Below are 115343 nucleotides of genomic sequence, written 5' to 3' on the forward strand. Positions count from 1 at the left end.
CGTTATGCGCCTGTGCAAGATTCTTCACCGTCTGTGATGGCTGCGTACTACCGGTTGTGTGCTCGCTTTCGATATAGACGTCTTTCGTCCCCGCAAGCCGATTCAAGAGCGGGTGGTCCTCCCGGTAGCTGTTGACTGTGTCTGCCACCGTCTCCGGGTCCTCGTCCAACCCGATCACTAGTACGTCATCCAGCCGGGCAAGACCGTCGGGCATGGCTTCTCCAGTCTGCTCAGGAATTTCAAAGATAAACCCGAGTTGAGTCATTGGGATGTAGGCATCGGCCATCGGTGCCCAATGCTCGGCCTTGCCGTCGTTCTCCGAGTCACCGAGATTCAGGAACCCGGTATCAAGCGGCTTCACTTCCATCTCGTCCTCAACTTCACGGTGATCGAGATGCGTATCCGGCACTCGCTGCAAGACTTTTCGCCATGCTTTCCCAGCATCGGTCACATCGTCGCCAGGCAAATACCGGTTTAGCCGTTCAACACACGCCGCTATTTGCACCCAACCGCCCGGTTCACCCTGTCGAATGCTCTCATCGTAGACTGCTTTGAGCGTCTGATTGCGCAAGTGTTCATCTGTTCCGACCGGGAGGTCTGCTGGATCGTCGGCAGTCGTTCCTTCGTTCAATTCTCCATACGGCAGTTCGCGCTGAATTTCGGCGTCGGTAATCGGCGGACTTCCATACTGCTCCAGACTCCGGTGAATCACGTCCTCAGCGTCCTCTTCCGATCGAAGCGGTGGATACGGGGCAAAGGTATGGATTTTGAGCGGGTCAGAGTACTGCATCCCGCCTTTGATGGGAATTCGCGTCCACACCTGGAAGTTCTCGGTCTCCATCAAATCCTCTTCAGTATATCCCTTGAACAACTTCGCAACGGGTCGTGCGTCTTCGTCGTTCGGGAGTCGGAAAATCACTGGGTTGTTGCAGTTCGCTTTGACGGCACTCAACACGCCTGCTTCTTTGAGTTGCTCGGGATACTGGCAGGCAATCGTCACTGACAGGCGCATCGAGCGGGCTCGAGCGAGCATATTTTTGACATCGAGATTCTGACTCGCGATGGCATCGAACTCGTCGAAAATGGCAAAGAACGGCTCGTTCTCTCCGTCCTCGAACGACCGGTTTTGCACAGCACTCCAGATCGGACGCATCACGCCAAGCGTGATCATCTGCTTCACGTCCTGGTTCGACACAGGCGTACGAACGATTACGATTTTGTTCTCGTCGATGATCTTCTGGAAGTCAATCGAACTCTCACGCTGGGCAATAATCCGGCGAATCACTCCGTTCTCAACCCAATTTTTCACTCGCGAGAGGAGAGGACGAACGGCGTCGTCGTCCATCTCGGCGATTTCATTGACGAACTCCTTGATGTACGGATCTTCAACCTCCTCGGCAAACTGTTCGCGACGTTCTTGATTCAGGAGGACGAAGTAGAAATCGATCACCGAGTAGTCTTTGTCCGATTTCATCATCGCTCGACCCATACTCTCGGTAATCGCCCGCATGCGCGGCCCCCAATAATCGTCATTGTCAAGAATCGCTTTCAGGTTCTCGAGGCGATCCTCGATTTCGCGCTCTTGTTCGACCTGGCGATCTGTCTCGGGGATTTCAAGGAAGTTGATTCCAACATCCCGATCAAAGTCTTCGTCGCCCGGTTCGATCCAAATCACATCGTCAAGGCGATCCTCTGGCAGCAGTTGGAGGAGTTCTTTCGAGTCGCGTGCCTTGGGGTCGAAGTAGACGAAACCGTGGCCAGCGTACGCTAACTGTACCATCCAGTTCAGCAGCTCTGTCGTCTTCCCCGCACCCGTCGTTCCACATACCCAATTGTGCTGGAAGAGTGAGCCGAACTCAATCGGTACTTCGCGGAAGCCTTCCTGGGCGCTGTCGTTGTACCCCGTCCACAGCGGACCCTCTGGACGGTCACGCGAACCTTCGAGCAGTCGGCGAACCTTCGGCCCGGCGACGACGCCATGCTCTTCAGTGTGAGTGAGCACTTCTGCACCGCCAATGCGGTCGTTTCCAGTCGGCGTTATCTGATACGGTTCGCCGGTCGGTGCTCGAAGCTCATTCGGTATCTCGTCGATTTGCTCGTCGCGATCGGCGTCTACTGACTTGGTATCGGGGGTGTCGTCACCGCCGAATAGGTTGTCGAACATCGTGTGTCACCAAAGTCCCGGCGTCGGACTTGCACCGACGTGGCGGCGTGGACCATCCGGGGAACAGGGGAGTGCCGTCGTTGTTACTCACTGCGCTGACTGTCAGCCGGAACTTCGCCGCCGCGTTGGGAGTAACGCCAGTCGATTTTCGGCGTTTCAATCTCCTTGTTTGGGATGTGTGCGGCACCAGCGAGTTCGCTTACCGAGAGGATCATCTCGCGGTCTTCCCACTCCCGAGCATGCAGTTTCTCGATGAACGCGCCACGCTCACTGGCAGGAACAGGGTCGTCGGTAAACCCCTGCTCGGTCATTGTGTTGTAGTAGCGAGTGAACATCCCCGCGACACCCCGTGCTCGTGATTCAGCTTCGTACTTGTCCGGTGAAACGGCAAGAATCCGCATGTTAGTGTGAAAGCCGTACTGTCCCCGTTGCATCTCGACGACGTCCGCCGCTTCGCGGTCCTTCTTACTCGCATCACGAGTACGGGGATTTAGCCAGCCGACAACCTGGTCCGACCGAAGCCCTTCGGCGACGTCGTCCACACTTTCACCCCGAGAGAAGAGTCCAGCATCCCCTTCCGTCCAGTCGTTTTTCGCGGGCCGGAAAACGACCTGCACCACAACCCGTGTTTCCGGCGTCGAGAGCATTTCACTCGTCACTTCGCCGTACGGGTCCCGCTCAAAGCCGTCGCCCTGGTGGTTCCGAATCGGGTAGTAGTAGTGACGGTTCAAGTCGAGTTCCGCACCCGCAATATAGTCGTCAGCATGGATTTGCGGAAATGCATCGCCGCCCTCCACTCGAAACACCTGCGTGTTCGAGTAGCTGTTCGCGACGCGTCGCCGGAACTTGTTTGCGGCACTCTCGTCGGCAGCGTGCATGTAGAACTTCAGCTTCTCCTCATCGAACCACAACTCGAAGGAGTGGTGCTGACTAATGTTCTTGTCGCGGAGTCCCTTCGTTCGAACGTCGTGAAGTGACTGGAGCATTGCGGCACCATCGACGATGCCCTGGTTGTCTTTGTAAGGACGAATCCCGAGCAACACACCCGGCGTCTCGTCCACGGTTTGAGTGTACGACTCGTCAAGTTGCGTTGCCGTGTAGCTCCCCTGCGCCTCGTCACTGCCGAACAGGCCCATTAGAGCTCACCCCATTTGTCGGCGATGTACTCCTGGAAGGGACCATGCTCGCTGGCTTTGTAGCTATAGACAGTATCCTCAAATGGCGACGCCCGAACTTGGGCGTGCATCCATCCTTGGACGTCCGCATAATCGACGAGATAGTCGGTATACCCGAGTCCCTGTTCACCGCGTTTGGCATGCTGAGTGATGAACTGAAGTTGTTCGTCGTTCATCCCGAACCGCTCCTTTGCGTCTTGCTCTTCCAGTTTGTCCGTGTAGAAGAACTCTGTCGTCGGAATCTGCCCCAAGATCGCGCGTTTGTATTCCTGCATATCCGTGTCGTCAGCACTCGCGAAGTCACCCGGTCGGTGTGAGAGGAACCACAGTCCGGCGTTAAAGTGCCGCCAGTGGCGGGCCGACTGTTGAAGCCACGCCAGAATCTCCCTCGATTGGAAGAGATAGTGTGCTTCGTCGACGACAAAGAGTGTCTCGCCGGGCGCTCGTTTGACTGCCTGATAGACTTGGCCGAGCATCAACTGGAGCATCGTCGCTTTGTCTGCCGCTGCCCCGAGTCCCTGAATCTGCTGAAGGTCGAGATACGACACCTGGCCCGGGCGAATATGGGCTTCTGACTTCCCGACGAGGGCATCGTGTTCACCGCCGTCTTTGAACCCACTGAGCCGCCGGAGTAGTGGTCCGGCGTTCTCTTTGATCTGAGCCTTCTCGAGTTCTGAATCGACGTAGTCACCCGGATTCCCACCCATATCATTGACGATTTTACGGAAGTTGGCCATCGTCGGGCTGTTCTCCGGTTTGTGCGTACTGACGTCGTTTTTCAGAATTCCTGCCCGTTCGTACGTGGCATTCAGCGCATCGGAAACGAGCGGAGTAAAGTCGCCGTTGGCGTCGCCGATCATATCGAGAATGAAGTTGCGGGCTTCGGTGAACTTCATGTCGTACGGATCCAGATTCCCCGACACTCGAAGCACATCCTCTGGCGTTTCCTCGATATGGAGCGGGTTGATTGTCTGTGACCCGTCCACCGTGATATGCTGACCGTTCATGAGTTCGACGAGACCACCGAACTCGCCCATCGTATCGCAGAGAATCAGTGTGCGATCCTCACCAGCCAGATACCACTGAGTCGCTTGCTTACCGACGTGGTACGATTTTCCCGAGCCGGAACTCCCGATGGTAAGCCGATGACCGGGTGCGACAGAGAACTGATTCTTGATGATCTCGCTGCCGTTCTGCACGTTTCGGCCCTGCTCGACACCGTTCTCCTGGTCGATGTACGCGGACACCGGCGGGAACGCTGCGGCGATTGTTCCCGACAACGTGAGTGAGTAGCGCTCGCGTGTAGAGACATCGGCGAACGCGTCTCGGCCGTTTGGTGAGCAGGATTCGAACAGCTCGGCCTGGCGCTGTTCCGGTGAAAGAACCGTTAGGTGAGCTGGCGCGCTTTCGAGCGTTCCTCTTACTTTCTCGCAAGCGCTTTCGAGTGCTCGGTGCTTCGCGATATCCAGCGTGAGTTCGTCTTCGTTCGCCAGCCCTTCCTCGATTCGCTCTTCGGCTTCATCCAGCGCCTGCCGGGTACCAGCTCGAACTGTAACGTAGCCGCTCAAATCCCACGGTTGAGCCTGAGTGTGGTGGAGAAGCTTGTACATCTTCACGTACGGGTCGAGGTCGTCCTCGACGAGAATCGCGGAAACGTCGCTTACGTCTTTGCGCTCGTCGATGTTCGCGTCAATCTCCCCGATTGTGTCTTTCAATTCGAGTTCCGTTGCTCGCTTGTCCCGTGCCCGGACGTCTAAGCACACATCGACGTCGACCCCTCGCATGGTGTAGATCTCCTCAAGAAATTTCTCACGGGGTTCGACCGGCCAATCGGCGATCCAGTAGGTCCGACAGTACTGCTGGCCAGTGCGAACGTAGCCATCGCGAGCGTCGAACGTTTGCGGGGCCAGGAGTTCCTGTACCCGATCGTGGGCTAGGCCATCACTGTCGTTTTCGTCATCAGCGAGCGGGGCGAGCAAGCCTTCGCGGACCTGTGCAAGGAAGGACACCTCTTTGTCGACGGCGTCGTCAGCACGGGTACTCGTTGCGACCGGTTGCGAGACAGTGCCGCCGTCGGTCGTCGCTCGACCGTCGCAACGTCAGCAACTCCCGTCGATGGCGAGTCAGTCGCATCCACCGCTTCGGGGCGTGGGCTGTCACCGTCCTCGGCGCTATGCGGCCACACCGCGGCATCAACGTCCTTCGTCACACTGTCGGCATTGAAGGAGTGCTCGGTGCCACTCCAATACCGGCCCAGAAGGAGTGCGTGCTCGGCTGGACCGACTTGCGTGGTCTCACAGCCATCGGTACTTCCGAACGCCCTGGAGAGCCGGGAGAGCCGACTTTTCACTTCCCGTTGCATCCGGCGGCGTTTGGCGTCCCACTGCTCATTATCGCTACCGAACAGCAGCGAGCGAATTTCGCCGTCGTCGGTCATGTCCGATACCGTCACTTCATCCGGACGAACCTCGACGACGAGATAGTGCTGCCACTCGCGGGCGTTGAACCGGGGGAAGTCAGTGTTCTTGGTCCACGTGATGACGCTCCGAAGGAGCTTTCGCGCTAGCTTCCACTCCTCACCGGCGTACTTCGACGAGTAGAGTTTCGCCCGATACTTCGCGGTGACATCGCGGGGGTCAATCTCCAGGGCCGTGCTGAACAGGCGGAAATTGAAATCGCTCACGAGTTGGTCAAGTTCACCACGGATCCGACCGATCATCTCGCGGGCGTCACTCGTCTCCTGCATCGTCGTATTTCGGCCAGAGATCCGCGCCATCGCGACGAGTCGCCCGTCTTTCATCTCGGCAGAGCCATCGGCGTGGATCCGTTTCACGTCGTGTACAGTCGCCGCTTCATCGCCTGACTGTGGGAACCCGCGTTTGGCCTTCGCGTAGGCGAGCGGGGTTTTGATACGGTCCAGTCCCGTCGAGTACTCACCCGATGAGACGGCCAAACCAACAGCACCCAAGCCGCCGAATACACCGACACCGGCACCGATTAACGAAGGGCCGAGTGGAGCACCGAACAGGGCTGCAAGACCGCTGGCACCGACGATACCGGCACCAGGCGTACCGTAGAGCAGGTCGTTCACTTTGAACCCGTGATAGTCGAGCCCGGAATCGACGTGTGGCGGGACGAGTTGGCTCGGATCTTTCGGCGCGTCTGCGTTGTCTGTCATAGATAAGCCCCGTTTCCCAGCCTTGCACCGGAATGTCGGCGTGAACCGAAACGGGGGTCAGTCGTATCGCTGGAGTATCTCACGACCTTGATTCAGCTCGTAGTCAGCACACTCCTGCTCTTCTCGTGCTTCTTGGGCGTCGATACCGCCGTCTGCGTTCAGCGCGTTGTTCACCGACCCGTAGTTCACGGTGTCCTCCCTTGCCGACGTGCCGGTGCTAAACGTTGAATTGTCCGACTGGTCCCAGCTCGAATCGTCGCTGCGATATTCCTGAACTTTCTCGTGAACTTCGTGGCCGACGCGCTCGCCGGCTTCGTCGACGTACTTGCCCGCTTTCCGCTGATTCGATGCAGACGTCCCGAGGGTGATCGAGGCGGCGTCATTGGCGTGGGCCAGCATCTCTTTCGGGAGAATGAGCAACGCGAAGACGAGCCCGCCAACGACAAGAGTGAACGTTTCCAGCACTCCAAGTGCGCCAGATGTCCATGGCAAATCGGCGAGTAACCGAAGGACGAGCGCCTGAAAGAGTTTCGTGACGATCACGACCCCAAAGAGATAGACGAAGGTGTCACCGATGCTCTTTAGAAAGCCCGAATACGCACGACAGGCCCAGGAAAGCGGCCACAAAAACACGCATACGTAGATAAGGGCCCGCTCGAGGCCGAGAACGAGAATCCCGACCGCAATTGTACCTGACTCGATAAACCCGAGGAGGACACCAAGACCGATCCCAACACCGAGTTTCGCGAGCTTCGAGTTCGTTTGGATGAACTCAGCGCCGTTAGGAGCAACTGACATCGCGGTCTCGTTCGCCAGGTGGAGCAAAAGCGGCGGGATGATCCAGGTCGTTGCGACCATAACGAAAGCGACCCCAATGCGTTTCCATGCTTGGCGCTTCTCGTAGGGATCCGACCGATAGAACGACATCCCGAAGGCCGCCATCAACGCAACGCTCGCGAGACCGGCCGTCCACGCCGAGGCTTTGTACACGCCTGGCCACAGGCCGTTGTGAGGATTGGCCCACGTACTCGGCTTGTCTGGTTGCCCGGGAGCGGGCACAGCAGCGACGCTATCACGAACCATATTCGCGATGCCCTTCCCCACACCGAGGAAAATTCCGGCAATCGCTTTGAGTTGCCCCTTTGCCATATCGATCGGGTTGATCGACGGGACGAGTCCACCACCAAGCCCGCCAAGAACACCGTTATCGTTGCCACCGTTTGCGCCGCTCGTCGAATTATTCGATGGTGCCGTCGTCTGCCGGTCATCAGGATTACCGATCCAGTGATTCTGGGATGTCGTGGTGTTGTTTGCACTGGCTGACTGTGCCGCGACTGGAGCGGCGAGCGACGCGACTAGCACGACAAGAAAGAGCGCCAGCAGCCAGCTACTGTGTCTGTTCTGTATCATAGTCGGAAGAGAAGTACCTGAAAGCACTCACATTATATTCGCGAAATTCACGCACGAGAGCGTGCTCACACCGGCCTTGTCGAGGACGACGGCGAACAGTGGGAAGAACCACGCACCACAAAACGTGATTACCGCTCCACGGGCTGCATCGCGACCCTCTTTCTTCTTATCAGAGCGAGCGCTTCCCATCTTCAACCAGGCCATTGCCCCACGAAAGGCGGCGAGCAGAAACATCCCGATCGTGATCATCCCAAAGGCGAGCGTAACGACGGGACCAAGTCCAGACGAACACATCACGTCGCTCGCCTCCTGGGTGGCTTGTGCCGCCACTGGCACTGAGAACGCCGCGGTTGTAGCGACGATACCGACAGTGCCACGAATGAATCGAGTGGAGACTACTCCACATGTCTCGACCATCAAGCGCTTCAGTGCGTGATATTTCTCGGTCGAATCGTCCGTCAATTGGTGAAATCGGTCAGAGATGGGTCTCTGGGCCGATTTCGGCGTTTGTTCATCCATTGTACTCACTTTCACATCTAGAGGGCTAGATAAATACCTTACGCACACACTGAGATGCCGTCTACCACCGGACACAGTCGGTGTGTCCGTAATCTATTTATGTCATACCCTAGGGCTGTACTACATGCTCCCACGCAATTCCAATCGAACGGTCTCTCTCACTGATGTCGACAAAGAGATTCTCGAAATACTCCGAAGTGGGCGGGCAACCCAATCGTACATCGTCGACGAAACCGGTCGCTCGCGTCAATACGTCCACAATCGGCTCGGAATCCTCACAGCTGCCGGATATCTCGAGAACATTCATACAAAAACAGCATTGTACGAGCTAGTCGGCGATCCGCTCGCTAACGAGGAAAATGGAGGATGAAGCTATGCGAATCCCACCCTTGTCAATCGAAGCACCGAATGAAACAGCACGAGATACACTTCGCCGACATGTCGCAGTACTCGTTGGGATTGGCAAGCTAATTCTCGTCGGGAGTCTCATCCAAATCATCGTCCTCGGGACGACTGGCGCTATTGCCCTATATATCCTCGACGTCTCGAATTACGCTGGTGGTTGGATGGTGATATTCTCGTGGTTCATCGCCGCGTACTTCATCAAACTCTACGGACGGAGTATTTTCCCAGTGAATGCCGACCAATTTATCCAGACCTAAAAACCAGCTCTCACGCTCCTTGCTCGCCATCGAGAAAGACGTTCTTGAGTGTCGCTCCACCATACCGGATGACTTGTGCTTTCGACGCATTCCACCCGGTGTACCGAGCAGGATCACGCTCGTATGCGATTCCAATTCGTACCGCCACTTTGATTTGGATTTGGCTATGCTTCCTTGACGGCTTTTAATTGCTCTTGATACCGATTTCGAATGGTGACTTCAGTCACCTGAGCGGCTTCTGCCACTTCTGATTGTGTGTGTTTCTCATCACACAATAACGACGCAACATAGATCGCTGCAGCAGCGAACCCAACGGGAGATTTTCCAGAATGAAGACCATGACCTAATGTCAGATTGAGAATTTCGAACGCCTTGTTTTCAACGGCGGAGGTGGTTCCTAACTTGGAGCAAAACCGTGGGACGAACTCTTTTGGATTCGATGGCTTGATTTCCAACGCCAGTTCTTGTGCGATATATCGATACGTACGACCCAATTCTTTCTCTCCGATTCGTGCAACAGCGACCATTTCGTCAAGACTCCGTGGAATTCCTGCTTGGCGACAAGCAGCATACAAACAACTCGTTGCAACACCTTCGATCGACCGGCCACGAAGCAAATCTTCTGAGAGTGCACGTCGATAAATCACGCATGCAACCTCTCGATTAGTATCTGGAATCGCAAGTGCACTCGCCATGCGATCGATTTCACTAAACGCGAATTGTAAATTGCGCTCACCGGAATCGTTCGTGCGAATTCGTTGCTGCCAGGTTCGTAACCGATTTATCTGTTTTTGCTTTCGATTGGAGATTGTTCGTCCATAGGCATCTTTGTCTTTCCAATCGATCGTTGTTGTCAACCCCTTATCGTGCATTCGCTGGGTGATTGGTGCTCCTACACGAGATTTGGAAGCTTTTTCAGTTTGATTAAAAGCCCGCCATTCGGGACCATGATCGAGATTGGATTCCTCAAGAATTAAGCCGCAATTCTGACAAATTAGTTCGTTTTGATCTGCACTATGTGCTAACTCTTCGGAGTTACATTCCGGGCACTGATCCAGTCGAGCCTGGCTTGATGTCTCTTCGGTTGATCGTTCTCGGTCGCGTTGATGAGTAGTAAGTGTCATACTTGGATCTATCAAATATTCAACAATTATTGATGTATATAACTGATATTTTCTGGTTATCTACGATCCAGCCCTCCTTATTATTCTCTCGATTCAATCATTTGAATACAGCATATGCTTTGATAAATATTTTTCTGATGTAGTTATTCCGCTGAGTTATTCCGTGATTCGTAGCTCGTTGGATAAGGAACGTCACCGCAGTATTCAGAGAAGTAAGGAGGATCAGATATATACTTTGTATGAATCGTTGGACACCGGGCGATGGAGTGACTGCGTATTGTGGACTGTAACAAAGAGGACTGATAGCAGTGATTACTCACCACGAAGCGGGTTCAGCGTCACATCCTAGTGAGGGCGTGTCAAATGATCAATGTTGATTTCCTACGACAATAAGTGAGAGCGAGTTTGCGGCCGTGATCGCTTGACAAATGGCAGATACGCTTGAGATCGTGCGACCATCCGTGTATTGTTGGCTTAATGTGAATGTGCCAGAGTCCAGTAATTCGGTCGCATCAGCGTCAATAGTCTAACTCTTAGGCAGAATACGCATTTTGCACCAATACATACTTTTTTGTTTTTATATAACAATTTTTTCCCGGGGAGTAGACGGTGATACTGCTGCTTCCCCATCCGTCGTAGCGGATAGCATCATCCACGCTACCCGCTTTTGACAGGATACGCGTTCTATGCTCGTGTTGACTGAAATATTTCCCGAATCGGAGAACTCACAGCTAAATTACTCGGCAGTTCCGTCATCTGCCCCAGTCGCTAGAGGAAGTTGGCAAACGCTTGGTAGCCTCGAGGCGTTAGAGCGAATAGAGTGAGAATTAGAAACCAAATTCGGGAACAGATTTGCACGTCTTCCGAATAGTATAGTTGCATAACGAGCACGGAAAGCCACTGACTTTTTGAAAAACTGCGATTATATCACTGGTTCATGTGAGTGAGTAACGACGTTTTCGTGCATCGCAAAATGAGATGCGTGAGTCAACGAGATCGTGGTCCCTAAGACGACTGAGCGCACAGCGAATTGTGCGTTCAGGGAGCCGGGTTTTATCAGCGAGTTCAGATTGTGTGAGTGAATCGTCGTTGTATTCGAGCGTTTTTACAACCAATTTTGCACTTGGAGGGAGCTCGGACAGTACGTCAGTCGGTGGTTTTGTTTGTGAATCGGTAGTGTTGTCCGATGTAGGGGATTGTTGCATTGCTCATCAAATGTGACCAACAGGTGAAGACACCATTGATATGGCAGGGACGTCTGTCAGGTTGCAGCTGAATACCTACGAATATTGTTCGGAGTGAGACAAAAAAGTTTGATAGACCGTATTCGACCATCGAATTTGGCAGATATACAGTGGCGACTGAGTATACAATTCTATACAAACAAACTACTTCCAGAACAGAAGATATGAAACTGCTCTATAGTTTCCCCCAATTAATAGTTAACTGTCAAAAAGAATAGTCTATTCGCAGTCACAGCCTCCACGTTCGATAAGTTCACTCACAGGATATTGCGAGCCACATTTTTCACAGAAGACATTTGCTTCAACCAAGAGGTAGGTATCACCAAGGGAAATCTGATTCTGTGATTGCAACTGTTCGAGGTTATTTTCACAGACTGATGTAAATCGGGAGCGCAGTTTATTAATGCTGTCGACAGTTCTTTTGATTCGTTCCTCGTCAGTCACCGCTTCGTACTCAACTTCTCGCTCATTGTGAAGATAAGATCTAACCGCTTGATATGTAACAAAGTCGCGTTCGAGTTGATCGACGTCAACCCCTTTCTGTTGGAGCTTTCTGCGGGCGTCCGTCCGTACACCGGATGTCACATCATCATCTGTCAGCAACTCATACATGTTATCGATTTCACCAGCCAATGTTCCAATTTTTGCATCATTTACTGCTGTAGTTAGAAGTTGGCGGTTAATCTCGTCAGCTAACTCACGGAGACTCTTCCGCTCAGATTGCTCAGCAGTCCATGCCGATTCGAGTTCCGCACCGTATTCTTCTCCAAGTTGGTACTTTTCGATAAGGCGGCCAACTTTCGTGTTTGGTCCATTATCTAGGTCGGATCCACCAGAGTTCATCTATGTGGAGGAAACAAGGGTACAGCTGATATTAAACATATGATGTCTGATTAAGCAATCTCCTTCGCAATCAGCATGGACGATACATAGGGACCACAATATGTCCGCTATTAATGTTCTAAAATCTAAATAATATATTTAAAAATATCAAGCTGTGGGGGTATCATAGATATATTTTCATTTTCGTGGATCACAAAGAGGACATCTCCGAAAAATGAATAATGTATTTATCATCTCTGTCAAATCCCGTCGATTAAACGGTTACAGAGTAGCGTTGCAAGTGGATGTTCTCCATATGAATCTTGGACCTGGAATGTAAAGGCCACGAATGATCCCTCATCATTTTCTCTCCGTTCAACGAATGGACTACCCCAGTTTGCAAGCCATCCTTCAACGTATCCTACATGGAGTCGGTCTGTTGAAAGATCTAGGTTTGTTGCTACAGCACAGGGATAAATTCCTTCAAATTCCCAGCCAAGTCGTTTATTGTCACAGATGTCTGTCAATATTGGTGAATCTTGATAGAAGATTGAAGCTGCTCCGCGCCAGCTCTCTTCTTCGGGAACCAAAGAGTAGGTAAATGGGCCACCTTTTGTCATCTCACCATTTATTGTGGGGATATGTATAGCGATACCCCCATTAGCAACATAACTATTGATAGACGAATCTATTTGATCAACAAATGCGATATCAACATTCGAATCCAACTGATGTGTTACTGTGATGCCCTCAGTTGCAAACCGAGATGCGAGCGACCCTTCGGCGTAAACGATTTCGGACGGTGTTTCTCGATGATCTGAACTGAGTACTGTTATTTGTTCCTCAGTGCAAATACTCTCTCCATTACAGTCAAAGGTTACTTCTAACATGTCAGTTTCAACTGGCCCTTTAATATCTGGAATATCACATTTGATATTCTCAATCCTGCTAATCGAACAGGGCTTCACATTCTGATATGCCTGATTGGATTCACCGAACAAAGACCAATTTATTTGTCCGGATAGTGTCTTATGAGAATCGTTGACTATATGCATATTGAAGTTAAGCGTGTCTTTTTCGGACACAATATGGGACATTGGTTCAGCAACGACTGCAATTGGTGCATTCACTGCTGAATACTCTTCGTGAAATTCCTTCTCTTCACGAAGATAGTTAAGGATGCCATTGAACTCCCATTCAATATCTGAGAGTTGAGTTAAGACATATCCAGCTGTCTTTTCTCGAATCCGGACCTGCTCTAGAATAGATTTAATCGAAATATACTCTCGCTGCTGCCAAGCGAATTCAAGCGCGTCGAAGTCGCCAAAAACACTTTCTAAATTAGTAGCGCTGAATCGCTCTTCAACACCTTCTGGACGCTTAAGAGGGTCAGTTAAGAAGTTATGAGAAAACCACGGGGGTTCGCCATTGTATCTATCCATGAGTGCAGAGAGATCCCCAAGACCCCAAGTTCCGAGTTCCGAGAGAATTACCGGAGCATTGGTATCGCCGGGTTCCGTAGTAGCATAGTTGTCGGCACTATAATGACAAAGATGGTCTAAATCAGCCTCCCAGTTCGCTGCTCGATCAGGGCTCACAAAATACCGATGGAAATCGTTGATATCGGTCTCGACATGGGCCCACCCAGAGTTGTCACAAATAACTCGTGTTGTATCTCGATCTCGTAGCAGCTTGTAAGCATCAGAGAGAAATTGCTGTTTTTCCTCGTCGGTCCAAAGAGTCTCATCACCATCATAATGTCCAATTCCCCATTCTTCATTATACAGTGACCAAATGACAACACTTGGCCGGTTGTAATCTCGACAAATGAGTCCGTTAAGTTGATTAAATACCTCAGAACGGGAGCGCTTTGTGTACTTAGACGGATTTGCTGGCTCCTCCCAGACAAGAATTCCTTGATGATCAGCTTCCTTAAGAAATGCTGGGTGTGCGGGTTTGAGGTGCTTTCTGATTAGGTTGAACCCAAGTTCTTTTGCGACCGCCACTTCCTCCGTAAACATATTTTCATCTGGTGGTCGATAGAGCGTCTTTGGGTAGAATCCCTGCTCGAGCACCCCACGTATATTTACAGGTTTTCCGTTGAGCAGGAGTTGTCTCCCGTCGCGCTCGAAACTACGCATTCCAAAATAGTCTGTGTACCTGTCTACAGTCTCATCATCGTCTGAGAGTGTCACCTCAGCATCGTACAGAACTGGAGAGGATGGAGACCAGTACGCAGGGTTGTCAAACGTGAGGTGTGTTTCATATCCATCTTCGGTTTCGTAGGCTGTAGACTGTGCAACAAGTTTACCATCCTGAAAGGCACAGACTTCGCAGGTCATGTCAGTCGCCATGTGAGGGCTAATATTAGCCCCAACAGAGACATGTGCAGTGTCAGTTTCTAGATCAGGCGTGATTTCTATTGATGTAACATGAATCTTAGGACGGAATTTTAACTCTACTGACTGCCAAATACCACTTACGCGGGTATACCAGGGATCTCCTTGCTTCCCATGCGGGATCTCAGCTACATTTTCCGGATCAGTCACGCTAACTGCAATAACATTTTTGCCTGGAGATATAGCGTCAGATACGTTGAACTCAAAAGGAAGATATCCACCTTGATTATGACCAACTTGAGTCCCATTAATCCAGACAGTAGCCTCGTAGTCTACCGCACCGAACCTTAAAAATACATCTAACCCCTGAATATTATCAGAGTTCACATCTACGGTACGTCGGTACCAGCCAGTCCCCGTGTAGTCTCGGTAGATGTCTATCTCCTGCCAAGCGTGGGGGATACTCACCGACTGCGCTCGGTCTGGCCATTCTGCTTCAGGGTCGTACCACTCAGCGTCATAGCCTGTTTCATTTGGGTCTGTGATGAAAGTCCATTGATCATCTAAACTAATCGAATGACGATACGTATCGTCAGAATGCCCTCGTTCAGTTGTCAAAGTCACCACCTCCCCTTAGTAGGATCAGCCCGCTATCTCTCCAGGAATTGGTATCCATGAAGCTAATCTGTGAAAATCTCATCTTCCTTTTCAATCACTTCAAAGTCGGGATTGAAGATAATTGTTGGGTATTTAGTCCACTATTTGATAATAATAAACTAGAGCGTATCCTGTAAGTATGGTCATGTATTACTAAGACTTCTGTAAGCAATGGGATATCGTTGCAAGGACATGCAGATATTATCTAACTCTTGCTCTGTAGGATTCTGTGTCATAATGGGAAACAACTTAGTCAAGCGAGGATATACTATCTCTAATTGATGTCCTCCCCTCCTCACCAAGTGAAGTCAGACATTACCGCATTCAGAATTGTCGAAGCTCTCAACCAGTGGGAAGAGATGGGTGTCACTGAAATCTCTCATGAAACCGGAATCTCAAAGAGTTCGGTATTCAAGCACTTGGACACACTTCGTCACCTTGGCTATGTCACTAAATCTGGATCATCATATATGCTTTCACTGCGCTGGTTCCAGGCCGGACAACGAATTCGTGACAGACAAGATGTCTTTGAGATCGGTAAGTCGGAAGTAGATCACCTGGCCCGTCGTGTTGGTGAAACAGTTTCGCTGGTCGTCGAAGAAGGTGGTGATGCCGTGTATCTCTATCAAGTACGTGAAAGTCAACAACTACTCAGTCCCGTTGAAGAGGGGGGTCGAATTCCTGCTCCCATCTCCATAGGTGGGAAGGCCATTCTTTCGTACCGACCCCCTGAAGAAATCCGAGCTCTATTTAAACGAACTAATCCTGATAAGGATGTTGATCAATTTCTATCTGAACTACGCACACTCAGGGACCAGCGTATGGTCATTGGGCAGGGAAACCCTCAACAAGGTGCATTGAGTGCTGGAGCATTCGAAGGTCATCGCCATGTGGTGGCTCATAACGAACCATACAGAGATCTTAAAAGCGTGGCAGTTCCCATCCGCAACACTGAGGACTATGCTATCGCAGCAATCGAAGTGAGCGGTTCCGAGTCGAGCCTTGACAGCCGACGGCTTGAAGAGGAGATCGCCAGTGTTCTAGTAAATGCTGGAAAAACTATCGAAACGAACCATCTTCACGCATCTAACTGAGAAATTACTTGTGGTTCTTACTCGGAATCAGAGGACAACAGGAGAAGCATATAGATATCAACGACAAGTGCGATCAACGTGGATGATGTCCACTACCGATCACATCACAAATTCTTAACAGGGGATCGATAATCAAGGCATGGGCTGCACTTAGTGATTGATCTGATTCCATATTATGATCTAATGAATATAAATAGATCGTAATGATTTAGTATTGCCATTTGAAGATTGAGATATTAACTCGTAATCGCCGTGGTCAAAAAGAAGGAATTAAACGACACTTGTAATTTTAATTTAATTCATGGAGTAAAGTAATTAAGTATCCTTGCAGAGATTAGACATGGTCGCATGAACTTCCGTCTGTAAATGTGCTGATGTGGTAGGATCAAACGAGGGTTTCCCCATGAGAAACAGTTCCACTTTTGAATGATATTTGAGACTACCTTCCTTTCCAGCTCCTAGAAAAATAACAATACTAATCTTGTTATTCGAATCTTCTACTCAAGATATATATTGTTCACAATCCTTGAGAAGGAGGGTGAAACGCTGATAGCGCAGTCTCATATTGTATTCACTGAGCACCTTACAAGTACCTCTGTTTCTTCTTGGGAAACGAATTGGCTGGCAAGCAGATACCATACTGAAATCTACCGGTCGCATTGGTCACTATGTCTGAATACTGCGGATTCGAAATCACTGCTACGGTACCCATTCTATTTCTGAATAATATCGTATTGAAACTGTTATTGTTACACTTGGATCCGATGGAGCTCTGGCAGTTAATCAAGGAGATACTTATAGAAAAGAGGTATACAAAACTAAAACGATTGATGCTATCGGTACTGGAGATTCCTTCATTGGTGGCTTTATTTATAGAATAGCGACAGACGCCCTGCCACCTGAAACGTACAGTAGTAGAGTGATCTCGCAATAGTGATCCAAGATGTGGTAAAAGTCCAATTTGAGAGAGAAACCAATACAATTCTAGGATAGTGACAATGACAACCTGTTTCCGTGGCTGGTGGGTTTTGGTAGACTTGGAGCAAAAGACCACAGTGCAACTGTGGCTCTCTAAAGATAGAACAACGGTATCAACGGTTGATTTGAATTTGTTGCTCCGTCTCAGCAGCGCGATGGATGGCTTCGATCGCTTGCAAATCCTCGAGACCTTGCCTCCCATCGGGAGCATCATCAATCCCTTGGACGATGTTGACGGCAAAAAAGTCGAAAAGCTCGGTCATCTGGTTTATCTCAGGGGTATCGAAATCGACAGTCTGTTCTCCAATTGATAGCGACATATCTGTCTCTAAGTGATAGGCTGGTTCGATTCTGAGACGGCCGTCAGTTCCAATCACCTCTATATATGATTGAGCGTGCGCATTCTGACTGACAGAGCAGGTGGAATACAAACCTCCCTCAAACTCCAGAACGAATGATGCTAACTCATCTGGAACATCATCAAATGGCTCTTTGTCTGACCGCATCGACGCATGAACGGCGATTGGATCCTTATTAAGCAAGAATCGAGACGTGTTGATGTGGTAAATTCCGAGGTCCATTACAGAAGTTCCATATCCGGTCAGGTCAGAATTAAGTCGCCACTGATCTGGGTTTGGAAAAATGTCAAAAATAGATTGGCAGTTGACACCGTTGACGAACCGTGGCTTACCGATTGTCCCACGTTGTATCAGTTCCCGGGCACGACGTACTGTTGGCGTGGTCTGCATACGATAAGCAACAAGTAGGTTAATACCTGCAGATTCACATCGTTCAACCATTCTCTGAGCGCGGTCCACATTAGCTTCTATTGGCTTCTCACAGAGAACTGCTTTTCCGAGTTCTGCCGCGGTTTCTGCATAGTCAAGATGATACGCGTTTGGAGTACATACATACACGGCATCGTACGCATCTTGTGCATCTCCTTCATGGAATTGTTTGTAGGAAAGGGTTTCAGCCATAGTGGCGATGTCTGTAGCCACACGTTCGCCCTTCTCTCGAGATCCGGTAACAAGTACAGATACTTCACAATAATCAGATGCTTCAATGGCTGGAATTACTTCCTCTATAGTCCACCATCCAAGTCCAATAAGTGCTATCCGAATTGTCTCATCAGGAGATGTATCCCAATCACGATGCTCAAAAGTATCCAAATATTTGGTTATCGACATCTAATGAAAGTTAAGCAGGCAACTATAAAAAAATGAGTGGCTATTTGTGATGAGGAGTTAATTGGAAATACCTATGAACGCCGAATTGGGAATCCCTTACCACTCGGCCACACTCCCATCTTTGTGCCGCCATACTGGATTATGCCAATTAACCGATTGCTTGGACTGTTCACGTACATATTCCTCGTCGATATCGATTCCGAGTCCAGGTCCGTCCGGAATCGAGACGAACCCGTCCTCATAATCGAATACGCTCGGCTCAGCGAGGTAGTCAAGAACGTCGCTTGTCTCGTTATAGTGGATGTCAAGACTTTGCTCCTGAATGAGTGCGTTTGGTGAGCACGCATCAACCTGAATACAAGACGCCAGCGCTATCGGCCCCAATGGACAATGAGGTGCGAGTGCGACATCGTAGGCCTCGGCCATCGAAGCTATTTTCTTAGTTTCAGTGATCCCCCCTGCGTGAGAGAGATCTGGTTGTATTATATCGACTGTTCCACTCTCAAACACTTCTTTGAAATCCCACCGAGAATACATTCGTTCCCCCGTTGCAATCGGAATCGACGTTTGTGTCGCGATAGACGGAAGTGCATCGTTGTGATCCGGAAGCACTGGTTCCTCGATGAACATCGGCTCGTAAGGCTCGAGTGCCTTCGCAAGCCGTTTCGCCATCGGCTTGGCTACTCGTCCATGGAAGTCGACCCCGATATCAACGTTGTCACCAACCGTCTCTCGTACATTCCGAAGTCGTTCAACAGCTTCGTTAATAGTGCTAGGATCGTCAACTCGCTCCATTTCTTCAGTTGCGTTCATCTTCAGTGCAGTGAATCCCGCATCAATTTGCTTCTTGGCTTCATTCGCGACTGCTGAAGGACGATCGCCACCAATCCATTGATAGACGCGGATCTGCTCGCGTGCGGCACCACCCAACAGTTCGTATACAGGAGCATCGAAGTGTTTCCCCTTGATGTCCCAAAGCGCTTGGTCAATTCCAGCGATAGCAGACATAAGGACAGGCCCTCCTCGATAGAAACCCCCACTGTACATCGTGCTCCAGTGATCTTCAATAGGAGCGGCTGGTTTACCGACAAGGTAGTTATCCATTAGTTCCTCAACTGCAGCCCTCACGGTGTGTGAGCGACCCTCAACGACGGGTTCTCCCCATCCAACAATGCCGTCAGTAGTTTCGACACGCAGGAATAACCATCGAGGCGGCACCTCAAACAACTCGTAATCGGTAATTTGGGTCATTGTGAGCAAGACCGTAGAGTAAATCGGATACCTTAGTTAAAGATGTATCGTTACAAATCTTTGAGCTGGTTGACATAGAAACTCTCCTGGTTGATTTGAGTTGACAGGCATATATGAACTGCTCATAGGATCGACTAGCGACCGTTGTGAGTCTGAGCAAGAAGGTGAATATTGAACTAACCAAATGGCACAACATACATTCATAGTGGCTCTAATATCATAACAATGCCCGACAAACCAAATATCGTCGTTATTATGACCGATCAGCAACGAGCAGATGCTTGCTCTCGTGAAGGATTTGAGCTTGATACAACGCCATTTCTCGATGAGTTTGCACAGAATGGAACATGGTTTGATCGTGCCTATACTTCGACTCCAGTGTGTTCTCCGGCACGGACAAGCTTTCTAACCGGTCGTTTCCCAACCGCAACAAATGTATGGACAAATAAACAATCGGACGCTGTTGTAAATGAACAGGATTTGTTCGACTTACTAAACGATGCCGGCTATGAGACGGCCCTAATTGGGAAGAACCATAGCTACCTCACACCTGAAAAAACTGACTTTTGGGCGGAGTTTGGTCACTGGGGAGCGATAGACGAGCAAACAAAGTCTGCTCGGACTGAAGAAGATGAAAAATTGGAAGCATACTTAGATAACTTGTCACTCTTCAACGGTGGTGGGGGATGGGATTCCAAGCCAGTTCCAACTTCAGTTGAGAGTCAATGTGCTTACCGGTGTGTTTCACAAGCACAAGAGTGGATCAAATCACGTAATAATGGAGACCCATTTTTTACTTGGCTTTCTCTCCCAGAACCACATAATCCCTATCAAGTGCCAGAACCGTATTTCTCGATGTTCCCATCGGAAGAATTGCCCCCTATCTCCGCTGGAACCGAAGTTCTCGAGGATAAGCGGTTCAAATGGAAGTGGCTCCGGAAGATTGGTGTCAAGAGAGCAAAGCGGGAGGCACCCAACGCCAAATATGACACAGAAATCTTGCCGCGATTACGTTCGTCATATTACGGGATGCTGAGAATGATTGATGACCAGGTACGCCGCTTCGTCGAGTTTCTCGAAACGGAGAATCTCCGTGAAGATACACTCATTGTGTTCCTATCAGACCATGGGGACTTTGCCGGCGATTATGGACTCATGCGCAAAGGCGTTGATCTCCCAGAAGCGACAGTTCGCATCCCGCTCATATTCAATGGACCCGGTGTAGAAGCGGATCGATCACCAAGTACCGCTCACGTCTCGATTGTCGATATCATGCCGACGCTCTGTGATGTTGCAGGTGGTGACCATCCTCCGGGAACTCAAGGTCGATCATTGTGGACATTACTTTCAGGGACTGATGTTGAATGTTCCAGATTCAACAGCGTCTATGTAGAAAGCGGGTGGGGAGGACGACACTCTAGTGCTGACGATGTTCCGAGTCTCGATGAGGCTAGGAAAAATGAACTCAATCCACACACACAGTCAGGTCGGATAGGAATGATCCGTCGAGACAAGTGGAAGTTTGTCTTTGATATGGAAGATGGCCCCGAATTGTACAACCTCGTGGAGGATCCCGCTGAGAAAAAGGATTTGAGTGCTGATCCTGCTCACGATACGTTGCTTCAAGAACTGTATGCAGATTTCTCAACATGGTCACTATACGCACGCGATACGCTACCCGAAAAACGCTCAATTCAAAAGGTCGATCCCTCTGCCAAACGACACTGACAGCACAGTCTACAGCTCGATGAGATCATGCAGAAGCCATCATCGGTATTATTTCTGGAAATATCTCTCGTTTGAGTGCCTTCCAGAGCGGCTCAATTGCATTCAATGTCTGCCTTCCACCGGAATGGGTAACCTCGACTGTAAAGCTGTCGTAGCCACTGATGTGGCTCTCGATATTTCTCAGACATCCCTCGACGTCGGATGACACAAGGAAACATATTTCACAGCCGGAGCTGAGTTATTTGTATGATCGATAGCGATCTGTTAGTTCACACTGAAATTGACGACCCATCAATAGCACACATCAACGTTGACGTGAATCAACGCGCCGAGTTTGATGTTGAGCCAAAACTTTTTGCGAAATTCTGTGAACATTTAGGGAACAACATCTACCAAGGAAAAGAGGCACAAATTCTGTTTAATCCGACCTTCGGTGAGTGGCATTTCCGTGGTGTTACACGCCGACCAAGCGGCGGTTTCGTTAGTGAGAGTGATCGTGATCGTATTAAGGAGCGGATTCAAAATCACGGTCATCCTCTAGCGTATCCTCCAGAGACAGACCCAGACGCACTTTTCAAGGCTTACGAAAGCGCTCTCGCCTTTGGTTGGCAACCATCGGGTGACGTATTGACGAGTCCTGACACTGGTCCGGACGGGACGCGTGCCCAGCGAATCCAAGTTAATGAGGCAGGTGGTGGAGTATTCCAGGAAACACATCTCCCCTTGCATCGAGTTACAGATTACGAGTTTAGAACGCAGCTTAGAGCCACCCAACCGACAACAGTGAGAGTTAACGTTGGGACCAACGGTGCTGTCTATGATGAGACAGCCCTCACTGTCGGAAAAGAGTGGAAGACGCTGGAGGGATCGCTTAGTTTACCAGCTGATGTCGAATCCGAGGATGTCTTTGAAGTGACAATAACTGCCGATGAGGAAACCGATATTGTCATCGAACGGCTGTTACTGTATCCTAATGACCATGTTGACCACGCTGACCCAGAAGTTGTTGAGTATCTACGTGAATCCGATCTTCCTCTGCTTCGTTGGCCAGGTGGTAACTTCGTTTCGGGCTATGATTGGCACGATGGGGTTGGCCCTGTTGATAGTCGACCTGAGCGAATCAATCCAGCATGGGACGGGTTGGAACCAAACCTGTTTGGGACTGCCGAATTCGTTACATTCTGTAAAAATGTCGGCTGTGAACCGTCGATTTGTGTTAATGCAGGAGATGGTACCCCTGCTGAAGCAGCAGCCTGGGTCGAATACTGTAATGGCGACTCTGAGGAAACGGAGATGGGCGCGCTCCGGGCCAAGCATGGTCATCCTGAACCATTTGATATCAAGTATTGGGAGATCGGAAACGAGCTCTGGGGCGAGTGGCAAGTTCACTGGACGACACCAAAGGGAAACTCCGACCGCTACCAACAGTTCCGTGAAGCAATGCATGAAGTCGATCCCGAAATCCGCCTCACCGCTTGTGGCGTCGTTGCAAACGAGGATCGTCCGTGGAATCAGGTACTCTTGGACGAGTGTGGAGAGGATGTCTGTGGCATCTCCTCGCACCCACTTGCAGGAGGGCAAGTCAATGAAAGGACTGACCCAGACGAGCTTTACCATGCATTCATGGGCTACGCTAACCAGCTCAGTGAACAGTACGCTGACTTAGAGAATCGAATGCACAAGGCAGGCGTGGAAAAGCCAAAGCTGCACGTAACGGAGCTCCAGTTATTCGCTACTTTTAATGCCGGGGCAGAAGGCGCTGGCCGAGAAATCGAAGGTGCAGCCGACACCAATGAAAACAAGTTGCTTACCCCCCAAACGATGCCAACACCGAAGACCATCAGTGAGGCAATCTACGACGCCTGTATTCGCCACAGCCTGATTCGACTTGGGGGTTTTGCTGAAATCCTCACTCACTCAGCCACAGTAAATCACGGGGGAGGTCTTCAGAAGAAAGACGAGCGTGTCTGGGCAGATCCTTGCTACTACGGGCGAACAATCGGGGGAGTGCAAGCTGATACGAGACCGGTCACCATTGAGCTCGAATGTGACTCAATTACTACTGAAACCACCTTCCGCGAGATTGACCCCATAGATGTACCGTCGATTGACGCGATGGCGACCATTGACGATGATAAACTCTACATCATCGTCGTCAACAGAGCCAGTCGAGATGAGCCAATATCTATCGATTTCGAACTTGATGGGTTTGAACCAAGAGAAAAATCAACGCTCACAATGCTTGTGGGCGAAACGATGTACGATGAGAATACTCTCAATGAACCGGAGCAAGTAACACCGGATGTCAAGACTATTACCACCGAAGACGGTGTAACACTCGAGCTACCCTCGTATTCAATGGTGCGCATCGACTTCGATCGAACGTAGTATCGATCTATTTTGCTGGTTTACCGATAATTTTAGCCTTCATTACTCAACGATGCATGGATGGAAATGATTGACATTATAGTAGAGTCAATCGTCTACGACGGTTCAACGTTTGACCACGTAGACGATCTATCCCTTTACACCCGGCGACCTCAGACAACGTGACATTTCCTCCGATGGTGAATAGACTCGTCTCTCCAGTGCCTCTAACCAGGTTATCGTGAGATGATATTAGTCAACAAGACTTACGCTGCTGTATCAATTGAAACTGATAGCAAAATTGTTTTCTGGACATGTGCGTATCGTAAGATCGATCTCTTAGGGGTACCAGACCATCCACATAATTGGCAAAGCGTGACTCTTGGAAAACCATCCGCGATAATCAGATTGTTTCCTCAAGAGAAATAGAGCTCTAAGAATGTGAATAAATTTTATGCACTAAACGGGCTTTAGAGGCATTTTTGAAAGCGATACCGGATGGCAAATAGAGGACAATACTAGCATCGTTAGCAGCGCAATCTAGAATAACAAGATTAGTATTGTTATAGTGGTTTATAATTGTGAAGTATTTGGGTTGAATTTTACTCTGGAATATACATTCTGCTTGAACTTGTTTCTTCAAGAGAAACAAATGAAAGCTTTGTTCATAACCGAGAAATGGAAGGGGGATCGACCTACCCCACAATCCGACAACTGTCTTCTCAATTGCCGTAAGGTCTCTTCAGCGAGTTGGACTAACCGAACTCAACATGATGGGTATTGCTAGGAACGTTACAACGAATACCGCGCAAAACGGATTTTCACAGATGATGTATCAGATAAGTGAACACCGATACAGTTTTGTATAAGTACGGGAATCATCTTTATAGATGAGTTTGCTCAATACGCAGACGCGAGAGAGGACCCTACTTGACGGCGAGTGGGTTTTCCTCATCGATAGAGAAGATAATGGTACACAACAAGGTTATCAAGAGATAGATAACAATTGGCCGAACGAAGAAACCCAAAAAGTTACCGTCCCTCATTCTTGGCAGGGTTCTGATGCCTATCAAGACTATACGGGGACTGCTTGGTACCGAACTACAGTAGACTATCCCAATAATGACGGGCGGATATTCCTCCAATTTAATGCTGTCGACTACGAGGCAACGATTTATGTCAATGGAATTGATGTTGGTTCACACCGCGGTGGCTATCTACCGTTCGAGTTGGAAGTGACTGACGCTATCAGTTCTGGAGAGAACACAATCGTTGTAAAAGTAAACGACCAAGAGGATATTACCGAGATACCACATGGAAAACAGGGTACGCCCTGGTATACCCGCGTAAGCGGTATTTGGCAGTCTGTTGCACTCGAGAGGCGTCCTGAGACATTCATTTCGGACATGAAGATAACGCCGAATTTGGAAAACGACTCGGCTACGTTCGATATTGAAATTAATGAGAATTCTAACGCAGAGGTAAAGATTCAGGTAACACAGGGAAATGAAGCCGTCGCAGAGAGTACTTGTGATCTTTCCAGCGGGAGCGGATCCTATACAGTCAACCTTCCCGACCCAGAGTATTGGACACCCGAAAATCCAGTAATCTATGACGTGAGTGTCTCACTTTATATTGCTGGATTATCGGTCGACGAATACTGTGACTACTTTGGAATGCGTAGTATCAGCCATGATGGTGACCAACTATATTTAAACGAAGAACCCCTGTACATCCGTGGCGCACTCGACCAAGCCTATTATCCAGATACTCACTATCGACCTCTCGAGGAGGATATATTCGAATCCGAAATTCGGATGGCAAAAGAGATGGGGTTTAACCTGCTTCGCAAGCATATCAAACCAGCTCACCCCGACTTTATCGAGGCTGCTGATCGCCAGGGTATTCTTGTTTGGGAAGAGCCAGCAAACCCTACTGTCTACACTGAGCGTTCTAAGCGTGAAGTGAGAGAACAACTTGAGGAGTTAGTCGACCGGGACTACAACAGCCCTAGCGTTATCATCTGGAGTATCTACAATGAGGAATGGGGGATCGGTCTCGATCAAATAGATCATTCCGATCATTCTAGCAGGTTATGGAATAGCGAGGAGAAACAGACCTATCTTACCGATCTCTTTTATGATATCAAAGATCTGGACCCAACACGATTGGTCTGCGATAATAGTGGTTGGGCGCATGTCGCAACAGATCTAAATGACTACCACGAATACTATGTGAGCCCTGATAGGGCAGTGGAATGGGGTGAAAGTCTTGATGAAATTGCGCAAAATCCAGGCGACAACTTCGCAACCGAGAATATCTCGGCCGACGAGGCACCGATGCTCATCTCGGAGTTCGGTACGTGGGGGCTTTGTGATATCGAGAGATTGCGAGATCACTATGAAGGGGACCCACCTTGGTTTTCTCATGAGTTTCTTGATGACCCACTCAAACGAGGTGAAGGGCTCGACAAACGTTACGAGAGTACCTTACTTCCCGATGTATTCAACGGGTACGATGAGCTAGCGTCGGTCTGGCAACAGCGTCAGTGGGACTCAATCAAAGATGTAATCGAGCAGATGCGGACACATGATCGGATTGTAGGATACTGCATCACGGAATTCAGTGATATTGAATGGGAATTCAACGGAATGCTCGACTACTTCCGTGAGCCGAAATCCTTCGTGGACGAACTCCCGAAGGTAAACGGTGAAGTGATTACATCCATCGATCCTGATTCACACGTTGTTGAGCCAGGGGAGACGATAACTGTTGATATCGACATTGTTAATGACTCAAACGAGCATCTTTCGGGGACGCTTAGATGGAATGCAGTTGGGGACAATGGAAGTCAATCAGTTGATATTGATTCCTTTGGTACGACCAAGGTCGCTGAGGAACTACAGATCGAGGTACCAGAGGATGTCTCGCCTAACCGACAAAAAATCTCGGTAACTGTTGAATTGGAAGATAAGATAGCGACCAATGAAGAACCACTCATCATTATCCCGCATGAAGAACCCGGAGACAGTATAGTTTACGCAGAGGGGGACTTAGCGAATCGACTAGTTGCAGGTGGTATTACAGTCGTTGAGAACGTCGTGGACGCCGACTTGGCTCTCATTCAATCACTGAATTCAGAAGTTGAGAGCTTCGTTAAAGAGGGTGGCACTGCAGTTGTACTCCCCAAAGAGGATGGTAGGATGGTCGACAATTCTATCTTTAAGTACCGGAGTCTTCCTGAGGGTGAAAGTTGGAATCTCGTTGCGGCACTTCCTTATCAAGACAGCGAGTTACTTGCAGACATTTCTCCGGACCACCGAATTGGATGGGAGTTTGAAGGCCTATTTCCGCATGATCTAGTGGAGGATATAAATCCCGAGACAGACACGATACAAGTCGGTCATATAGAAGGGTGGTTAGCTAACTGGGGTAGCCCACTCCTAGTCCGTGAGTTTGGTGATGGACGTATCTGTAGCTGCACGTTCCGTATTGCAAGTAACTACGGAGATCACCCCACAGCAACGTTACTGACAAACCGACTCCTTGATTCACTCTAAGACAGGTCAACCCGATTTTTGCAGTTTGATTTGCTAATTTTTTATTTAGGGCAGATGAGAGAGACTTGCTATTCTAGATCATCAACCGTATCGCTGAATATGCCTCAGATATGTATAACCACACCAGAGCAGCTCCACGATATATTATTGATTAGATGGGAGGGAGGGGGGCACGTCCAGTGTAACCATAAAACGGAATTGCGGATCAAGAGCTTGGCCCTGAAAAGACGGGGGGAGGAAAACATTTATATTATTGTGAAACAAACTACACCGTATTACAGTGAAGTAATAAGTTAGGTTGTAGAAATCATGAGTATAATAGACATCTCCCAGGATACCTCAGTCGTTACACTAGACACACCCCCCTCCCCCCGGGTGCCAAATTTAAATGGGACCCGTGATAAATATTTTACCCACTGCAGACAGAGGGGTCTTCACTAGACAGGAGGGTTTATCATGGTGGATTCTAACAGATTAATGATGAAGAGATTCGGGGAGACAGAAACAATTTTCCAGGATATGGATCGACTGAACCCGAATACACAGACATACAAACCCGAAAGTCTACCGGAGAGAGAATCTGAACTCAATCAGCTTCATTCAGCACTTCGACCAGCGACAATGGGCTCCACCCCACTCAATGTGTTTGTTTACGGTCCCACTGGCCAGGGAAAGACTGTGGGAATCTCGCTCAAAACTAATCAGCTTCAACAGTACGCCAATGGAAAAGACATGGATTTGACAGTTGTCACAGTCCGTTGTAAAGGGATGGACAAATCATATCATGTGATGACACATTTAGTAAAAAACATTCGTGAGAAGCGATTGGGGCCAGGTGAGGAGCTACCATCAGGATATCAACAGAAAACGTTGTTGTCGATGATTATCAGTGAATTGGAAGCAATTAGCGGAACTGTGATTGTTGTTCTTGACGAGATTGATGCAATTGGCCAAGATGACTATATCCTATATGAACTGCCACGTGCTGAACCAAAAGGTGTACGTCTATCAATCATTGGCATTACAAACGATCTTCAGTTCCGAGACAATCTTGATGCAGACGTTCGCTCGTCACTAGGAGAAGATGAAATCGAATTCGCTCCGTATAATGCTGATCAACTCAACAACATTCTCTCTCGGAGAGCTGCAGGAGCACTACGCAAGACTGAAGTCCAAGACATTAAGAATCCATTTGAGAGTCTTGATAGCCAAATTCTGGACTCTGACGTTGTTCCACTTGCATCAGCGTATGCCGCACAAGAGTCAGGAGATGCACGCGAAGCAATTAAACTAATGTTCCGTGCATGTCGCTTTGCGGACGATAACGGAGAGCCAGTTGTTCGTGAGGAACACGTTCGACAAGCACATGAATATCTCGAGCGGGCTGCTGTCGAGCGGGGGATTAAGTCACTTCCTACGCAGCGTGCTACGGCGCTTCTCACAGTCGTTCAGGCAGAGATTTCCGGAAACACCCCAGCGGAGACAAATTACTTATATTCAGTATACAATAAATTTTGTATAAAATCTGATATAAATAATCTTTCGGAGCGGCGGTTCAGAGATAAGTTAAATGATCTCGTAGATGCTAGTATACTTGCCCGAAAGAGGAAAGGAAGAGGAAGGGGACTTGGGATGACAAATCTCTATACGCTTGAAGTACAAGTTGAAACGGTACTAGAGAACCTCGAGGGTGACTCTCGACTTTCGGATCTAATTCCTAATATTATTCACCATAGACACAGGCAATGAGCGGACAAGCAACGGATATTTCTTGAACTCTTTGAAAACAACACGCAAGCGCTGCTGTCTCTACCCTAAGGTTTTCTTCAACTCGAACTCGCAGTTTCCACTCAATATATTTTCCAGAAATCAAGACTAGAATGTAGCACAAAATAAACTATTAAATAGAAGTTCAGATACAATATCTTCTCTATTAAAGAGATTTTGCACAGAATATCTTTGAATTATATTGATAGGGAAAAGATATACTTCGTGTGCTATTGGAATAGAAGGTGTGTGTTCTTATTCATGCAACGATGTTTTTTGGTTGAGGTGGTTCCGAGTAACTGTTGAGCCATTTTAATAGTCGAGGTCAGATGAGATCATTGAACGTTCCCCATTGACGAACAGGTTCATTACATCAATAGAATTGTAAAGCCATTTGTGTTAGTAAATCCGTGTTTTACTGTGAATATACTCGAGATAGCCGATCACATCCTCAGAAAAAGGTTCAAAGCGGAGATAGCCGGAGTAGAAATTGTGAGAGACATCATCAATATCAACCATACTAGCGGAGCATTGGAGAAATTCAAGAAAAATAATTGTTCCCAAGAGAGGAACAGATGATCGGCTAACTAGCCCTTGTTACATGCAATTCGAAATCCAACAACGAGCAGAGATGCGTTACCTCCTGCCTTTTTGCTCCTTGATACTTACGGAGACACCGTAGTATCTTCCAGTGTCAGCTGTAGAATGCATCCTATGTTCCCTATAGGGGAACAGTTTGTAACAGGAGAGTACGGGTTGATCGGGATGATAAACTAGGAGAAAGAAGATCATGAAGTTGGAAATGTATAGGAACAAAATCAAGCAAATTTTATCTGAGAAATACAGTCGAGTATCCTATCTTGGGAAAGCTAGAGTGGAAGTGGTTGAAACAGCCTTTAGAGGGCCCCCAACATCCACTTTACACGTTATTAATATGGTGGTCGGTTCTTGCTCATCAGATAATCACGGACTACAGTTTCAAGCAATAAGGTGAGGACAATTACGAATATCAAGAGCGATACGATGAACTGGAGACAATCTTGGAACGAAGATACAAACCGCGAACAAAGAGAACATTAGCGGACGTCGTTGTGTTTCGGTGACTATACAAATTGGAGAATCGATACTCGATGCAGTCAGCATCTCTGGTCATCGGGTCGATTTAATGACGACCGATTCCACAAAAAATTCATGAACCACGTCCTCCACGCAGCAAACGTCATTGAGATGGATACGAGAGATTCGTACTCACTTCGTTATTATTCCTGTATGGGAAGAAACATCAAATGGGAACCAGTGCATTCGCTATCGAGATTGTTCAGGGATACTGCCAGCAGAATGAAAATGTGAGAAATTGTCTATAGATGTTTCTCATCGACGCGGGTAGACTGTCATTCGACGATGAGGCGTTCGATGTCGTCCTCGAGTTGCCCGTACAACTCCTCAGCCTTCTGCTCGTCTGCAGGTGACAGCGGTTCGATCGGCTCACGGACATTCCCACCGTGTAATCCGGCGAGATCGAGTCCCTTTTTCACCGCTGAAACGCTGATCGCTCCGGCGATCATGTTGTTCTCTCCAGTCTCTTCGCGGAAGTTCTGGTAGGGCACACAGATGTTGCGGATGCGTCTTGCGCGCTCCCAGTCGCCCGCGGTAAGCGCCTCAAACAATTCGAGGCCAATCTCCGGGCGGAAGTTGCTGACGCCCGCCGAGAACCCTTCGATGCCTTCGTTCCAGAACGGCAGGGCAAACGGTTCGGCGAGACCGTTCACCCAAACGACATCGTCGGCACCCGCTTCGACACCCATGCCGAGTTTGACTGCGTCCTCGAGGGCGTACTTGATGCCGACCACACCATCGACGTTCGTTAGATCACGCAGGTATTCGACCGACGGTTCAAACCCTTTCACGTACGGAACCAAGGGAGCATCGGCGACGGCATCGAGTTTCTCATAATATCGGATGAGACCTCGTTCGTGAATGTACGAGTGGTCCGGAGGCATTATCATCATTGCGTCGACGCCGACACGATCGTAACTACGAATGGTGTCCTTTGCTTCCTCCGTACTCCCACCCACTCCGGCAAGAATACAGGCGTCCGATGGAAGAACATCAACACTTGACTGTGTCACTTTGATCTGTTCATCTTGGGAGAGAGAATGATATTCACTAATATTGGCGGACGCCAGAAACGTTCGAATACCGTTATCGTACAGACAACATGCATTTTCCTTGACTTTTTCGTAATCGACCTCGAGGTTATCGTCGAACGGTGTAAGGATTCCAGCGGCGACACCACGCAGGTGCTGGCGCACCTCATCGTTTGAAAGTGGCATACTCAAGAATCTAAGTGCGTCAGCATAAAATCTTCGCTTATAATAGTCAAATATCATATATGGGTGCATAGATCATCTGCTTGGGGAACAGAAGTCCATCTATTGACTCCTTCTACAATCAAGATTAGAAAAATTACAGATATTGTGCATACAACGATTGTGAATTGTGCACATCCATCTTATGAATATTAGCGGCCATGCATTCTCATTCTCCATTGTTCCGACCAGGATCGATACTCCTCAGGAAAACCAGATGGCTGCTCAAACGCGACGTCCTTTCATCATCGAAATCAAGAATGGGGAATCAGACATCGAAATCGTAGGCGTAAGTGCAGAGAGTACTAAATAGAAGACCTGAGTCGAACCGAACGACAAAGCGGAAAGCATTGCGTACTTCTGGTTACAAGGCACTGCTTGCCACTGGAACACCACTAATCGCGGTCCTCAGCGCGGACCTGCGGGCCCCCAACTAGGCCTTCACGGATGTCCACAGGGCTAACTGGTTCACCCCGCTCGGCCGCTGCATACGCGGCGAGAATGATATCAACCGGTTTACGGGCCTCGTGACCAGTGACTGCTGGGTCATGTCCTTCGTGTAGAGCGTTAACGAAATCTTGCACTACGGCCTCGTGACCCGTACCGAGTGGGGAAATATCACCGTTGGCGTCGTGATGTTCAGTCTCTGAATGGTAGAAGCTTTCCTCACCAGTGCCAACCTCAAAGTGTGATATCTCATCCTCTTTTATCGTGATCGAACCTTCAGTGCCGTTGACTTCTGTCCGAGTCAGACCGCCCTTGACAGCCGTTGTTCCCTCGATGGTTCCGAGTGTGCCGTTCACAAATCTAACTGCCATCGTGGCAGTGTCCTCGCAATCAAGTATCCGATCAACATTATCGACAGCCGCCCAGATCTCCTCAACGTCACCAACCAGCCAACAGAGACGGTCAATCATATGAATAGCCTGATTCATCAGCACCCCACCATCCATTTCGCGGGTGCCACGCCAGTCGCCAGAGTCGTAATATTCCTGTGAACGGAACCATTTGACGGCTGTATCACCAAGTACAAGATCACCAAAATCACCGTCATCAATCGCTTGCTTAGCTCGCCGAGCTGGAGGGTCGTAGCGTCGCTGGAACACACCCGCGAGCGTCACACCGGCATCGTCACAGGCCGTAATCATCTTATCCATTCGATCGGCAAATATATCGAGTGGTTTCTCGCAAAGAATATGCGCACCAGCCTCGGCAGCTTCGATGACAACCTGTGAATGCGTTCCGCTAGGTGTGCAAACGCTGATCGCGTCAATGTTTGCGTCTTTTATCATCTCTGTTGTATCTGTGTAGGCGACACAGTCGAATTCCTCAGCAAACGACTGAGCATTTTCAGGGACAACATCCGAGCATGCAACGAGTTCAACACCGTCAACATTCTGTACAGCCTGCCCATGTGTCTGCCCAATCCCGATACACCCGACAATCCCGTACCTGAGTAACTCGTCCATCAACTTAATCAACCTCCAGCCATCTACTTAACTTTGCGGTTGTCGGAATAATCAACGACGGACGGTATTACAACGCGTCACATTGCTGTATTGAATTCCTGCTCGATATCGAAGAATGTACTCTCGGATTAATTGCGAACATGGACAGTATAACATCTAAATAACTGAATTTTAGGCATCTAGAGATAGTGAATTATACCATTAACCCGAAGAATGAAATATCTGCTCACAGTATTGGATCCATGGTTCGAACAGCAATCAATGTCTATAGTGTCCGTGATCTCGACGAGTCGGTTCCGGAGGTACTCGAACGGGTCGCGAACGCGGGCTACGACGGTGTTCAGTTCTCGGGGCGACATACTCCATTCGAGGGAGATCTAGAGGAAATACAAGAGACACTCGCAGAAACAGGTCTCGACGTGACTGCAGCGCATATTGGTGCCGACCTGCTTGAACAAGATCTTGATAACGTCGTCGATACCTACGAAACCGTCGGCGTCTCTGAAGCCGTCGTTCCGTACCTCCCACCGAAGGAGTTTAGCTCGGTCGAGAGAACCAAAGCGACTGCGGAGAGACTCGAAGCTCTTGCCACTGAACTCGACGTGTATGGTTGGGAACTCCACTACCACAATCACGAACACGAGTTTGTCGACTTAGATGGGAGGAAGTCGTTCGAGATTTTCCTCGGAGCGACGGACATCGGTATCGAACCAGATGTGGGGTGGGTCCTCGCCAGTGGCCACGATCCTGTAAAATTGCTCAAGCGCCTCGACAATCGAGCCCCTTTCGTTCATTTCAAGGATGTTAGGCTCGATCCAGAAGCGAATCGCGGTGGTCACCCGGTCGAAATAGGTGCCGGGGATGTAGATATGGCAGCATGCGCGGAAGCTGCCCGCAACGCAGGAGCCGATTGGTTTATCTATGAACATGATAACCCAGACGACCCAAAAGCATCGATCGAACATGGTGCGGAATTTCTTTCCACATTATAACGGGAACAATTGCGGCCAAACGGCCAAAACTACATTATCCACATTGTGGATGTTATAGATTGTCACGAGACCGAACCGAGTAAACTCGAATGTGGAAACAGTATTGTTACGCTTCAAACAACAGCTATGACGGATTACGTCGGCTGCGAGTTCTCTACAATCTGAATCCGAGTCCCGGACACGTTCGGTCACTTCTCTCAGACGATTCTACTCGTAGTTCACACTCGCGTTGTCGAGGACACCGCGGAATGCATCCACCGCCGTTTCGAAGCCTTCAGGACCGCTCAATCCTGTGCTTCGTCCAGCAAAGGATAGGTGTGGTTCGAGCGACGCAAAGCCGCTATAGCCGCGTTGTTCAAGTACGCGCACGAGTTGATCGAACCCACCATCACCGAGGCCAGCTGGTCGGATCTCTCCCCGTTCACCCATCTCAGCATCTTTTACGTGAAGATACTCGACGTACTCGGCCAGCAGTGCGAACGCATACGGGTACGCCTCAACACCGATTTCGACAAAGTTCGCTGGATCGAATGCAGCGCGGAGGTTCGGAGAGTCAATTGTCGTGAGAACGTCTCGACACCGTTCGGCAGTATCACCGTAGATATCCTTCTCATTTTCGTGAATGAGAACCACATCTTCTTCCTCTGCGCGCTCTGCTTTCCAACGCATTCGATTCAGAACGGTCGTTCTGTACTCGGTAGGGTCTCCTTCTTCAGGGATGTAGTATGAGAAGATACGGATGTATTCAGTGTCGAAAAAGTTCGCGACCTCGATAGCTCGTTCGAAGCGTTCCTTGTGGGGTTCGAAATCATCGGTCACATCTATTTTTCCTATCGGCGATCCGATCGACGAGACACTGATACCGCGTTCGTTGATGGCATTTCGGATACGTTCGAGGTCGTCATCACTGAGGTCCAGAACGTTTGTTTTATCGACACCTCTGAGATCGAAGTAGTTAATGTCGAGTTCCTCGAGTAAATCGAGCTGGACCTCTAAATCCGGATGGATTTCGTCGGCGAAGCCGGAGAGTGTGAAAGTCTTCGTGAGACTCGAAGGTTTGTCCTGTGTGTGGTCTTCTGACATAGTCGTCCTTCGTAAGGATGTTCCTGAGCATGTTAACAGTTTCGACGATGAGTGGACAACCGGTATTTTTTTGCGGTGACCGGCTAATATAGTTTCGTCAATGACGGAAAGCTACAGTATCGCTATCGCCGGCATCGGAGCGGTAGCGGAGATGCACGCAGAGTCAATCACCGACCTACCTAACGCCACACTTGTCGCCGGCTCGTGTCGGACCGACGACAAAGGAAAGGCGTTCGCGGACGAATACAAATGTACACATTTTACGAACACGGAGACGATGTTGGACGAAATAGACCTCGATGTGCTCATCGTCTGTACGCCAAGCGGTGCGCATCGGGAACCAACGCTCGCCGCCGCTGAGCGAGGTATTCACGTGTTGTGTGAGAAACCACTTGAGATTACGAGCAATCGCATTGACGAGATGATCTCGGCCTGCGAGGCTGCGGGCGTTCGACTTGGGGGCGTCTTCCCGCAACGATACAATCCTGTAATCGAAACAGTACAGACTGCGGCTGCCGAGGAACGATTTGGCAGACTCGCCGTTGCGAACGCGTACGTACCATGGTGGCGCGACGACGCCTACTACGAAGGATCGTGGCAGGGGACCGAAGCACTAGACGGAGGCGGTGCCGTAATGAACCAATCCATTCATACCGTTGACGCCATGCAGTGGTTAGCTGGTTCAGGAATGGACATCGCAGCATCCGAGAATCCGGTCGTAGAAGTGACAGCGTACGTGGACACTCTTGCACATGAAAACGACCTCATTGAGGTAGAGGATACCGCAGTCGCCATCCTTCGGTTCCGAAACGGAGCAATCGGTCAGTTGCTTGGTGCGACGTCTATGTATCCGGGGTCGCTCAAGCGAATCCAACTCGGAGGGCGTAACGGGACCGCGGAAGTTCTCGAAGACGAACTCGTGACGTGGCAGTTCCGTGAAGAGCATCAACGGGACGCTGAGATTCGAGAGACCTTCACTGAAACAACGAGCGGAGGCGGAGCTGCTGACCCTATGTCCATCAACTACGAGTATCACCGCCGAAATATCGAAGCATTCCTCGACTCCGTAGAATCCGACGAACCGTTCATGCTCGATGGGGTAGAAGCGCGCAAAGCCGTCGAGATTATCGAGGCGATTTACGAATCTGCCGACCGTGGTGAACCAGTCAGACTGGAGTGATTGCAGCTATTTTGTGGGAATCCCTGCGAATGGAATTACGTCAGTCGTCAGCTTCTACTGGTTCCGAATCAGACACACTGTCGGTAATTTCGGGGCTTTCCCAGTAGTCGTGGTCTTCGATGGCACGGAAACAAGCCACCGTATGTCCATCATTCTCTGGAGAAGCGTGTTCCGGTGACTGATGTTTGCAAGCCTCACGTGCGACTGGACATCGTGTGTGGAATCGACAACCGGATGGAGGATTGACCGGGTCTGGAATATCGATGTTACGGATCGGCGATGCGTCGTCCTCCGCCACATCTGGGTCGATATCGGGAGTTGCCCACATCAGCGCTTTCGTGTATGGATGCATCGGATTTCGTAGCACCTTGTCGGCAGGACCGATTTCAACGATTTGACCCAGGTACATGATGCCGATACGTCCGTCGGAGTGTTCGGCGAGATACCGTGCGTTGGAGAGATTGTGGCTGATAAACACGAACGATGTGCTGAAGATATCCTGTAACTCGATCATGAGATCCATCATATCTACTCGCAGTGAGACGTCAAGAGCCGATACTGCTTCGTCGGCGAGGATAAGGTCGGGATTCATCAGTAGTGCTCGAACGAGTGCCACACGTTGTTTCTCACCACCGGACAGTTGATGCGGATAACGCATCGCGTAGTCGTCTGCTGGTTGGAGGCCAACACGTTCGAGCATCCCATAGATGTGTGAACGACGGTCTGCGACGTTGATTTCGGGATGACAAATTTTGATGGGGTTCAATAGAGACGACATCACGGTCTTGTTCGGGTTGAGCGAGCTTCCAGGGTCCTGATGGATGATCTGGAGAGACCGGCGAATCTCATCGAATGGAATGTCCACATCTCCCCGTCCATCACGTGCCGCCCAAACGTCCTGGCCGTGAAACGAAAGAGTGCCAGCTGTGGGGCGCTGCAGACCGATAGTTGTCTTACCCAGAGTTGTCTTTCCACACCCAGACTCACCCACGAGCGCGACGACATCGTTTTCGTACACGTCAAGAGCGACGCCATCAACTGCACGAACAGTGTCTGGTTCCTGGAAAAAGTTCCCGAAGAAACTATTCTCCTTCTCGAAATGGACCTCTACATCATCAAGGGAAACGAGCGGATCGTCAGTATCACGGCTGTGTATCCTTCCCGCTGATTGTTCGAGATCTCCTTTCGATTCGAGACTGAGGGGAATGTAGTCGTCCACTCTGTCGGCATAGAAGCATGCCGAGAAATGCTCTTCACCGTCAGTTTCGAAGAAATCTGGATCACTCGTTTCGCATTGATGGTCTGCCATGGGACAGCGTGGATGGTAGGAACATCCCGAGGGAATGTTTACCGGATCTGGACTCGACCCTTCTATCGGTTTCATCTCATCCAATGGAGCGTCGAGATTCGGTGTCGAATTGATCAGCGCTCGTGTATACGGATGCGAGGCGTTACGAACGATGTCGGAGGCAGTCCCTACTTCGACGAACTCAAAGCCGTATAGCACTGCAATTCTGTCTGCGATGTTCGCCACTAGTTCTAAATCGTGCGTGATGAACACGAGCGTTAGGTCGTACTTCTCTTTAAGTTCTTCGAGGAGGTTGATAATGGAGCGTTGCATCAAGAGATCCAGCGCTGCCGTCGGCTCATCCATTACAAGTACTTCGGGTTCAAGCACGAGCGAGAGCGCAATAAGTGCGCGTTGGCTCATCCCACCCGATAACTCATGGGGATATGAAGATAATACGCGGTCCGGGTCGAGGTGGAGGTCACTGAGGAGCTCCCGAGCTCGATCCATTCCAGCTTCGACATCGTAATTGTGGGCCTTCAAGGTCTCTTCGAAGTGTCCGCGAATACGTTTCGTCGGATTAAACGCACTCATTGCCCCTTGGAATACCATTGAGATATCCTCCCAACGTAGTTTCTTTGTCTCTCCCTTGGAAAGGGAAAGAATATCAATAGGATTGCGACCATCACCTGGAGTGTAGGTGATCTCTCCCGAAAGCTTACCTGGGTCGACGACCGCATCGAGAAGTGCAGATGCGAACATCGATTTTCCCGAACCACTTTCTCCAACTATTCCTAGAATCTCCTGGCGGCCGATATCAATGTCGACTGAATTGAGTACTCGTGACTGCCCTCGTTCCATATCGAACCGTACTGAGACGTCCCGAGCGCTGAGTATCGGATCAGATTGTTCTAAGGTCCCGACTGAATGCGAATCATCGTTGGACCGCGTATTAACACTCTCACTCATAGTTGATTCTCCGTGTGAAACTCCTCGCCATCGGTATTTTCTCGTGTTGCGGTACGGTCTAAGTGCATGTCATTACAGGTCATAGTGGTACTTTGAGCCATATTTTTCTTATTGATTTTTTGTGTTTAGTTCGTTCGTTTACGGTACAGATAGTTGGATTCATGCTAGGGTGGCGGTCTCAATGTATCTCCTCCGATTCCTCGTCCCCGCCAACAGTTTGAGAGTGACGAGCACGAATCCGCGGGTTAAAGACACGGTCCAATCCCTGCGAGAACAATACCAAACCGAATGTCAGTAAAATAATTGCAAGCATGGGTTCGATCAACCAATAAGCAGTATCGAGCGAGGAGAGTGCACCACCAGATGTGTATGCTAGATTCATCATTACCCCCCAGTTCAGATTCGAGAATGGTAGAACACCAAGGAAGTAAAGTCCGACAGAGCCGAAGATGACGTTCCGTGCGGATCGAACGAAATTGATACTGATGTAAGACATCAAATTCGGGAGGACGTCCTCCCGAATGATACGCGGCGACGACATTCCAATTACGCGGGATGCTTCAATGTACGACTCTTCACGAAGTGTGAGTACCTGTGAACGAATGTTCCGAGCGAGGCCTGCCCACGCATTGATAGTAAGAACTAGACCGACGACCCACGGATCCTTTGGTTGTAGAATGACCCCGATGACAATCACTAAGGGGAGACCAGGAATGGTCATCATGATGTCGGTAATGAGCATCAGGATACGATCTGTCCGGCCACCTTTGTATCCCGAAATCGTCCCAACAAGAACTGCGACTGCAGTTGCGAAGATAGCACCAGAGATGATCATTTCTATCATCGGAGGTGTCGCATGTATGATTTGCGCAAGGATTCCCTGCCCCGAATTATCTGTTCCGAGGGGGTAGGCAATGTTCTGAAACGGCTTGATGAGGGACGGGTGGGCATAGGTCTTCGGAGCCGGAATAAGGACAACTCCGACTGTCCCCATCAACACATAGAGCGAGATGATTATCAGCCCGAGACGTGTCCGAAAGTCACCGTACGCGATGCGGAGAGGTGCAATAACATGAGTATCGAAGAACTCGGAGTATCGTTCGGACCGAGTGACTGTCGTCTCTGAAGAGATCTCAAGTGGTGACTGAATGCTCTTACTACCGCCATCTGGAACAAGCTCACTTAGATCGTGAGTTGTCATATCGTTAGTGTGGTCGTGGTCGTCTGGGTTAGTAGGTTTCACTGTCACCACCTCCGACCCGTGGATCAATAAGACCATACGTTAGATCAGCGATATAAACCCCGATGACAACCGCGATTGTAATCACGAGAAATGCACCCATCATTAACGGATAATCCCGTGAGCTAATAGACTTAAATAGATAGTAACCAACACCGGGGTATTTGAAAATCTGCTCTAGGATGACTGAACCTCCAAAGAGGAACCCGATATTGATCAACAAGCCAGTATACATTGGCAGGATGGCGTTCCGACCAACATATTCGAGCGCTATAGACCGAGATGACAGTCCACGGAGCCGGGCGACGCGGAGATAGTCCGCGCCTAGTTCCTGGATACTGTTTCCGCGCATGTTGAGTGCCCACCCACCAAAACCAGTAATGACGAGTGACATAATTGGAAGTGTTGCATGCGAGAAGACACCGGCGATGAACGGCCAGTTCAGACCTGCATTAGTACCGTTCGCCATTCGACCACCTGTTGGGAGCCAGTGGAACTGATATCCCAAGAAATAGACGAGGACAAGAGCAAGGACGTAGTATGGTACTGAATTTAAGAATATTGAGATCACAGATCCCACGTAATCCAGTCTTGAGCCTTCGCCGTATGCCATTAATGCCCCGAGTGTAATTCCGATGGCGAACGAGAGAATGATAGAGACACTCATGATGAAGAGGGTCCAGGGGAGTGCATGAATGAGTATTTCGGAAACTGGTTTGTTGAACCAAATCGATTGACCCAGGTCTCCTTGGGCAAGAGACGTCATGTAACTAATGTACTGATCGAGAACTGGTTCTTTAGGGTTGACGTTTGTATACGTCGAAACCATCCGGTTTATGCGCACCATGTCGACGTTACTTCCCTGTTGTTGAATCAACTGAGCTTTGAGATAATCCATTGGCCCTCCTGGGAGCAATCGGATCATTCCAAAGGCGAGCGATGCTACAAGAAATATAGTCAGGATTGCTTGCGCAAACCGTTCTATATAACGAGATTGCATAATAACAAGGTGAATATCGACCCTATTGAAGCTTTCGCTGGATCTGGATTAAAAATAGCGGTATATAGATCGATCTAACGAGACCGTAAACTGGACTCCCTATCGTGCCTGCAACAGCACTGGGAGAACCATCAACTATTGAGGGACTATTGGTTACTTTTTTGCCTGAATGTCACCACTTCGCAACAGCATCGGGATTAAGTTATAGGACCCTTGATGCATCGCCGCGGAGTTCTTTGCTGGATACTTCCAGTCGTCAGTGGTGTAGAAGATCTGCCTCTTCTTCTCGACGATTGTGAGCTGCGGTAGTGTCTGATTGAATACCCACGCAATTTTCTTCGTTCTCGACTTGATCTCAGAGTCGTTCTGGGCTGTCTTGAGTGAGGAAAGTAGTTTTGCAGGCGTAACTGATTCCTTTTTGCTGTCGGGATCACCAAACTTGCTGGGAACCTTAAACTCGTCCGGAATGTTAATCGCCTCTGCAGTTGATCCCTCCCCGCCGACAAACTCTGGTCGCTCGGAATTGTAAGGGACCCGTGCACCCCAGTAGTTTTGCGCGGCGTCGAACTTCGAGTTTGGATAAATATCTCCCCAATACGCCGAGTCGCTCACGGTTTCAACCTTGGCGTTCATCCCGAAATCACTCAGAATACTTGCCGCAGCCTTATAGCCCGAGACGTGATTTGAGGTAGCACTACTAACGGATATCGTAAAACCAAGCGGGCTACCATCTTTCTTCCATGTACCACTATTTTTTGTGTAGCCAGCATTCTGCAGAACCTTCGCAGCTTTGTCTGTACTTTGTTCGTACCGCTCAAACTGATCAATCGAATCTCCGAGCACACTTTGGTTTGTTTTGGCGGTCACCCCAGTGATGTACTTTACTGGAGTACCGACCGGGCCATAGATAGTCTTGGAAACTTGTGGTCGCGGGAGCACGTAAGCAATTGCCTTACGAACGGCTGTTCTCCCGAGATGTTTGTGATCATGGTTGAGTGCGAGACAGGCGCCCCCGTAATCCGGGATCGTCTGCATTTTGACAGCCTTTGGGAGCGTCTTAAGGACAGATTCAGGCATGTATGTTTCGAGTGCGTCACATTCACCTCCCTTGATTGCTGCCCACTTCGCTTGGTTGCTCTGCTCGACGTTGACCTGCCAGTTCGAAAAGTTCGGCTTGTCTGCGAGTGGATAATCGTCGTGCCACTCAAGAAGGTAGCGCTGCTGGTTCTTATCTGAGATCTTCATTGGACCATTTCCAAGCGGGTCATTCGGTGTGTATTTGAGGAAGTTCTGAAGAGCGCTATCACCTCCGTTTTGGAGCTTTTTGAGCCATTTACCAAACCGACTTTTTGGTGCTTGAACGTATCGGGACTGGTTGAACAATTCAGCGTAAATGATTTTCGGACTGACTTTTTTGACTTTTGCTTTTACCGTGTGATCGTCGGTTGCTTCGACGCTGTTGAAGTAATCCCAGATCGGGTTCTCGAAGAACTTCTCAATCTGGAATTGCGTTATGAGGTCGTCGGCCGTTACTGGGTCGCCATTATGCCAAGTGTATCCGTCTCGAATCTTCAGCGTCAGCGTACTTCCATCAATTGACCAGTCAGAGACTATGTATCCCTTATATTTTCCCGTTTTGTGGTTATACTGGGCGAGTGGGTCGAAGATAAGATTTCGGATCTTATCATCCCAGTTCTTCGAGGCGTAAGGGTTGAACTGTGCGTTCGTCGGAATTGTCCACGTGAACGTATCGAACGTATCATCGTTCGACCCACCACCACTACTGTTACCCTTCGTATTATTCCCATCTCCCCCGGAACACCCAGCTAATGCAGCCATTCCTACACCAGCACAGCCTTGTAGAACTCTACGACGGGGAATGTTGTCAGATCTGTCTCTGCTATTGCCTTTGCTTAATGGCATGTAGTAACATTACTCACCCCCACCTACTTATCATTTCTGGATAATCGTGAAAATCAGAAAATTGAAAATTAGAGAAATAATAGAAGATATTTGTCGTTAGAATAGAGATCATAGATCAAATTAATAGACGTACACAGAGAAACGTGACTTTTCGCGAAAAGTATCCAGGTATACTCCAATGGAAATTTGGTCTCCTTGAGTTGTCTCACGGGTTGTAGCTAAGTCCTGCATGGATAGATAGAACTCTTAATGAGGGGCAGTCGCCGTCGCTGACGCAATAGAAAGCATCACCATGATGGTCCCATCATGGAGATACTACTCAACCAGATAGGTGAAGTCACGGCAGACTCCCACACATCTTGCAATCGCTTCACTTTCCACGCGTACCTGAGGTAGCAATGATCTTCCTCCCCATCCTAGATGGTGTGCTCTTCTTCTCCGAAGGGGATCGAATCCTGCCATATCTTGCTCTCACAGTTGATCGAGAAAAGTATTTGAACAGACCAGATAGGATATTAAACTGTCAAATCAAACATATGAGCGATCGTTTATCGTCTACATCACCCCCTCAGGTTACGTTTTTTGTGGCGTCGGCAGACGTAGATGAGGGGAGCCAAGAAGAGGATACCAAGGAAGTCGGCCACGATGGAAAGAAGTGCAACTACCCCACTCGGGTTAGTCAATGGAAGTATGAAAATAATAAATAGATTAAACAGTGCGAAGACGATCAGGATTGACAATCCAATCATCATAACCGGGAGATACGGAGAGACGAGATTCAGAAACCGTTCTTGCCACGAGATATTTCCCTTCGCTGTAGCTCTAGAGGAGTCATCAACGGTAACCATGTCGAACCTCCAGAGGGTAAATGGATTCGGCGTCTGTTCCGACGTGAACCCTAAATTTATCCGATTTCATCCTTGTCTTGTGATATTCATCTACATACAAGAAGATTGTGTTCGTCTCACACTCATTGTCTGGGCGACAAGTGATAATCGTATGTGATGGAGGAAATCACATCGATTTTCCTGGTTAACTGGATTACTTCTACACTCCCCTAATCGTGAATAGCAGTTATAACAGGTCATTCATAACCACTCATAAGATATTATAATTATTTTTAGTTTGGATTGATGGGGTTTTAATCGACCAGCACAAAACCAATTTGTTTCTCCACAAGAAACGAGTGCCTGGTCATATCCTCCGTTTGCTAGCGATTCCACCAGTAATCAACCGATATATTCGTGGCATTACATAGATAGGTTTGTAATAGCAAAAGATAATATTCGATCGGCATATACAGCAGTTTACATCGATATGATTGTAACGGTATAAGCTACACTGCATTACTAATTAGGTATCAGAAATCCACTGTGCTGGTTCCATCATTTAGTTGGTGACGGTTCTGCCGACAAACTATCGAGAGATCTGAGGAAAAGATCTGGTGAGAAAAGGTGAGATTTTTCCCAGCAAGAAACGAGTTTAGCAATAGATGCATTTTGAACCAATTTACAAAGGAGTAGATGGAGATATTCAAGTTCTAAGCGTAACCGCACGAAATCAATTTCAAGATCATTCGAAGCAGATTTCTTTGACCATTTCATTAGGCCATTATGACAGTAACACTTTTCTACTGACCGACATTCGGCTTGTGATTCGGCTTCCTCAACAGGGTTGGTCTATCCTGCTCGGCCAGTTGATACAGATAGACCGCAATATCAAGCTCTTCAGCAAGCAATGGAACGATCGCGCATGCCCGATGGGACCAGTCAATCGAGGAAGTTCCACAAGATGAAAAACAGTTCGTCATCTCTCAATACATCATAAAATATATTAGATGGCATATAAGTAATGGGAAGATAGCATTCATGTCTTATGCTTACAACGCTGTTAACGGATCAAATCCGACATTGATGCGCCAGATCCTACTACTTAGGATGCCGAAACTCCCCGAAGAATTATCAATCTGATTGTGGATTCTGAGAATTTATGAATCCATTTTATACAGCACACAACTATGAAATTAGCTGAGAAACGATTCAGTCAATCCGGTATTGGGCAAGAGCTTGCTCGTCGATTTCGATTCCAAGTCCAGGTCCATTAGGAACAGCGATTGTCCCACCGGTTGGGTCTATCGGATTAACGAGGAGATCGTCACGTAGCGGATTCTCACTACGATCAAACTCGAACAGGCGCACCTCTGGTGAGATGGTACTGGTGTGAGGATATGATGGGACCGTCGCGAGGAACTGTAACGCCGCAGCAGTTCCAACAGCACTGTTCCAAACGTGTGGCCGGACGGCGACATTTTCGGTTGTAGCTACGCGAGCAATGTAACGTGCCTCCGAGAATCCACCACAGCGCCCAAGATTTGGCTGGACAATATCAATTACATTTTCTCGGATTAAATTAGTAAACTCGAAGCGGCCAAAATGAGCCTCTCCAGCAGCTAACGGAATAGAAGTATTTTGATTAATTTCATGGTAGCCAGCTGTATTTTCCGGAGGGACTGGTTCTTCAACCCAGGTAATCCCATATTTTTCTATAGCATTGATCGACTTAATCGCTTGTTTCGGGGTATAGTTCCCATTGTAGTCAACCATAATGTGCGCCTCTTCACCGAAAGTCTCACGTGCAGTCTGCACACGATGCACATCGGCACTGATGCCACTCCCAAGCTTAATTTTGGCCGCTGTAAATCCCTCTTCATATGCACGATCAACAGATATTGCTGGATCTTGATCCCACTCTGTGAAGTACATCGTGGATGCATATGGTGTCACAATATTTTTTGATTCACCACCTAAGATGTCACACACTGGTTTTCTTAGCTCTTTCCCGAGCAAGTCCCACATTGCTACTTCAACGCCTGTCAGTGCTGCTTGAAAAATTCCTCCGCGCGCAAAGTGATAACCACCGAGATCACCAGAGTATGCTTCGTCAGCTAGACCGTCGGCATCCCACGGAGATCGCCCGACAAGCGTTTTAGCAAACAGTTCTTCAATGAGCGTTGCAACAGTTTGTGGCGGGGCGAAGGCTTCACCCCAACCGACTGTACCATCGTCTCCAGTCAGTTTTACCAGGGTAGCCGTTCTCTTGTTCGTGATTCCACGACTTCCTCCAAAGCCATTCCCAGTCCCCAAGTTATATTCAAGTGGTATCGCCTCGACTGACTGGATTTCCATATCTCATGAGCACTTGGTAAGATAATTAATCTTTTGGGATATCATAATCTGCAACAATTATTGTCGTCTTTTTGAATGGACTGATCTTTAATGGAATTATTGTGATAGGAATGGATCACTAATTATTGATGAGGTATGGATGACATGATTGCCGCAGAAAGCTAAGCATTCGTCGTTGTTATTTCATAGATTATATTCGATTTTATGGCGTGCATACTCAAGATCTTGAATTATTATTTAAATATTGGTCATTTGGGGAGTTTTAAGCAGCGACAGTTGAGCGAACAAACAATATTGACGATTTTATTCATGTGGATAAGATTTGGGAGATCGACTGAGTGTAATTAACGAGGGAACAACCAATAACGAGAGGTCAATCTTCGTGCCAAACGCGCATAAAAATGGGATGGCCAACGCAACGTCAAATTGCGATAAGTTCAAGAGTTGATCCGGTACGGGTCTCGTCAAAAGGACGTTCGGGAAGTAATCTTCTCGGTCACCTAGCGACTATTTCTGAGGATCAAGACCGCACCGAGTTTCGCAGGCTTCGATGGTAGTAGCACAGGCAATGACTCTCTTGTGATTGTAGTCGCACCGACACCAGACACACCGTTAGTCGAACCTATGCTCCGTTTTCTTCACTCCGAAACTCTCTCTCTCTCTATCTGATGTCATCGGCTTTCACATCGTAACATTTAGGCTGGGAATGAAGAGATTAGTGGTATGACTGATGACGATCCGGCGTGCTGTGCTGCCTCTCGGGGCGAGAACGCTCCACCGCCTGTGGAGGAGTGTATAGACTCCGCCACCATTCATCGTTCAACGACAAATCCAGCGACAACGAAGGACAATCGTACGGCGAGGATGACCAGATTAAACGGTGGAACATTTACCATGGGGACGGATTCAGACATTGGATTCTCAGCCGACGGGGAAGGACCTGCTCGCGATGTGATCGTGGATCCGTTCTACATCGACAAGTATGCCGTGACAAACGTGCAGTTCCTGAAGTTCGTCCGGGAAACAGGATACACAACGGACGCAGAGAGATATGGTTGGTCGTTCGTTTTCCAGGACTTCCTCACGGACAAGGCGCACGCTTACGTACTTCAGAACGTCAACGATACTCCATGGTGGGTCGCCGTTGAGGGGGCACTCTGGTTTCGACCGTACGGCCCTGGGTCCAACGTGATAGAGGATGATTTGCTGAAACACCCAGTGACGCATGTTTCTTGGCAGGACGCCGCGGCCTACGCCGACTGGGCTGGCAAGCGTCTCCCCACGGAGGCCGAATGGGAGTATGCCGCTCGTGGCGGTCTCAAGGATAAGTGCTACCCATGGGGTGACGAACTGAAGCCAGACGGTAAACACCGGTGTAACATCTGGCAGGGAGAGTTTCCCGAACGTAATCTCGCCGAGGACGGGTACCACAAGACCGCACCTGTGAACGAGTTTGAACCCAACGGACATGGTCTTTACAATGTTTCCGGCAACGTATGGGAGTGGTGCGCCGACTGGTTCAGCGCTAAATACCATACAATAGATGCATACGATCATGACAACCCAACTGGTCCCGATAAGGGCGACGAGCGCGTGATGCGTGGCGGATCGTATCTCTGTCATCGGTCTTGGTGTAACCGTTATCGAGTTGCCGCTAGATCGAAAAACACGCCCGACAGCTCAACCGGAAACATCGGCTTCCGATGTGTTGTCGACGCAGCCACTGAATGAGACACCCCCATTTTCCAGCGTGTTCATGATGCGAGGGGCACGAGATCAGGCGTTTTACCCGGAGACCTACTTCCTCCTGCATGACGTAGTGACGTTCGAACGGGAGATGAGAACTTCGAAAGATCTCGATTTTAACCACCTCCGGAAACACATTAGGCCGGCTCATCCCACATTTCTCGAACTCGCTGATCGCCTTGGCATCTTCATCTGGGAGGAGAAAGCCAATTCATCTATCTACAGCGTCCGATCAAAAACCGAAATCCGCGAGTTGGTGTCGTCGTAACACCACCGAGTCAGGAGTATACCCCGGTGCTGCAGACCCCAGTCGGCAATCATCCTCACCAGGGTGCTTTCCTCTGGGGCAACGGATCGACCGCGCCGGAGAGTCGGTTAACTAGCCGATTGAGCAGCTCCCGTTTGACGTCGGCGTAAGCCGGGTCGTTCCATCGGTTGTTCCGTTCGACGGGGTCCTCAGTGAGATCATAGAGTTCGCCGACGCCGTCTCCCCGAACATGGACGAGTTTGTACCGGTCGGTCCTCAGCATCGTCGCTTGCGCGATAGCTTCGTTCTCGAGTTCGTCGTCAGCGTCGAGGGACAGCGAAGCTCTCCGTTCGTCGATATGCAGCTCACTGAGAACCGACTCACGGTGCCGTTCAAGTGGTTCGTCGCCGTAGAGTCGTGGCCAGAGTGATTCTGCTTGCATGCCCGGATGCGGCTCCTCGCCAGCGGCTTCAAGCAGCGTGGGCGCGAGGTCGGACAGTTCGACCAACGCGTTGGTCTCGATGCCAGTTGGAAGCTCCGTCGGCCAGGAGATGATCAGCGGAACCCGGACGGACGGCTCGTAAAAGTAAGGTCCCTTGAGGTAGATACCGTGGTCGCCGAGTAGTTCCCCGTGATCGGAGGTGAAGATCACGATAGTGTCCTCGCGCTGGTCCGTTCGTTCCAGTGCGTCGAGTAGTTGGCCAACTTGGTCGTCAATCAGGTCGCACATTGCCCAGTACGCCGCCCGGAGCAGACGATGGTCATTGTCGTCCATCTCCGGAAATGGGAATAGACCGGGCGTATTGTATGCATGGCGGTGGTCTTGGCGCTGGAAGACCGGTTTGTCGTCCAGTTCGCCCGATTCGTAATTTGGTAGCGGTATCTCGTCGAGCCGATCGAGGTAACGTTCGAGGTATTCCTGTGGCGGATCGAACGGATGGTGGGGATCGAACATGTTGACCGAGAACAGCCAGGGCTCGTCAAAGTCCTCGTTCGCCTCGACGAACTCGACGCCTTTCTCGGTGCACCACGTCGTCTGGTGATGTTGTGCCGGGACTGACGTGGTCACATACTCAGAGTCCCGAACAGGCGTCCGCTCGAACTCGACGTTTCGGCTGGCAAGCCACTGGTAGTACTCGTTGGTCGGCCAGTGTCGTTGAGTGTCGTGCGACCAGTGGAACTGGGCGTAACCGTCGTCGATTCGCCGTTCCATCATTGGTCGTTCTTCCTCTTTTTCCGGGTTGCAGTTCGAGATATGGAGCTTGCCGGACAACCCGCACGTGTATCCGTTGTCTGCCAACTGCGCAGTGACCAGCGTCTCCTCAGTAGGGATTGATTGGCCATTCTGTCGGACCCCGTTCGTACGAGGATATCTTCCAGTCAAGAAACTTGCACGGCTCGGTGTACAAACAGGGCTCTGACAGTAACAGCGGTCGAACCGGACGCCATCATTTGACAACTGGTCGATGTTTGGCGTGTCAACAAATTCGTTACCGTAGCAGCCGAGCGTGTCGAAGCGTTGTTGATCAGTACATATCCAGAGGATGTTTGGATGTGTCATCTATCGAAGAACCAGTTACGAGATTACACCTTAATGGTTTCGGAGAGTGAGATTGGTGGATACCAACCTTCATGAAAAGAGGTGGTGGAGCTTTACCGAGTAATGGTTCTGAGACGACAGTGAACGCATAAATCGCGACCACTCGGTGCTCTGTCGCCGTCGTGGCGTCAGACAGGATTGTGACACAAGCGTTTTTCGTCTTGTTTAGAGACAAGATATCAAAGTCATGAGTGGTTGACGCTGGTTTCAAAGCTTCTAACGACGTATTTCAGAACCAGTTCTCGGAGCTGACCAAACCAGGTTCACAAGAAAGATCGTCGCCATATTTGTGTCGGAGCGCGAAAAACGTGGTTCAAACGTTGTTAGCAAACACATCATTATACGTTGTTTACGACGCCATACCTACCGAATTCGCGGTACTTAATTACGAATATGATATTTCTGCAAGCAATTTTTGACGAAAGAGGCACCAGATTCTCATATAGAGGTTCCGCTTGCGCGTAATCAAAGTGGTAAAATTGGGCAGTTCAACCAGTTCTACGGGTTTGGCGACAATGCCGTGCATCTCGTGGAACACGTCCAGTAACCGTTCGATACATCTGCTCCAGATACTCGTGGGGCTGTGAATCGCCACGATTATCCAGTCTGCGGTGCCTCCGGCACCGTCTTCTAACTGTGGACCTGGCTCGACGACGACAGCTCTTTGAGCAAGCGAGATTAGCTTAGATATTTTCCGCTCTTACTAACGTCTTTACACGACCCTACAAAGTGGTCTTCGATCTCGTTCGGTGGTACAAATGAGCAATACGGGATGGAGGTACACTGTCCACCACGAATATGACAGCGAGAGAGAACCGACCTACTCGGACACTGCCGGAATTTCGATTTCGTCGGAGACCGGCACGTCGTTGCGTTCGGCCCAATCCAGCCACCGCTCGGCGAGGTCACGTACTCGCTCCAGACAGTCGCCAGCGAGATCGGTCGTCTCGGTGGGGTCGGTTGAGAGGTCGTACAGTTCCCACTGATGGGCGGGAACGCCGTCGGTGCCCCCGAAGTTCTTCCCAACGAGCTTCCACGGCCCGTTTCGATAGGCGGCGTTGCCCTCGTGTTCCCAGGCGATGTCACGGTCACCGGATGGCTCGCCCTCGGTCAACAGATCTGCCAGACTTTCGCTAGTCTCGTCAAGGTCCGCCACTTGGTAGGAATTCCCATTGGCTGCCGTCCACGAGTCTGGGAGGTCGATGTCAAGCAGATCCAAGAACGTCGGCACGAAGTCTCTGGAACTGCCGACGCTCTTGACGATCCCGTCCCGTAGATCGTCGGCGAGACCTGACCAGTCGACGACAAGCGGCGACCTGACTCCGCCCTCGTGGCCGAAGTGCTTGTAGAGTCGATACGGCGTGCTTCCAGCGGTGGACCAGCCAGCGCCGTACTTGAGGCCCTGGTCGGCAGCGGCCGTTCCCATGTCCGCGAGCGACTCGTCCGAACGCGGCCCGTCATCGGCTCCGTGACCGAACTCGTGCCACTCGTAGCACGCCCCGTTGTCGGACATGAAGAGTACAATTGTGTTCTCCCGCTGACCGTGCTCAACCAGGTCGTCGAGTATGCGACCGACGTTCCGATCGATCATCTCGACCATTGCTGCGAACACAGCCATGCGCCGTGCCAGATCAGTCTGACGCTCTGCCGAGAGAGAGTCCCACGCTCTCACCTGATGAGTATCCCAGTCCTCGCGAGCGGGTACGTCACTTCGCGGGGGTAAAACGATGTCGTCGGGAACAACGCCACGCTCGATCATCCGCTGAAGACGGTCCTCTCGAATCACGTCCCACCCCGCCTCGTAGGTCTCGACATACTCTTCGATCAGCGACTGCGGGGCTGCCAATGGGAAGTGTGGTGCGCCGTAGGCGAGGTACAGGAAGAACGGCTGTCGCCCCTCGCTTTCGTCCTGAGAGCGGTCGTATTCGAGGAAGTCGATTGCATAGTCCGTGATGGCGTCAGTCTGATAGAACGTTTCTCCCTGTTCGTACTCGGTCGATTTCGGGTCGTGCTGGTAGGAGCGTTCTTCGACGGCGTCCGATAGGAGTCGGTAGGTGTCTGAGGAGTGGGAGAGCAAGCAGGTATCGGGGTCCCACGGCGACTCGGCATACCCAGTAAATCGGAACGAGTGATCGAAGCCGCGGACCCGCGGTCCCGGGGGGCGTCCGATTCGCCGAAGTTTGCCGTCGAACCCAGGTGCCACTTTCCCGAGTGGTACGTTCGGTACCCCTCCTTGCCGAGTAGTTCCGGTAGGAAAACGTGATTCTGCCGCAGTTCGCCGTCCCCAGTCAGTACGTCGAAACCCAGACGATGGTTCGTGTGACCGGTCATGATCGATGCTCGCGTCGGCGAACAGCGTGGCTGGACGTAGAAGTCGCGAAACTGTACACCACTCTCGGCAATGTCGTCGACGTTAGGTGTCGATATCTCGCCCCCGTAACAGCCGAGGTCGCTGTATCCCAGGTCGTCGACAAGGGCGAGGACGACATTCGGCCGGTTATCCTCGCTCGTTGATGGTGCTGCCGTCGTTTCTGACCGATCAGCGGTGTCCGAGGAGTTGTCAGTCATCGGTAGACACCGCTCTTGTTTGCCAAATCAGCTGTCGGTACGCCTTGCTTCAGAGCCTCACGAAACATGAGTTAACATTTCACAGACAGACCATAAATATGTACCGTTCCTCTCAGTATCGACGGTAAGAACGTCTCACCAGCCAGATCTGATACAGTCAATCACGAATATGGTGCGACGTCGCATCAGAAAATGCCTAACTATCAGAAATGAACAATTCCGAGACACAGCAGAAGTCGATGCTGCCCGTAGTGCTAACTGGAGAATTCTTCGAACGGGCTGTGGCCCAGTAGCGGTTGCACACGATCGGTAACAGAGGAACCATCCGCCTCATGTGACGCACTTCTCCCTCTCCGTCGGATTCTCCGAATCGGTGGGCATATTTGTTGTGTGATAGTCTACGCTAAATCAATCATGGCACCATTCCCATACGTTCCCCAAAACGTTGTATAGACCGGCACGGCACTGTCTAGTCAACGATTCTGCACCTCCTCGACAGGCGTGCGGTTGTCAAGCGCTTGATTCGGTCGCTGGAAATTATAGTAGTAGACGAAGGCGGCGAGCCAGCGCACAGCGCTGCTCGGGCGCCCATCTACGTCTGATGAAATCGGTCGATTCGAATGGTGAGCGTCTGGAACCACTTTTCGATCAGATTCCGATCGACGTAGTCGAGGTGACCACGCAGATCGCACCGCGCTCGCGCGGTCAAATGTCCCATCCCGTCGACGAGAAACGTCGTCTCAGAGAAGTCGTGTTTCTTGGCCAGCTGGCCGAGAAACGCGGCGGCTGGGTTCCGTTCCCTGCAGCTCTGAAACGACCGCACCGAGCAGCAGTTTCGTCTCAATATCGATCGCGGCGTACAGCCAGTGCTGCTTGGTACCTATTTTCACCGCTGTTTCGTCGACCGCGACCCGCGACGGCGAAGCCGTCAGAGGGTCTGGGGTGGCCTCCACAGTGCAGTGAACCCACTGCCACACCGCTTGATGTGACCGGACCACACCGAACTGCTCGAGCGCGGCGGCCGTCTCACGAAGCGAGATTCCTGTCGAGTGAAGTCGCACCGCGAGCGCTCTCAGGGCACTCGCGGTGCTCTCGTCGTCCCAGCATTCAAGCGGATTCGAATCCAGAGAGACAGTGAACGGTTCTTGGGCAGCCCTAACATCTGTCTCCAAGAACTGTTCGTTCTTTGCCTAGACAGTGCCACGGCAACGAATATCTCATCCTCTCTAATGAAACGGACGGGGGAGAGAGGGAATCGTGGCTTACACGGCCGGTAGCCATCGCAGAGATTGCCGCAGGAGAGCTGCTCGAAAGTACGTCCATACCAAATCACGAGCGAGCCCCGTCCGCCTATATTTTTGGAATGTTTTTACGATCGTGCCCTTCATGTGGAGCAGACGTAATCCAAGAAAACGCGGGAAGTTGCTGTGGTCCTTCACAACGAGGTCCTGATGGTGAACCGTTGAAAGCGTTCGTCTGTAAGAATTGCTCTGTTCAGCTCTTTGTTTTTGAAAGATAGGGCCTCGTTTAGCGCACGTTGGGGGCTTCAAACGGCTCTGTATATGGGTGGAGAACATCTTGCTTGTCGACGACAGCACCGTCAGGCTTAGAAACGGCTCCTTCAAGAAGTGGGTCGTTGGTCCGCTCCATCCAGTTTCTCAAGCGATTTCGAAGATCTTCGTAGACGTCCTCGTATCTGGAATCGTCTACAAGGTTATTTCGCTCGGTTGGGTCGTGAAACAGGTCATAGAGTGCCTCGGTAGGGGGCTGTTGCTCGAAGAATCCAAGATCGAGGAAGAATTGTTTCGTTGGCCCGTTGTCCGTGTTTGGGGCGACGTGCTGATCGTAGTTTTCGTCGAATCGCCGAACATACCGGTACCGTTCTGTTCGGATAGATCGCTTTGGCTCGTATGCAGCATGATACGTAACCTCGCTGAAGACCTCGTTCCGAATCGAGTCAACGGTGCCGTGGAGTAACGGAAGTATCGATTCGCCTTCTACCCAATCTGGAACCGGTAATCCAAGAAAGTCACAGAAGGTGGGGAATAGGTCGATTTGAGAGACGAGTTCGTCCACGATGGTTCCTCGTTGCAAATCCGCTTCATCGGGGAACCGGGCAATCAACGAAATCCCGGTGCCCCCTTCCGAGAGATTGCACTTCATCGTTGGAAATGGGATTCCGTGATCGGTCGTGAATAAAAATAGTGTCTCTTCGAGTTGGTTCGTCGCAGTAAGCGTATCGATTATCCGACCGACGCATGTATCGACGTACTGAGCTAGAACGTGGTACGCAGCCATCTCCTCCCGTACTGGTGGAACATCGGGTAATGGTTTCGGTGGCCCCACGTAGTTCGAATCCATTACGTCTTGGTCAAGTGGCAACGGCTGGTGGGTATTGTCGAGCCCAACCGAAAGGAAAAACGGGCGATCGGCGTTCTTAGTGCTGGATTCTTGAAGATAGTTAACTGCAGCCTCGGTGATTGCGAGATCGTGTCGAGTATGGTCGTGATCGATCGGTAGTTCGCCAATTGCTGACTCGTCACCCTCAAGAACACGGTCGTAGCCTAATACTCCTCCAACGTTGACTCCCTCCTGGGCTGATGTTGCGATTTCGTGTTGCTGGCCGGCGAGTACCGTTTCGAATCCCTGGTGCGAGAGATAGTTCGCAAGGTGATGATCGTAGTTATCTATTTCAAACCCACGGTGGGCTAATCCGATTAGTCCATTTGAGTGTGGACTGGAGCCAGTGAGAAGTGCCCCTCGACTTGGTGAACAGGTTGGTGCAGCGCAGTATGCATTCCTGAAAAGGGTCCCTTCATTGGCGAGTCGCTGTAGGTTTGGTGTATCTATATCATGGCCATAGGGGCCTATGTATCGACCAGTATCGTCTGTGTGAACGATTACGATATTTGGATCCGTGCTCATCCGTGCCTAGTTTCGTTTTGTTATTCCAGTATATTCTTTCCGCTCTTAGGTAGAGGATTGTTGGTCTGTTCTCAGCAGTAGCTGGAAGTCACAGCGGACAAGGGTGACGCGTTAGGGTCTAGCGCAAGTTCTTGACCTTTGGGCGCGTATTTCTCTGAATAGGAGCGCGACGAGCTGTCGTTGAACGACACCTATCAGACGAAGAGCTACGAATAGAAATCAAGAAGGCGGACGACCCGAAAGTCGTCCGCTGGCTCTGTTTCGTTAATAATCTCGATGCTGAAGATACGATCAAAGAAGCCACTACACGATTCGGCGCGAGTCGCAGCATCTGAAGTCAGTGGCTCGAACGCTGGGATGAAATCGGACTGAATGGCTTGATTCCACGCTTCGGGGGGCGGTAGGCTTCCGAAGCCCTCACACCAACAATCACGCGACCTCCAGCGACTCCTTGAAGAAGGTCAACCGTGGACGACCCGCGAAATCACACGCCTGATTGAGGACGAGTTCGGTGTCAGCTACCATCCTGGCCACGTTCAGCGAATTTACCGAACTGTGTATAGTATGTCGTATGCAATTCCACGGCCAGAGACACCGTCTCAACCGGCGAACGCTGACGAGATTCTCGGCGAGGAGAACGATAAGGAGGCCGCTGATCCCGGAGAGACAGTTCTCGGCTTCTTTCGATGAATCATGGCCGATGTCGACAGAAAATCGGCATCGGCTCTGGGGCTTTGGCACGCCACGCATCGTGAAGCACATGCCGCGTGTGAAAACGACAACTGTCAGTTTCTACGCGATCAACGGTGTAAGCGTTCTCAGATCACTCGAAAGTCTCCACAAGGAACGAATCGTGGAGATGTTCGAAGCAATCCGCGAACAGAATCCGGCCGGTCAGATTCTGCTCGTCTTGGATAACTTCTCCTCACACGTCTCTCAGCACACACGCACGCGAGCCAAAGAACTCGGCATCACGTTGGTCTTTCTGCCCATCGCCTCGCCGCATCTCCAACCAATCGAACCCGTCTGGAACAATCTCAAATGAATTAAGGAGACGTGATGTTATTCGAACCCAATTCGAAGATTTCTGAGTGTGATGTTCGTCGCGAGTCCCTGACATTCGAACGGGTGACAAAGATTACTCAGTTCAGTCCCAATGGCAGTGAATCGCTGAACGCATCAACTCTCGATAGCTAAACAATTGTAGTTGATTCGAAGCACACTCACTACGCACAGATCGATGTGGGGGTCCCGGGGGTTGGTTACTTCCGCTTAGAGACCAAAGCGGCAGTAACTCGGACACCATTACTTCCAGTGTAATTCACCAATAGAACAGCTCTATCTGCCAGAATCAGCCACATAACTGTTGGTAAAGTGTATACCGCGATATCAAAATCCATCCTACGGAGTGGTACCAGAGTTTATCACATCATAGAGTCGAGGACGAACTATGACGTCGCTTCGTGATCTCGGACTCTCAAGCTATGAAGAAAAAGCATATCGTGGGCTTTTGACGCTCAGGTCCGGTACCGCAGAAGAAATCTCAGAGGCAAGTGATGTCCCAATGGGCCGTATCTACGATGTCCTTTCCAGTCTTGAGTCACAGAACGTTATCCGTCGGCAACCAGACCGCCACCCACGAACATACATTGCTGTCGAACCTGAGCGCACTGTTGACCGCTTGCTCACGGCTCGTCGCCGTGATCTTCACCAACAACAAACGCAGTATGAAACGGTCGCAGCGGAAGTTCTCACCGAGTTAGAAACTATTGCTCCGGTGGAAGGCCATTTCTGGCCTGCGACTGTCGGTCAGGGTGAAATTGCAGAGCTATTGGCTGATCGATTGGATGCCGCTACTAACAACCTCGTAATTACCGCAACCACGACCGCTGGCGGACTCTTCGGCTTTGAAGAAGTATATACACAGACGATTGACCGTCTTACCGATACGCTCAATCGAGGTGTGAGCGTTCGATTCCTATTCACAGACCAGCTTGTTATGGAAATGCCTGACCCACTCGTGACAGAACTCGACCACCTTCTAGATGTCCACGAGAACTTTGAACTTCGAACGACAGCTACGCTCTACAACACCTACGATGTTGTTGATGAGGAAAATATCTGTGTATACGTCGCGAATCCATTTGATCAAAATTCGATCCTTGGGACGGTCCAAGTGACCAATGAGAACATCGTTCAGTTCGTCCAGAAGCAATGGCAGCCCCGATGGGAAGTTGCCTCCAATAATGAGAGTAGCTGAACCGGTCAGTGACCGCCAGTGAGTTTTAACCCGGCAACACCAGCGATGATGAACCCAATGAAGAGAAACCGGGGGACATTTCGTGGTTCTCCAAAAAGGAGAATTCCAGCGATAGCAGTCCCAACTGCTCCGATGCCGGTCCAGACAGCATAGGCTGTTCCGATTGGGAGCGTTTTGACCGCTTGTGCGAGTAGTCCCATACTGAGAACCATCGCAAGAATAGTCAATACGCTGGGAACGGGGCGAGTAAACCCTCCTGTGTATTCAAGACCGACCGCCCAGCCAACCTCAAAGACGGCAGCGATGAGGAGATACGTCCATGACATGGCTAAAAATCAGGGAGAAGAAAGAATAACGATTGTCAATTTTATCGCATCTTGTTGTTTGTTTATTGAGAAATATAGAAAACGTCCACCAACACCAGCAAATGGACATGTTGCCATGTACCTGTCCAACAATACTTCTACCCGTACGCTTATACTCCTGTCAAACAGCATAGCACACATGACCGGAAGTGGCACCGTCGAACGGATTTTTACTGCACCAGAGGCCGAAGTTGAGATGGAAGAGCGGACTGATGTTGAAGCAATTGCCAAGAAGGGGCTCCGAGGAGATCGCTATTTTAGCGAGATTGAGACGGGAACCTTCGTCGACTGGGAGCCAGATGAGGAACGCCACGATGGATACGACCTTACGTTAATCGAGCAAGAAGCTGTTACAGCAATCGAACGTGAAGCGGGAATCGAACTCGCACCGGGAGAGCACCGACGGAACATCGAGACTCGTGATGTCGCACTCAATCATCTCGTTAGACAACGATTCCGTATCGGTGAGGCCATCTGTCGAGGGGATCGGCTGTGTGAACCATGTAATCATCTTCAGCGTATCACTCACGATGGCGTATTGCAGGCACTCACTCATCGCGGAGGACTCCGAGTGGATATTCTTGAGGATGGAATAATTCGTCCCGGAGACGTCATCAAACCGCTTGAGTAATCCGTACTTTTTCGGTTAGAAATGATTCGTATTCCCGCTTCACGGCTGTCACGACCAGTAGACAACCGACTCGCTTGCGGATCGGGATAGTTGAGTGGAAAGAGAATACGCGCCTACGGCAGCGCTGTCCGGAGGTCCTCACACAGGTTATCGGCGTCTTCGAGGACAACTGACACCCGAACCAACGTCTCCGGGGTCTCTGCCGTTGTCTCTCCGTAGCCAATTTTGCGGAAATCATCAAGGATGGTACCTCAATCAAACTCTCCGTTCCACCAAGACTCCCCCAGCGTAAACACCTCAAGTCCTTCAATGAATGCTTCAAGCTCGACGATCGTCCCATCAAACTCGAACGAAAATATCCCACAGTACCCCGACATATTATTACTCACAAGCTCGTGTTGCAGGTGATTCTCCAGTCCCGAATAATAGACACGACTTGGAAGACGAGAAATCAGAAGCTAAACACACTGTTGTTTTTATCCACGAATCCAGAGTGTATTTCCGTGAGAGCCGTTCTTCCCCATTCTTCCGACGTGAATATGAGTCGAAGAATGGGGAAGAAAACACACTCTGCAGTAGTCAACCAATGATTCCACATCGGATGGGGTCGCAATTTGCGACCCCCTCGTCATCTGTGTATTCTGGGTTCAGCCCAAGAACACACGTCCATCATCCGGGAGAAAAACAACAGTGTGTTTAGCTCCCCTCCGTCGTTGCGTTCAATAATGTATCCATCTGTTCGTCCGCCTCGGCTCCTACTATATCGTCAGAGTCGTCTTGTGTGTCAGTCTCGTCGTTTTCACTGTCTGTGACGTCCATTCCGGACGCTTCCCGAGCAAACTGCTCAAACTCTCCTGCATCCGCAACAAGCCGTGCTGGCGACTTTCCCCGTTCGCCCGGTTCGAACCGGATTAAGTGCTCTTCGTGATTTGGATCGTCGCGGTTGCCAGAGAGCCGAGCAACGAACCGCATTGCCCGCTTCGTCGTCTCATTATCGTGTTTGACGCCAGCTTCTGCGAGGATATTTGCTGCATCGGGCGTCGTCACGATGAGATTCCCGCCAGAGGTTTTCCGTGATCGCGCATAGAATTCAGGCCAGATAAACGTAGAACGCTTCTTGTTTCCTCTCAGCGCGTCCGGATTCGTTTTGCGCTCTTTGGTACGCGTCTGAATGGGCAGATCATTCGTCCCAGCGTCGATCACGTCTTGGACGTCGATCTCTCCCGTTTCGAGATCCCAGAGCCGCTCATCGAATCGTTCGCGGCGAGATTTGAGAGCGTCGTGAAGCCGATCGTGTTTTCGCATCCATTGTGCATGTTCTCGTGCATGGCCGACAGCGGTATACCCAACACGTTCAATGCGGTCGGTACGCTCGCGAATGGTAGCGAATTCTTGTGTGACGTGCGTTTCAAGTGTCTCAATGCGCTCTGCTTTGCGCTCATTCGCGTCACGGAGAGCAGCGTTTTCTCGTTGAAGGCCGGCCACTTCGTCTCGGAGGGTGGCTAGTTCTTCACGGAGTTCGGCGACTGCGCGTGCGCACTCGCATGTTGCTGTGCTATCCGTTGTGCTCATCGACGCTCACCCAGTGGAGAGAGTCCGAGATCCTCGGGTGACAGCTCTTCCAGCTGGTTTGCAACTTGAGAAAGTCCCTGTCTCTCAGGATCGTACATCTCGTAGCAAATCAACCAGAGACGGATTGTCGTCGGTGACACATTGAAATGGGTGGCGGTGCCAGCGATTGTTCCAGCTTGCTTGTAGGCTGTCTGCAATCGATCTGGGTCCCGGTACGGATGTTGCTCGAGTTTGTCGACTGTCGTCAGCGACGATAGTGCCGTTGAAAAGCCAACATTCGAGGCGGATTGGTTAGATGAACGTGATCTACTCTTGTCGGTCGTGTCTGTCCACCGATCTAGTCGGCACTGCGTGTCCGGTAGCGGGGAACCTTTACAAGAATGGGTTTCGAAGCTTTGGGTACTCTGGGACATAATCTAAGTGTGATGCTTGGGTGTGTTCTGTACCAGAGATGGCCGGTGCGCCGGCGAACGAGTGATTAGAGCCCACGTACGTTCGCTGCTTTGCGCACCGGTGATACCGACCCGAGAGCCATACGTATCCAGGAACAATTCAAGTCCCGTAGAGTGACAATTGTCGCTTAACGACAGTCATCGGGCGGTGATCTCTGGTGTGATTTGCGCTTCTCACTGGGGTGTATTATTTGCACCGCCGTTTACGATGTAAAAGCATATGAAATGTTTTAGAAACACAGCAGTATTTCCCACCGATTTATTAAAACAGGAATGAACGACAGAAGGGCTTCTGAACTACCTAGCACCCCTATTCGAGCAATATCTCGGAAGCAGGCCGTGCCTTCACTCGATAGGATTCATACAGCTCTGACCCCCAGTCAACGAGCTGATCGTTCGAACTGATGATCATCGCAATATGCCGCCCGCTTCCTGCCTCATTGTACGCTGCAACAGCGACCTTGCGGTCGTCGTAGAGTCCAATTCCGAGCGTCTGGGGCTCTTCTATCACGAGCGGCCGATAGTTATCGTACTTACCGCTCTTGACTGCATACCGTGTCCCTCTAGTGGCGGCGGCTTCTTTGGCCGTTGGCCAGTCTAGAATGGCCTCTGCTTCGATACCGAGTTCCAGCAGCCCACGATATGCTTGAAAGAGAACGGGATTATAAACCGAACAGAGGCATCGGAACTGGCTGATGTTTCGGTCATCCAGTTTGAGACACGTTTCGAGAACCGACGCTGGATTACGTGGATTGGAAACGACAAGGTCAGCATCGACGAGTGCTGCGACTGGGAACGTTGCAGCATCCAGCGGAAGTCGCTGCAGCCACGGTGCTTTTTCGATGAGTTGCTCAACGGCCGTGCACAGTTCACCGTATGCACAACAGACGTCCTTTCCAGTGGCTGTGATTCGTTGGAGGCCTCCCTCCTCAGAGATCCATTCGTACTCCGCAAAGGTCGCAAGAATACGCCGAATCGTCGATTGAGACGGCAAATCGCTCGAAATAGACTGTAGCTCGCTCAGTTGATACGGATGCTTCGTAAGCTCCTGTAACCACACTCTCGGTTTCGCTCGCGACCCATTCGAGTTCACGTACAATGCAATCGAAGAGTGTGGCGATATCTACCGGTTGGTTCTTCCAACCGAAGAAATCTATGTGTTAGCCCACCCCGAATTTTTTAGACAAGTCTTGATCGACGACGTTGAGGCATTCGGTAAGACAGAGGATTTCCAGATGGCATTCGGTCAAGGAGTGCTCGCTACCGAGGGCGACCAATGGCGCCGACAGCGGAACATTCTCCAGCCATTGTTTCACCGCAAGCAAGTCGCTGGCTACGGAGACTACATGGTTGAGGCAACACAGCGGCGTCTCGAGACGTGGTCAGCGGGGAAGATTCGGGATATCGAATCAGAGATGCAAATCTCACCCTCGAAATTCTCTTTGCGACACTCTTCGGCCGTGAGCTAACACCAGGAGACGGAAACGAACTTCGAGCCGCATCGGATGGTCTCAATAGTTGGGTTGCACCAACGTCCTGGTTGCTACCGAATTGGGTCCCGACACCGTCACGTCGCCACTTTTCCGAATCAAAGGAACAGCTTCGATCGGAAATTCGCAGACTGCTTTCTGAACACGGTGAGAAGTCGAAGCCTGACAGCCTCGACCAAGAAACACTCTTGTCAAAACTTGCAGAGGCTCGTGAAGCGAGCGGTCAAGATCACCTGAGTACCGAGGAAGTCGAAGGACAGCTGCTCACAATGCTCTTTGCAGGCTATGAGACGACTGCGGCCGCTCTTGGGTTCACCTGGTACGCCTTATCCCAAAATCCCGAGAGTCAACAGGCGTTTCACGAGGAAGTCGATGCGGTACTAGGCGGTGAGCCACCAACACATGCCGACATCACTGACTTAGAACTCACACAGCGGATTGTGACCGAGACACTTCGCATGTACCCGCCGGTGCACACAATCCCTCGCCAAACTACACAGGATATGAACGTCGATGGATATCGAATTCCAGCGGATACACAAGTTCATCTCCCACTGTTAGCGATACACCGTGATGAGCGATTCTACGACGATCCATCGTCATTCCGTCCAGATCGGTGGACAGGTGAGTTTGAGGACTCGCTGCCTGACTACGCATTTATTCCATTCGGTGGAGGACGTCGGACGTGTATCGGGCGAGAATTTGCGACATTGGAAGCAACGCTTGTGTTAGCGACGATCGGTCAACACTGGACGCTTGAATGGATGGGTGAGGAAGCGGTTTCAATCGAACCAGAAATGACGATGAAGACACAAAATGGACTCTCCATGCAACTTCGGCCACGGTAAGTAGACTCGTCGGCTCTTTTGTCGGTAGATTCGGTCGGTGTGTGAGAAAGAACTATTAATAATCACTAGTCCACTCACGTATGAAGACAGAAGATGATGAGTTGGCAGAGGGGACAGTACTCCCAGATGAACGTGTAGCGAGATTCGAACAGCTACTGGATGAAAAATCCGAGTTAGAGCTCACGGAGACGATGGCCACGGTATGTGGAGTGCATATAGCAGCATTCCGTGTATATCTTACTGTCCTCGATCATCCACACAGCACGATCGCTGAAATCGCTGAAATTCTCGACCGTGATCAGAGTACGATTGGGAAGCAATTGCAACCGCTATACGAACAAGAATTGATCACTCGGTATCCACGCACTGTCAGTAGTGGTGGTGTCAAGTATTTGCATGTCGCCCAACCACTTGCAGAAACCGCGGAGTGGCTACAGCAGGAGCTGGACAGATGGACAGATGCAGTCATGGCACAACTATCACGACTTGGCGCAAACTAGCATATGGGATGAGTTTGGGTATATCGCTAATTGCGATGTGAGAAGTTCGTTCGATGTTCACGATTCGTACGAATTGTAGAATTCGTTGGAACGGCTTTGTTTCCCACCATATAGATCGACGACAGAAGGCCTTGCACTGTGTGTTTCGTACGAATCGTACAGTTCGCTAGAATAGCTTTGTTTCTTAGCCCCTGAACCGACGACGGCAAGTCTCGTAGCTTAAGATTCATGCGGGGTTTACGATTCGCGAGATTCGTACGATTCGCACATAACGGTTATACAATCCTGATGTGATGGTTGGAACAGAGGCACTCGCGAAGTTTACGAACTTCGCGATTCGTACGACTCGCAGAGTTCGTTAGGGGCAGCCCGTCTCTCAGCTTGTGAACTGGTGAAGGAGAGTTCGTACAATGAACCGTCTCGGGGTCAAGTCCCGAGGGTGAAGCCCGTACGCTCCACCTGTAGACATCATACGATGTTTACGATTCGCAAGATTCGTAAAGTTCGCACATAACGTTTATACAATTCTGATGAGATGGTTGGAACAGAGGCACTCGCGAAGTTTACGAACTTCGAAATTCGAACGATGTTTGCGAATCGTACGAATCGAACGATTCGTAAAGTTCGTTGAGTGCAGGAGAATCAATCATGGCAGAGGAACACAACAGCGGAGAACCGCGCGCCGTTTCTGTCGGCGTACTCAAAGGCGGGTTCGGAAAGACAACGACGGCGATTAACCTCGCTCGTGAATTAGCTCATCGAAACGGCTCAGCTCTCGTTGTCGATCTCGACGACAACGGCCACATGAGCCAGAACCTCGGATTCACAGAGCAATATAGTGCCGAAGAGAATCACGCCGAAGCCGTTCTCATCAACGGTGAGGATCCAACGCAATACATTCAAACAGTAAGCCACGGGCTCGATATTTTCCCTGCCCACGTGCAACTCGAAGACGTCCAGAGTGGGCTAAAGGAAGCGACAATGGGAACGACACGACTCAAGGAAAATCTCATCAATCCGCTACTCGGTGATGAGTACGAGTACATTGTGGTCGACTGTCCAGCAAATCGAGGGAAGCTGAACGACAACGCAATGTACGCGACAGGGAATATCATCATCCCTCTTCGTGCAGAGAGTGGATACGAAAGCGGCCTCTCCAGTACCGTTCAACGGCTCGTTCAAGAAGCACGGCAGTACTTTGAGTTGAACATCCTCGCGATCACCCCCACAGACTTACAAGATCGCATCGACCAGGACACGCGCGACCGTTCACTCCTCCAGGAGATCAATAATCGAGATGGTGTCTCGAAACTCGTGCCAAACTATGCGCGAATAACCAATGATGATTGGGAAGCGATTGATCAAGGGAAACAAAACGGTAATCTGCCGGGGATTCGACACCGAGCGGCGATCGATCGTGCGCACGATGAAGGCGTTCCACTTCGAGACTACGATGAGACGTGCGATCAGCTCGAAGCCTACGACGAACTCGCTCAAATCGTCGAGCAGGGGGAGGTGGTGCACAAATGACGGCGTTTGACGATCTCGAAAATGCAATCAACGAGGGAACAGAGAAGACATCAACTTCGAGCAGTTCGTCCGAGTCTGGCGCTTCGGAAGAATCGCAAACATCGAACGAATCTCACGACTCGCGCGAATCGAAAACATCTGAAGAACCAAAAGATCCACGAAAAACACCTGCATTCGAGTTTTCTTCAAATCTACGACGGAGTATCTACACACGCGAAGAATCGTGGCAGGAGTTTGAGGATGCACGAGATCTAGAGATGACGCGAGAGTTGCGGGATGCTGGTGTCCGGAATCACGAGAGTCGTGAAGTTCACGATGCGATGGTTCGGTTAGCGGCGGAAAATCCCGAAAAGATGGCACAGTTAATCCTTGACGCACGCGGTGTCGACGAAGAACAGTAGCTAAGGGAGTGCTTCAGCACATTCCAAAAGATCGTCCTCAGTCTGACAGATACACAGACTATCTGCTTCATCTAGCATATCAAAGATTGCAGTCTGCATTCCATGATACGGCTTCTCGAGATTGACATTCGTATCAACTTCATCAGGATCGATGTCGGAAAAGTCACGCTGGAAAACAGCGTCTTTGTGAAATACCCTACCCTACACGCTCGCTGACGCTCCCCTCTTAAGGCGGACGAGAATGTCACAGTCGTTTAACCGTTTGGATGTTTAAACATCGTACGATTCTACCGACTCGTACGATTCGTGCGAATCTCAAACATCGCAGCAGTCAGGAAATTTGCGAAATACGCTTACTACCAGTTCTCGCCCGATCTGACGGAGAGCAAATTCGGGAACAAAACTATTCGAAGTTAGTATTGGATACTAACTTCGGATGGTATAGATTATTTGAACCATCAACAGCTTTCTTGAATGTTCAACGTAGGATCAGCTGCTTTGAAGATCAGACACGATACTCTGCTTCGTTTTTGGCTGTTCAAATACAGTATCGAGAACCATATCCGAGTCGCGCAAGAGGGAGTGTTCCCGATAGCTCCCTTCACTCTTGCCACCACCGGTATGCCGATTTTCAGTGACGTCACTAAAGGCCCATTCTTTCAACAGTTCCAGCACTCGCTGGTGACTGAGGGGATTAGTTCCCTCACTCTTACAGACGTCTTCATACACACGGTAGATCTCGCCTGTGCTGAATGCTTGTTTCAGGGAAGATTTCTGTAGATAGGCGAGCGCGAATAGGACATATTTCGAATGGGGAGTCGATCCCCGAATTAGCTCTTGGAACCGCGACATTTCCGCATAATCCTGTGCTGCATCAACATGCTCCTCTGTGACACTAGAATCGCCATTCCGAGCAGCCAGCTTTCCAGCGCTCGAAAGAATTTCAATTGCTTTCCGTGCGTCACCATGCTCACGCGCGGCAAGCGCTGCTACGCGTGGGATAACACCATCTTCGAGAACATCGGGTTGGAATGCATCTCGCCGTTTACTCAGAATTTCACGGATTTGCCCGGCATCATACGGATGGAAGACGAGTTCATCGTCTTGGAAGCTGGATTTCACCCGCTCGTCAAGATTCTCGTAATACTCGATTTTGTTGCTGATTGCAACGACACCGATATAACAATCCGTTTTACCACTCTCTTCGGCTCTCGAGAGTTTAAATAATATCTCATCGTCACCCAGTTTGTCAATCTCGTCGATAATAGCAATGAGAACATCAGCATCGTCAAGGAGCGTATAGAGATAATCCATATACTCACTAGATCCGATCCCCTTATCTGGAATATTGAGTGAGCGGGTAGACTGGAATTCAGCTTGTTGGGAGAGAGACCGAGCGACGCGAGTAATAGTGTTTGCTTGATCGCAATCAATATAGGCAGAAATGAGAGAGACGTCGTTAGTTTGGGCGATTGCTCGAACACGTCCAGTGACGTGTCGGGAGACTAGCGATTTTCCTGATCCTGTTTTCCCGTATACAATCGCATTTCCGGGTGGATCGCCGAAAACACCTGGTTGGAGCAACTCTTCTATATCTTTGATTTCCGCGTCGCGACCGACGATGCGGTCGCTGTCAGGAACATGACCGATTCGAAGTAGCTCACGACGCGCGAAAATAGAGTCATTACGCTTGGTAAGTGGATCGTCAGCGAGGTCTTCTGGATCCGGCGTGGGGATAGGATCGTTTGGCACGTTATTACAACCCTTCAAGAAGGAGCATCTTAGTTCTACCGCACCCCCGGTTTTCAGTGAAAAGCGTAGAACGAGTATCGAGAGCGTGTAAATATGGGCGGTTGGTAGTCAAAAAGCGACGAGAGACACCCCTCATTTTCAGTGAAACCAGTCGAGTGAGTAGCTACTTGATTCGACCTGAACACGAGAACTTAAAAGCGGAGAAGTGACTTCATTGTCAGACACCACGTTTTCAGTGTAAAACACGACGACTACAACCGATTTTCACCCGCATAACCACGTCACCAATATTGCTTCTACCCATAATTACTTATTATACTTTCTAGTTAAACTAGTAGAGTAGTTGAGAATCAGCTAGCGGTTCTGTTTTCACTGAAAACGAGGGGTCTCTCTAGTGGAATGCGTTCGATTTTCACGAGAGTAGAAACCGACTCCTGTTTTCACTGAAAACGAGGGGTGTACGCATTCGTCGGAAGTGTTTCTAAAGAAAATATGGCGAGAGCTCTACGGGTGTCCCAGCTCGTAGTACTTCACATCAATAGCTGTGTAAAAATCGTAGGTAATCAAATCGGTATTACTTACCACCCCTCGTCAGACACCACTGTACAAGTGAAGCTAGGAAGAGAGAGCCTAGTAAGAGATCATGGACCGACGCAACCTTGTTCTCAGCGAGATCTGTTCTGAGATTGCGGATTCCTTCCATTCTACCGCGAGCAAGCCCTCGTGCCATCTGTTTCCGGCGGTCACTGAGAATCATTTGTTGTGGGATTGATCGCTGGAAGCTTCATTGATTGTGCAACGTCAGCAAGATTCTTGTCCGCACAAACGAACATGAGATCTTCTACAGGCAGGTAGGCCGAGTGCTTCGGGGCTTGACCTCGAGGCGGTAATGAGAGAACCACCTAAGTCATTATCACGATAATCATTATCGTAAGAATGTTCTATGACCGCGCCGACGAACTCGAGGGCACTCCAGACGGAACACGAACGGAATGACTTCAGTCTCGTCATCATCTATGGCCGTCGTCGAGTCGGAAAACAGAGCTGATCAAGGCGTTCTGTGAGAACCGCACCCATCTCTATCACCTCGCATCGCAAGACTCGGCGAAAGTCCAACAAGAAAAATTGGTCGAGGAGTTAGCAGCCTACCAAGACGAACGAGTTCCACGTATCGAGGACTGGCACGATGCAGTCGATTACCTGGGAGAGACTCTCACAGGAGGCAAGCAAATCGTGGCTATCGACGAGTTTCCGTATCTCGTCGAATCGAGCGATACAGTGCTCTCTGCGTTCCAGAATCTCGTAGATACAGTGAAAGCGACATCGACCTCAACGCTCATTCTGTATGGATCGAGTATTAGCGTGATGGAATCGGAGATAATGGGACACGAGAGTCCACTGTACGGGCGGCGAACGGCACAAATCGACCTTCAGCCATTCACGTTTGCCGAGGCGAATGAGATTATCGACTATCCGTTTGAAGAACGCATCCGCTCGTTCGCAGTGACTGGCGGCATGCCGATGTACCTCACGCTCTTTGACTACGACGAGTCACTCGAAGCGAATCTCCTCCAGAATCACCTCTCGAAAACGTCGATCCTCTACGATGAACCTGAATTCTTACTTCGGACGGAACTACGCAACGCCCCCGTCGGCATATCTCTGGTAGAGGATTTGCGCGAGAAAGCGCATGAAGTCCGGTGGAAGACGAGTGAACGTGAGGAAGAATACGTACTTTTCTCGAAGTCTTGCTTCGAAAACGGGCTGCGAGATAATCTTGATGATCGCTGGCAGTTGGTAGACCTCCAACAGCTTGCAGATATATTTGATTGATCAGTAGTTTGATTTCCACCACTATTTCAAGTCGAGTGGAGGTCTCACAAAGAGGAAAGCACCAACCCGGACCAGTGCTTCCAACCACGTGTTTCTTTATAACCCCCTCCCACCCCACTGTTTCCAACTTCAGCGATCGACGAAACGCAATGCTCGAAGAAACAATGGAAGAAATACGTACTAACCACTTCTGAGGTTCACTAGCTACTCTTTTGTCGCTAGTACGGATATGGTTCTACTCTCTAATAAATAAATCTTTCCTATTATAATACTCGATGTATAGCTGCTCCACTTGTTCTGGTGGTGAAGTTGGAAATGGTGGGGGGAGTGTGTTTTATAAGTAAACGGCTAGTTGGAAGCGGTGGTATGGGGTGGAAACGTTGGAAGCGGTGGCTTTATTATGACATCCCGTGAGTAAAACTCACATGGGCTACTTTGACGATGATGGGTTTCTCGATGAATACATCATCAAGGATCGGAGCGTCCTGAAACCGGAATACAAACCCAAGAAACTGGAAGAACGAGACGAGGAACTCGAAGAATACGTGAAGCTCCTTCGACCACTGTTGAAGGGTTGGGATCTCGACAATATCTTTCTCTATGGACACTCGGGTGTTGGCAAGACCGTTGCAACCCGGACCCTGCTCCCCGACCTTCGAGGGACTGCTGAGGAGCAGGATATCGATGTCGATCTGCTTGAGATCAATTGTTCGTCAGCAAATACCTCGTATCAGTCGACAATCGAACTCATCAATGAGGCACGGAGTCCCGAGTACCCACTGACGACACTCGACCTCGATAAACCTGAATTAAGTAAGACCGGCTACCCTGCTGAACAGGTCTACGATGAGCTTTTCGATGACCTCAACGAGGCTGCGGACAACATCATCCTCGTCCTTGACGAAGTGAATACGCTCGGCAGTGATAGTGAACTCCTCTATCAGCTCACGCGGGCTCAAACGATGCACAAACTCGAGGCTGAACTCTGTATTATCGGCATCAGCAACGACTTCAATTTCAGAGATGACCTTCCTGCTCGGGTGAAAGACACGCTCTGTGAAACCGAGCTTCACTTTCCCGCGTACGAACAGAGCGATCTCATTTCAATTCTGTCCCGCCGAGCCGAACAAGCGTTCTATGAGGACACGACTGAGACAGGGGTTATCGAACTGTGTGCAGCACTGGCATCTCGCGATCGTGGTTCTGCCCGTCAAGCAATTCGGCTGCTGCGTAAAGCGGCCGAACTTGCGGAGAACGAAGCCGTAGAATCGGATGATCTCGATTGCATCGAAGAGCAGCATGTCCGTGACGCTGAGGAGATCATCGAGCGAAAACTGGTGACTACTGGGATTCGAAAGCTCACCACCCACCGAAAGTACGTCTTGCTCGCTGTAACGAATCTCGCTGCCCAGGGAAAGACGCCTGCACAGACGAGGGACATCTACGAGTACTACAAAACCGTAGCTCGGGAATTCGGTCGTGACCCCCTTACTCGACGTGGAGCGCACGAACACTTACTCGAGATGTGTGATAACGGGATACTGAAAAACGTGAACCGAGATCAGCGCGGCCGAGGCCGACCAAATAAATACAAGCTCGACACACCACTCGAAACCGTGATCGATGCACTCGAACAAGAAGAGGACGGTGAAATTGACGACTTAGATAATCTCCGTGAACAGGCGAATCGGCAAATGACGCTCGGCGAGTGAATTGGAAACGGTGGGGTGTCTTCTTTATATACCTCGAAGCCTTGGAAAGGTTCGAAATGGTGGAATGGCTGGATATTTAGGCGGAAGTTGGAAACGATGGGGGGTGCCTGACTTAAAGCCTGGAAAAGATGGGTGGGGTTGGAAACGAAGGTCTGACGTGCGTCAGACAAATGATGGAAGTAGTGGGGGGTGTGCCTTTATATAGTTGGAAGAGGCGGTGTAGGTGGTGTAACTACTACGAGCTTCGGTATTTTCTTTGAGTATTTACACTATCCCCTCTATTCTTCGGACCCGTCCCTCCCAATTAGTATATAATACTAACCAAGAGCGGACGATTTCACACTTGTTCTTTCCGAATCGTCACGATATCTGCTGCCACTCGTCCCGATTCTTCTGCTGCAATCACGAGTAGATTCGGCGCTGGTGTGCAGGGCGCTTGATCACCGACGTGAAATCCTGCATCTTCAGCACCTGGCAGTTGGACTTGATAGCCGTTCCCTGCAATCTGAAGTGAAGCGTTTGCAACTCGGTGGATCGAGACGGTGTCGAGCGCGGCTGATGTCGCGAGTTCGACGATATTCTCGTCGGTGATTCGGTCGAGGTCGACGACAAGAAGAAGGCCGTCAAATGCGAATACGCGGATGTCTACGAGACGGGTCGGCTCGTCGTCGGTCTCTTCGACGAGTCCAGCGGCTCGGGCAGGCTTTGTGACTTGGAGAGCAAAGCCATCGCCGGACCGTTTGATTGTGTTGGGCATTATCGGTTAGTATGGTATACTAACCCAAGAAGATTCGCCTTGGAAGATGCGCTCTCGGCTCGGCGTTGTTTGTGAGAAGCGTCGAGGTCGCGAATCCTCCCGTGTCTTCAGTTTCACTTTCGCTCTGGTTGGCTGAAGTCTTTATCCGTCGGGTACTAAGCGTCAAGTGCAGTCAGCGTAACCCAGCAGGCGATGTGGGTTCTCGTACTCATCCCAACCCATGCTCCCATGTTGTCTGCTTTTCCCCTTGTTACAATGAGCTAGGTAGTATCACGAGTGGACTCTGTCCGAGGGTTTACCTGTCGTGTCCTCGAATTTGGTAGTACAAATGGGTCCAAACGAGACGTCGCCACTCACACCACTTGCGCAAGAAGCGCTTGATGCGCTCGCGAGCGCAATTCCACCTGGTGGTGAACTCACCTACGAGCAAGCCTATGCCGTTCTGGCTGAGAAAGAAGATCTTGAGCGGCCTGCTGCCGAAGATATCATCGAACGGTTGTACAATAAGGGCCATGTCTACGAAGTCGAGGGAAACCTCCGACTCACTGATTACGGCTCTGAATAGCAAGGTTAGTCCGCGATTTCGAATGTGTCTCCCCACCGTGCCTGAATATCTGCGATGACCTCTCCAAGTACATCGAAGAAGTCACCGGGATAGCGTCGATCTTCTGCATCATCGGTGGTTGCTGCTGGAAACGGATGGTAGTGATCGCGAGCGTTATGGGGGTTTTCGTGCCGGTCCCATCGACACTCTTTCCGTTCACTCCCCCACTCTTCCACATAGTGAATGTAAAAATTGCCATTGAGCTGTAGTTCAATATCGACATACACACGTGAGATCTGCTCGGGATAGGCGGTCTCGTCAAAGACGACCTCGACAGTCGCAGGTTTGTTCGATGGAAACGAGTTGGCTAGCGAAACGAGACTGATCTCTCCGAGCTTTCGCGCAACTCTCCGCAGAACCTCCTTGTTCGGCAACGTCCCATCCATCTAATCACGAGTGGTTTTTTGAGAATGCGTCTGTGCCAGAATTTGGTTGGCTGGACTGCAGTCGTTGGAAGAACCGAACCATGTCCGCCACTTTTACCGTCCCTGTCTGTGCGCCTGACGTACCGTGTCCGAGTGCCTCGACAAGCGCATCAACTTCGTCACACGCTGCGTTCCACTGTCGAAGATCGTCCATTGTCTCATCTAGCTTCTCGTAGCCGTGTTCCTGCGGGACAACATCTCCAGGGGTTTCGGCCTCATACGTCTCCTGGAAGGACGAAATGGTGTCACTGAGTTCCGATAGTCGATTGTTGAGTTCTTCGATGGTGTACTCTCGCTGCAGGCGATCGATATTCCGCCATTCGAGGTATGAGTCGTTCCGATCATACGTCACCGGATCGTCGCCGATCTTCTTCGCAACGCCCATCTCTCCAAGGAATTCCAGATATTTCCGTGCGGTATCTGGTGCAACTCCTGCTCGGTCTGCGATCTCGGAGACCCGAAGTGGATCGTTCAACTGGAGGAGCACATCGTAGACCTTCTCGACTGTCGTCCGACTCTCGAGTTCGGTTTCCCACTCCGATGCTAAGTCTCGTGGAGAGTCACTCATGATGCTCACTACTCTGTTAGTCTGCTAGAGTAAAAAGATTTGCTAGTTCACTACTATAATTGGAAGCTACAAATTATACTTGTCTTCCCTTGCGAGAATCAGGCAGTATCGCTGTGGTTAGTATAATATACTAACCCAGTCCTGTTCGATGTCCTGTCTGTTGAGAGCCAGTGTTTCGGAAATCCGAATCGGAAACCGATCGAATCTGCTGGTGCTGCAATCATTGTTGGCGACGATCGACTGTCATTGGTTCGTCGGTAAACAGCGTCAGCTGAGGTGTGTTTTGAACCATCTCCACCCCTTTCGAACTGTCCGGAAAAGCAGTACATAATTCACTACGAACTCATCGACTAATTCATTCGACATCATGTTCCCCTCACCGAGATTTTATAGATGAATTGTGGAACTCGGACTAGCCACTGAGTTCGAAATATCTCGAGTTTTTAGGGGGGTTCTACTAGTGAAGTGAATCCATCTCTACTACCAATTGCAGAGGGTGTGTTCTCGTGTTGCTGTGGCGTCCATCAGAGAGGTCACTCGCACTGGTGGACATCAGTCACTCCTGTATTGGAATATTCGGAATCAACCCTGGCTTGCCTATCTGATACCCTGGTGAAATACGATCTGTGATGATGCACCAGACATCGCCAGAACTCCCGTCACTTGACCCCGGCATTACACTGCTCGAAACCGACGAGCGCATGACTGGCTCGCTCCAGTCGCTGGTCCTCGACCAGTTGCTCCTCGAGCAGGGCTCAGCCGTCTGGATCGACGCCCATGGACACGGAACGACACACCCGCTGACACAGATTACTCCGTCGATGCGTATCCTCGACCGAATTCATATTGCACGGGCGTTCACTCCGTGGCAACACCAGAGTCTCGTGGAGGATCTTGCTCGAGAGCTTACGGACGAAACGACGATTGCCGTTCTTCCGGCTCTTGACTGCTTCTACCGGTCGGAAGACCTTCCACGCGGTGACGATGAACGCATGCTCGCGACTGTGGCCGAGCGGATCGACGCGGTTGCTGAGCGGTTTGAGATTCCAGTGCTACTGACGTTGCAGACGGACGATACCCTGACAGCACCGATTCACGAAATCGCCGATCGGACGATTCAGTGTGAACGGACCAAGTTTGGACTACGGTTCGCAGGTGAAGAGTACGAAACGTTGGTCTATCCGCTGGAAAATGGGCTAGTGCAAACGACACTCGCGTATTGGAAGCGTATTCTAGCGAATCGGCATCCGGCGATGGTTGATGCCGGCGTTTCACCGGAGATGAGTGCGAATGGGGCGTACTAACACACCTACCGTGATTTGCTCCGAGCGATGGAGTCGCGGTGGCAGGAGTATCGACGGGCACTCCGGCATACTGACCAGGCTGTGTTCGATCGGCTCTTCGAGTATGCTCGCGTCCATGCTAACGCGAGTGGGGTTCAGAACCACCAGTTCGTCGAGATTCCAGCACTGATTTCGATCGTGATCGAGCAACAAAAGCAGATCGAGGATTTGGAAGCTCGGCTCGATCACGTCGAGGACGATTTAAACGACTAGGGATGAGACGATGGTGTACAAAATCGACTACCTCGACGGCGACGTGCTCAGATGGTCAGTAACTGAGACGGGGGTGGAGTGTGAAGTCGATGAGTCGTATACACCGACAATCTACGTGTCGGTGCACGGTGACGGTGATTTTTCCACGGCCCGTGCTGCACTCCGTGACCATCCCGCTGTTGTTCGGGTTGCCGTGGTTGATGAACGCGTGAGTTTTCGCCACGACTCGGAGCAAGTACTCCGAGTGGATGTGACCGACCTCAAGGCAGTGAATTCAGTGGCAGGAATGGTGAGCAAGTGGGGCTCGTCGGGGGAGTATCGCTGCTACAACGTCGACTTCTCGCGAGAGTTTCGGTACTGCCTCGAAGAAGGGATTGATCCACTGCCGACCCATGAACTCTCGGAGGTGCAGATTTTCGTCTCGGAGACGGAACTCGCGAGTGAGAGAGTTACTGAACTCACGATCGACGATAAAGTGGTGACTGGGAGTGGCGAGGACGTGTTAACAACACTGTCGGATCGAGTTGAGTCGGTTGACCCGGATGTGCTCTTCCTGAACACGAGTGACCTCATTCCTGTTCTCTTCCAGCAGGCCGACCGCCTTGATGTAGAGTTCCAGCTTGGGTGACGGTCGGGGTGGCAGCAGTTAGCGGGTGAATCAACCTACGAAAGCTACGGCCAAGTCGGGCACTCACCGGCACGGTACAATCTCCCTGGTCGGGTGATCATCGACGGCTCGAACACGTTCATGTGGAACCAGACGAATCTCGATGGCTGTCTGTATCTCGTTGAACAGTCGGGCAAACCACTACAGGAGTTGGCGTGGTCGTCGATTGGGACCATTCTAACCGGGATTCAGATCCAGGAAGCACGGGAGCGAGATGTGCTTGTCCCGTGGCGTTCGTGGCGTCACGAGAAATTCAAGACGATGCGCCAAGTGCACGACGCCGACCGGGGTGGGTTCACCTTTACGCCGGACATCGGCTTGCACGAGGACGTTCACGAACTCGATTTCTCTGTTATCCTTCTACTTAGTGGGTATCCCCCATATTGACAAATTGTTTGACAATCCGACTCTCGGCACGATGGTGTAACTTGCTTGCTGCAGACCTATTTATCCCGAGATGATTCGCTAATTCTGTGAGCGTGCATTCTCTTGGTATCTCGTAATATCCTTGATCAACTGCTTCTGTGACAAATTCCCATTGACGGTTTGTGAGCTGTTGTCTGGAGTTATATGACTGAGACAGTGAGCGGATCTCATAAGGGATACCGAGCGTTGTTAACTCTGTAGTGTATGCTGACAATCGATTTTGTGAAGCTAGTATCTCGGCATGAAACCATCCATCCTGGAGTTCTAGAGGGTACCGTGGCAGATTCCCGGATCTCAGTAGTGCCTCGTACAAATCAGATACCGGGACGATGAATTGTATCAGCACACTCTGAGTATCTGTGGTGATCACATCGAATGAACGAACGTCAGGAGCATTTTCGAAATGTGCAACGAGTTCTTTTCTCTGTGTAGTATTCACTTCTGCAATCTCGAATAAGCTGTCTCCTCGGGGTTGAACTGCTAACAACCTGAATTCAGATTCCGGAAATTCGACTGAGATATCTGCTAAACGATCATAGACCGGCGCTCCGTTCACCTTGAGTTGTAGACGAGCCATACCAGAGCGTGATAACTGACTGTACTTAAAAGAGTACACATGATTACGATCCAATCCATACCGTTATGGCGGCTATAATATCTCGTGTATAATGAGCACAAAATTGGGATGCAAGCTGAGATTTACAAAGCGGGGTTCGAAGAATGAGTGAAGGCGTTAATCCATCTGCAAGCGAGTTGGCTACCTGTATCAGGAGAGGTTCCTTATCCATCCCTGATGTTACAGAGAAATATCTCACACGACTCGAAAAACGTGATGGAGATCTCAACGCATTCGTAACTGTACTTGAAGAAGAAGCCCGTGAGCGGGCACAAACAGCTGAAGCGGAACTCACAAACGGTGCGAAACTTGGCCCGCTTCATGGTGTTCCAATCGCAATCAAGGATTTGTTTGACTTCAAAACCGGCGCCCCAAACACATTCGGCTCGAAACCCTTCGAAGATTTCGTCCCTGAGCAGAACGCTACATACGTCGATCGGCTTCTAGAAGCTGGAGCGATCATCGTTGGGAAGACAAACACACCAGAGTTCGGTCACAAAGGTGTGACTGATAATCTGGTCATTGGTCCGACCAGCACTCCTTTCGACCTTAATCATAATGCAGGTGGCTCATCGGGCGGTAGTGCAGCAGCTGTTGCCGCTGGGATTGTCCCACTTGCTCAAGGCGGTGATAGTGGGGGATCAATTCGAATTCCTGCCTCCTGTTGTGGGGTGTATGGGTTCAATCCGACATATAGACGGGTCGCACAAGAAATCCGACCAGATGCGTTTCTCTCTCACACGCCATTTCTGCAGATCGGACCGATCTCACGAACAGTTGAAGATGCTGCACTCATGCTTGACGTGATGACTGGCCCCCACCCTCGTGATCCGTTGAGTATGCCGGATGATGGAGCGGATTTCGTTACTGCGACTCGTCAGAGTATTAGTGGACTCAAGATCGCCTACAGCCCGGATCTCGATGTATTTCCAATCGATACGCGAGTTCAGTCAGTCGTTGACGAAGCCGTTCGAGCCTTCGAAACTGCAGGCGCGACTGTAGAAGAAGTGAAAATAGGCATCGAGCAATCCCATCGAGAGCTCGCTGACCTGTGGATTCGCCAGAACTGGATGACGTATCACTCCACGCTCGAGGGATTCAAGAGCGACGGTATCGATTTACTGGGTGATTACCGCGAAGATCTCACACCTGCACTCGTCGACCATCTTGAGGATACGGCAGATCTCTCCATTCGTGAATACAAGCGAGATGAACACGCTCGAACGCAGGTATATGATGCCATTCAAGATGTCTTTGAGGAATACGACCTCATTGTAACACCAACGATCGCTGTTCCACCTGTGAAGAATCACACTGGGAGTGATGAGCAAACGGTTGGCCCGACTGAAATCAATGGTGAGTCCGTTGATCCACTTATTGGTTGGTGTCTCACGTTCCCGTTCAATTTTACTGGGCATCCAGCTGCTTCGATACCAGCGGGACTATCCGATGGATTGCCGATCGGGATGCAAATTGTTGGCGACCGCTTTGCTGATGAGACTGTTTTCGCTGCCAGTGGTGCCTTCGAACGCATCAAACCATGGGCGGACACATATTCAATGATCGATTGTTGAGGAAACTTCCATTATGAACTCTCAGACTGATGACTCCGATAGTGCTTGGGTGTTTAGTAGTATCTCTCTCGATCAGGTAAATACGAAACGTCATATTTTCGTTCTTTTGGGCTTGTTAGTCGTTGCTCTTAACCTTCGGCCAGCTATTGCCTCGGTTTCACCGGTACTGGAGCAGATACGAATTGACTTAGGACTCAGTTATGGGACAGTCAGCTTGCTCACGACCCTTCCAACCATCTGTATGGGGGTTTTTGCACTCACTGCTGCTCCTATCGCTCAACGGCTCGGCCAAGAACAGACTGTTCTCTATGCAGTCATTCTAATTGGGTTCGCTACTGCCGTACGCTTCGCTGGTACCCATGTTAGTGTCTTGTTCGCTACTGCAATTGTCGTCGGCATCGGAATTGCCCTTATTCAAGCACTCCTCCCAGCGCTTGTTGATAGATACTTCACCGATCGTGCTGATCTCGTAACTAGCCTCTACACTGCAAGCTTGATTGGTGGTGCAGCCATTGCTGCTGCCGCTACTGTTCCGATCGAGCGGATGCTTGGCTCATGGTCTGCAGCACTCGGCTCTTGGAGTGTACTGGCCGTATTTGGAGCGATTTTTTGGGGAATAGTTATTCGTGGACAATCTACGACTGCTAACCGATCAGGTGCTGACGGGACGGTTGAAGGTGAAGCTGCTGCAACACAGTTACCATGGCGCAGTCGATGGGCATGGATATTATCGGTGTTTTATGGAGGTTCTGCATTTTTGTATTTTGCAACCTTGACATGGCTTGCCCCATTCTACCAGTCACTTGGTTGGAGCGAGGAACTTTCTGGATTTCTACTAACTGTGTTCACAGTCGCTGAAATTGCAGGAACGCTCGGTGTCGCACTTCTCACTAGTCTTAGTTCGGACCGACGGCCAGCACTTGTGCTGACGCTCGTAGCATGTATCATCGGATTCGGTGCAATGGCGTGGATACCCCTTGCAAGTCCGTGGATTTGGGCAACTATCGCAGGAGCCGGAATCGGTGGATTATTTGATCTCACGTTACTTTTGCCGATAGATTACGCTCCAACTCCAGAGACAACAGGCAAACTAAGCTCGATGGTAGTCGGTATTGGCTATCTGCTTTCTGCGCTTGGTCCGGTCGTAATTGGACGATTACGTAGTGCTTCTGATGGATATGTCGTTCCGTTTCTCCTTCTCGTCGGAATCTGCGTTATAATGTTGATCGTGTCGCTATGGTTTCAGCCAGAAAACACCATCAAGGTTAGGTGATAGCAATAGCTCCGCTCGATTTTTGTTGGAAAAATTCGTTAGAAGAGATTAGCTTCGATATTGGTCTGTGTGTACGTAATTACAGTTGAGATCGAATGAGAAAACTCACTTGTGGGCTGGCCATGGTCTGATTCCTATCAGAACTAATACGATATTTCGAGGGTTGATTATTACTATTTAAATACAGACTCATGTTCACCCAAGAATCCAGCAATGGCTCTCATCTATTCATTGTATGGTGAATTGGGATCTACAACAGAAAACTCGCACCGAGAAAGGTGAGCAACCGATACCAGACTGTGATATCGCATCGGTGTTTACGAACAGAGAGTCATCGCGGTCACTGATTAGTGATCTGCTGGACGCTCATGACTTTCTGCCATTGTTTGAGGTGGGAAATTGGATGCGATCGTCGTTTAACACCCAACTGTGGTGTTTCTCCCATGTGATCGGATCGATAATCGAGTTCCGAAAATTGGTGATATTCACCCTTGAACTGCAAGGGTGCAAAGCACTAAACGAGCAAAAGATCTTACCTGTGATTGGTACCAAAGGAGCCTTCGATCGTATTGTATGGGGAGATACGTAGCGATGACCCGCCCTGACGCATTATCCCACTATCCATGGATGGTTCCGCTCATATCTCTCCTCGGTGCAGGCACTGTTCTTGGGGTCTCGACTAACCTTGCTAAACTCGCCGCTGGTGTCGGCCTTGATCCGTTGGCCTTCCTTGCGTGGTCAGTCACTGGGTCGGCAGTCGTTCTCGGAAGTGTCGGCGCCGCCCGGCACCGACTCCCCTCGGTTAATATTCGTACCACTGAGTATTTCGTGATATCTGGCTTGGTCGGCCTGGCCGTTCCCAATCTCCTCTCTTTCGCTGCCGTCACCCATGTTGGGGCTGGTTTTGTCGCACTCACAATCGCCTTCCCGCCCCTCTTCACCTACCTTGGTGCGCTCTTTCTTGGCATGGAATCGTTCCGATTTCGCCGTGCGGCTGGCGTCGTACTCGCACTTGGGGGAGCAACTCTTCTCGGCATCCTCAAACTTTCTGAACCGGACGTTGATCCATTCTGGGTTGCTGCGACGCTCTGTTCTCCGATTCTTCTGGCCGGCGGTAACATTTACCGTACGGCCCGCTGGCCGGAGGGGGCTGCTCCCGACGAACTCGCTCCTGGCATGCTTGCTGCGGCCGGTACCATACTCCTTGCTGTCGGTCTAATTGCGAACACCTTCTGGGAGGGGAATGGTGGGTCTAGTTTTTCTCTTGCCGTGCCCACGAGTCACGCCGCGCCCATTCTTCTCATTCTTGCCCAGACTGCAACGTTTTCGGTGATGTACTTCCTATACTTCATCCTCCAGAAGCGTGGAGGACCTGTCTACCTCAGCCTCCTTGGTTCAGTCGCTGCTATCGTTGGTGTCCCCATTGCTGTCCTCTTTTTAGGAGAAGCTCCGCCAAAGGGGCTTGCCCTCGGTTGCATCCTTATTGGGTTCGGTGTTGGTCTTGTCACACTCGGTGACCCGAAGACGACATAGCGCAGTGCATTCTCATGGTGCTTTGAGGCACTATTAGTCCGTAGACTTTCTGTTCACATTGTCCCTGTTTTGGAAAATTAGACTAAGCGAGCCGACTGGGATGTTACTATTCCATACTAACCACTTCTGAATAGCATGGGTGGCGCATTGTGCATGGCATCGTCGATAGCGTGTGGGTGAGGCCGATTGAAGGCGAGGAACAGACGTCGCTTTCGGAGCTTGTCTCGGAGATTTCCGAGGAGGTAGAGATTCGGCTCGAACACGAAGCCCACTACGACTGGATTTCCTTTGTGCCGTTGCGCGATTCGGATGCTGGTGCATTGACGAAGTACTTCGGGAAGGTAGCTGGAGAGGATGAGTACAAGTATCGGGGCATCGAGTGTCGGCAGCGAAGTACGCCGTCATATATCGGCGATGCGCAGAAAGCGTTGATTCGAGCGGTGGATGCGTATCGTGATCCAGAGGCGGTGTGTGAGGAATTGCGCTCGTGGGTTGATCGGCTTGAGCGTGGGGCGGTTGATCCGGATGAGTTGGTGATTACGAATCGTGTCTCGAAGAAGCGGGAGGACTACACGCAGTTAACGCGGAGTGTGGCGGCATTAGAGCGAGCGGCTGAGTTGGGGTTGACGCGTGCGCCTGGTCAGAGTGTGTCGTATGTGGTGGTTGACGATGCAAAGCAGTCGCGGGAGCGGGTGAAGTTAGCGAGTGAGGAGTTAGACGAGTATGATGTCGGGTTCTATCGGGAGTTGTTGGTTCGTGCAGCAGCGAGTGTACTGTCGCCGCTGGGGTGGCGAGAATCAGATATTGAGGAGGAGTTAGGGAAATATATCGAGTCGAGTTTGGCGTCGTTCGGTTCAATCTGATGTAACGAATAAATCCAAACATACCTACCGCTTAACCGTCCCGTGATGGATTGTTTGTACAGACAGAAATCACCCTATGTCTGCATCAGTTGTCCCTGTTAACGGATCAACACGAAACACATAGTCTGCATAGACGCCATCAAGATTCGTGGGACTTTCCTCAGCAGTATGCCTTTGACAAAGACGAGCCTCTGCCTCAACACTCCCGTGACCCGTTTCTTCTTGGTAGCGTTCTAGAACGACAAATTTCGCTGGCTCGTCGCACCCACGACGGTGACACGTCGGGGGTGAGTCCGAATTTTCTTCTCTCGCGTATCGAAATTCATCTGCTTCGTTCTGTTCGCCACGTGGTTCAGTTTCGTCCATACGTTCACGCGCTTGTTCAACTTCCCACGTTCGCTGGCGGTTTTCTTCATCACGGGCTTGCTTATCTCGGCTCTTTTTGTTGTCCGCCATATCATATCTAGGTGAACGAAAGGGGTAACGCTGTGGCCGGCACTTGAAACTCTTTTCGCTAGCAACTATCGTGTTCTAATACGGAAATCGTGAGAAGGAAATTCGCCTACCGAGAGTAGACCAGCGGACGTTTTGTTACACTCCTCTGTCGTCTCTGTTTCTCCGCGTAGTATTTCCAGAGTCGGAGATACGTAACAGACTCTCGGAGTTCCACATTGGTTGGACCCGGCATTTCGTGCTGAGGGTCACCATAGAACTGTAGTTCGTTTAGTGGAGTCGATTGAACCTCGTGTCGTGGTTTCCCATACCGCCAGGAATCGATTGTATCGGTCATTTGTCTTCCTCTCTGTTGGGACAACCACTGTTGGTTCCAGTGTTACACAGCAGTACTCATCCTTGTAGTTCACTACGTGTTCCAGCCCAATGAATTATGTTACCTCCCTCTCAGCAGGATTCACCAAAACCACAAGTTCACGATTCACCCACTGACTGGGAAGTTTAGCTCACTTTGGCATCCTGCACAGTCGATTTCGAATGGAAGGACAATGAGCAACTCCATTCCGGTAGTCTAGGTATCACCGACTCCGCTTGTCGGAAGATTCTGGTGAGCAGCTTTTGGTCATTACTTGGCATTTCAACGAAGACGCGATACTCTCGTTTCCATGTGAGATATTCCACCACCGTGAAAAGAAGCAAACTCTTATCCCCGCAGGAATACTGTTTACTTGAATGGATGATGTCTTTATCGGGAGTCTCATGTCTTCTCCGGTGTACACTGTAAGTAACGACACCTCACTCCAGAACGCTGGCGAGACAATGCGCGAACACGAGATTGGATCGATAATCGTCGTTGGTGATGACGACCAACTCGAAGGGATCATCACTGCAACTGACTTCATTCATGTTGTCGCAGAAGGCGATCCTGATCCGAATGAATCTGTTGCCTCTGTCATGAGTACAGAGGTCATTACAACGACCGCAAGTGAATCGGTTCAAACTGCGGCGGACATAATGATAAAACACGGCTTTGATCATCTCCCGGTTGTCGACGGAGAAGCGGTCATCGGTGTTATCACGACGACTGACCTCACGGCATATCTTTCGACCACAGAGGAACCGAGCCCATCATAGGGGCATTTAGTCCTCGAACGCTTCGTCGTGTTGATCATAGCGGATAGTCAGCGTACCTGGGGTGGGATGTCTGGTCGCGTTGCGGATGGCCTCGAACGTTTCGAGCATCTCGGTCGAACTGTCTTCGTCCCCATATATCTCTCGTGTTTCTTCCCGTAAGGCGTCATAAACCCGTTCCGCAAGGAGTCTGATAGCTTCTGCGTCGGATTTTGATTCGATTTCGAAGATGGCCTCGTAATGGGACATGTAACTAGTTGGTGCTCCAATGGGAAAACCCAGACCCTACAATCGTTGACAAGGACTGCTCTCCCTGAGTACCGCCTTCTCGTAGGATCGAGACATCTGCAATGCTGTACAAACGTTGATTGGTGTCCCACTCCTCTAGATTGCATGGCCGAATTCCCTGACGAGAGAGAACTCGTACTGAGAGTGCGTTCCCAGTTGGAACAATGGACGAACAATGCCCGGATACGAGCATACAGTGAATTGTTCGAAGGCGATGATCCACTCCTTACTCCCGAAGAAATACAACGGCTTGATGCGCTCGATTCTGTAATGGAACGGAACGGTGGCGATGGCGTGTGGGGCACCGACCAGTACGGAATCCACACAGCGGGAACCACGAGTTCGGACAGTTCGATCGGAATCGTCTGTGTGTATCACCCGCAAATCACCAAAGATTCCGTCCTTCAGGGAGACGACGGTATCGATGACGAGACCGAGGAGAAATTCAACGCAGCACTCTGGCAGTACAGCGAACGCGTTGTGACACTCATCGAAGAACGGCTTGACGAGTTCATCCGCCAAACACAGAGGTAGCTCTGTGTTCGATTCCGCTTCCTGAAATTGGTCGACTCATCGACAGCTAAAATGGCCTTCCCAGTCAACGTCGCCACAATCGAGACGAGAAACGACGACAATCAGTACGACACCGCCTGTCCTTTAGAGGAACAGTTTACCAGGTTCAGCCCCGCTTGCTAGCAAGTGAATCGTATCACTTGGAACGGCTAGCCTCGTGTACTGAAAGTTAAGAACGTTATGCCCCGAGCCACCAGCCGTACAGTTGTTGTTGCTCCTCGGTGTCCGGATGCTTCTTCGATTGGCCATAGGTTTTGCCCTTGAGAAGTTGGCGTTCGACCGCGTTCGCGGCGAGACGAAGTGCATGCGTAGCGCCGTAGCCCTCCCCTTTAGCGGTGAAGTAACCACGGTCGGTGACGAGCCGAATCCGTGCCAGTACCAGTGGTACTCCTCGACTCTTTTCTTTGTGCTCATGCAGTTCGATACTGGCCTTGATTACGCTCACCTCACCATACTTCGAGGTCACGCTGTCGATTAACGCGGAAACGTCGTCATAGTCCATCTCATCGAGCAAATCGAGACCGAACACCTGCACGGGGCGCCGTTCTTCCTGTTCCCAGGTGAGTGCTTCAATGACGTCCGTCTTTGTGATGATTCCGACCGGTTCGTCTGTCTTGTTCGCTGTGACGACAAGTGAGGAAATCTCCTGATCGAACATCGTTTCGACTACCACATCGAGCGGTGTGTCTCGCTGAACCGTCGCAGCTGCATCGGACATCAGGTTTCGCACCGGCAGATCGAGCATCCGATCAGAAGTACCGTCACGTTCACCGAAGCCGCCGCGGCCACTAAACTCGTCTGACGAACCACCCTGGCTCTTGTTCCCCCCGCGTGTCGTGAATTCGATGACATCGTATAAACTCAATATGCCGACGAGCTCGTCATCGTCAATGACTGGAAGGTGTGCGATACGTGCTTCCCGAAGCGTGTTGAGGGCTTTGCCCATCGTGGTCGTCGGAGTCACACTGATCAGGGTTGTCGTGTATGCATCGTCGACGCTGACCGCGTCAAGAAACGGGCTCACGGCCTCCAGGACGGCATCTGCGGTCACCACACCAAAGACGCGGTCTTTGTCCAGCACTGGGAGCGTCTTAGCGTTACTCCCGATCATGAGTCGTGCGACCTCACGGACATCCTCGGTTCGATCGACGGTCGGGACATGTTGCACCCGTGAGCCAACCTTCGCCGAGGGTTGATTGGACGACGAGGCCAGTTGTCGGCGGCTGACGACGCCACGATACTCGTCACCGTCTGTAACGACGACGGCGTCGAGTTCTTGATTCTCGAACGCACCGGCGACCTTCGAAAGGGGTGCCCCGATGTCGAACTCGGTGAACTGTGTTGAAACTATCTCAGAGATATCCATTGTGTACTCATTACTAAAGGGAACGTGGACGGTTATGCTTGCCTCACCTTTTGATGACACGAGAGAATTGATTTTGAGAGGCGGTTTAGGGTCACAGACTGTGCCCTCGATATTACTTTGACGCACCGTCCGTGCTTGTCGCCACTATCGGTGGTCGATTACAACGTTGTAATAGAGGGGGATCGCGAGAGCGACCCCCTCCATTTCGCAGAAATAGACGCAGAAATAGACGCAGAAACAGACGCACTCCACCGTAACCAACCGATTACTACCACCATGTGTCACCGGCAATGCGGTGTGAATCTCGTGTGGTGGCGTGGTTCGAGCGGGGGTTCTTCGAACCCCCGTGATTACAACGCTATAATCAGCGCCCTCCATTTTGTTCCGCGTTCGCTTCGTGTGCTCGCATTCATCCGGCGAGGTCGGGGTGGGCGAACGTGATTTCGATGTGGTGACCACCGACACCCATTGCATCGTCCACACACAGCGTTCGAGATTCCTTGTAGGTTACACCAGGAACGCGCTCGGCCATCTCTTCCATCACCCGATAGCCGTCGTTTTTGTACGCACAGCCGTAGTGGGTCGCCACCTCTCGATGGGCTTGTGCTGTGGCCACAGACATTTCTAGTTCTTCGATGCGTTGTGCAAGCTCCTCGATTATGTGATTTCTTCGATCAAATCGAATCCGTTTTTGAATTCAATCTGTCCTTCAAATCCTCGAGCTTCGATTGCCCGCACAACACCTTTGCCCGCATCAGTGTCTCTCGTGACAACGGTGACAGACGCCGCGTTACCGCTATTGAGGAGCTGCATTGCAACGCCAGCAAGTGCTGTATCCGCTTTCTCGATCTGATCCTCGCTTCGATGTGACGCCTTTGCAATGAACCGCCGGACGGTATCCATCACGGCTGCAACTCCGCCATTTGTATAATCGAGTTCGTCAGCGGTCGTCACCCACCCGGCGTCGATCGCACTGTTGATCGGCGTTTGGCTTGGTGTACTTCGATTAGGTGCTCCACCAAGTTCTGAATACACTCGTTGGGGGATCATAAACGAAATTCCGTTGCGTTGTGCAAACCGTCTGAGTGCTGTGTACTTGTTGTTTTGTTGCCGTCCACAGGCGATGAACAATCCTGAATCTGCAACCCACGCATATCTCTCGGCATCCGAACCAACGTCACTCATTCTTTCTTCTCTTATGTCTCTGTGTTCGGTGGGTGGTCGCGTGCGTTCTGAATCCTATCAAAGTAGGGGTCGTGTGGTTGCATCTCGAGAATGACTTCCCTGAGTGCATGCAGCACAGCGATCGCGAACGCAACCTGCAGATCAAGTTCCCGAGCAGCAATTCGCTCGGTCATTTCTCCATCAACGTACGGGACAGCGTACGTGAGTGCAGCAGCAAGTTTGCCGAGCCCATATCGGTCGAGGAGGAGGTCAAGGTCCTGATCCTGCGGCGTCCGGCCGACTGCTTCGATGAGGGTGGGTGTAATCGTATATTCAGCCCCATCAAGCTCTGCGGTCAGCGTAATCGGCGTCGCCGTGTAGGTGTGTGTCTTCTGTGCTTCGTCACGGGATAGGACACCCATCTCTACGAGTGTCGCTGTATCCGAATAGGCGGTCGTTCGGGGTGTCTCTAATCCGTCGACGATATCGTTGATCGTCACCGCTTCATTTCGCAGAATGAAGGTATAGAGACGGGCCAGCCGTGGTTCGGATAGCAGCTGGGCAACCGAGAGGAAACCATCAATGACGTGTTCGGGATTGCCTTCGGCTTTTGCCATACAATACATGATTCATGTGTTGTGTAATAAGAGTTGCGTCGGCAACTGACCTACTCTCGTCCATCCTCTGGATGGCTAGATTACAACGTTGTAATAGAAGGAGATCGCGAACGGGACCCCCTCTGTTTCGTAGAAAATGACGCACTCCACCGTAACCAACCGATTACTACCACCATGTGTCACCGGCAATGCGGTGTGAATCTCGTGTGGTGGTGTGGTTCGAGAGGGGGGTTCTTCGAACCCCCGTGATTACAACGCTATAATTAGCGCCCTCCATTTTGTTCCACGTTTGCTTCGTGTGCTCGCATCCACCCAGCTAAGTCGGGATGTGCGAACCTGATCTCGATGTGATGGCCACCGACACCCATGGTATCGTCGATCGACAAAGTTCGAGATTCCTTGTAGATCACACCAGGAACACGCTCGGCCATCTCCTCCATCACCCGGTAGCCGTCGTTTGTGTACGCACAGCCGTAATGCGTTGCAACCTCCCGATATCCGAGTCGTGCAACCATCACGTCGTTCGTTTTGGCGACGTTCTTCGCGTGCTCGAAGATAGTGGAGGTACTTGATGACTCACCGTATTGGTTCCATTTTTGACTGTAAATACCATATTGTTTTATCCAGCAAATATTTTTTATTGGGAGTTGGTGGTAAGAGACAATGCCGTACATTACAGGATCTGATGAGACAGAGCTCTTTGTTACCGATACGGGATCCGGACAACCTCTTATTCTTATCCATGGTGGTTTTATGAGCCACCGTGTTTGGGATTATCAAATTGAGAGGCTTAGTGACGAGTATCGGGTCATCGCACTGGATCTTTGTGGTCATGGTGCTTCTGCGAAGCCGTATCTCGACTACACACCGAAACGATTCGCGCAGGATATTGCAGATTTACTAGAAACACTTGAACTTGATCAGGGAATACTCGTAGGATGGTCCCTTGGTGCAACTGTAGCGGCTACTTATCTGACAGAGTATAAAAATCCAATCGAAGGGACTGTATTTCTCTCATCGGGGATTTTTGAAGGCATTGCTCATAGCGGGAGTCAATCTACTGAAGGACTTGATTTTGACAGTCTAATCCAAGCACATCGATCTAATCGACCAGACGCTATGATGGCATTTGTATCTGGATTTTTCGCAGAAGCACCTTCTCAAACCATGCAGCACTGGCTATGGAGTATCGGGATGGAATGTCCCATGTACGTCGGTATTGATGTGCTAGAACTATATCGAGATATGGATCATTCCAGACTTGAAAAACGCCTCTCTAACATCGATATCCCAACAGCAGTGTTTCACGGTGCTCACGATACTGCTGCCTCCCTCACTGATGCAGAATTTGTTGCGGCTGAAGTGTTGCCAAACGCTACGTTTGTCCCCTTTCCAGAGAGTGGCCATGTACCCTTTTTAGAGCAGCGTGAACTATTTAATGAGGAATTGGTTAGTTATATAAAATCTGTGTACTCATCTCCGCTTTAGAAGGAAATATTCGCATCAACAAAATACCTCATCTACGTTCCCGAAGCGCTCGAACTGCAGCAACAGAACCCACGTCTAGCTCGCGTGTCTTGCTAACAAGCGCGTCACCTAACCGCTCTTTTTCATCGGTGGTTTTCGTTAGATCGGTGAAATCGCTCGCTAAGATACTTATCACATCGCCATTCGTCTGCCTGTCTACGAAATCTTCCCCTTTTTGTGAACTCGATGTGATACTCGAGCAGGTAAGGGATCACGTTGCCCCCGCTCCGACCACAGATGCGGTGGCCGGTAGGACCTCTCCTCTTCTCGCTGGTTTGTAGCCGATAGATACCGATACAACTGCCGTACTTACGAGTAGCCGTACGGCATCAGTCCTGAACTGTGTCAATTCGAGGCGTTCACGACCACGTTCGTGTTGGATTCGTGTCCCTCTCGGTTGTGAGTTCGTCCCAGCCACGCTACTCTCCGGCAACCCCGTCTGTAGCCGGAGCAGGGTCCGAGTCGTTATTTTTGAGTTCACCGGGAAGCTCGACGTCTGATTTAAGTACGACCCAAGCCGTCTATTTTAAGTCCATAGTGAAAGAACATCTTCCGAGCGATACGCTGCTGTTGTAGAATTCCTCCGTTAGAGTCGTCAAAAGTAGTGTTCTGGATTGGCTTATCCTCCTGTATGTCCTACCATATCATAGTGATCGAACATGGAGGTCGTTTTCATCACATTCGAATCGGAACTGAGTTCCGAGGAGTTAGACGAGACGCTACGCGACCGCGCGAAGAAGTTCCGACAGATGGACGGACTCGTCCAGAAATACTATCTGCAAGACGAAGAGAGCGGGCAGGTTGGCGGACTCTACATGTTCAACTCCGAAATATCACGTGACGCATTTCTCGCGTCCGACCTCCGCACCGCGATACGGGAAGTATGCCGTGACTGGCGAGCTGGAAGTGGAAACGTTCCACCTGCTATTCCCGCTGCATGAGGCGGAGGGATTCCCAACCCCAGCCTGAGATCGTCAGTGAAGAGATTTGTCCGCACTAACGGTGTTCGGCATGAACGACTCGCTACTGAACGTCAATCACCGTTACCTGCTACAAGGTGATCACGCGCATCTTGGAAGTGCTCACTTTGTGTTTGTACACGGGGGTGGTGAACTGGTTCATCACCCCCTACCGGGTGTAACCCGGTTTGCCAGCACACGGTGAAGAGCAGCCTTCTACCGCAAAAACTCCGCAATAACAAGTTTACTCCCAAGTAGTCGACCGTTCTTTTCTCACCTCCGTCCAGCGGAGGTTTCGAACCGCCCATCGTAGTGTGGTTTCTTCGGCTGTGTTCGTGGCGGTTGAGACCCGATCGGGGTGATGAATCAATTCACCCACCTGCCGTGTGAAGCTTAGCAGGTGAACGAGTTCACCCCCCTTCCCGGTTTCCCGGAAAGGTTGCTCGTCGCACCAAATCGGGCACAGACCCGCTGAGGGAATCGAACCCTTGTGCTGACCGTCACGGGTTAGATCAGATTGTTAGTCGTCGTCCTACACGTCGAGATCGATGTACAGTCGCTTGCGTCGAGCGTTTCCGTTATTCTGCTCCGAGGGTGGTTCGTAGGCTTTCCACATCACACCGTGTTTTTCACCGAACTCTTCGAGCAACGAAAGACAGTAGCGCTCGCCGAATTACTTACCAGGCCACTCGGGCTCACGCTTATTGAGGAACGCATCAATGCCCTCGTTCGCGTCGCCTGTGGTACACAGCGAGGCGAACAGCTCGTTCGAGTACTCGAGGGCGGTGTCGTAGTCGAGATCGTTCATCACGTAATATGCCTGCTTGCCCATTTGAACGGCGACCGGACTCTTCTCTGCGATTGACTCCGCGAGTGCAATTGTCTCCTCTCGGAGGTCGTCCTTGGGGACGACGCGATTAACAAGTCCCCAGTCGAATGCGGTCTTGGCATCAATGAGCTCGCCCGTCAGCAGGAGTTCGAGACACTGTTTCTGTGTGAGCGACCGCATCAACGGTACGGCAGGCCCCATACAGAATAATCCCACGTTGGGGGCGGTAGCGCCGAGTTTGGTTCCTTCCGCGAGCACTGCGAGATCGCACGCAGCAACCAGTCCAATTCCGTTCGCGGCGGCGTGACCATGAGCTGCCGCGATGACAGGTGTCCTCATGTCCACGAGCGTCTGAAATGGTTTTTCCATCTGTCGGACCCATCTTTTAAACTCCCGTTGGGTGTCAAAGTCTCCGTGTTCAGTTAGGTCAATCCCCGCTGAAAACGCCTTCCCAGCACCCTCAATGATTACGACCCGAACGTCATCATTTTCGTCGAGTTCTCGAAGAGCGTCATCGAGATCGTGGGCTAATCCCGTGCTGAACGTGTTCATCGCCTCCGGGCGGTTAAGCGTGATCGTCGAAATATGCCCGTCGATGTCTACCGTGACGGCCTCATAAGCCATAGGAAGAACCACACGTCGGAAGAAAATAGTTGTTCAGGGCTCTGAGGGCCGTGTCGAGATGAGATACGATCGGAGCGCACAAGCGATTCAATTTCTCTCAAAAACAAGTCACGTAGCAGCTAGCTGGTGTTCACGACTGAGATTCGAGAGACCGAGGACGATGATCATCGCGACGAATTGGAAGACCAATCGAGTGCGATCAAGTGGATTCTGGTGTCCTGTTTCGGCTATCAGGGCTTCTCGAACGCGAAGTTCGGCCGGATCGAGTGCCACGAGGCGATCAACGCGTTTGCGCGGGAGATTCTGTTAGAGACGAAGGCAGTGCTCGAGGAGAACGGGTGGCGGATTGTGCATGGCATCGTCGGTAGCGTGTGGGTGACACCGATAGAGGGGGAGGAACAGATGTCGTTGTCTGCGCTTGCATCGGAGATTTCTGATGCGGTGGAGATTCGGCTTGAGCATGAAGCCCACTACGACTGGATATCGTTCGTTCCGTTGAGTGATTCGGATGCGGGTGCATTGACGAAGTACTTCGGAAAGGTGGCTGGGGAGGATGAGTACAAGTATCGGGGCCTCGAGTGTCGCCAGCGGAGTACGCCGTCGTATATCGATGAGGCACAGAAAGCGTTGATTCGAGCGGTGGATGCGTATCGTGATCCAGAGGCGGTTTGTGAGGAGCTGCGGTCGTGGGTCGATCGACTCGAGCGTGGGGCGGTCGATCCGAGTGATTTGGTCATCACGAATCGGGTTTCGAAGGAGAAGGAGGACTACACCCAATCGACGCGGAGTGTGGCGGCGCTAGAGCGAGCGGCTGATCTGGGGTTGGCTCGCGCGCCTGGACAGAGTGTGTCGTACGTGGTGGTGGATGATGCGAAGGACTCGCGAGAGCGGGTGCTGTTGGCGGGTGAGGAGTTAGACGAGTATGATGTTGAGTTTTATCGGGAGTTGCTGGTTCGTGCAGCAGCGAGTGTGTTGTCACCGCTTGGATGGCGCGAATCGGATATTGAGGAGGAGCTAAGGCAGTATACCGAGTCAAGTTTGGTGTCATTCGGTTGAATATTTCTTCATTGGGTGATGGGATACCATTCGATTTCTAGAGGACGTCTTTGAGCGTAGAAATCGACCCCAATTGATGCGTTATACTTTACGAGAGTTGAACTTAGTCTGCTTGGAGGAAGACGACGTTTGCCCGTCCGACAGCATCGAAATCCCGAAGACGATACGTAAGTTCACGGATACGAGCCGCATCTCCCCGACAGAAAATACTCTCTAAACACCACTCCCCTTGATGAGTATGAGACATAGTGTCGATGATATCTTGGAATTCGTGTTGAATGCTGTGGAGGTCGCCGATGACAAGTGTGTGTTCGTAATCGAACGCAATCATCGCCACGACCTCTCCCTCAATATCCGCCAACGTCGTATGTCGTTCGACGTATTCTTGTATTGCTTCTCGAACGGCTCGCGAGCGCGATTCCATTCCTTGCTCTTCCCAGGTCTCGTCGAACTCGTCCAGCACCTCCTGTGGAATATTGATACTCGTTCGCATACACCCACTTGGTTCGGAGGACATTTATTCGAAGTTATTATGACTTTTCCAATTCGGTCGTACCAATCAACCGTTGAAACCCCTTTCATCGATCCGAATTTTGGGAGTTACTGGTTCGTCAGATGGATACAGGACAGTACTATCGCCGTATTACGGAACACCCGATTCGGTCATAACAACCCTCATGACCTGTCTCTCGTTACGTTTCGACAATGGCAATTCAAATCGGCGTGCTGCTCGCGGTGGCTGGCCTTGCTGTGTTCCATAGTCTCGAACCGGGACACGCCTGGCCGGTCGCTGGCATCTGGGCGTTGAATCAGGACAATCGCTGGCGAAGCAGTATCGGGAGCGGGCTAATGCTCTCGCTCGGCCATATTCTCGCTGCAAGCCTTTTTCTTGGCGCGTTCTCCCTCCTGACGACTATATTCCCCCTCCACCAGTACACTTCCTACATCCGGATTCTCGCCGGGCTCGCGCTCTTCTACCTCGCTTACCGTCTCTACACTCACTCGCACGATCATGACCACGAGCACGCCCATGGTGACGACCCCGACCACAGTCATGACCACTCACATGGGACAGACCATACTCACTCACACGAGGGCGACTACGATCGCGGATACAACCACGACCATAGTCACGGCGACGCGGGTCACAGTCACGGGATGTTCAGCGGTGCACTCTCGGAGTTTCAGATTGGGGACGGAACGGGTCTGGTAGGTGTTGCTGCGTTTGCGTTCTTGCTCGGACTTGTCCACGAAGAAGGGTACGCACTCGTCGGCTTCTGTGCGGGAACGTTCGACTGTATTCCGATCGCACTCACCTACGCTGTTTGTATCGTCATCACCATTACCTCACTCGTCGTCCTCACCACAGCTACCGCCGCTCGGTTCGCCGAACGCCTCGAAGGTGGTCTCGCGGACTATCTTCCCGCTCTCAGTGCATTCGTTCTCGGATTCACGGGAGTCGTCTTCGTTCTCGAGGGTCTCGGCATCCTCCACATTCTCCCCTAATCGCAAAAGGGTACAGTGCTAGAAGTGCCAGTGCGTTCAGAGTCATCGTCCTTGACTTTGGGTGTTTACCCGCTAGGCGCTCGGTCCACCAGCATTCTTGTCCTGTGCATTCTCTGAATTAGATTGAATCAAAAAATCGATTATATGCGCCTAATGAGGGCTTTTATTAGTGAGTAGCGATGAACCAAGATGATGGATGAGCACCTAGACAGGTTTCGACGAGCAACATGGGCAAACCTTCTAGGGAATACCCTCAAAATGTCATCGAAGGGGCGGTGGGGGTAGCTTTCGGGAGTACTGCATTGATCGCGAACGCCGGTCATTCAGTCGCCGACCTCGCTGCAAGTGGCGTTGTCCATATTTGGGGTCCGACCGCGTTTGAGCCACTTGACACCACCCATCAGCATGGTCACGACCGATTTGAGCCACTCACTGCGCTCATCGCTGGTGGTGCACTTGTTCCACTCGGCGGGATTCTTCTCTACGAAAGTGTCGAAAAATACCTTCGTGGGAACGAAGCAACGTTCAGTATCTTCCTCGTTGGTGCGCTTCTCTTCTCGATGGTCGATATGTATGGGACCTACCGATATACCGAGCGTCTCAATCAGATCGTGAACTCATCGAGTCTCCATTCGCTTGCTAGAGATTGTCTCAACTATTTTTATACGATTATCGCTGCACTCGTCGGAGTGCTCGGAGTGTGGGCGGGATACCCGGTTCTCGATCCAGTTGCCGGTGCGCTCATTAGCTTAGTTGTTATGAAAGAGGGCGTTGAGTTGGCACGCGAAAATGTTTCATACCTATTGGATCGTGCGCCGCCGAAAGAGACCCAGGAACAGATTCTCGCGACAATTGAGGACCACCCGGATGTTCATGGTGTGCATGACGTCGCGATGTATTATTCAGGAACTGACATCGAAGTCGAATTTCATGCTGAGATCGATGCGGATCGACCCTTCGAGGATGCCCATGCTCTTGAAACAGATCTCATCCAAACCTTCAGCGAGAGAATGGTGTCAGCGATGTCCATGTTCATCTCGACCCATCCTCGTGAATCGACTCGGGCTCAAGTCCGGGGCCATTCTCATACACTGACTGTAAATAGGAATTCGTTCGTACCGCTGTTTCGAGAATTACACCACAACACATTTTCACTGCTATTCCAAACAGCACTCCAATAGTGATTCGTCAGGAACGACTAGATCCGATATCACACGCACGTCATAGATAAGAGACATGAATCATGAGATTTCGACACGCCATCAGTAGTTCACTAGTCGTTGTTGGGCTTACAGCTGCGATTACCCCGGTTGCTGCCCATTCGGGAACGACGCACGCAGAAACGCCACATGAGATACTCTTTTTTGCCTTCATCGGTGGGATCTGTGCAATAATTAGTGCGGGTCTGGCCATGCACCGCGATATTTTACCGCATCCACTCATTGGAATACTTCTCACGGGAGGTGCTATTACTGCCGTCTTTGGGGGGGATCGGCCTCGTCGAAATCCAGGTTGTCGGTCAAACGCCACCGACACTTACCGCGTTCTATCCCGTTTTGACCCTTCTCCTGGCTGGAATCCTTGCTATCGGCGGATTCCTTTTCATTCGATTCAAATATCCGATGAAGCCTCAGTACGCATTGCTCTGTGTGTTGCTAGCAGGATGGATTGGATATCCCACGGTGATGCCGAATCAAGGATACTACAATCCACTCGGATATGGTCTTGTTTTGACCCTCCCGTTCCTCATCGCGTATCTCATTTGGACTGAAGCGCGGGGTGTCCTCCAGAGTCTCCGGTTACAAACGATACCGAAGGTAGTTGGAATAGGAGCTGGATTGCTAATGAGTATCTTCTTTGCATTCTCCGCGGGGACGATGAGCTTCAATCCTGATTCGGGGGTTAACGCACCAACGGAGGCGTTTTTCATTCCTTACCAGGTGGCGAGCCCATTGGTTGTCTGGCCTGCGGTTGAATGGTACTTCCCGTCGATTCCCTTTACTGGCTATCTCTCGGTTGGTACCTTGGTGCTGATGCTTATTTTGGGAGGGTTGATTGGTTTAAACGTCGCTGTGGTGGTTCAGCAATGGAGTACCGCAGGCTCTGTGGCTGGCAAACAGCTCTTTTCGGGGTCGCTCGCTGCATCTGGAGCGACCGCGTGTTGTTGCTGTGCGCCAGCCTTCTATGGCGTTCTTAGTGTGCTGTTCGGTACAGCTGTCACTCCGGTTTACTGGTCGTTCATGATCCCGTCGTCTCCGGTCGGCAGTACATTCTTTGCGGCGAGCGTTCTCCTCCTTCTTGGGAGTTTTCTCCAGTCAACAGGCGTGTCTCAGAGTACGGCGAATTCGTCGATAACTCCCGCAAATTGAGTGAACTGCTCGTAGAATCACATTCACAACAGGGGCAAAAACCATGACTGCCTTTCAGCGTGAACTCTTTCCGCAATTCCAACATCGGATAATACCGTCTCATTCATAATTAATATCTGATTATGAGTGGCCGAAACTTATCTACGGATCGGTACGCCATTGGCATATCCAGCAATGCCCAAGACAAGTCGTCGGTCCCGACGAGCCGTTCTGCTCTCCAGTGGTACCATCGCGATAACTGCCCTCGCGGGTTGTACGGGTGGATCGAAGGAGAATAAGAAAGAGAATTCAGAAAAGAACGGTGGTAGTGGTAGTCAAAAAGAAATCCAACTTGGTGCAAAGAAGGAGGGTTGGATGGGTCGTGCACCTGATTCAATCAAGGGTAAGAAGAACCCAACCCTCTCGTTGGAACCGGGTCAAAAGTACAAGCTCACCTGGAAGAACCTCGATGGTCTCGAACACGAACTCATGCTCTTAGATAAAAACGGCGAAGAACTCAAAAAGAGCGATGATGGCGAAGAGAAAGGCAAGACGGTTACAATGACGTTTACGGCATCGAAAAAGATGGCGAAGTATAAGTGTGAATATCATCCGAAAACGATGCGCGGTGAGATCAAACTCACGAATAGTAAGTAGCTAAATCAAGCGAGTACTTGTCTCGCTCTACTGTTTGTCCTTCCCCTTCATCGTCGTTGGATGGTATTTGCACCGGTATCGCTTCATTTTCGGCGTTGCAGTGAACGTGACTGATTTCGTCCCCCCGTTCTTCACCATCCTTTGTCTGTTCAAGGATATTCCCATTGGCATCAAGAATCTGGAGCCGGTGTTCGACCCCATCGAGATCGGTCCACGATATTTTGTACTTTGTCCCTGGTTTGAGCGTTAGTGTGGTATTCTTCTTGCCTTGTATCGAACTAGGTGACCGTCCCACCCAGCCAGGAACCTTTCCTCCGAGACGAATTTCGGTTTGATTCTGTGTGCTTGTCAGCCCTTGCTGGATTTTGGGTTGTGCAGTCGTCGTAATCGATAGGGCCATTAGACGAGCTGTGGTGCGTTCCGCATCGCGATCGCCACGAATTGCTATGTAACCGTCATTTGATATATTCTACGACACGGGCCATCCCGGATTCTAGGTGATAGAGGTTGTGACAGTGGAACAGCCAGTTGCCGGGATTGTCCGCGAAAAAGTCGAACGTCACCGACCCCATGTGACCCGGCACGATAACCGTATCCTTCATTACGTCCGCGACCCGGAAGAAATGCCCGTGGAGGTGCATCGGATGAAGCACTGGACTTCGATTCGTCATCTTCACGCGGACGTGTTCTCCTTCCCGGATCTGTAACGGATCAGCGTCGGGGTATGCTTGCCCATCGATGAGCCAGCCATACGAACCGCCCATCTCAGGCGATAGCGTCAGGTCGAACATCCGATCGGGACTTCCACGGAGTTGCTTCGGGAGCTGCTTTGCTCGCAGATCGCTATACTGGAGTGTCCGCCCCCACGATTTGAGACCAGCTGGTGACCCCGACGTATTACCATACCGAAGGATTGCACGAGCCGGCTGTTCGTCGCCGTCGACTGCCTCCCCTCGTATTTCCCATGCACCGGGATTCGTCGCTTCGACGATGGCATCGTAGCGTTCGCCCGCACCGAAAACGAACGAATCGACCGGGACGGTGTCAACGGGTCGCCCGTCAGTGTGCGATATTCGTAGTTTGTGACCGGCAATACCGACACGGAACGCAGTCGCACTGCTGGAATTAATAAAGCGTAGGCGGACCCGTTCTCCCTCCTTGACGTCGAATGTTGCGGGATCTTCCGGGAGACAACCGTTCACGAGCAAGCCAGCATACGATGGCCGTCGGTCACCCATCATACCATCCATTCCACCACCACCCATACCACCCATTCCACCACCACCGCTCGACGATCCCTCAAGTGGTTCAGGTGCATGGGTGAGATAGTCGTCGAACACGACGATATATTCGTGGTCGTACTCGACAAGTGGCGACTTTTCTTCGATCACGAGCGGTGCATACAACCCGCGGTCGAGTTGGAGGCCAACGTGACTGTGGAAGAAGTACGTTCCCGCCGGTTCCGCCCGGAACTTGTACGAGAATGTTTCATCGGGCTGGATCGGCTGTTGGGTGACGTTCGGCACACCATCCATACTGTTGGGGACCGGAAGGCCATGCCAGTGGACCGTGGTTTCTGTGGGGAGACGGTTCTGCAAGTCGACGCGAACGATGTCGCCTTCGGTGGCACGGAGTTCGCTGCCGGGGAATAACCCGTTGTATAGCCAGTTCTGTGCCGACGAAGAGGCCGGTGACACCGTTCCGGGAGATGCAGTCAGAGTTGTTTGCACGTCCGGGTTGCCCGACACCGTTGTCCGTGGGGCAACTGTCTTTTCGTTGTCGAGCGAGGGGGCGGAACTGGAGGTACAGCCGGCGAGGGAACCAATTCCTACGACACCGAGCCCACGGAGGAGGGCGCGTCGCGAGAGACGTGAATCGTCCGTCATTGATCAGCGTACGAACTGAAGCATAATAAGGGGCAGTATTGGGGATATCATGAAAGGTTCTGAAAGAAGGCCTAAATGTGAACTAGGGGATATTTATGCGGTCACCGCAGAGAACGGGACCGACCGGATCTGGTCAAACCAAGTGCCAATCACCAGCAGGATAACTCGTCAGTACTCGGCAGTGGCCACATCTAACACACGGTCAAATCGATCGCGAACGTCTTCGGCGATATCGTCGAGGGCTGGGTTCTCGACGACGCTCAGCAGAGTATTGGGGTCAACGGCGCTAACGACCACATCGCTGTCGTCCTTGTAGACGACGACGTTACAGGGCAGCAATGCGCCAAGATCGCGTTCGGCGTCCAGTCCTTGCTCGGCTAGTGGTGGGTTACACGCGCCGAGGATGCGGTACTCCGGATATCCCTCGAGGTCGAATTTTTCTTCGAGTTTCGCTTGTAGGTTGATGTCGCTCAGCACGCCGAACTCCTTGGCTTCTAGTGCGTTGACGGTCGAGTCGATAACATCTTGAAACGGACCATCGAGTCAGGGGTCATCGTGTAACTCATAACCATCTCACGGTTCGTCCGCCGATAATATTGTGTTTAAGGCACAATCGTGATGGCTGCGAATATGTATTTGAAACGCCATGATAAAATTGCAACGTGCGACGAAGTTACGTTCTCATGGGACAAGAATCAGCAACTCGATATAATTCATCAGTCGTTGTAGTACTAGATGTAAGGGTGAACTAAACATGACTCTCGCACACCGACTCGAAACAAGAACTGCGACGCTGGCCACTCTCGCGACGACGCTCCTCACAACGACGACAGGAACGGTCGTCGCTCACACCAACGGGGCTATCGGCGGCGCCCACTCGTGGGGCGGTCACATGTGGGGTGACGGCTGGATGGTTGGTCCCGAGTGGATGGGTCTTTGGGGACTCCTTTGGATGGGCGTCTTCATTGCGATACCTCTTGCACTCGTGTACCTCGCTACGCGCCGCGAGACCGAGCGCAAAACAGACTCCGCAGCGGCGGTACTTCGAGAGCGATACGCCCGCGGCGAGATCGACGACGATGAGTTCGAACTGCTACGAGCGAAACTCTCGTAGCTCAGCCTGTTATTTCGACCGCGGGGCTTGTTCCAGCGGACAGTGATGCGTTACCCCTCGTGACCAGTAGGTCGTGGTTGATTCCAAAAGGAGCAGTACCCGAAAATGAAGACGCCCCCACACGCCTGCGCTTCCATTACTACCTGAATAAAACTGATTCGACTTCGACACCATCGAATCGGATTCAAGTGCAATTCTAACCGGTGTAGTGGTTTCGACCCATTCAGTCACAAAAATTCTTTGTCGGTCGGCGATATGCTGAAGATGAGATATCAGTAGAGGCTTAGTCCGCTGGCTGGGTGTGTTCGCCGTGTTCTTCCGTGGATTCGGACCGGTGGAGCCAGTAGAGGAACAGGAAGAATCCAGTCGCCAGTACGTTCAGCACCATTTTGTAGTTCATCTCGATTTTGACCTCGGCGATTTTGGCGGTCGAGGGGTCCGGGATAAGCCCGGCACCGAGGAACAGAAAGTGAATGACAAACCCAGTGAAGACTGCTGCGACGAAAATCATCCCCGAGAGGATGGCCGCGAACTTCGCTCCGTAGTATTCCCGATAGGCGTCCATTATTGGTGGGACGATGAGGTCTGCGTAGATGTAACTCAGGACGCTCCCGAATGGGAGACCATTCGTCCAGAGGACGGTACCGAACGGAACGTTTCCAACCGAACACACGAAGGTAGCGACACCGATGACAGCACCGACCACTGCGGTCCAGAAGATGTACACCGGCACGCCGAATATCGGTCCGGAAAAGACCGACGTCCAGACTTGCTTGGGAATGAATCCGGCGATAAGACCGGCGAAGATGAATCCGATGGCGATTTCGTCCCAGAGCATCCCCCACTCTTTCCACTGTTTGTCGGCAAGCGCCTTCCATCCGGAGAGCGACGTCGCCTGCTCGCGGATAGTCGTATTGACTTCTTCGGGATCGAAACTCTCCTTACACGACTGCGAGCAGAAATAGTAGGTTTGCCCGTCGTGTTCGGTCGAATAGTCGGTCTCCTCTGGGTTGACGTCCATTCCACAGACCGGATCTTGTACAGTTGGACTTCCTTCGTCGAGGACGTTCTGTCGGGCTTGATCGAGAACCTCGTCTGGCACGAGATAGATGAATCCGAAGGCCATCAGCCCGATGAGCATGAACCCACCGATGATGTCCGCCGCGAGGAACTGCCACCCGAGAAGGATCCAAATGACTGCGCCGATCTCGATGACGAGGTTCGTCGATGCAAACATGAACGCGCCGATGGTGGCCGCTGCAGAGCCACCTTTTTTGAACAAGTTCTTCGCCGTGGCGATGGCGCTATAGGAACACGACGAGGAGATGAACCCAAAGAGCGACCCGTAGCCAATCTCACGTAGGCCATTGCCCTCTAGTAGGTCTGCGACTTCTTCGTCTGACGTCCACGCCTCAACGCCTCCTGCAATGGCGAAGCCGATCACGAGCGCCCACCAAGTGATCCATGCCATGGCGACAGTCGTCGTCGCCGCATGTTTCGTACTCTCCACGAAGAACGTTCCCAACGGCTTCGAAGTTGTGAATACTCCGATACCGATGGTCACGAGAGCGATAGCGACAAGGATCGCATATTCTTTTTTCTCCATACAAAGCACTACGGGAGTCCCACCTAATCGTGTTCTGTCTAATACATTGGTGGTGAAAACGGACGAATAAACCCATCCACTAACTATGTAGTGGATCCTACTTTGTTTTCCAAAGCGTGGGTGGATTTGACCCACGTTTCCACGGGGACCAATGCTGATTATTCGGCAAAATAATCCACTCAGAAGCCCAATTACGGCAATTTCAAAGACTTCGAGTTCGAACGAAGAATCCTAGGCAGAGAAACCCCAATACTGCCGTATCCGAGTCACAATCATCCCTATCTGTGTGTGAGGACAGTTTCTCTCGTGAACTCTATTCTTCTTCGGTGACGACAACGTCCAAACCATACTATCTGCCTACATTGATGCCCGTTATCAAGGAGAAATCGTTTGCATTTTCAGAGGGCTCTCGGCAGTAACATTCGTTGAAAAATTCTCAAACTAGATACTATTTGACTCATTCCCGATTGTTGTTTTCCCTCTGCAGGCGGTTACGGCGCGTATCGAATTCTTCTTCGGATAGGTCACCCCGAGCGTATGCTAATCGGAGTTCTTCGAGTGCTGGGTCAGCTCTCAAGTTATCTCCTTTAAAGGCACGATAGAGAAGATAACCACCTCCGAGCAGAATAATCAGTGGAATGAGCATCATGACCCATCCCCAGATCGGAGTGACTCGACCTCCATATCCTGGGCCCATCATCCACCCACCCATTAGCGGGAATGCGAACAGCATCATCACCACTGGGATGAGAAGAATGATCGCGAGAACGATGAGGACGATTCGAACGACCGAACCACTTTGATCTGCTGTGGTCATAGGTCCACATAGGTTCTATAATCACTTACAAATTCTCTCGATGGCGAGCGGACCGATATGATATATATTTAAAAATAAGAGGGGGAAAAGAGTGAGCCTCGGAGGAGCTAGTATAATTGGTTCACAACGCGTGCGACGAACGTTCCACTCAAACCGAATCGTCGGGCTCGTGTTTGTCGGCCATCCGATCGGCTTCAGCCTCGTATCGTTCTTGCAGATCTGGATCATCAACGGCTTCGAGGTTGGTGGGTGAGACATCCTTCGCAGCAGTCACCGAATCCATGTCCACCGCTTGTGCAGCGAGTTCCCGCCGGAAGATCCGGTCGCCATCGGGGGTTGCGTACTTGAGGATGATGAGGTCACGATTGTTGTAGCCACGTTCGACGAGCCACACACGGATTTCCTCAGTTTCACTTGACATAGTGTTAGTGATGGGAACCACGGTGTTAGGCAGTTCGGTAATCGTAGTGATCTTATAATTTACATCATATTGGCGGTTCATGACCTGTGGGTGATACAAATGGCGTTGAAAAGTGAAAACCCGTACTGCTATAACCGAACCACAAACATCTCTGTCTGTGTGTGAGGACAGTTCCCCCCGTAAAATCCTATCCCTCCTGGGAGACGAACACGTCCAAACCATACTAGCGGTTACGAGTGAACAATCCATGTCCGCGAACGAACTGAGCGATACCTGTGGTATTTCACTACCTACTGTGTATAGACGCATCCAAGAACTGGTCGAATACGACCTGCTTTCCGAACAGAACAAAATAGCACCCGACGGAAATCACTATAAGAAGTACGAAGCGGCAGTCGAGCGGATCGATGTACAACTGCAACAAGGAACGTTCGCCGTAAACATCGAAGAGCAGCCACCAACAGATGCACCGGATCGTTTCAATCGACTGTGGAGCGATATCCGGAGGGACGATTCATAATGCACCAGGGTCTCATCGCAGCGAAAATTGTCGTTATGATACTTGGTGTTCTTATCGCGCTCCAAAGCTATCGCGCATATAGGCGATACGAGAACCAACCGATGCTCTTTCTCGCCATCGGATTTGTGATAATTAGTATTGGTGCCGTGATCGAAGGCATACTGTTCGATATCGTCAATATGTCGATTTTCTATTCGGGCTTGATTCAGTCCATAATCGTCATTATCGGTATGGGATTTATCCTGTACTCTCTCTACTACCAACCCTCGTAGATGTGTAGCATTTTTTTGACGACGTCCCCTCTTTCGTCGAACCGTCCCTCTAGCCGCTGTGAAACCGATATTTTCGATAGTAAACTTCGCTTATCGGACTTAAACGTACGGTCGATTTGAATGTACAATATTTCTAATTTTAATGTTGATATTAAACGTTTCGGTGATATTCGTTCTATGAAGTCACTCGTCGTGGATTATACATTTTCCCTTCGTTTGCCGCAGTGACGCAACCGTATCATTGCGCGAGATACCCGTCATGGAGCGACAGTACTGCCAATCCGACGATAATCTCGACCGTGAGAAACTATGGATTCCAATAAAAAATTCATCACACGACGATCGGTTTTGGGAGGTACAGCCCTCACACTCACAAGTCTCGCAGGTTGTACGGGATTAGGTGGGTCATCAAACGAATCGACGACAACAACCGCATCTACAACGCGAACGACGACAAATCAGACCACGACACACCGTCGTACGACAACTACTTCGGAGACACAAACGGCAGAAACGACTGAAACGACTGACACGACTGAAACAACCGAAACGACGACCAGAGAGAAACCGGGATACAAGGATTATCACTGGCACGGCGAGTTATTCTTCGAAATCGATGGGAAGCTCGTCGATTTCACGCAGCCGAAATACTTCCTCGATAACATCGAAAAGCAACACCCTGAGACGGTGTATTTTCACTTCCACAAGTCCGCACACGGCCCGAACGAGTGGAGTAATGAGAAGAAAGTCATCACGCTCGAACGTGGTTTGAATCTCTTGCCGGGCATCTCATACAAAAAACAGGGTGGAAATCACGTCATCGGATATGACGGGACGACGTATCAGGATGGCCGCTCTGGAGTCGACATCACCATCCACGAGCGAACCGAGGAAATCGACCCGACGAAATACGAGGTCCAACACGCGGACCAGTACTGGGTCCACATCTCGACTGGACGTAAATCGGGCACCAGTGGTGATACGCGGTCAGGGCTGCTCATGTTCGACATTAATAATCGCCGGTTGGATTTCACCGCATCGAAATACCAGCGTGCTGGAACGAAGCAATTCCAGTTTGCAAACAGCAACCCCCCGTACTACGGGTGGACGAACACGGGAGAGCCAATTACGCTCGCGGAGGTGTTCGACCAACTCCCGGATATTTCGTACTCGAATCGTGGTGGTCATACTATCAAATATTCCAGCAGTGACCGATACGATGGGATATATAAATCACGGATGAGCGGAACGGAGATCAGCATTCGACAGCGCGCGACCGATATCGACCCAACCTCGTACCAGTTGCAGGATGGCGACATCCTTTGGGTCTACGTTCACACCGATGCTGCGCCGGATAACGAGCACTGAGAAATTTAAACCAGATGACAAACTACACCCTCTCATTCAAACCAGCAATCGGACTGTACGGACAACACGACCCAAGCGCAGTGCTCTTCGAAGATGGTGAGGCCGTCTACGGTATCGAAGAAGAACGCCTCTCTCGGGATAAACACGCATCGCACTCGTTCCCAACGAACGCCATCCGTGCGTGTCTTGACTATCGAGACCTCGAACTCGGTAATCTCTCGAAAATCGTCCTTCCCTATGACCCGTCGCTCCAATCGAAGATTCTCGACCACTATCTTCGTGACATCGTTCGACTCGATGGACTGAGCACAAAAGCCCGTCACATCGAATGGCTCGTGAAATCACAGGTTCGAGGACGATTTTTCCCCACCAATCACGTAGAATCTCGACTGGCGGACATCGGGACGCCAGTTCCCCCAATCGTGACCAGATCTCACCATGCGTGTCACGCTGCTAGCGCATTCCATCCATCCGGATTGGATGAAGCGGTGATTCTCACAGTGGATGCCAAAGGCGAGTACGATTCCACAGTCGTCTGGCACGGAGATGAACACGGACTCACTCGAATCCGAACGTACGACCATCCCAACAGTCTCGGCCTCTTTTTCGCGGTCGTCACCGAGTATCTCGGGTATCGGATGTTCAACGGGGAAGGGAAGGTAATGGGTCTTGCCCCGTACGGTGAGGAGAACGAGGCCATTGAGAGTGCACTTCGGGATCTAATTACACCCGGAGTCAACTACGACGTGACGGAACTGACCAAGCGGTGGGGGACGGATTACGGCGTCAGAAGACTCGAGGAGTATCTTGGTCGACCACGGAACGACACACCGGGAGAGTTCGATCAATGGCAGAAGGATTTCGCTTACACTGCACAAAAGCTCCTCGAAGAAACCGTTCTCGATATGGCCACAACGTATGCCAATCACATCGGTACGAGGAACGTCGCGCTTGCTGGAGGGGTTGCGCTGAATTGTAAAATGAACATGCGTCTCATCGAATCGAATGACATCGAGAACGTGTTCATTCAACCGGTCGCTAACGACGCTGGATTAGCGCTCGGTGCAGGCTGGCTCGACCAGTCGCCATCGGCTGTTCCACAGATGACGAACGTTTATCTCGGCTCCGAGTATGAAACGGACGAAATCGTGAACCTACTGGAGACGAACAAAGTCAGCTACAAGCGTCCCGATAACCTCGAACGGTACGTCGCAGAGCAGTTGGCCGACGGATCGCTCGTCGGATGGTTCCGCGGCCGCTTAGAGATGGGACCCCGCGCACTCGGGAGTCGAAGCATCCTCGCTGATCCTCGCTCAATTGCCTCTCGTGACCGAGTAAACGAGTTCGTCAAGCATCGGGAAGAGTGGCGACCGTTCGCACCGTCGATGCTCGAAGATGCCGCCGAAGAGTATCTCGTAAACGGTCGACCCGCACCGTTCATGATTACTGCGTCTGATGTGCGACCTGAGAACAAAAATCATATCGAAGCGGTACTTCACCCAGCAGACGATTCGACGCGGCCCCAGACTGTGCGCGAAGATCAGCACCCACAGTATTACCGACTAATAGCTGAATTCGGTAATATCACTGGCGTTCCAGTCGTCCTCAATACATCGTTCAACGATCACGCCGAACCGATCGTTGAAACACCAGCACAAGCGCTCAAGGACTTCTACGGAATGGGCCTCGACGTCCTCGTTCTCGAAGACGTGGTCGTTGAGAAAGAGACCTGACTCCCATCGACACGCCACTGGTGACTATCTGCTAATGACGATAGATAACGACGATTCGAAGAAATCATCAGTAGGGGAGGTGGTCTCGGTATCGTTCTCGAAACGAACTTGAATGACTCACTTTCAGCACCGACATATCGTATACAATCGAGAACCGGTATCAACACCGCACCCGTAGTGTTGACGAGGGGGGAAAGAATGGCCGTTGGAGCGGTTAGTGTCATTAGCAATCAAATCTCCACTGTCGTATTAGCTACCGGGTCGCTCCAAGAGGTCGGGCAATTTATTCTCGAATGGGCGTGGGATATTTGGTGGGCACTCGTTCTCGGATTCACCATTTCAGGCGCGATTCAAGCCTATGTCTCACAAGAACGTATGGTTGAACTCCTCGGTGGCCGTGGGAGCCGTGAGATTGGTTTAGGTGCCTTTTTCGGATTTCTCTCGTCCAGTTGCTCGTTCGCTGCGATCGCCACCACGAGAACGATTTTCAAAAAGGGAGCCTCGCCCGAAGCATCACTCGCTGCATTTCAGTTCGCATCCACAAACTTGGTTATCGAAATCGGCCTCGTGATGTGGATTCTTCTCGGCTGGCAGTTCGTCATCGCCGACTTCCTTGGTGGTGTCTTTCTCATCCTTCTTTTTGCTGCGATAACGAAGTATCTCGTTCCGGACTCATGGTTCGAGAGTGCTCGTGACCATCCCGACGAAACGGGTGGCGGGATGCAGATGGATACGATTCTATCGTTGTTGTTGCGAGTTCCGAAACGACTGCTCTCATCTACGAATATTTCTGAACCTGAATCTTCTCGTGGAGAACACGAGCACGCTCAGGATCACGCCCACACGGACCACGACGAGATGCAACCGGAACCTAGCTGGAAGTATGCGTTTCGTCGGGCGATTCACGAATGGAAGATGGTCTGGAGCGATATCATCGTCGGATTCATCATTGCCGGTTTCATTGCCGCGTACGTTCCACAATCGGCATGGACGCAATTGTTCTCGCTCGCTCCACAAGGAACGTTTGCGTGGGTCGCACTCGGTAGTCTTATCGGTGTGATCGTAGGGATTGTGACGTTCATTTGTTCGGTCGCTAACGTCCCATTCGCACTCGTCCTCTGGAGTGCGGGAATTCCGTTCGGCGGCGTTCTCGCGTTCATTTTCGCGGATCTGATCGTCCCGCAAATCGTCAATATCTATCGGAAATACTACGGCCTCCGGATGGCCGTTACCCTCTTTGTTTCCATCTTCTTCGTTGCCTTTGTCAGCGGAATACTCATCCACTACCTGTTCGTCGGACTCAATCTTGTTCCACAAGCTACCACGGGCGGTGCTGTGCCGGGAACGTACACGCTCGTCCTGAACGTGTTGTTTACTCCGCTCTTCCTTGCTCAGGTGTACGTCACGTATATCGAACCGCGCCGTGGTTCTCGTCCGATGTCGGCAGAATCGTGATCCCGACTATCGTTCTCGGGAGTGAACGACCTCGAACGCAAGGACTGTATCTCTCGATACCGGCTAACAGGTTCGTTTGACATAAAGACGAATAGTTGAGAGCCTCCGTCTGTTCGTCTCAGGCACCGGTCTATACAGACGATAAGCAATCGCGAGAAGGCCGTTGCCCCCAACTTTGAGCGATCGGAACGATCCAGACAGAGAAACCAGTAAGCCGGTTCGTAGTGGAGTAGAATGTATGGGGGAGCATTCAGACAACGGCGACCGCAACATCGAGCCAGATAACGAATCGCAAAGCCATATGCCAAGCGGTCACTCTGCAATCGGGGGATTGGCACTCCACAGCGACGGCTTCCAATTAGTCCCATCGGAAACACGCTTTGAGGCCGATGAATCCAACGACTGGTCATTTCAGATCGTCACTGAAAATGGAGCGGCGGTAGCCGAATTCGAGGAAGCACATGGGGAAGCACTCCATTTGATAATCATCCGACGGGATCTGACCCATTTTCAGCATCTTCATCCTGAGATTAGCTCGGAAGGACGATGTCGAGTAGAGGACTTTTCGTTGCCAGTGCCTGGCGTATACCGTGCGTTTGTTGATGCCGTCATTGACGGCCAGTCGATGACGCTTGGGTTCGACCTGTTCGCACCTGGGACAGCAACTGTTGAAGAACGTCCTGACACGTCACACCATGCTTCTTGTGAGGGATACGAAGTCGAATTGCTCACAGACACTGTCACTGCCACCGAGCCTACGCAATTGCTGTTTGAGGTCCAACGGGCTGATGGTTCCGTAGCAGACCTGGAACCATATCTCGGAGCACGCGGTCATCTCGTCGCCCTTCGCGAGGGAGATCTCGCCTACCTCCACGTGCATCCGAAGGAAACCACTTCCCAACCAGGTTGTGTCGAATTCGATGCCACCTTTCCAACACCTGGCCGCTATCGCCTTTTCCTCCAAGTAAAGCCAGATGGTGAACTGATTTCGACCGCCTTTGATGTTCGTATTGACCACTGATCCTCAAGGGATATTCCGTAGTTTTCCTCCAAGATTTCGGAAAAAGAATTCGCGTTGAACTGGTCTCATCACTTCCATGCTTGTGGACCAAAAATACTGCTAATGGAGCCGTCACGCATCACTACGGCTTTACTGTGTCATGTCGTCGTTTTCGATACCGGTCTGCTTACGCAGACATCATGCTTCGGCAACTTTCGGCGCAGTTTTCGAGGACATCGGCACAGAGTTGGCAGTGATCCGAATCGTGGCGGGAACACTCTTCGGCACATTCTTCGCATGCACCTGCACAGACTTCTGCCAACTCGGCACTGTAGTTGGAGCTTCGCGCCATGAATCGGGCGTGAAGACTCGCCGTGTCAGCGACATCGCGGCAAAGTCGCAGACACTCGGCCATTCCTTCACCCTCACCAGCACATTCATCCGCACACCATTCGCATACCTCTGCCGCCTCGAGGCAGTTTTCGATACAATCGCTGGTTTCGTCGTCTACGTGATCAATTTTCGAGATTGTTTCTGATAGTGCCATTGCGTTCTCTTATTGAGGACCTATCTTTTCCCCCGTTGTTGCTAACAGATCAAAGCGAGACTCTATCCAATCCGGGAAGGTGAAAGTACGCACATAAAAAACACCTAACGGTATCGCTTGAAAGCAGCGACACTCTTTCCCCTCTAGCAAGTGGATGTGGAATACATGGTGGAACTCGATGAGACCGATACAGAGATACTACGGTTATTGATGGATGATGCACGTCGCTCGTATACCGATATTGGCGAACAAGTCGGTCTTTCAGCCCCGAGCGTTTCGAACCGCATTACCCAGCTTAAAGATCTGGGGGTCATCGACGGCTTTACCGTAAACATTGACCGGTCGATGCTTGCGACGGGAGATGACATTCTGATCGAAATCGAAGCTAAGCCAGGTGCAGAAGAGGGGATCGTCGAATCGTTATCGAATGTCGATGCAGTTGAGTGTATTCTGCAGACAATCGATCTCCAAATCAGTGCTCACGCCTATATGAACGATCGAGAGATCAAGCAACTTTTCGATGAGACGCTGGACGACCAGGACATCCAATCGTACGAGATTCGAAAGGTCGCAAATTCGGTCTGGAAACCCCAGATCCACCGGTCTGATCTCGCTATCGAATGTATTGAATGTGGAAAGCCAATTCAAGGGGACGGCATCACGGTGGAAACCGATGAACAACACTACTATCTCTGTTGCTCATCTTGTGAATCACTCTTCCGTGAGCGCTATGATGAGTTGAAGAGCGGCGTCTGAAAACTATCCAGTGACACTCCCTAGAGGAATTGGTATTCACTGAATTAGCCGAAGGAGAGAGGCTTGCGTTGTAACCATTCTGCAATCCTTATGTAATTGAACCCTTTCTCCCTCATATTAATTTGATTTATTGTCATCTCTGGCGATGCCACTCTGGGAGAAATTCCATGTCCGACAAATCACGAGTTACGAATCAGACACGCAGACAGTTTCTCGGTGTCGTGGGTGGTGCCGCGATTGGATTGTCATCGACTGTGACCGCTCAAGAAACATCTTCAGGCGAGAACCATCACGACATGTGCTGTTTCCGTCTCGGTGGCCGAGTTTCTGAATGGCAAGGACGTAGTCCTCAATCTATTGCTGGACAGAAGAATCCGACGCTCCGAGTCGAACCGGGTCGGACGTACGGACTGGTATGGCAGAATTTGGATGGACAACCACACACGTTCGCGCTGCGCGATTCGAACGGAAAGAATCTCCCGGTGATATTGCCAACCGTCCGTACAATGCAGAATGGTAGGCCGATGATGGGTGGTCAGCATGGGACAACGATGGGTGGCCATATGATGGACGGTCAGCACGGGACGACGATGGGTGGGCATGATGACCACATGGAAGGTGGTCAGCACGGAACGAGGATGGATGGAGACGATGGGCACATGATGGGTGGGGAGAATGGCCCGATGATGGGAGAAGGCCAGGGTAGAAGTACACCTCCGAAAAACGCTATCAAAGTCACACCGCAACTCGCAAAGAAAGGAGCAGTTCAGATGCTGGCGTTCGTCGCTACGCGCGATATCGATCAATATCTGTGTACAGTGCACCCGACGACGATGGTGGGAAGAGTAACAGTGAAGAAAGATCATAGCGGCGGCAATCACGGCCACGGGGAGTGAAGTGGAAACGATGTTCGTTCGTAAATAGAGTTCACATCACTCCCTGGGGTGTCTGAACGACACTGAGCAAAACCGAATGTATCGTCCTGCTCAGTGTCGAGAGTGTTGTCGCTGACGCAGAATCAGGTAACTAAGGGCGGCGATGAGAAGTACTTGGACGACCTTATCGATGAGACCGAAACTCCCGACGTGGGGCATTCCATCGCTGATCCAGAGGAGAATTTGAACAGCTGTATAGAGAATCCCTACACTATAGAGATACAGTCGATTGACGCCGATGAAGAACAAGCCAATTCCACCAAGGAATCCGAGTCCAGCGAGTGCCATAATCAATTCACCGTGATCGAGAAAGAGATAGAAATGCACAGCTGCGGTAAAGAGTGCTAAGAGTGCGACGCCAAGATGCATCGACGAGACCGTGAAATTCTGTCGGCGCCTATTTGTGTACTGATAGAGTGGTGCCGTTGCGACGGTTCCAAGCAAGAACAATCCACCAATCATCATGAGCCACTCAGTCGGTGACTCGTCGTCGTGGCTATGTCCTTCTTCACTATGACCGTGTCCCGAATCTTCGTGGCCCTGTTCTTCATGATGACCACTATCCTCATGATGCGTTGTCGTCGATGTCTTGGTATGATTATCATTGGCTGCCATCGAAACGCCGGATGAAGCAACCAGTAGTACTACACTCAGCATGAACAGTGCTTGTCCAATACGTCTCCAGTTCTGTTTCACAGGTGGCGATTACCAGTCTAGGGGCATAGTTCGCTACGAGCGTTTTCATCCGGTGAAAACACCCCTGATGAAACTCTCACCTTATCTTAGAGGATGGAGAAATGTCACTCGATGAATTATTGCCCTTGAGATGCGCTTCTCGTGGCAGTTGACGAGTCCAGCATTCTGTTCCGAGCACTGGACCGTCTCGAAGAGCTGACGACCTGCATTGGTTGCTTCCGCGGCGAGGTTCGGCGAGTCGTCGTCAACACCCTCTTCTGTCTCGTAGTTCCGAACGAGATTGATTATACGCGAGACTGACGCCCGAACTCGCGCATTCTTCTTTTCTGCGTCGGTGAGGTCGTTGATGTCCGCTTCCATGGACTCAGTCGTGTCTTCGAGACCACTGAGTTTCTGTCGGTCCTGGGCACGCTCTTCCGTCGCCTTCGAGCGATAGTTGTCAAGCTCGTTGACACGGGTGGAAACTTGTTGAATTGAGTATTGTACTGATTGTATCTGGCCCACACGCTTAGGTGGTGCTCTGTAGTAGTGTCGGTGGAAAATGGTAAATCAAATACTACTATGAACCATGTCCATCAAAAAACGCCTTTCGCATAAAATATCGATTCCAGATCACGAACAAGTATCATCGCTACGGGAACAGACAACTACCTATTTGAAGGACAAAGTCGGCACGAGGGCAGAAGCAATTGCTGAGCTCACAACTCTGATTGATCAATTTACCAACGAACGTACGGCTTATGCACTCGAGAATACTATTACTCGATTCATACAACAGTACGAACCGAGTGACAACCTCGAATTCTCAGATGATCGTGCGCTCGAGAACTTCTTGCGTCGATATAATTTAGAGAAAACCCGTCTCGACGATCATTTTCTCGAGGTGGTCCGGAGCCAATTCGCCGTGAAGACCACCGAGGAAACGACACAATCACTCGAACGTATTGTTGATGAACTCTCAGGAGAGTCAAAGGCAGTCGTTGATCGCTCGGTCGACGGTACCCTGATGGAGGTGCTATCCCGGTTCGTAGCTGACGGTGGTGAGGATCGAGTCCAGTCTCTCGACGATTTTCTCGAGCGAGATGCTATCCACACGGCTCAGCAGATCGAACAGCTGTTCGTTGAGGACCTACCGCGAGTGGTGGAAGAAACACGGACGGCCGACGTGAACGCAGAGCAGCGGCATACTCGACCCGCCACGGCAGCAGCAGTAGCTGCGATAGCTATACTCTCTGATGGTAGAGGGATCGATCCGCCTTCGAACGCGTCCTGGTCAAACTGGCCTCCCATCTGCTTCCCATACAGAGCAATGCGGACGGACCCCCAGACAAGGGACTCGTCAATGCTCTCCCGGAGGTTGTACGAGACATCCGAGAAGAGGAGATAGACTTCGAGACAGTTAGCTCGAAAGTGACTGGTTCGACGGTACTCGTTGCGCTGTTCGTCGCCAATCTTGTCGGGATGGGTTTGGGAGCGTGGAAGTCGTATCGGCATGCGCCACCAATTCCCGACGAAATCCGTGACCAAAATGGCGACATTCTCGCCACCGACGAACAGATCCGGCTGGGAAAGAAGCTGTTTCAGGCCAATGGGTTGATGAACCAGGGGTCAATCCTCGGCAACGGATCGTATTTCGGAGTCGATCTCACAGCTGATGCTCTGCATCTCAAGGCTGAGTTTATGCAAGAGTACTATGCACGAGAGCAGGGAGAAGACTCCATCGAGGCACTCGATGACGCTGAACGAGTTGCCATCGAGGAACGTGTCAAACGAGAACTCGATGCCGATGCTCCAGATGGATCGACCATCCAGTATTCGGCCGCTGAAGCGTATGCCCACCGTCGAATTCGTGACCAGTACATCGAGCGGTACCACGAAGGTGACCCCGAACGGGGGATTCCGACAGAATTCATTGCGGCACCCGAACAAGCCGAGCGTATCGCTGACTTCGCCGTTTGGACAGCATGGTTTGCCCACACGACCCGACCAGACTCGACCCACTCATACACGAACGACTGGCCGTATGAACCTGCAGTCGGGAACCGGCCGACCGGGCAGGTGTTGGTCTGGAGCACGATTAGCGTCCTCTTGCTTATCTTCGGTGGTGGTCTCGGGGTGTGGGCATACCACTCGCTTGACTTCGCCGAACCGACGACTGACGTCATCGACATTCCGTCGCCTGACTCGGTGTCGGTCACTCAAACACAGTATGCTGCGGCGTGGTACGTCCCTGTTGCTGGGGCGCTGTTCGCCGTACAGGTACTTACTGGTGCGTTGCTCGCTCACTATTACGTCGAGCGAACCGGCTTTTTCCGGATTGAAGAGATGCTCGGGATCGACCTCGTTTCGCTGTTGCCATTTGCAACAGTTCGAACGTGGCATCTCAACCTCGCAATTCTCTGGATAACGACCCTGTGGCTCGCTGGGGGACTCTTCCTTCCAGGGCTGTTCAGCGATCGCGACCCGCCCTGGCAAGCTGCGGGCGCGTCGGTGCTGCTTGGATTGCTCGTGACCGCGACCGCTGGCGCGTTCGCAGGAGTCTGGCTTGGAATACAGGGCAAATTCGGCTCGCCTGAAGAGGGTAACCTCTGGTGGTGGCTTGGCTCTGAAGGGCTTGAGTATCTCGAAGTGGGTCGGCTTTGGAAATTACTCTTGCTTGGTGGGCTCGCCGGCTGGACAGGATTAGTACTTCGGAGTGTTCGACAGATGGACGAACCGCTCGGTGGGCTCGGACACTTCTTGGTATACGCAGGTGGCTCGATCGGACTGTTGTTCGGTGCGAGCATGCTCTATACTCCAGAGACGAACATGGCAGTGACAGAATTTTGGCGCTGGTGGGTCGTCCACATGTGGGTCGAAGGCGTCTTCGAGTTCTTTGTGATCGCCATCATCTCCGTTGCTCTCGTGTCGATGGAGCTGCTCGAGAAAGAGGAGGCAGAGAAAGCAATCCTCTTTGAGGTATTCGCGATTATGGCGGCAGGTATCGTCGGCGTCTCGCATCACTACTGGTGGGTTGGTCTGCCTGATTTCTGGGTGCCGCTTGGGACGACGTTCTCAACGCTTGAGTTCGTCCCGCTCGTGTTCGTTCTGTATCGAAGTATTGGCGAATACCGGTCGTTGAAATCTCAGGGTGAGGAATTCCCGTATACCATTCCGTTGCTGTTCATCCTCGGTAGTAGTATCTGGAACTTCGTCGGTGGCGGTATACTCGGCTTCTTCGTCAATCTCCCCGTGATCAACTACTACGAACACGGGACCTACCTCTCTGTCGCCCACGCCCACGGGGCCACGTTTGGAGCGTTCGGTCTGCTTGCGCTTGGACTTGGTACTTACATTCTGCGTGTTGTGACGCCAGAGGCGGCGTGGGATCCAACCTGGTTCCGAGTCTCGTTCTGGTTCATGAACATCGGACTCACAATCATGGTCGTTGCATCGTTGCTCCCGGTCGGATTCGCCCAACTCCGGGCAGTCTACACCGATGGCTATGCCGCTGCACGGAGTCTCGAATTCTACGAACAATCGCACATTCAGACGCTGTTGTGGGCGCGGACGCTCGGGGATACGCCGATGATTCTCGGGGCACTTACGTTCACCGCTGGCGCTATCCGTCACTTGTATGCCGCCCGAAAGGCGCCATTAGAACGGGATGAAGGAACGACGGGCACACCGGTTTGATTTGAATCGGTATGTGGAGTGATGACCCGTTTGTCACTCCTTCTCGGGTGTACTTCAATTAGAAAAAGATCAAGGCTTACTCGACGATCTCCAACTCATGAATTCCTCGTGTGTCGGTGATCTTATTATCCCTTGCCCGTGAGTTCCTCAGGCTTTCGGTTAATTATGTTCTCTCGTGTTGCTGGAACCACTGGGCAATTTGCCGACTGAACGCGTCATATAC

Annotated in this window: 100 protein-coding genes and 6 pseudogenes (2 of these 106 only partly in view); 50 read left to right on the plus strand and 56 right to left on the minus strand. The window is 50.9% G+C overall.

Annotated elements, in window-relative coordinates:
* From A4G99_RS22950 to A4G99_RS22975, 6 genes are all read right to left on the minus strand, one after another.
* Positions 1 to 2164, minus strand: the 5' portion of a protein-coding gene (locus tag A4G99_RS22950; protein ID WP_066148597.1) for a type IV secretory system conjugative DNA transfer family protein. The gene continues 680 nt to the left of window position 1, outside the view; 2164 of the gene's 2844 nt are visible here — the first part of the coding sequence; its start codon is at positions 2162 to 2164; its stop codon lies beyond the left edge, outside the window.
* An 83-nt stretch (positions 2165 to 2247) separates the two neighbouring features.
* Positions 2248 to 3300 carry a hypothetical protein gene (locus A4G99_RS22955; RefSeq protein WP_066148599.1) on the minus strand — a complete coding sequence of 351 codons (1053 nt, stop codon included), beginning with the start codon at positions 3298 to 3300 and terminating at the stop codon, positions 2248 to 2250.
* Positions 3300 to 5348 (minus strand): VirB4 family type IV secretion system protein, encoded by a 2049-nt coding sequence (locus A4G99_RS22960; protein ID WP_150123219.1) that lies wholly within the window; start codon positions 5346 to 5348, stop codon positions 3300 to 3302. The genes A4G99_RS22955 and A4G99_RS22960 overlap by 1 nt, the downstream gene beginning before the upstream one ends.
* On the minus strand, positions 5273 to 6517 hold the full coding sequence (locus A4G99_RS22965; protein WP_066148603.1) for a hypothetical protein: 1245 nt from the start codon (positions 6515 to 6517) through the stop codon (positions 5273 to 5275). The genes A4G99_RS22960 and A4G99_RS22965 overlap by 76 nt, the downstream gene beginning before the upstream one ends.
* Before the next feature lie 57 nt (positions 6518 to 6574).
* Positions 6575 to 7927 (minus strand): hypothetical protein, encoded by a 1353-nt coding sequence (locus tag A4G99_RS22970; RefSeq protein WP_066148605.1) that lies wholly within the window; start codon positions 7925 to 7927, stop codon positions 6575 to 6577.
* A 27-nt stretch (positions 7928 to 7954) separates the two neighbouring features.
* Positions 7955 to 8446: a hypothetical protein gene (locus A4G99_RS22975; RefSeq protein ID WP_150123220.1), complete on the minus strand. Its 492-nt coding sequence runs from the start codon at positions 8444 to 8446 to the stop codon at positions 7955 to 7957.
* A gap of 124 nt (positions 8447 to 8570) precedes the next feature.
* On the opposite strand from A4G99_RS22975, the gene A4G99_RS30095 reads away from it, so the two are divergent.
* Positions 8571 to 8816: an Lrp/AsnC family transcriptional regulator gene (locus A4G99_RS30095; protein ID WP_066148608.1), complete on the plus strand. Its 246-nt coding sequence runs from the start codon at positions 8571 to 8573 to the stop codon at positions 8814 to 8816.
* Positions 8817 to 9272: 456 nt separating this feature from the next.
* Here the strand turns inward: A4G99_RS30095 and A4G99_RS24825 are convergent, their stop codons facing one another.
* The 4 genes from A4G99_RS24825 to A4G99_RS24840 all read right to left on the minus strand — a co-directional run bounded on the left by A4G99_RS24825 (position 9273) and on the right by A4G99_RS24840 (position 15255).
* On the minus strand, positions 9273 to 10232 hold the full coding sequence (locus A4G99_RS24825) for a transcription initiation factor IIB family protein (protein WP_082838015.1): 960 nt from the start codon (positions 10230 to 10232) through the stop codon (positions 9273 to 9275).
* A 935-nt stretch (positions 10233 to 11167) separates the two neighbouring features.
* Complete coding sequence (locus A4G99_RS28130) at positions 11168 to 11437, minus strand: helix-turn-helix domain-containing protein (protein WP_223302176.1); 270 nt, start codon at positions 11435 to 11437, stop codon at positions 11168 to 11170.
* Between the two features lie 258 nt (positions 11438 to 11695).
* A complete protein-coding gene (gene rdfA, locus A4G99_RS25510; RefSeq protein ID WP_066148611.1) occupies positions 11696 to 12319 on the minus strand; it encodes a rod-determining factor RdfA in 624 nt (207 codons plus the stop codon).
* A 239-nt stretch (positions 12320 to 12558) separates the two neighbouring features.
* Positions 12559 to 15255, minus strand: a complete 2697-nt coding sequence (locus A4G99_RS24840) for a glycoside hydrolase family 2 protein (protein ID WP_082838043.1) — start codon at positions 15253 to 15255, stop codon at positions 12559 to 12561.
* A 341-nt stretch (positions 15256 to 15596) separates the two neighbouring features.
* Here A4G99_RS24840 and A4G99_RS24845 point away from each other — a divergent pair, with 341 nt between their 5' ends.
* Together A4G99_RS24845 and A4G99_RS30100 are read left to right on the plus strand one after the other, a co-directional pair.
* Positions 15597 to 16388 (plus strand): IclR family transcriptional regulator, encoded by a 792-nt coding sequence (locus A4G99_RS24845; protein ID WP_190303859.1) that lies wholly within the window; start codon positions 15597 to 15599, stop codon positions 16386 to 16388.
* Positions 16389 to 17133: 745 nt separating this feature from the next.
* On the plus strand, positions 17134 to 17322 hold the full coding sequence (locus A4G99_RS30100; protein WP_223302200.1) for a PfkB family carbohydrate kinase: 189 nt from the start codon (positions 17134 to 17136) through the stop codon (positions 17320 to 17322).
* A 157-nt stretch (positions 17323 to 17479) separates the two neighbouring features.
* Here A4G99_RS30100 and gfo6 read toward each other — a convergent pair whose 3' ends face one another.
* Both gfo6 and dgoD read right to left on the minus strand, forming a co-directional pair.
* Positions 17480 to 18556 (minus strand): D-xylose 1-dehydrogenase Gfo6, encoded by a 1077-nt coding sequence (gene gfo6 / locus A4G99_RS23005; RefSeq protein ID WP_066148616.1) that lies wholly within the window; start codon positions 18554 to 18556, stop codon positions 17480 to 17482.
* Between the two features lie 96 nt (positions 18557 to 18652).
* The gene (dgoD, locus tag A4G99_RS23010; RefSeq protein ID WP_066148617.1) at positions 18653 to 19807 is read right to left on the minus strand and encodes a galactonate dehydratase; all 1155 of its coding nucleotides are present in this window, start codon (positions 19805 to 19807) and stop codon (positions 18653 to 18655) included.
* A gap of 225 nt (positions 19808 to 20032) precedes the next feature.
* Here dgoD and A4G99_RS23015 point away from each other — a divergent pair, with 225 nt between their 5' ends.
* A complete protein-coding gene (locus A4G99_RS23015; RefSeq protein WP_066148619.1) occupies positions 20033 to 21535 on the plus strand; it encodes a sulfatase in 1503 nt (500 codons plus the stop codon).
* Between the two features lie 25 nt (positions 21536 to 21560).
* On the opposite strand, the gene A4G99_RS25515 is transcribed toward A4G99_RS23015, so the two are convergent.
* Positions 21561 to 21743, minus strand: coding sequence for a hypothetical protein (locus A4G99_RS25515; protein WP_150123221.1), 183 nt, complete (start codon positions 21741 to 21743; stop codon positions 21561 to 21563).
* Between the two features lie 38 nt (positions 21744 to 21781).
* Here A4G99_RS25515 and A4G99_RS23020 point away from each other — a divergent pair, with 38 nt between their 5' ends.
* The 4 genes from A4G99_RS23020 (at position 21782) to A4G99_RS26310 (ending at position 29808) form a co-directional block, all read left to right on the plus strand.
* Complete coding sequence (locus tag A4G99_RS23020; protein WP_066148621.1) at positions 21782 to 23923, plus strand: alpha-L-arabinofuranosidase C-terminal domain-containing protein; 2142 nt, start codon at positions 21782 to 21784, stop codon at positions 23921 to 23923.
* Positions 23924 to 24792: 869 nt separating this feature from the next.
* Positions 24793 to 27462, plus strand: a complete 2670-nt coding sequence (locus A4G99_RS23025; RefSeq protein WP_066148623.1) for a glycoside hydrolase family 2 — start codon at positions 24793 to 24795, stop codon at positions 27460 to 27462.
* Between the two features lie 480 nt (positions 27463 to 27942).
* Positions 27943 to 29211, plus strand: a complete 1269-nt coding sequence (locus A4G99_RS24850) for an AAA family ATPase (protein ID WP_082838045.1) — start codon at positions 27943 to 27945, stop codon at positions 29209 to 29211.
* Between the two features lie 438 nt (positions 29212 to 29649).
* On the plus strand, positions 29650 to 29808 hold the full coding sequence (locus A4G99_RS26310) for a hypothetical protein (protein WP_190303860.1): 159 nt from the start codon (positions 29650 to 29652) through the stop codon (positions 29806 to 29808).
* 812 nt (positions 29809 to 30620) lie between these two features.
* Here A4G99_RS26310 and A4G99_RS23035 read toward each other — a convergent pair.
* A complete protein-coding gene (locus A4G99_RS23035) occupies positions 30621 to 31562 on the minus strand; it encodes a dihydrodipicolinate synthase family protein (protein WP_066148625.1) in 942 nt (313 codons plus the stop codon).
* Positions 31563 to 31993: 431 nt separating this feature from the next.
* Positions 31994 to 33067 carry a Gfo/Idh/MocA family protein gene (locus A4G99_RS23040; RefSeq protein WP_066148784.1) on the minus strand — a complete coding sequence of 358 codons (1074 nt, stop codon included), beginning with the start codon at positions 33065 to 33067 and terminating at the stop codon, positions 31994 to 31996.
* A 242-nt stretch (positions 33068 to 33309) separates the two neighbouring features.
* Here A4G99_RS23040 and A4G99_RS23045 point away from each other — a divergent pair, with 242 nt between their 5' ends.
* Positions 33310 to 34059, plus strand: a complete 750-nt coding sequence (locus A4G99_RS23045; RefSeq protein WP_066148627.1) for a sugar phosphate isomerase/epimerase — start codon at positions 33310 to 33312, stop codon at positions 34057 to 34059.
* 207 nt (positions 34060 to 34266) lie between these two features.
* On the opposite strand, the gene A4G99_RS23050 is transcribed toward A4G99_RS23045, so the two are convergent.
* Positions 34267 to 35142, minus strand: coding sequence for a sugar phosphate isomerase/epimerase (locus A4G99_RS23050; RefSeq protein ID WP_066148629.1), 876 nt, complete (start codon positions 35140 to 35142; stop codon positions 34267 to 34269).
* A 100-nt stretch (positions 35143 to 35242) separates the two neighbouring features.
* Here A4G99_RS23050 and A4G99_RS23055 point away from each other — a divergent pair, with 100 nt between their 5' ends.
* A complete protein-coding gene (locus A4G99_RS23055; RefSeq protein ID WP_066148631.1) occupies positions 35243 to 36322 on the plus strand; it encodes a Gfo/Idh/MocA family protein in 1080 nt (359 codons plus the stop codon).
* A 40-nt stretch (positions 36323 to 36362) separates the two neighbouring features.
* Here the strand turns inward: A4G99_RS23055 and A4G99_RS23060 are convergent, their stop codons facing one another.
* The 6 genes from A4G99_RS23060 to A4G99_RS23085 all read right to left on the minus strand — a co-directional run bounded on the left by A4G99_RS23060 (position 36363) and on the right by A4G99_RS23085 (position 45927).
* The gene (locus A4G99_RS23060) at positions 36363 to 38579 is read right to left on the minus strand and encodes an ABC transporter ATP-binding protein (RefSeq protein WP_066148632.1); all 2217 of its coding nucleotides are present in this window, start codon (positions 38577 to 38579) and stop codon (positions 36363 to 36365) included.
* Between the two features lie 178 nt (positions 38580 to 38757).
* Positions 38758 to 39822, minus strand: coding sequence for an ABC transporter permease (locus A4G99_RS23065; RefSeq protein ID WP_223302178.1), 1065 nt, complete (start codon positions 39820 to 39822; stop codon positions 38758 to 38760).
* Positions 39809 to 40819 carry an ABC transporter permease gene (locus tag A4G99_RS23070; RefSeq protein WP_066148634.1) on the minus strand — a complete coding sequence of 337 codons (1011 nt, stop codon included), beginning with the start codon at positions 40817 to 40819 and terminating at the stop codon, positions 39809 to 39811. The genes A4G99_RS23065 and A4G99_RS23070 overlap by 14 nt, the downstream gene beginning before the upstream one ends.
* Positions 40820 to 40972: 153 nt before the next feature.
* Positions 40973 to 42658: an ABC transporter substrate-binding protein gene (locus tag A4G99_RS23075; protein WP_066148635.1), complete on the minus strand. Its 1686-nt coding sequence runs from the start codon at positions 42656 to 42658 to the stop codon at positions 40973 to 40975.
* 644 nt (positions 42659 to 43302) lie between these two features.
* Positions 43303 to 43590 carry a hypothetical protein gene (locus tag A4G99_RS23080; protein ID WP_066148636.1) on the minus strand — a complete coding sequence of 96 codons (288 nt, stop codon included), beginning with the start codon at positions 43588 to 43590 and terminating at the stop codon, positions 43303 to 43305.
* A gap of 1191 nt (positions 43591 to 44781) precedes the next feature.
* Entirely contained in the window at positions 44782 to 45927 is a 1146-nt protein-coding gene (locus A4G99_RS23085) for a mandelate racemase/muconate lactonizing enzyme family protein (protein ID WP_066148637.1), read from the minus strand.
* A gap of 723 nt (positions 45928 to 46650) precedes the next feature.
* Between A4G99_RS23085 and A4G99_RS23090 the strand changes: the two genes are divergently transcribed.
* Positions 46651 to 47658: a formylglycine-generating enzyme family protein gene (locus A4G99_RS23090; RefSeq protein ID WP_066148639.1), complete on the plus strand. Its 1008-nt coding sequence runs from the start codon at positions 46651 to 46653 to the stop codon at positions 47656 to 47658.
* Between the two features lie 338 nt (positions 47659 to 47996).
* On the opposite strand, the gene A4G99_RS23100 is transcribed toward A4G99_RS23090, so the two are convergent.
* The 6 genes and pseudogenes from A4G99_RS23100 to A4G99_RS23120 all read right to left on the minus strand — a co-directional run bounded on the left by A4G99_RS23100 (position 47997) and on the right by A4G99_RS23120 (position 55013).
* On the minus strand, positions 47997 to 49481 hold the full coding sequence (locus A4G99_RS23100) for a sulfatase (RefSeq protein WP_066148643.1): 1485 nt from the start codon (positions 49479 to 49481) through the stop codon (positions 47997 to 47999).
* 224 nt (positions 49482 to 49705) lie between these two features.
* Positions 49706 to 50211: pseudogene (locus A4G99_RS24855) on the minus strand (hypothetical protein).
* A gap of 129 nt (positions 50212 to 50340) precedes the next feature.
* The gene (locus A4G99_RS23105; protein WP_066148645.1) at positions 50341 to 51723 is read right to left on the minus strand and encodes a sulfatase-like hydrolase/transferase; all 1383 of its coding nucleotides are present in this window, start codon (positions 51721 to 51723) and stop codon (positions 50341 to 50343) included.
* A 26-nt stretch (positions 51724 to 51749) separates the two neighbouring features.
* Positions 51750 to 52088: pseudogene (locus A4G99_RS30105) on the minus strand (sulfatase-like hydrolase/transferase); the annotation flags it as partial.
* Between the two features lie 473 nt (positions 52089 to 52561).
* Positions 52562 to 53215: pseudogene (locus A4G99_RS24865) on the minus strand (IS6 family transposase).
* Positions 53216 to 53615: 400 nt separating this feature from the next.
* Positions 53616 to 55013, minus strand: a complete 1398-nt coding sequence (locus A4G99_RS23120) for a sulfatase (protein WP_066148648.1) — start codon at positions 55011 to 55013, stop codon at positions 53616 to 53618.
* Positions 55014 to 55508: 495 nt separating this feature from the next.
* On the opposite strand from A4G99_RS23120, the gene A4G99_RS30110 reads away from it, so the two are divergent.
* From A4G99_RS30110 to A4G99_RS23130, 3 genes are all read left to right on the plus strand, one after another.
* Positions 55509 to 55703, plus strand: coding sequence for a hypothetical protein (locus A4G99_RS30110; protein WP_394337490.1), 195 nt, complete (start codon positions 55509 to 55511; stop codon positions 55701 to 55703).
* A complete protein-coding gene (locus tag A4G99_RS26320; RefSeq protein WP_223302201.1) occupies positions 55669 to 56058 on the plus strand; it encodes a transposase in 390 nt (129 codons plus the stop codon). Before A4G99_RS30110 ends, A4G99_RS26320 begins: the two co-directional genes overlap by 35 nt.
* A gap of 405 nt (positions 56059 to 56463) precedes the next feature.
* Entirely contained in the window at positions 56464 to 57273 is an 810-nt protein-coding gene (locus tag A4G99_RS23130) for a TrmB family transcriptional regulator (protein WP_066148651.1), read from the plus strand.
* A gap of 5 nt (positions 57274 to 57278) precedes the next feature.
* Here A4G99_RS23130 and sugE read toward each other — a convergent pair whose 3' ends face one another.
* Positions 57279 to 57599, minus strand: coding sequence for a quaternary ammonium compound efflux SMR transporter SugE (gene sugE / locus A4G99_RS23135; RefSeq protein WP_066148653.1), 321 nt, complete (start codon positions 57597 to 57599; stop codon positions 57279 to 57281).
* Between the two features lie 178 nt (positions 57600 to 57777).
* Here sugE and A4G99_RS23140 point away from each other — a divergent pair, with 178 nt between their 5' ends.
* Entirely contained in the window at positions 57778 to 58269 is a 492-nt protein-coding gene (locus tag A4G99_RS23140) for an MOSC domain-containing protein (protein WP_066148789.1), read from the plus strand.
* 113 nt (positions 58270 to 58382) lie between these two features.
* On the opposite strand, the pseudogene A4G99_RS30115 reads toward A4G99_RS23140, so the two are convergent.
* The 3 genes and pseudogenes from A4G99_RS30115 to A4G99_RS28140 form a co-directional block, all read right to left on the minus strand.
* A pseudogene (locus A4G99_RS30115) lies at positions 58383 to 58706 on the minus strand (PLP-dependent transferase); the annotation flags it as partial.
* Positions 58707 to 58965: 259 nt separating this feature from the next.
* Positions 58966 to 59841 (minus strand): hypothetical protein, encoded by an 876-nt coding sequence (locus A4G99_RS25520; protein WP_150123223.1) that lies wholly within the window; start codon positions 59839 to 59841, stop codon positions 58966 to 58968.
* 762 nt (positions 59842 to 60603) lie between these two features.
* Positions 60604 to 61353 carry a transcriptional regulator FilR1 domain-containing protein gene (locus tag A4G99_RS28140; protein ID WP_223302180.1) on the minus strand — a complete coding sequence of 250 codons (750 nt, stop codon included), beginning with the start codon at positions 61351 to 61353 and terminating at the stop codon, positions 60604 to 60606.
* Between the two features lie 70 nt (positions 61354 to 61423).
* Here A4G99_RS28140 and A4G99_RS29145 point away from each other — a divergent pair, with 70 nt between their 5' ends.
* The 5 genes from A4G99_RS29145 to A4G99_RS24880 all read left to right on the plus strand — a co-directional run bounded on the left by A4G99_RS29145 (position 61424) and on the right by A4G99_RS24880 (position 65062).
* Positions 61424 to 61762 carry a cytochrome P450 gene (locus tag A4G99_RS29145; RefSeq protein ID WP_255359192.1) on the plus strand — a complete coding sequence of 113 codons (339 nt, stop codon included), beginning with the start codon at positions 61424 to 61426 and terminating at the stop codon, positions 61760 to 61762.
* Complete coding sequence (locus A4G99_RS23160) at positions 61672 to 62631, plus strand: cytochrome P450 (protein ID WP_255359193.1); 960 nt, start codon at positions 61672 to 61674, stop codon at positions 62629 to 62631. The genes A4G99_RS29145 and A4G99_RS23160 overlap by 91 nt, the downstream gene beginning before the upstream one ends.
* A gap of 80 nt (positions 62632 to 62711) precedes the next feature.
* Positions 62712 to 63131, plus strand: coding sequence for a helix-turn-helix domain-containing protein (locus A4G99_RS23165; protein ID WP_082838021.1), 420 nt, complete (start codon positions 62712 to 62714; stop codon positions 63129 to 63131).
* Between the two features lie 648 nt (positions 63132 to 63779).
* Entirely contained in the window at positions 63780 to 64661 is an 882-nt protein-coding gene (locus A4G99_RS23170) for a ParA family protein (protein ID WP_066148657.1), read from the plus strand.
* The gene (locus A4G99_RS24880) at positions 64658 to 65062 is read left to right on the plus strand and encodes a hypothetical protein (RefSeq protein ID WP_082838022.1); all 405 of its coding nucleotides are present in this window, start codon (positions 64658 to 64660) and stop codon (positions 65060 to 65062) included. The genes A4G99_RS23170 and A4G99_RS24880 overlap by 4 nt, the downstream gene beginning before the upstream one ends.
* 489 nt (positions 65063 to 65551) lie before the next feature.
* Here the strand turns inward: A4G99_RS24880 and A4G99_RS23175 are convergent, their stop codons facing one another.
* On the minus strand, positions 65552 to 66814 hold the full coding sequence (locus A4G99_RS23175) for a Cdc6/Cdc18 family protein (RefSeq protein ID WP_082838023.1): 1263 nt from the start codon (positions 66812 to 66814) through the stop codon (positions 65552 to 65554).
* A gap of 1038 nt (positions 66815 to 67852) precedes the next feature.
* Between A4G99_RS23175 and A4G99_RS23180 the strand changes: the two are divergent.
* A pseudogene (locus tag A4G99_RS23180) lies at positions 67853 to 68647 on the plus strand (ATP-binding protein); the annotation flags it as partial.
* Positions 68648 to 69057: 410 nt separating this feature from the next.
* Positions 69058 to 70359 carry a Cdc6/Cdc18 family protein gene (locus A4G99_RS23185; protein ID WP_082838024.1) on the plus strand — a complete coding sequence of 434 codons (1302 nt, stop codon included), beginning with the start codon at positions 69058 to 69060 and terminating at the stop codon, positions 70357 to 70359.
* A gap of 337 nt (positions 70360 to 70696) precedes the next feature.
* Here A4G99_RS23185 and A4G99_RS23190 read toward each other — a convergent pair whose 3' ends face one another.
* A complete protein-coding gene (locus A4G99_RS23190; protein WP_066148661.1) occupies positions 70697 to 71116 on the minus strand; it encodes a hypothetical protein in 420 nt (139 codons plus the stop codon).
* A 328-nt stretch (positions 71117 to 71444) separates the two neighbouring features.
* Between A4G99_RS23190 and A4G99_RS26325 the strand changes: the two genes are divergently transcribed.
* Positions 71445 to 71681, plus strand: a complete 237-nt coding sequence (locus tag A4G99_RS26325) for a hypothetical protein (protein WP_190303862.1) — start codon at positions 71445 to 71447, stop codon at positions 71679 to 71681.
* A 5-nt stretch (positions 71682 to 71686) separates the two neighbouring features.
* Here the strand turns inward: A4G99_RS26325 and A4G99_RS23200 are convergent, their stop codons facing one another.
* Both A4G99_RS23200 and A4G99_RS23205 read right to left on the minus strand, forming a co-directional pair.
* A complete protein-coding gene (locus A4G99_RS23200; RefSeq protein WP_066148666.1) occupies positions 71687 to 72106 on the minus strand; it encodes a hypothetical protein in 420 nt (139 codons plus the stop codon).
* A gap of 4 nt (positions 72107 to 72110) precedes the next feature.
* Positions 72111 to 72713 (minus strand): hypothetical protein, encoded by a 603-nt coding sequence (locus A4G99_RS23205; RefSeq protein WP_066148668.1) that lies wholly within the window; start codon positions 72711 to 72713, stop codon positions 72111 to 72113.
* Positions 72714 to 73342: 629 nt separating this feature from the next.
* Here A4G99_RS23205 and A4G99_RS23210 point away from each other — a divergent pair.
* The 4 genes and pseudogenes from A4G99_RS23210 (at position 73343) to A4G99_RS28155 (ending at position 75323) form a co-directional block, all read left to right on the plus strand.
* Positions 73343 to 74017: a hypothetical protein gene (locus A4G99_RS23210; protein ID WP_066148670.1), complete on the plus strand. Its 675-nt coding sequence runs from the start codon at positions 73343 to 73345 to the stop codon at positions 74015 to 74017.
* A pseudogene (locus A4G99_RS28145) lies at positions 74004 to 74269 on the plus strand (hypothetical protein). Before A4G99_RS23210 ends, A4G99_RS28145 begins: the two are co-directional and overlap by 14 nt.
* Before the next feature lie 10 nt (positions 74270 to 74279).
* Positions 74280 to 74897 (plus strand): hypothetical protein, encoded by a 618-nt coding sequence (locus A4G99_RS28150; RefSeq protein WP_223302181.1) that lies wholly within the window; start codon positions 74280 to 74282, stop codon positions 74895 to 74897.
* A 120-nt stretch (positions 74898 to 75017) separates the two neighbouring features.
* Positions 75018 to 75323 (plus strand): hypothetical protein, encoded by a 306-nt coding sequence (locus A4G99_RS28155; protein ID WP_223302182.1) that lies wholly within the window; start codon positions 75018 to 75020, stop codon positions 75321 to 75323.
* Here A4G99_RS28155 and A4G99_RS30120 read toward each other — a convergent pair.
* A complete protein-coding gene (locus A4G99_RS30120; protein ID WP_082838047.1) occupies positions 75301 to 75939 on the minus strand; it encodes a helix-turn-helix domain-containing protein in 639 nt (212 codons plus the stop codon). The genes A4G99_RS28155 and A4G99_RS30120 overlap by 23 nt on opposite strands.
* A 143-nt stretch (positions 75940 to 76082) precedes the next feature.
* Here A4G99_RS30120 and A4G99_RS23225 point away from each other — a divergent pair, with 143 nt between their 5' ends.
* The 4 genes from A4G99_RS23225 to A4G99_RS23240 all read left to right on the plus strand — a co-directional run bounded on the left by A4G99_RS23225 (position 76083) and on the right by A4G99_RS23240 (position 81221).
* Positions 76083 to 77552 (plus strand): amidase, encoded by a 1470-nt coding sequence (locus tag A4G99_RS23225; RefSeq protein WP_066148672.1) that lies wholly within the window; start codon positions 76083 to 76085, stop codon positions 77550 to 77552.
* Positions 77553 to 77565: 13 nt separating this feature from the next.
* Positions 77566 to 78825 (plus strand): CynX/NimT family MFS transporter, encoded by a 1260-nt coding sequence (locus A4G99_RS24890; RefSeq protein ID WP_082838026.1) that lies wholly within the window; start codon positions 77566 to 77568, stop codon positions 78823 to 78825.
* Positions 78826 to 79416: 591 nt separating this feature from the next.
* Complete coding sequence (locus tag A4G99_RS23235; protein ID WP_066148675.1) at positions 79417 to 80358, plus strand: DMT family transporter; 942 nt, start codon at positions 79417 to 79419, stop codon at positions 80356 to 80358.
* A 149-nt stretch (positions 80359 to 80507) separates the two neighbouring features.
* Entirely contained in the window at positions 80508 to 81221 is a 714-nt protein-coding gene (locus tag A4G99_RS23240) for a DNA polymerase domain-containing protein (protein ID WP_223302183.1), read from the plus strand.
* A gap of 69 nt (positions 81222 to 81290) precedes the next feature.
* On the opposite strand, the gene A4G99_RS24895 is transcribed toward A4G99_RS23240, so the two are convergent.
* Entirely contained in the window at positions 81291 to 81677 is a 387-nt protein-coding gene (locus A4G99_RS24895) for a hypothetical protein (protein WP_082838027.1), read from the minus strand.
* Between the two features lie 729 nt (positions 81678 to 82406).
* Here A4G99_RS24895 and A4G99_RS23250 point away from each other — a divergent pair.
* Entirely contained in the window at positions 82407 to 82808 is a 402-nt protein-coding gene (locus tag A4G99_RS23250; protein WP_066148682.1) for a cyclic nucleotide-binding/CBS domain-containing protein, read from the plus strand.
* A 6-nt stretch (positions 82809 to 82814) separates the two neighbouring features.
* Here the strand turns inward: A4G99_RS23250 and A4G99_RS23255 are convergent, their stop codons facing one another.
* A complete protein-coding gene (locus A4G99_RS23255; RefSeq protein WP_066148684.1) occupies positions 82815 to 83054 on the minus strand; it encodes a hypothetical protein in 240 nt (79 codons plus the stop codon).
* Between the two features lie 144 nt (positions 83055 to 83198).
* On the opposite strand from A4G99_RS23255, the gene A4G99_RS30125 reads away from it, so the two are divergent.
* Complete coding sequence (locus A4G99_RS30125; protein ID WP_066148686.1) at positions 83199 to 83627, plus strand: hypothetical protein; 429 nt, start codon at positions 83199 to 83201, stop codon at positions 83625 to 83627.
* Positions 83628 to 83844: 217 nt separating this feature from the next.
* Here the strand turns inward: A4G99_RS30125 and A4G99_RS23265 are convergent, their stop codons facing one another.
* The 5 genes from A4G99_RS23265 to A4G99_RS23285 form a co-directional block, all read right to left on the minus strand.
* On the minus strand, positions 83845 to 85032 hold the full coding sequence (locus tag A4G99_RS23265; protein WP_066148688.1) for a CBS domain-containing protein: 1188 nt from the start codon (positions 85030 to 85032) through the stop codon (positions 83845 to 83847).
* 409 nt (positions 85033 to 85441) lie between these two features.
* Complete coding sequence (locus A4G99_RS23270; RefSeq protein ID WP_223302185.1) at positions 85442 to 85654, minus strand: hypothetical protein; 213 nt, start codon at positions 85652 to 85654, stop codon at positions 85442 to 85444.
* A 35-nt stretch (positions 85655 to 85689) separates the two neighbouring features.
* A complete protein-coding gene (locus A4G99_RS23275; RefSeq protein ID WP_190303863.1) occupies positions 85690 to 86217 on the minus strand; it encodes a hypothetical protein in 528 nt (175 codons plus the stop codon).
* Positions 86218 to 86228: 11 nt separating this feature from the next.
* The gene (locus A4G99_RS23280; protein WP_066148801.1) at positions 86229 to 86813 is read right to left on the minus strand and encodes a helix-turn-helix domain-containing protein; all 585 of its coding nucleotides are present in this window, start codon (positions 86811 to 86813) and stop codon (positions 86229 to 86231) included.
* Positions 86814 to 87076: 263 nt separating this feature from the next.
* On the minus strand, positions 87077 to 87487 hold the full coding sequence (locus tag A4G99_RS23285) for a hypothetical protein (RefSeq protein WP_223302186.1): 411 nt from the start codon (positions 87485 to 87487) through the stop codon (positions 87077 to 87079).
* Between A4G99_RS23285 and A4G99_RS24900 the strand changes: the two genes are divergently transcribed.
* Both A4G99_RS24900 and A4G99_RS23290 read left to right on the plus strand, forming a co-directional pair.
* A complete protein-coding gene (locus A4G99_RS24900) occupies positions 87477 to 88301 on the plus strand; it encodes an alpha/beta fold hydrolase (RefSeq protein WP_082838028.1) in 825 nt (274 codons plus the stop codon). The two genes, A4G99_RS23285 and A4G99_RS24900, sit on opposite strands and share 11 nt — an antisense overlap.
* Before the next feature lie 698 nt (positions 88302 to 88999).
* A complete protein-coding gene (locus A4G99_RS23290; protein WP_066148692.1) occupies positions 89000 to 89281 on the plus strand; it encodes a YdhR family protein in 282 nt (93 codons plus the stop codon).
* A gap of 691 nt (positions 89282 to 89972) precedes the next feature.
* Here A4G99_RS23290 and A4G99_RS23295 read toward each other — a convergent pair.
* Positions 89973 to 90752, minus strand: coding sequence for an enoyl-CoA hydratase-related protein (locus tag A4G99_RS23295; protein ID WP_066148694.1), 780 nt, complete (start codon positions 90750 to 90752; stop codon positions 89973 to 89975).
* 126 nt (positions 90753 to 90878) lie between these two features.
* Between A4G99_RS23295 and A4G99_RS23300 the strand changes: the two genes are divergently transcribed.
* Positions 90879 to 91808, plus strand: coding sequence for a hypothetical protein (locus tag A4G99_RS23300; RefSeq protein ID WP_394337488.1), 930 nt, complete (start codon positions 90879 to 90881; stop codon positions 91806 to 91808).
* A 103-nt stretch (positions 91809 to 91911) separates the two neighbouring features.
* Here the strand turns inward: A4G99_RS23300 and A4G99_RS23305 are convergent, their stop codons facing one another.
* Positions 91912 to 92301, minus strand: coding sequence for a CopG family ribbon-helix-helix protein (locus A4G99_RS23305; protein WP_066148697.1), 390 nt, complete (start codon positions 92299 to 92301; stop codon positions 91912 to 91914).
* Between the two features lie 212 nt (positions 92302 to 92513).
* On the opposite strand from A4G99_RS23305, the gene A4G99_RS25530 reads away from it, so the two are divergent.
* The 4 genes from A4G99_RS25530 to A4G99_RS23330 all read left to right on the plus strand — a co-directional run bounded on the left by A4G99_RS25530 (position 92514) and on the right by A4G99_RS23330 (position 96319).
* The gene (locus A4G99_RS25530; protein WP_150123226.1) at positions 92514 to 93314 is read left to right on the plus strand and encodes a hypothetical protein; all 801 of its coding nucleotides are present in this window, start codon (positions 92514 to 92516) and stop codon (positions 93312 to 93314) included.
* Positions 93315 to 93541: 227 nt separating this feature from the next.
* Entirely contained in the window at positions 93542 to 94495 is a 954-nt protein-coding gene (locus A4G99_RS23320; protein ID WP_223302187.1) for a cation diffusion facilitator family transporter, read from the plus strand.
* Positions 94496 to 94795: 300 nt separating this feature from the next.
* Positions 94796 to 95683 (plus strand): hypothetical protein, encoded by an 888-nt coding sequence (locus A4G99_RS23325; protein WP_223302188.1) that lies wholly within the window; start codon positions 94796 to 94798, stop codon positions 95681 to 95683.
* Between the two features lie 174 nt (positions 95684 to 95857).
* A complete protein-coding gene (locus A4G99_RS23330; RefSeq protein WP_066148703.1) occupies positions 95858 to 96319 on the plus strand; it encodes a plastocyanin/azurin family copper-binding protein in 462 nt (153 codons plus the stop codon).
* Here A4G99_RS23330 and A4G99_RS26330 read toward each other — a convergent pair.
* The 3 genes from A4G99_RS26330 to A4G99_RS23340 form a co-directional block, all read right to left on the minus strand.
* Entirely contained in the window at positions 96303 to 96719 is a 417-nt protein-coding gene (locus tag A4G99_RS26330) for a hypothetical protein (RefSeq protein WP_190303864.1), read from the minus strand. The two genes, A4G99_RS23330 and A4G99_RS26330, sit on opposite strands and share 17 nt — an antisense overlap.
* Before the next feature lie 55 nt (positions 96720 to 96774).
* Positions 96775 to 98205 (minus strand): multicopper oxidase family protein, encoded by a 1431-nt coding sequence (locus A4G99_RS23335; protein ID WP_066148705.1) that lies wholly within the window; start codon positions 98203 to 98205, stop codon positions 96775 to 96777.
* Positions 98206 to 98373: 168 nt separating this feature from the next.
* Positions 98374 to 98682, minus strand: coding sequence for a DUF302 domain-containing protein (locus tag A4G99_RS23340; protein ID WP_342764556.1), 309 nt, complete (start codon positions 98680 to 98682; stop codon positions 98374 to 98376).
* Positions 98683 to 98959: 277 nt separating this feature from the next.
* On the opposite strand from A4G99_RS23340, the gene A4G99_RS23345 reads away from it, so the two are divergent.
* Positions 98960 to 99319 (plus strand): SHOCT domain-containing protein, encoded by a 360-nt coding sequence (locus tag A4G99_RS23345; protein WP_066148709.1) that lies wholly within the window; start codon positions 98960 to 98962, stop codon positions 99317 to 99319.
* Between the two features lie 283 nt (positions 99320 to 99602).
* Here the strand turns inward: A4G99_RS23345 and A4G99_RS23350 are convergent, their stop codons facing one another.
* From A4G99_RS23350 to A4G99_RS23360, 3 genes are all read right to left on the minus strand, one after another.
* On the minus strand, positions 99603 to 100925 hold the full coding sequence (locus A4G99_RS23350) for a permease (RefSeq protein WP_066148711.1): 1323 nt from the start codon (positions 100923 to 100925) through the stop codon (positions 99603 to 99605).
* A gap of 457 nt (positions 100926 to 101382) precedes the next feature.
* Positions 101383 to 101742, minus strand: coding sequence for an SHOCT domain-containing protein (locus A4G99_RS23355; protein ID WP_066148713.1), 360 nt, complete (start codon positions 101740 to 101742; stop codon positions 101383 to 101385).
* A gap of 148 nt (positions 101743 to 101890) precedes the next feature.
* Complete coding sequence (locus A4G99_RS23360; protein ID WP_066148715.1) at positions 101891 to 102163, minus strand: hypothetical protein; 273 nt, start codon at positions 102161 to 102163, stop codon at positions 101891 to 101893.
* Positions 102164 to 102320: 157 nt separating this feature from the next.
* Here A4G99_RS23360 and A4G99_RS23365 point away from each other — a divergent pair, with 157 nt between their 5' ends.
* The 5 genes from A4G99_RS23365 (at position 102321) to A4G99_RS24905 (ending at position 108532) form a co-directional block, all read left to right on the plus strand.
* On the plus strand, positions 102321 to 102683 hold the full coding sequence (locus A4G99_RS23365) for a helix-turn-helix domain-containing protein (RefSeq protein WP_223302189.1): 363 nt from the start codon (positions 102321 to 102323) through the stop codon (positions 102681 to 102683).
* 620 nt (positions 102684 to 103303) lie between these two features.
* Positions 103304 to 104323 carry a hypothetical protein gene (locus A4G99_RS23375; RefSeq protein WP_150123227.1) on the plus strand — a complete coding sequence of 340 codons (1020 nt, stop codon included), beginning with the start codon at positions 103304 to 103306 and terminating at the stop codon, positions 104321 to 104323.
* A gap of 14 nt (positions 104324 to 104337) precedes the next feature.
* On the plus strand, positions 104338 to 106056 hold the full coding sequence (locus A4G99_RS23380; protein WP_066148721.1) for a carbamoyltransferase C-terminal domain-containing protein: 1719 nt from the start codon (positions 104338 to 104340) through the stop codon (positions 106054 to 106056).
* Between the two features lie 198 nt (positions 106057 to 106254).
* Positions 106255 to 107511: a permease gene (locus A4G99_RS23385; protein WP_066148723.1), complete on the plus strand. Its 1257-nt coding sequence runs from the start codon at positions 106255 to 106257 to the stop codon at positions 107509 to 107511.
* Between the two features lie 238 nt (positions 107512 to 107749).
* Entirely contained in the window at positions 107750 to 108532 is a 783-nt protein-coding gene (locus tag A4G99_RS24905) for a hypothetical protein (RefSeq protein WP_082838029.1), read from the plus strand.
* 166 nt (positions 108533 to 108698) lie between these two features.
* On the opposite strand, the gene A4G99_RS28165 is transcribed toward A4G99_RS24905, so the two are convergent.
* Entirely contained in the window at positions 108699 to 109058 is a 360-nt protein-coding gene (locus A4G99_RS28165; RefSeq protein WP_082838030.1) for a four-helix bundle copper-binding protein, read from the minus strand.
* A gap of 165 nt (positions 109059 to 109223) precedes the next feature.
* Between A4G99_RS28165 and A4G99_RS23400 the strand changes: the two genes are divergently transcribed.
* Entirely contained in the window at positions 109224 to 109814 is a 591-nt protein-coding gene (locus tag A4G99_RS23400; protein WP_066148807.1) for an AsnC family transcriptional regulator, read from the plus strand.
* A 563-nt stretch (positions 109815 to 110377) separates the two neighbouring features.
* Positions 110378 to 110710 (plus strand): hypothetical protein, encoded by a 333-nt coding sequence (locus tag A4G99_RS23405; protein WP_066148729.1) that lies wholly within the window; start codon positions 110378 to 110380, stop codon positions 110708 to 110710.
* 90 nt (positions 110711 to 110800) lie between these two features.
* On the opposite strand, the gene A4G99_RS28170 is transcribed toward A4G99_RS23405, so the two are convergent.
* On the minus strand, positions 110801 to 111445 hold the full coding sequence (locus A4G99_RS28170; RefSeq protein WP_223302190.1) for a hypothetical protein: 645 nt from the start codon (positions 111443 to 111445) through the stop codon (positions 110801 to 110803).
* A gap of 81 nt (positions 111446 to 111526) precedes the next feature.
* The gene (locus tag A4G99_RS23415; protein ID WP_150123228.1) at positions 111527 to 111805 is read right to left on the minus strand and encodes a hypothetical protein; all 279 of its coding nucleotides are present in this window, start codon (positions 111803 to 111805) and stop codon (positions 111527 to 111529) included.
* A gap of 295 nt (positions 111806 to 112100) precedes the next feature.
* On the opposite strand from A4G99_RS23415, the gene A4G99_RS23420 reads away from it, so the two are divergent.
* Complete coding sequence (locus tag A4G99_RS23420) at positions 112101 to 112832, plus strand: hypothetical protein (protein ID WP_150123229.1); 732 nt, start codon at positions 112101 to 112103, stop codon at positions 112830 to 112832.
* A 23-nt stretch (positions 112833 to 112855) separates the two neighbouring features.
* The gene (locus A4G99_RS23425) at positions 112856 to 115120 is read left to right on the plus strand and encodes a nitric-oxide reductase large subunit (protein ID WP_223302191.1); all 2265 of its coding nucleotides are present in this window, start codon (positions 112856 to 112858) and stop codon (positions 115118 to 115120) included.
* Positions 115121 to 115283: 163 nt separating this feature from the next.
* On the opposite strand, the gene A4G99_RS23430 is transcribed toward A4G99_RS23425, so the two are convergent.
* Positions 115284 to 115343 carry the end of a DUF86 domain-containing protein gene (locus A4G99_RS23430; protein ID WP_066148739.1) on the minus strand. It continues 375 nt past the right edge of the window, so only the last 60 of its 435 coding nucleotides appear in the window; its start codon lies off the right edge, out of view — the gene reads right to left on this strand; the stop codon is at positions 115284 to 115286.

Origin of the sequence: Haladaptatus sp. R4, assembly GCF_001625445.1 — an archaeon.
In the GTDB taxonomy this organism is placed as follows: domain Archaea; phylum Halobacteriota; class Halobacteria; order Halobacteriales; family Haladaptataceae; genus Haladaptatus.

What these genes read in the sequence shown, in the direction of transcription:
- A4G99_RS23210 (WP_066148670.1), top strand. Translation starts at nt 73,343, where the DNA reads ATGATGCACCAGACATCGCCAGAACTCCCGTCACTTGACCCCGGCATT.
- A4G99_RS22970 (WP_066148605.1), bottom strand. Translation starts at nt 7,927, where the DNA reads ATGATACAGAACAGACACAGTAGCTGGCTGCTGGCGCTCTTTCTTGTC.
- A4G99_RS23200 (WP_066148666.1), bottom strand. Translation starts at nt 72,106, where the DNA reads ATGGATGGGACGTTGCCGAACAAGGAGGTTCTGCGGAGAGTTGCGCGA.
- A4G99_RS24890 (WP_082838026.1), top strand. Translation starts at nt 77,566, where the DNA reads ATGAACTCTCAGACTGATGACTCCGATAGTGCTTGGGTGTTTAGTAGT.
- A4G99_RS23085 (WP_066148637.1), bottom strand. Translation starts at nt 45,927, where the DNA reads ATGGAAATCCAGTCAGTCGAGGCGATACCACTTGAATATAACTTGGGG.
- A4G99_RS28130 (WP_223302176.1), bottom strand. Translation starts at nt 11,437, where the DNA reads ATGCAACAATCCCCTACATCGGACAACACTACCGATTCACAAACAAAA.
- A4G99_RS23235 (WP_066148675.1), top strand. Translation starts at nt 79,417, where the DNA reads ATGACCCGCCCTGACGCATTATCCCACTATCCATGGATGGTTCCGCTC.
- A4G99_RS23295 (WP_066148694.1), bottom strand. Translation starts at nt 90,752, where the DNA reads ATGGCTTATGAGGCCGTCACGGTAGACATCGACGGGCATATTTCGACG.
- A4G99_RS23330 (WP_066148703.1), top strand. Translation starts at nt 95,858, where the DNA reads ATGCCCAAGACAAGTCGTCGGTCCCGACGAGCCGTTCTGCTCTCCAGT.
- A4G99_RS23355 (WP_066148713.1), bottom strand. Translation starts at nt 101,742, where the DNA reads ATGACCACAGCAGATCAAAGTGGTTCGGTCGTTCGAATCGTCCTCATC.
- A4G99_RS23335 (WP_066148705.1), bottom strand. Translation starts at nt 98,205, where the DNA reads ATGACGGACGATTCACGTCTCTCGCGACGCGCCCTCCTCCGTGGGCTC.
- A4G99_RS23405 (WP_066148729.1), top strand. Translation starts at nt 110,378, where the DNA reads ATGATGGACGGTCAGCACGGGACGACGATGGGTGGGCATGATGACCAC.
- A4G99_RS25520 (WP_150123223.1), bottom strand. Translation starts at nt 59,841, where the DNA reads ATGAGCACAACGGATAGCACAGCAACATGCGAGTGCGCACGCGCAGTC.
- A4G99_RS23415 (WP_150123228.1), bottom strand. Translation starts at nt 111,805, where the DNA reads ATGGAAGCGGACATCAACGACCTCACCGACGCAGAAAAGAAGAATGCG.
- A4G99_RS23080 (WP_066148636.1), bottom strand. Translation starts at nt 43,590, where the DNA reads ATGGTTACCGTTGATGACTCCTCTAGAGCTACAGCGAAGGGAAATATC.
- A4G99_RS23385 (WP_066148723.1), top strand. Translation starts at nt 106,255, where the DNA reads ATGGCCGTTGGAGCGGTTAGTGTCATTAGCAATCAAATCTCCACTGTC.
- A4G99_RS23190 (WP_066148661.1), bottom strand. Translation starts at nt 71,116, where the DNA reads ATGCCCAACACAATCAAACGGTCCGGCGATGGCTTTGCTCTCCAAGTC.
- A4G99_RS23090 (WP_066148639.1), top strand. Translation starts at nt 46,651, where the DNA reads ATGACTGATGACGATCCGGCGTGCTGTGCTGCCTCTCGGGGCGAGAAC.
- A4G99_RS23350 (WP_066148711.1), bottom strand. Translation starts at nt 100,925, where the DNA reads ATGGAGAAAAAAGAATATGCGATCCTTGTCGCTATCGCTCTCGTGACC.
- A4G99_RS23305 (WP_066148697.1), bottom strand. Translation starts at nt 92,301, where the DNA reads ATGCGAACGAGTATCAATATTCCACAGGAGGTGCTGGACGAGTTCGAC.
- A4G99_RS23035 (WP_066148625.1), bottom strand. Translation starts at nt 31,562, where the DNA reads ATGCCACTTTCAAACGATGAGGTGCGCCAGCACCTGCGTGGTGTCGCC.
- A4G99_RS23320 (WP_223302187.1), top strand. Translation starts at nt 93,542, where the DNA reads ATGGGCAAACCTTCTAGGGAATACCCTCAAAATGTCATCGAAGGGGCG.
- A4G99_RS23165 (WP_082838021.1), top strand. Translation starts at nt 62,712, where the DNA reads ATGAAGACAGAAGATGATGAGTTGGCAGAGGGGACAGTACTCCCAGAT.
- rdfA (WP_066148611.1), bottom strand. Translation starts at nt 12,319, where the DNA reads ATGAACTCTGGTGGATCCGACCTAGATAATGGACCAAACACGAAAGTT.
- A4G99_RS23075 (WP_066148635.1), bottom strand. Translation starts at nt 42,658, where the DNA reads ATGGCTGCATTAGCTGGGTGTTCCGGGGGAGATGGGAATAATACGAAG.
- A4G99_RS28150 (WP_223302181.1), top strand. Translation starts at nt 74,280, where the DNA reads ATGGTGTACAAAATCGACTACCTCGACGGCGACGTGCTCAGATGGTCA.
- A4G99_RS23015 (WP_066148619.1), top strand. Translation starts at nt 20,033, where the DNA reads ATGCCCGACAAACCAAATATCGTCGTTATTATGACCGATCAGCAACGA.
- dgoD (WP_066148617.1), bottom strand. Translation starts at nt 19,807, where the DNA reads ATGACCCAAATTACCGATTACGAGTTGTTTGAGGTGCCGCCTCGATGG.
- A4G99_RS23120 (WP_066148648.1), bottom strand. Translation starts at nt 55,013, where the DNA reads ATGAGCACGGATCCAAATATCGTAATCGTTCACACAGACGATACTGGT.
- A4G99_RS23045 (WP_066148627.1), top strand. Translation starts at nt 33,310, where the DNA reads ATGGTTCGAACAGCAATCAATGTCTATAGTGTCCGTGATCTCGACGAG.
- A4G99_RS23285 (WP_223302186.1), bottom strand. Translation starts at nt 87,487, where the DNA reads ATGTACGGCATTGTCTCTTACCACCAACTCCCAATAAAAAATATTTGC.
- A4G99_RS22965 (WP_066148603.1), bottom strand. Translation starts at nt 6,517, where the DNA reads ATGACAGACAACGCAGACGCGCCGAAAGATCCGAGCCAACTCGTCCCG.
- A4G99_RS23070 (WP_066148634.1), bottom strand. Translation starts at nt 40,819, where the DNA reads ATGCAATCTCGTTATATAGAACGGTTTGCGCAAGCAATCCTGACTATA.
- A4G99_RS23280 (WP_066148801.1), bottom strand. Translation starts at nt 86,813, where the DNA reads ATGGCAAAAGCCGAAGGCAATCCCGAACACGTCATTGATGGTTTCCTC.
- A4G99_RS25530 (WP_150123226.1), top strand. Translation starts at nt 92,514, where the DNA reads ATGGCAATTCAAATCGGCGTGCTGCTCGCGGTGGCTGGCCTTGCTGTG.
- A4G99_RS24880 (WP_082838022.1), top strand. Translation starts at nt 64,658, where the DNA reads ATGACGGCGTTTGACGATCTCGAAAATGCAATCAACGAGGGAACAGAG.
- A4G99_RS28155 (WP_223302182.1), top strand. Translation starts at nt 75,018, where the DNA reads ATGTGGAACCAGACGAATCTCGATGGCTGTCTGTATCTCGTTGAACAG.
- A4G99_RS23020 (WP_066148621.1), top strand. Translation starts at nt 21,782, where the DNA reads ATGATCGATAGCGATCTGTTAGTTCACACTGAAATTGACGACCCATCA.
- A4G99_RS23225 (WP_066148672.1), top strand. Translation starts at nt 76,083, where the DNA reads ATGAGTGAAGGCGTTAATCCATCTGCAAGCGAGTTGGCTACCTGTATC.
- A4G99_RS26325 (WP_190303862.1), top strand. Translation starts at nt 71,445, where the DNA reads ATGGGTCCAAACGAGACGTCGCCACTCACACCACTTGCGCAAGAAGCG.
- A4G99_RS23050 (WP_066148629.1), bottom strand. Translation starts at nt 35,142, where the DNA reads ATGTCAGAAGACCACACACAGGACAAACCTTCGAGTCTCACGAAGACT.
- A4G99_RS22955 (WP_066148599.1), bottom strand. Translation starts at nt 3,300, where the DNA reads ATGGGCCTGTTCGGCAGTGACGAGGCGCAGGGGAGCTACACGGCAACG.
- A4G99_RS23250 (WP_066148682.1), top strand. Translation starts at nt 82,407, where the DNA reads ATGGATGATGTCTTTATCGGGAGTCTCATGTCTTCTCCGGTGTACACT.
- A4G99_RS24895 (WP_082838027.1), bottom strand. Translation starts at nt 81,677, where the DNA reads ATGGCGGACAACAAAAAGAGCCGAGATAAGCAAGCCCGTGATGAAGAA.
- A4G99_RS23270 (WP_223302185.1), bottom strand. Translation starts at nt 85,654, where the DNA reads ATGTCTGTGGCCACAGCACAAGCCCATCGAGAGGTGGCGACCCACTAC.
- A4G99_RS30120 (WP_082838047.1), bottom strand. Translation starts at nt 75,939, where the DNA reads ATGGCTCGTCTACAACTCAAGGTGAACGGAGCGCCGGTCTATGATCGT.
- sugE (WP_066148653.1), bottom strand. Translation starts at nt 57,599, where the DNA reads ATGTCATGGACGTATCTCCTCATCGCTGCCGTCTTTGAGGTTGGCTGG.
- A4G99_RS23275 (WP_190303863.1), bottom strand. Translation starts at nt 86,217, where the DNA reads ATGAGTGACGTTGGTTCGGATGCCGAGAGATATGCGTGGGTTGCAGAT.
- A4G99_RS22975 (WP_150123220.1), bottom strand. Translation starts at nt 8,446, where the DNA reads ATGGATGAACAAACGCCGAAATCGGCCCAGAGACCCATCTCTGACCGA.
- A4G99_RS23400 (WP_066148807.1), top strand. Translation starts at nt 109,224, where the DNA reads ATGGTGGAACTCGATGAGACCGATACAGAGATACTACGGTTATTGATG.
- A4G99_RS23060 (WP_066148632.1), bottom strand. Translation starts at nt 38,579, where the DNA reads ATGAGTGAGAGTGTTAATACGCGGTCCAACGATGATTCGCATTCAGTC.
- A4G99_RS23345 (WP_066148709.1), top strand. Translation starts at nt 98,960, where the DNA reads ATGACTCTCGCACACCGACTCGAAACAAGAACTGCGACGCTGGCCACT.
- A4G99_RS30095 (WP_066148608.1), top strand. Translation starts at nt 8,571, where the DNA reads ATGCTCCCACGCAATTCCAATCGAACGGTCTCTCTCACTGATGTCGAC.
- A4G99_RS23265 (WP_066148688.1), bottom strand. Translation starts at nt 85,032, where the DNA reads ATGGATATCTCTGAGATAGTTTCAACACAGTTCACCGAGTTCGACATC.
- A4G99_RS23040 (WP_066148784.1), bottom strand. Translation starts at nt 33,067, where the DNA reads ATGGACGAGTTACTCAGGTACGGGATTGTCGGGTGTATCGGGATTGGG.
- A4G99_RS23100 (WP_066148643.1), bottom strand. Translation starts at nt 49,481, where the DNA reads ATGACACATCCAAACATCCTCTGGATATGTACTGATCAACAACGCTTC.
- A4G99_RS23255 (WP_066148684.1), bottom strand. Translation starts at nt 83,054, where the DNA reads ATGTCCCATTACGAGGCCATCTTCGAAATCGAATCAAAATCCGACGCA.
- A4G99_RS23025 (WP_066148623.1), top strand. Translation starts at nt 24,793, where the DNA reads ATGAGTTTGCTCAATACGCAGACGCGAGAGAGGACCCTACTTGACGGC.
- A4G99_RS24825 (WP_082838015.1), bottom strand. Translation starts at nt 10,232, where the DNA reads ATGACACTTACTACTCATCAACGCGACCGAGAACGATCAACCGAAGAG.
- gfo6 (WP_066148616.1), bottom strand. Translation starts at nt 18,556, where the DNA reads ATGTCGATAACCAAATATTTGGATACTTTTGAGCATCGTGATTGGGAT.
- A4G99_RS23205 (WP_066148668.1), bottom strand. Translation starts at nt 72,713, where the DNA reads ATGAGTGACTCTCCACGAGACTTAGCATCGGAGTGGGAAACCGAACTC.
- A4G99_RS23055 (WP_066148631.1), top strand. Translation starts at nt 35,243, where the DNA reads ATGACGGAAAGCTACAGTATCGCTATCGCCGGCATCGGAGCGGTAGCG.
- A4G99_RS23170 (WP_066148657.1), top strand. Translation starts at nt 63,780, where the DNA reads ATGGCAGAGGAACACAACAGCGGAGAACCGCGCGCCGTTTCTGTCGGC.
- A4G99_RS23130 (WP_066148651.1), top strand. Translation starts at nt 56,464, where the DNA reads ATGACGTCGCTTCGTGATCTCGGACTCTCAAGCTATGAAGAAAAAGCA.
- A4G99_RS24905 (WP_082838029.1), top strand. Translation starts at nt 107,750, where the DNA reads ATGGGGGAGCATTCAGACAACGGCGACCGCAACATCGAGCCAGATAAC.
- A4G99_RS30125 (WP_066148686.1), top strand. Translation starts at nt 83,199, where the DNA reads ATGGCCGAATTCCCTGACGAGAGAGAACTCGTACTGAGAGTGCGTTCC.
- A4G99_RS23290 (WP_066148692.1), top strand. Translation starts at nt 89,000, where the DNA reads ATGGAGGTCGTTTTCATCACATTCGAATCGGAACTGAGTTCCGAGGAG.
- A4G99_RS23360 (WP_066148715.1), bottom strand. Translation starts at nt 102,163, where the DNA reads ATGTCAAGTGAAACTGAGGAAATCCGTGTGTGGCTCGTCGAACGTGGC.
- A4G99_RS28165 (WP_082838030.1), bottom strand. Translation starts at nt 109,058, where the DNA reads ATGGCACTATCAGAAACAATCTCGAAAATTGATCACGTAGACGACGAA.
- A4G99_RS24850 (WP_082838045.1), top strand. Translation starts at nt 27,943, where the DNA reads ATGAAGAGATTCGGGGAGACAGAAACAATTTTCCAGGATATGGATCGA.
- A4G99_RS26330 (WP_190303864.1), bottom strand. Translation starts at nt 96,719, where the DNA reads ATGGCCCTATCGATTACGACGACTGCACAACCCAAAATCCAGCAAGGG.
- A4G99_RS23140 (WP_066148789.1), top strand. Translation starts at nt 57,778, where the DNA reads ATGACCGGAAGTGGCACCGTCGAACGGATTTTTACTGCACCAGAGGCC.
- A4G99_RS24900 (WP_082838028.1), top strand. Translation starts at nt 87,477, where the DNA reads ATGCCGTACATTACAGGATCTGATGAGACAGAGCTCTTTGTTACCGAT.
- A4G99_RS23380 (WP_066148721.1), top strand. Translation starts at nt 104,338, where the DNA reads ATGACAAACTACACCCTCTCATTCAAACCAGCAATCGGACTGTACGGA.